107 protein-coding genes (2 of these 107 running past the window's edge) are annotated in these 115,343 nt (G+C 51.9%); 63 read left to right on the top strand and 44 right to left on the bottom strand.

What is annotated here, in order from left to right; all coding sequences use genetic code 11:
• Positions 1 to 1,289, bottom strand: the 5' portion of a protein-coding gene (locus ACKU4E_RS12515) for an ATP-binding protein (protein ID WP_320171412.1). It extends 487 nt beyond the left edge of the window; 1,289 of the gene's 1,776 nt are visible here — the first part of the coding sequence; its start codon is at positions 1,287 to 1,289; the stop codon falls past the left edge of the window.
• A gap of 363 nt (positions 1,290 to 1,652) precedes the next feature.
• Here ACKU4E_RS12515 and ACKU4E_RS12510 point away from each other — a divergent pair, with 363 nt between their 5' ends.
• Positions 1,653 to 1,895 (top strand): phage regulatory CII family protein, encoded by a 243-nt coding sequence (locus ACKU4E_RS12510; protein WP_320171411.1) that lies wholly within the window; start codon positions 1,653 to 1,655, stop codon positions 1,893 to 1,895.
• Positions 1,896 to 1,912: 17 nt separating this feature from the next.
• On the opposite strand, the gene ACKU4E_RS12505 is transcribed toward ACKU4E_RS12510, so the two are convergent.
• On the bottom strand, positions 1,913 to 4,651 hold the full coding sequence (locus ACKU4E_RS12505; RefSeq protein ID WP_320171410.1) for a cyclic nucleotide-binding protein: 2,739 nt from the start codon (positions 4,649 to 4,651) through the stop codon (positions 1,913 to 1,915).
• Positions 4,652 to 4,806: 155 nt separating this feature from the next.
• Here ACKU4E_RS12505 and ACKU4E_RS12500 point away from each other — a divergent pair, with 155 nt between their 5' ends.
• Both ACKU4E_RS12500 and rlmN read left to right on the top strand, forming a co-directional pair.
• Positions 4,807 to 6,738, top strand: a complete 1,932-nt coding sequence (locus tag ACKU4E_RS12500; RefSeq protein ID WP_320171409.1) for a glycosyltransferase family 39 protein — start codon at positions 4,807 to 4,809, stop codon at positions 6,736 to 6,738.
• 3 nt (positions 6,739 to 6,741) lie between these two features.
• Positions 6,742 to 7,779: a 23S rRNA (adenine(2503)-C(2))-methyltransferase RlmN gene (gene rlmN, locus ACKU4E_RS12495; RefSeq protein ID WP_320171408.1), complete on the top strand. Its 1,038-nt coding sequence runs from the start codon at positions 6,742 to 6,744 to the stop codon at positions 7,777 to 7,779.
• Between the two features lie 305 nt (positions 7,780 to 8,084).
• On the opposite strand, the gene ACKU4E_RS12490 is transcribed toward rlmN, so the two are convergent.
• On the bottom strand, positions 8,085 to 9,260 hold the full coding sequence (locus ACKU4E_RS12490; RefSeq protein WP_320170096.1) for an ISL3 family transposase: 1,176 nt from the start codon (positions 9,258 to 9,260) through the stop codon (positions 8,085 to 8,087).
• A 132-nt stretch (positions 9,261 to 9,392) separates the two neighbouring features.
• Here ACKU4E_RS12490 and ACKU4E_RS12485 point away from each other — a divergent pair, with 132 nt between their 5' ends.
• Together ACKU4E_RS12485 and ACKU4E_RS12480 are read left to right on the top strand one after the other, a co-directional pair.
• On the top strand, positions 9,393 to 11,585 hold the full coding sequence (locus ACKU4E_RS12485) for a diguanylate cyclase (protein WP_320171407.1): 2,193 nt from the start codon (positions 9,393 to 9,395) through the stop codon (positions 11,583 to 11,585).
• 100 nt (positions 11,586 to 11,685) lie between these two features.
• Positions 11,686 to 11,985: a hypothetical protein gene (locus ACKU4E_RS12480; protein ID WP_320171406.1), complete on the top strand. Its 300-nt coding sequence runs from the start codon at positions 11,686 to 11,688 to the stop codon at positions 11,983 to 11,985.
• Positions 11,986 to 11,988: 3 nt separating this feature from the next.
• On the opposite strand, the gene ACKU4E_RS12475 is transcribed toward ACKU4E_RS12480, so the two are convergent.
• Complete coding sequence (locus ACKU4E_RS12475; protein WP_320171405.1) at positions 11,989 to 12,618, bottom strand: TetR/AcrR family transcriptional regulator; 630 nt, start codon at positions 12,616 to 12,618, stop codon at positions 11,989 to 11,991.
• Positions 12,619 to 13,046: 428 nt separating this feature from the next.
• On the opposite strand from ACKU4E_RS12475, the gene buk reads away from it, so the two are divergent.
• The 5 genes from buk (at position 13,047) to epsC (ending at position 18,518) form a co-directional block, all read left to right on the top strand.
• A complete protein-coding gene (gene buk / locus ACKU4E_RS12470; protein ID WP_320171404.1) occupies positions 13,047 to 14,141 on the top strand; it encodes a butyrate kinase in 1,095 nt (364 codons plus the stop codon).
• A 306-nt stretch (positions 14,142 to 14,447) separates the two neighbouring features.
• A complete protein-coding gene (gene nifU, locus ACKU4E_RS12465) occupies positions 14,448 to 15,287 on the top strand; it encodes a Fe-S cluster assembly protein NifU (protein WP_320171403.1) in 840 nt (279 codons plus the stop codon).
• 2 nt (positions 15,288 to 15,289) lie between these two features.
• Complete coding sequence (gene nifS, locus ACKU4E_RS12460) at positions 15,290 to 16,483, top strand: cysteine desulfurase NifS (RefSeq protein WP_320171402.1); 1,194 nt, start codon at positions 15,290 to 15,292, stop codon at positions 16,481 to 16,483.
• Between the two features lie 214 nt (positions 16,484 to 16,697).
• Complete coding sequence (gene cysK / locus ACKU4E_RS12455) at positions 16,698 to 17,621, top strand: cysteine synthase A (protein WP_320171401.1); 924 nt, start codon at positions 16,698 to 16,700, stop codon at positions 17,619 to 17,621.
• A 12-nt stretch (positions 17,622 to 17,633) separates the two neighbouring features.
• Positions 17,634 to 18,518 (top strand): serine O-acetyltransferase EpsC, encoded by an 885-nt coding sequence (gene epsC / locus ACKU4E_RS12450; protein ID WP_320171400.1) that lies wholly within the window; start codon positions 17,634 to 17,636, stop codon positions 18,516 to 18,518.
• Between the two features lie 102 nt (positions 18,519 to 18,620).
• Here epsC and ACKU4E_RS12445 read toward each other — a convergent pair whose 3' ends face one another.
• The 4 genes from ACKU4E_RS12445 to ACKU4E_RS12430 form a co-directional block, all read right to left on the bottom strand.
• Positions 18,621 to 20,264 (bottom strand): AMP-binding protein, encoded by a 1,644-nt coding sequence (locus ACKU4E_RS12445; RefSeq protein WP_320171399.1) that lies wholly within the window; start codon positions 20,262 to 20,264, stop codon positions 18,621 to 18,623.
• Between the two features lie 138 nt (positions 20,265 to 20,402).
• On the bottom strand, positions 20,403 to 20,960 hold the full coding sequence (locus tag ACKU4E_RS12440; protein WP_320171398.1) for an XRE family transcriptional regulator: 558 nt from the start codon (positions 20,958 to 20,960) through the stop codon (positions 20,403 to 20,405).
• Positions 20,961 to 21,034: 74 nt separating this feature from the next.
• Complete coding sequence (locus ACKU4E_RS12435) at positions 21,035 to 22,681, bottom strand: AMP-binding protein (RefSeq protein WP_320171397.1); 1,647 nt, start codon at positions 22,679 to 22,681, stop codon at positions 21,035 to 21,037.
• 13 nt (positions 22,682 to 22,694) lie between these two features.
• Complete coding sequence (locus tag ACKU4E_RS12430) at positions 22,695 to 23,258, bottom strand: XRE family transcriptional regulator (RefSeq protein WP_320171396.1); 564 nt, start codon at positions 23,256 to 23,258, stop codon at positions 22,695 to 22,697.
• Positions 23,259 to 23,572: 314 nt separating this feature from the next.
• Between ACKU4E_RS12430 and ACKU4E_RS12425 the strand changes: the two genes are divergently transcribed.
• Positions 23,573 to 24,328 (top strand): tetratricopeptide repeat protein, encoded by a 756-nt coding sequence (locus tag ACKU4E_RS12425; protein WP_320171395.1) that lies wholly within the window; start codon positions 23,573 to 23,575, stop codon positions 24,326 to 24,328.
• A 68-nt stretch (positions 24,329 to 24,396) separates the two neighbouring features.
• Here ACKU4E_RS12425 and ACKU4E_RS12420 read toward each other — a convergent pair whose 3' ends face one another.
• From ACKU4E_RS12420 to hisS, 6 genes are all read right to left on the bottom strand, one after another.
• A complete protein-coding gene (locus ACKU4E_RS12420; RefSeq protein WP_320171394.1) occupies positions 24,397 to 25,680 on the bottom strand; it encodes a transcription antitermination factor NusB in 1,284 nt (427 codons plus the stop codon).
• A 14-nt stretch (positions 25,681 to 25,694) separates the two neighbouring features.
• The gene (locus tag ACKU4E_RS12415; protein WP_320171393.1) at positions 25,695 to 26,513 is read right to left on the bottom strand and encodes a DUF116 domain-containing protein; all 819 of its coding nucleotides are present in this window, start codon (positions 26,511 to 26,513) and stop codon (positions 25,695 to 25,697) included.
• Positions 26,514 to 26,619: 106 nt separating this feature from the next.
• Positions 26,620 to 27,576 (bottom strand): methionyl-tRNA formyltransferase, encoded by a 957-nt coding sequence (gene fmt / locus ACKU4E_RS12410; RefSeq protein WP_320171392.1) that lies wholly within the window; start codon positions 27,574 to 27,576, stop codon positions 26,620 to 26,622.
• Positions 27,552 to 28,061 (bottom strand): peptide deformylase, encoded by a 510-nt coding sequence (gene def / locus ACKU4E_RS12405; protein ID WP_320171391.1) that lies wholly within the window; start codon positions 28,059 to 28,061, stop codon positions 27,552 to 27,554. Before def ends, fmt begins: the two co-directional genes overlap by 25 nt.
• A 377-nt stretch (positions 28,062 to 28,438) precedes the next feature.
• Entirely contained in the window at positions 28,439 to 30,262 is a 1,824-nt protein-coding gene (gene aspS / locus ACKU4E_RS12400; RefSeq protein WP_320171390.1) for an aspartate--tRNA ligase, read from the bottom strand.
• Positions 30,263 to 30,279: 17 nt separating this feature from the next.
• Positions 30,280 to 31,518: a histidine--tRNA ligase gene (gene hisS / locus ACKU4E_RS12395; RefSeq protein WP_320171389.1), complete on the bottom strand. Its 1,239-nt coding sequence runs from the start codon at positions 31,516 to 31,518 to the stop codon at positions 30,280 to 30,282.
• A gap of 296 nt (positions 31,519 to 31,814) precedes the next feature.
• On the opposite strand from hisS, the gene ACKU4E_RS12390 reads away from it, so the two are divergent.
• The gene (locus ACKU4E_RS12390; RefSeq protein ID WP_320171388.1) at positions 31,815 to 32,285 is read left to right on the top strand and encodes a DUF2628 domain-containing protein; all 471 of its coding nucleotides are present in this window, start codon (positions 31,815 to 31,817) and stop codon (positions 32,283 to 32,285) included.
• 45 nt (positions 32,286 to 32,330) lie between these two features.
• Entirely contained in the window at positions 32,331 to 33,254 is a 924-nt protein-coding gene (locus tag ACKU4E_RS12385; RefSeq protein WP_320171387.1) for a caspase family protein, read from the top strand.
• Positions 33,255 to 33,381: 127 nt separating this feature from the next.
• Here the strand turns inward: ACKU4E_RS12385 and ACKU4E_RS12380 are convergent, their stop codons facing one another.
• The 3 genes from ACKU4E_RS12380 to ACKU4E_RS12370 form a co-directional block, all read right to left on the bottom strand.
• Positions 33,382 to 33,966 carry a papain-like cysteine protease family protein gene (locus ACKU4E_RS12380; protein WP_320171386.1) on the bottom strand — a complete coding sequence of 195 codons (585 nt, stop codon included), beginning with the start codon at positions 33,964 to 33,966 and terminating at the stop codon, positions 33,382 to 33,384.
• A gap of 13 nt (positions 33,967 to 33,979) precedes the next feature.
• Positions 33,980 to 34,741, bottom strand: a complete 762-nt coding sequence (locus ACKU4E_RS12375) for a hypothetical protein (protein ID WP_320171385.1) — start codon at positions 34,739 to 34,741, stop codon at positions 33,980 to 33,982.
• Between the two features lie 156 nt (positions 34,742 to 34,897).
• Positions 34,898 to 35,839, bottom strand: coding sequence for a tRNA (adenine-N1)-methyltransferase (locus ACKU4E_RS12370; RefSeq protein WP_320171384.1), 942 nt, complete (start codon positions 35,837 to 35,839; stop codon positions 34,898 to 34,900).
• A 326-nt stretch (positions 35,840 to 36,165) separates the two neighbouring features.
• Between ACKU4E_RS12370 and ACKU4E_RS12365 the strand changes: the two genes are divergently transcribed.
• The 7 genes from ACKU4E_RS12365 (at position 36,166) to ACKU4E_RS12335 (ending at position 43,437) form a co-directional block, all read left to right on the top strand.
• The gene (locus tag ACKU4E_RS12365) at positions 36,166 to 37,185 is read left to right on the top strand and encodes a radical SAM protein (RefSeq protein ID WP_320171383.1); all 1,020 of its coding nucleotides are present in this window, start codon (positions 36,166 to 36,168) and stop codon (positions 37,183 to 37,185) included.
• Positions 37,186 to 37,235: 50 nt separating this feature from the next.
• Complete coding sequence (locus tag ACKU4E_RS12360; RefSeq protein WP_320171382.1) at positions 37,236 to 38,705, top strand: Rne/Rng family ribonuclease; 1,470 nt, start codon at positions 37,236 to 37,238, stop codon at positions 38,703 to 38,705.
• Positions 38,706 to 38,735: 30 nt separating this feature from the next.
• Positions 38,736 to 39,287: an epoxyqueuosine reductase QueH gene (locus ACKU4E_RS12355; protein ID WP_320171381.1), complete on the top strand. Its 552-nt coding sequence runs from the start codon at positions 38,736 to 38,738 to the stop codon at positions 39,285 to 39,287.
• A gap of 100 nt (positions 39,288 to 39,387) precedes the next feature.
• Entirely contained in the window at positions 39,388 to 40,224 is an 837-nt protein-coding gene (locus tag ACKU4E_RS12350) for a universal stress protein (RefSeq protein WP_320171380.1), read from the top strand.
• A 7-nt stretch (positions 40,225 to 40,231) separates the two neighbouring features.
• A complete protein-coding gene (gene hemW, locus ACKU4E_RS12345; RefSeq protein WP_320171379.1) occupies positions 40,232 to 41,431 on the top strand; it encodes a radical SAM family heme chaperone HemW in 1,200 nt (399 codons plus the stop codon).
• Between the two features lie 448 nt (positions 41,432 to 41,879).
• Positions 41,880 to 42,557, top strand: coding sequence for a CBS and ACT domain-containing protein (locus ACKU4E_RS12340; protein WP_320171378.1), 678 nt, complete (start codon positions 41,880 to 41,882; stop codon positions 42,555 to 42,557).
• Positions 42,558 to 42,780: 223 nt separating this feature from the next.
• Positions 42,781 to 43,437: a DUF2959 domain-containing protein gene (locus tag ACKU4E_RS12335; RefSeq protein WP_320171377.1), complete on the top strand. Its 657-nt coding sequence runs from the start codon at positions 42,781 to 42,783 to the stop codon at positions 43,435 to 43,437.
• Between the two features lie 129 nt (positions 43,438 to 43,566).
• Here ACKU4E_RS12335 and dsrP read toward each other — a convergent pair whose 3' ends face one another.
• Genes dsrP through ACKU4E_RS12305 form a run of 6 tightly spaced genes read right to left on the bottom strand, consistent with a single transcriptional unit; the run spans position 43,567 to position 49,155 of the window.
• Complete coding sequence (gene dsrP / locus ACKU4E_RS12330) at positions 43,567 to 44,739, bottom strand: sulfate reduction electron transfer complex DsrMKJOP subunit DsrP (protein ID WP_320171376.1); 1,173 nt, start codon at positions 44,737 to 44,739, stop codon at positions 43,567 to 43,569.
• 14 nt (positions 44,740 to 44,753) lie between these two features.
• A complete protein-coding gene (gene dsrO, locus ACKU4E_RS12325) occupies positions 44,754 to 45,536 on the bottom strand; it encodes a sulfate reduction electron transfer complex DsrMKJOP subunit DsrO (RefSeq protein ID WP_320171375.1) in 783 nt (260 codons plus the stop codon).
• The gene (dsrJ, locus tag ACKU4E_RS12320) at positions 45,536 to 45,913 is read right to left on the bottom strand and encodes a sulfate reduction electron transfer complex DsrMKJOP subunit DsrJ (protein WP_320171374.1); all 378 of its coding nucleotides are present in this window, start codon (positions 45,911 to 45,913) and stop codon (positions 45,536 to 45,538) included. The genes dsrO and dsrJ overlap by 1 nt, the downstream gene beginning before the upstream one ends.
• Positions 45,914 to 45,916: 3 nt before the next feature.
• Positions 45,917 to 47,524: a sulfate reduction electron transfer complex DsrMKJOP subunit DsrK gene (dsrK, locus tag ACKU4E_RS12315; RefSeq protein ID WP_320171373.1), complete on the bottom strand. Its 1,608-nt coding sequence runs from the start codon at positions 47,522 to 47,524 to the stop codon at positions 45,917 to 45,919.
• 57 nt (positions 47,525 to 47,581) lie between these two features.
• On the bottom strand, positions 47,582 to 48,577 hold the full coding sequence (gene dsrM / locus ACKU4E_RS12310; RefSeq protein WP_320171372.1) for a sulfate reduction electron transfer complex DsrMKJOP subunit DsrM: 996 nt from the start codon (positions 48,575 to 48,577) through the stop codon (positions 47,582 to 47,584).
• 47 nt (positions 48,578 to 48,624) lie between these two features.
• Positions 48,625 to 49,155, bottom strand: coding sequence for an RsbRD N-terminal domain-containing protein (locus ACKU4E_RS12305; protein WP_320171371.1), 531 nt, complete (start codon positions 49,153 to 49,155; stop codon positions 48,625 to 48,627).
• Between the two features lie 389 nt (positions 49,156 to 49,544).
• Between ACKU4E_RS12305 and sfsA the strand changes: the two genes are divergently transcribed.
• A complete protein-coding gene (sfsA, locus tag ACKU4E_RS12300; RefSeq protein WP_320171370.1) occupies positions 49,545 to 50,264 on the top strand; it encodes a DNA/RNA nuclease SfsA in 720 nt (239 codons plus the stop codon).
• Between the two features lie 302 nt (positions 50,265 to 50,566).
• Here the strand turns inward: sfsA and ACKU4E_RS12295 are convergent, their stop codons facing one another.
• The 5 genes from ACKU4E_RS12295 to ACKU4E_RS12275 form a co-directional block, all read right to left on the bottom strand.
• Entirely contained in the window at positions 50,567 to 51,067 is a 501-nt protein-coding gene (locus ACKU4E_RS12295; protein ID WP_320171369.1) for an acyl-CoA thioesterase, read from the bottom strand.
• A 74-nt stretch (positions 51,068 to 51,141) separates the two neighbouring features.
• Positions 51,142 to 51,378, bottom strand: coding sequence for a hypothetical protein (locus tag ACKU4E_RS12290; protein WP_320171368.1), 237 nt, complete (start codon positions 51,376 to 51,378; stop codon positions 51,142 to 51,144).
• Positions 51,379 to 51,633: 255 nt separating this feature from the next.
• The gene (locus tag ACKU4E_RS12285; RefSeq protein WP_320171367.1) at positions 51,634 to 52,797 is read right to left on the bottom strand and encodes a hypothetical protein; all 1,164 of its coding nucleotides are present in this window, start codon (positions 52,795 to 52,797) and stop codon (positions 51,634 to 51,636) included.
• Positions 52,798 to 52,903: 106 nt separating this feature from the next.
• Positions 52,904 to 54,019, bottom strand: a complete 1,116-nt coding sequence (locus tag ACKU4E_RS12280) for a (Fe-S)-binding protein (RefSeq protein ID WP_320171366.1) — start codon at positions 54,017 to 54,019, stop codon at positions 52,904 to 52,906.
• Between the two features lie 76 nt (positions 54,020 to 54,095).
• On the bottom strand, positions 54,096 to 54,671 hold the full coding sequence (locus tag ACKU4E_RS12275) for an OB-fold protein (RefSeq protein ID WP_320171365.1): 576 nt from the start codon (positions 54,669 to 54,671) through the stop codon (positions 54,096 to 54,098).
• Between the two features lie 276 nt (positions 54,672 to 54,947).
• Here ACKU4E_RS12275 and ffh point away from each other — a divergent pair, with 276 nt between their 5' ends.
• From ffh to smpB, 13 genes are all read left to right on the top strand, one after another.
• Positions 54,948 to 56,444, top strand: a complete 1,497-nt coding sequence (gene ffh, locus ACKU4E_RS12270; protein ID WP_320171364.1) for a signal recognition particle protein — start codon at positions 54,948 to 54,950, stop codon at positions 56,442 to 56,444.
• Positions 56,445 to 56,513: 69 nt separating this feature from the next.
• A complete protein-coding gene (gene rpsP / locus ACKU4E_RS12265) occupies positions 56,514 to 56,750 on the top strand; it encodes a 30S ribosomal protein S16 (protein WP_320171363.1) in 237 nt (78 codons plus the stop codon).
• A 78-nt stretch (positions 56,751 to 56,828) separates the two neighbouring features.
• Positions 56,829 to 57,062, top strand: a complete 234-nt coding sequence (locus ACKU4E_RS12260) for a KH domain-containing protein (protein WP_012765792.1) — start codon at positions 56,829 to 56,831, stop codon at positions 57,060 to 57,062.
• A gap of 27 nt (positions 57,063 to 57,089) precedes the next feature.
• Entirely contained in the window at positions 57,090 to 57,623 is a 534-nt protein-coding gene (gene rimM / locus ACKU4E_RS12255) for a ribosome maturation factor RimM (protein WP_320171362.1), read from the top strand.
• A 36-nt stretch (positions 57,624 to 57,659) separates the two neighbouring features.
• Positions 57,660 to 58,970 carry a tRNA (guanosine(37)-N1)-methyltransferase TrmD gene (gene trmD, locus ACKU4E_RS12250; protein WP_320171361.1) on the top strand — a complete coding sequence of 437 codons (1,311 nt, stop codon included), beginning with the start codon at positions 57,660 to 57,662 and terminating at the stop codon, positions 58,968 to 58,970.
• Between the two features lie 48 nt (positions 58,971 to 59,018).
• Entirely contained in the window at positions 59,019 to 59,366 is a 348-nt protein-coding gene (gene rplS, locus ACKU4E_RS12245; RefSeq protein WP_320171360.1) for a 50S ribosomal protein L19, read from the top strand.
• A gap of 149 nt (positions 59,367 to 59,515) precedes the next feature.
• Positions 59,516 to 60,172: a ribonuclease HII gene (locus ACKU4E_RS12240; protein ID WP_320171359.1), complete on the top strand. Its 657-nt coding sequence runs from the start codon at positions 59,516 to 59,518 to the stop codon at positions 60,170 to 60,172.
• Positions 60,154 to 60,558, top strand: coding sequence for a YraN family protein (locus ACKU4E_RS12235; RefSeq protein WP_320171358.1), 405 nt, complete (start codon positions 60,154 to 60,156; stop codon positions 60,556 to 60,558). Before ACKU4E_RS12240 ends, ACKU4E_RS12235 begins: the two co-directional genes overlap by 19 nt.
• Positions 60,500 to 61,342, top strand: a complete 843-nt coding sequence (rsmI, locus tag ACKU4E_RS12230; RefSeq protein ID WP_320171357.1) for a 16S rRNA (cytidine(1402)-2'-O)-methyltransferase — start codon at positions 60,500 to 60,502, stop codon at positions 61,340 to 61,342. Before ACKU4E_RS12235 ends, rsmI begins: the two co-directional genes overlap by 59 nt.
• A 332-nt stretch (positions 61,343 to 61,674) precedes the next feature.
• Positions 61,675 to 62,424 (top strand): PTS system mannose/fructose/sorbose family transporter subunit IID, encoded by a 750-nt coding sequence (locus tag ACKU4E_RS12225; protein WP_320171356.1) that lies wholly within the window; start codon positions 61,675 to 61,677, stop codon positions 62,422 to 62,424.
• A gap of 42 nt (positions 62,425 to 62,466) precedes the next feature.
• Entirely contained in the window at positions 62,467 to 62,784 is a 318-nt protein-coding gene (locus ACKU4E_RS12220; RefSeq protein WP_320171355.1) for an HPr family phosphocarrier protein, read from the top strand.
• A complete protein-coding gene (ptsP, locus tag ACKU4E_RS12215; protein ID WP_320171354.1) occupies positions 62,785 to 64,569 on the top strand; it encodes a phosphoenolpyruvate--protein phosphotransferase in 1,785 nt (594 codons plus the stop codon).
• Positions 64,570 to 64,578: 9 nt separating this feature from the next.
• Positions 64,579 to 65,046: an SsrA-binding protein SmpB gene (smpB, locus tag ACKU4E_RS12210; protein ID WP_320171353.1), complete on the top strand. Its 468-nt coding sequence runs from the start codon at positions 64,579 to 64,581 to the stop codon at positions 65,044 to 65,046.
• Between the two features lie 99 nt (positions 65,047 to 65,145).
• On the opposite strand, the gene ACKU4E_RS12205 is transcribed toward smpB, so the two are convergent.
• Positions 65,146 to 65,301: a hypothetical protein gene (locus tag ACKU4E_RS12205; protein WP_320171352.1), complete on the bottom strand. Its 156-nt coding sequence runs from the start codon at positions 65,299 to 65,301 to the stop codon at positions 65,146 to 65,148.
• A gap of 223 nt (positions 65,302 to 65,524) precedes the next feature.
• Between ACKU4E_RS12205 and ACKU4E_RS12200 the strand changes: the two genes are divergently transcribed.
• From ACKU4E_RS12200 to secA, 4 genes are all read left to right on the top strand, one after another.
• A complete protein-coding gene (locus ACKU4E_RS12200) occupies positions 65,525 to 66,406 on the top strand; it encodes a LysR family transcriptional regulator (protein ID WP_320171351.1) in 882 nt (293 codons plus the stop codon).
• Positions 66,407 to 66,653: 247 nt separating this feature from the next.
• Positions 66,654 to 68,042 (top strand): FAD-binding oxidoreductase, encoded by a 1,389-nt coding sequence (locus ACKU4E_RS12195; RefSeq protein WP_407944129.1) that lies wholly within the window; start codon positions 66,654 to 66,656, stop codon positions 68,040 to 68,042.
• Positions 68,042 to 69,178, top strand: a complete 1,137-nt coding sequence (locus ACKU4E_RS12190; RefSeq protein WP_320171349.1) for a (Fe-S)-binding protein — start codon at positions 68,042 to 68,044, stop codon at positions 69,176 to 69,178. The genes ACKU4E_RS12195 and ACKU4E_RS12190 overlap by 1 nt, the downstream gene beginning before the upstream one ends.
• Before the next feature lie 81 nt (positions 69,179 to 69,259).
• Positions 69,260 to 71,824, top strand: coding sequence for a preprotein translocase subunit SecA (gene secA / locus ACKU4E_RS12185; RefSeq protein WP_320171348.1), 2,565 nt, complete (start codon positions 69,260 to 69,262; stop codon positions 71,822 to 71,824).
• Positions 71,825 to 72,037: 213 nt separating this feature from the next.
• On the opposite strand, the gene ACKU4E_RS12180 is transcribed toward secA, so the two are convergent.
• Both ACKU4E_RS12180 and ACKU4E_RS12175 read right to left on the bottom strand, forming a co-directional pair.
• Positions 72,038 to 73,144: a glycosyltransferase family 2 protein gene (locus ACKU4E_RS12180; RefSeq protein ID WP_320171347.1), complete on the bottom strand. Its 1,107-nt coding sequence runs from the start codon at positions 73,142 to 73,144 to the stop codon at positions 72,038 to 72,040.
• A gap of 178 nt (positions 73,145 to 73,322) precedes the next feature.
• A complete protein-coding gene (locus ACKU4E_RS12175) occupies positions 73,323 to 75,359 on the bottom strand; it encodes a methyl-accepting chemotaxis protein (protein WP_320171346.1) in 2,037 nt (678 codons plus the stop codon).
• A 264-nt stretch (positions 75,360 to 75,623) separates the two neighbouring features.
• Here ACKU4E_RS12175 and ACKU4E_RS12170 point away from each other — a divergent pair, with 264 nt between their 5' ends.
• Positions 75,624 to 76,223, top strand: a complete 600-nt coding sequence (locus tag ACKU4E_RS12170) for a MarC family protein (RefSeq protein WP_320171345.1) — start codon at positions 75,624 to 75,626, stop codon at positions 76,221 to 76,223.
• 23 nt (positions 76,224 to 76,246) lie between these two features.
• Entirely contained in the window at positions 76,247 to 76,468 is a 222-nt protein-coding gene (locus tag ACKU4E_RS12165; RefSeq protein ID WP_320171344.1) for a hypothetical protein, read from the top strand.
• Positions 76,469 to 76,563: 95 nt separating this feature from the next.
• On the opposite strand, the gene ACKU4E_RS12160 is transcribed toward ACKU4E_RS12165, so the two are convergent.
• The 11 genes from ACKU4E_RS12160 to aprB all read right to left on the bottom strand — a co-directional run bounded on the left by ACKU4E_RS12160 (position 76,564) and on the right by aprB (position 90,220).
• Complete coding sequence (locus tag ACKU4E_RS12160) at positions 76,564 to 77,277, bottom strand: ABC transporter ATP-binding protein (protein WP_320171343.1); 714 nt, start codon at positions 77,275 to 77,277, stop codon at positions 76,564 to 76,566.
• Between the two features lie 3 nt (positions 77,278 to 77,280).
• Positions 77,281 to 78,453 (bottom strand): high-affinity branched-chain amino acid ABC transporter permease LivM, encoded by a 1,173-nt coding sequence (livM, locus tag ACKU4E_RS12155; protein ID WP_320172636.1) that lies wholly within the window; start codon positions 78,451 to 78,453, stop codon positions 77,281 to 77,283.
• A 28-nt stretch (positions 78,454 to 78,481) separates the two neighbouring features.
• Complete coding sequence (locus ACKU4E_RS12150; RefSeq protein ID WP_320171342.1) at positions 78,482 to 79,384, bottom strand: branched-chain amino acid ABC transporter permease; 903 nt, start codon at positions 79,382 to 79,384, stop codon at positions 78,482 to 78,484.
• Positions 79,385 to 79,450: 66 nt separating this feature from the next.
• Positions 79,451 to 80,584: a branched-chain amino acid ABC transporter substrate-binding protein gene (locus tag ACKU4E_RS12145; RefSeq protein ID WP_320171341.1), complete on the bottom strand. Its 1,134-nt coding sequence runs from the start codon at positions 80,582 to 80,584 to the stop codon at positions 79,451 to 79,453.
• A 28-nt stretch (positions 80,585 to 80,612) separates the two neighbouring features.
• On the bottom strand, positions 80,613 to 81,368 hold the full coding sequence (locus ACKU4E_RS12140; RefSeq protein ID WP_320171340.1) for an ABC transporter ATP-binding protein: 756 nt from the start codon (positions 81,366 to 81,368) through the stop codon (positions 80,613 to 80,615).
• A gap of 708 nt (positions 81,369 to 82,076) precedes the next feature.
• Positions 82,077 to 82,757: a hypothetical protein gene (locus ACKU4E_RS12135; RefSeq protein ID WP_320171339.1), complete on the bottom strand. Its 681-nt coding sequence runs from the start codon at positions 82,755 to 82,757 to the stop codon at positions 82,077 to 82,079.
• Positions 82,758 to 82,778: 21 nt separating this feature from the next.
• On the bottom strand, positions 82,779 to 83,999 hold the full coding sequence (gene qmoC, locus ACKU4E_RS12130) for a quinone-interacting membrane-bound oxidoreductase complex subunit QmoC (RefSeq protein ID WP_320171338.1): 1,221 nt from the start codon (positions 83,997 to 83,999) through the stop codon (positions 82,779 to 82,781).
• A 14-nt stretch (positions 84,000 to 84,013) separates the two neighbouring features.
• Positions 84,014 to 86,281, bottom strand: coding sequence for an FAD-dependent oxidoreductase (locus tag ACKU4E_RS12125; RefSeq protein ID WP_320171337.1), 2,268 nt, complete (start codon positions 86,279 to 86,281; stop codon positions 84,014 to 84,016).
• 6 nt (positions 86,282 to 86,287) lie between these two features.
• Entirely contained in the window at positions 86,288 to 87,523 is a 1,236-nt protein-coding gene (locus ACKU4E_RS12120; protein WP_320171336.1) for an FAD-dependent oxidoreductase, read from the bottom strand.
• 158 nt (positions 87,524 to 87,681) lie between these two features.
• On the bottom strand, positions 87,682 to 89,673 hold the full coding sequence (aprA, locus tag ACKU4E_RS12115) for an adenylyl-sulfate reductase subunit alpha (RefSeq protein WP_320171335.1): 1,992 nt from the start codon (positions 89,671 to 89,673) through the stop codon (positions 87,682 to 87,684).
• A 61-nt stretch (positions 89,674 to 89,734) separates the two neighbouring features.
• Positions 89,735 to 90,220, bottom strand: coding sequence for an adenylyl-sulfate reductase subunit beta (aprB, locus tag ACKU4E_RS12110; RefSeq protein WP_320171334.1), 486 nt, complete (start codon positions 90,218 to 90,220; stop codon positions 89,735 to 89,737).
• A gap of 871 nt (positions 90,221 to 91,091) precedes the next feature.
• On the opposite strand from aprB, the gene sat reads away from it, so the two are divergent.
• The 13 genes from sat (at position 91,092) to ACKU4E_RS12045 (ending at position 105,084) form a co-directional block, all read left to right on the top strand.
• Positions 91,092 to 92,372 (top strand): sulfate adenylyltransferase, encoded by a 1,281-nt coding sequence (gene sat / locus ACKU4E_RS12105; protein ID WP_320171333.1) that lies wholly within the window; start codon positions 91,092 to 91,094, stop codon positions 92,370 to 92,372.
• Positions 92,373 to 92,565: 193 nt separating this feature from the next.
• A complete protein-coding gene (locus tag ACKU4E_RS12100; RefSeq protein ID WP_320171332.1) occupies positions 92,566 to 94,209 on the top strand; it encodes a chorismate mutase in 1,644 nt (547 codons plus the stop codon).
• A complete protein-coding gene (locus ACKU4E_RS12095; protein WP_320171331.1) occupies positions 94,172 to 94,423 on the top strand; it encodes a hypothetical protein in 252 nt (83 codons plus the stop codon). The genes ACKU4E_RS12100 and ACKU4E_RS12095 overlap by 38 nt, the downstream gene beginning before the upstream one ends.
• Positions 94,424 to 94,745: 322 nt before the next feature.
• On the top strand, positions 94,746 to 96,665 hold the full coding sequence (locus tag ACKU4E_RS12090; RefSeq protein ID WP_320171330.1) for an aconitate hydratase: 1,920 nt from the start codon (positions 94,746 to 94,748) through the stop codon (positions 96,663 to 96,665).
• 100 nt (positions 96,666 to 96,765) lie between these two features.
• Complete coding sequence (locus ACKU4E_RS12085) at positions 96,766 to 98,670, top strand: SurA N-terminal domain-containing protein (protein ID WP_320171329.1); 1,905 nt, start codon at positions 96,766 to 96,768, stop codon at positions 98,668 to 98,670.
• Between the two features lie 186 nt (positions 98,671 to 98,856).
• A complete protein-coding gene (argJ, locus tag ACKU4E_RS12080; RefSeq protein ID WP_320171328.1) occupies positions 98,857 to 100,041 on the top strand; it encodes a bifunctional glutamate N-acetyltransferase/amino-acid acetyltransferase ArgJ in 1,185 nt (394 codons plus the stop codon).
• Between the two features lie 18 nt (positions 100,042 to 100,059).
• Entirely contained in the window at positions 100,060 to 100,677 is a 618-nt protein-coding gene (locus ACKU4E_RS12075) for an HD domain-containing protein (protein WP_320171327.1), read from the top strand.
• Positions 100,678 to 100,843: 166 nt separating this feature from the next.
• Positions 100,844 to 101,656: an ABC transporter permease gene (locus ACKU4E_RS12070; protein WP_320171326.1), complete on the top strand. Its 813-nt coding sequence runs from the start codon at positions 100,844 to 100,846 to the stop codon at positions 101,654 to 101,656.
• A gap of 10 nt (positions 101,657 to 101,666) precedes the next feature.
• Complete coding sequence (locus ACKU4E_RS12065; RefSeq protein WP_320171325.1) at positions 101,667 to 102,506, top strand: ATP-binding cassette domain-containing protein; 840 nt, start codon at positions 101,667 to 101,669, stop codon at positions 102,504 to 102,506.
• Positions 102,507 to 102,523: 17 nt separating this feature from the next.
• Positions 102,524 to 102,970 (top strand): outer membrane lipid asymmetry maintenance protein MlaD, encoded by a 447-nt coding sequence (gene mlaD, locus ACKU4E_RS12060; protein ID WP_320171324.1) that lies wholly within the window; start codon positions 102,524 to 102,526, stop codon positions 102,968 to 102,970.
• Between the two features lie 34 nt (positions 102,971 to 103,004).
• Entirely contained in the window at positions 103,005 to 103,673 is a 669-nt protein-coding gene (locus tag ACKU4E_RS12055; RefSeq protein ID WP_320171323.1) for an ABC transporter substrate-binding protein, read from the top strand.
• A 17-nt stretch (positions 103,674 to 103,690) separates the two neighbouring features.
• Positions 103,691 to 104,593 carry a VacJ family lipoprotein gene (locus ACKU4E_RS12050; RefSeq protein ID WP_320171322.1) on the top strand — a complete coding sequence of 301 codons (903 nt, stop codon included), beginning with the start codon at positions 103,691 to 103,693 and terminating at the stop codon, positions 104,591 to 104,593.
• 2 nt (positions 104,594 to 104,595) lie between these two features.
• On the top strand, positions 104,596 to 105,084 hold the full coding sequence (locus tag ACKU4E_RS12045) for a metallophosphoesterase family protein (protein ID WP_320171321.1): 489 nt from the start codon (positions 104,596 to 104,598) through the stop codon (positions 105,082 to 105,084).
• An 83-nt stretch (positions 105,085 to 105,167) separates the two neighbouring features.
• Here the strand turns inward: ACKU4E_RS12045 and ACKU4E_RS12040 are convergent, their stop codons facing one another.
• Positions 105,168 to 105,359, bottom strand: coding sequence for a ferredoxin (locus ACKU4E_RS12040; protein WP_320171320.1), 192 nt, complete (start codon positions 105,357 to 105,359; stop codon positions 105,168 to 105,170).
• A gap of 369 nt (positions 105,360 to 105,728) precedes the next feature.
• Between ACKU4E_RS12040 and ACKU4E_RS12035 the strand changes: the two genes are divergently transcribed.
• From ACKU4E_RS12035 to ACKU4E_RS12010, 6 genes are all read left to right on the top strand, one after another.
• Complete coding sequence (locus tag ACKU4E_RS12035) at positions 105,729 to 106,946, top strand: hypothetical protein (protein WP_320171319.1); 1,218 nt, start codon at positions 105,729 to 105,731, stop codon at positions 106,944 to 106,946.
• An 11-nt stretch (positions 106,947 to 106,957) separates the two neighbouring features.
• Positions 106,958 to 107,122 (top strand): hypothetical protein, encoded by a 165-nt coding sequence (locus ACKU4E_RS12030; protein WP_320171318.1) that lies wholly within the window; start codon positions 106,958 to 106,960, stop codon positions 107,120 to 107,122.
• An 18-nt stretch (positions 107,123 to 107,140) separates the two neighbouring features.
• Positions 107,141 to 107,578: a flagellar export protein FliJ gene (gene fliJ / locus ACKU4E_RS12025; protein WP_320171317.1), complete on the top strand. Its 438-nt coding sequence runs from the start codon at positions 107,141 to 107,143 to the stop codon at positions 107,576 to 107,578.
• Complete coding sequence (locus ACKU4E_RS12020; protein ID WP_320171316.1) at positions 107,502 to 108,191, top strand: hypothetical protein; 690 nt, start codon at positions 107,502 to 107,504, stop codon at positions 108,189 to 108,191. The genes fliJ and ACKU4E_RS12020 overlap by 77 nt, the downstream gene beginning before the upstream one ends.
• 68 nt (positions 108,192 to 108,259) lie before the next feature.
• Positions 108,260 to 109,075: a tRNA pseudouridine(38-40) synthase TruA gene (gene truA, locus ACKU4E_RS12015; protein ID WP_320171315.1), complete on the top strand. Its 816-nt coding sequence runs from the start codon at positions 108,260 to 108,262 to the stop codon at positions 109,073 to 109,075.
• Complete coding sequence (locus tag ACKU4E_RS12010) at positions 109,011 to 110,798, top strand: hypothetical protein (RefSeq protein ID WP_320171314.1); 1,788 nt, start codon at positions 109,011 to 109,013, stop codon at positions 110,796 to 110,798. The genes truA and ACKU4E_RS12010 overlap by 65 nt, the downstream gene beginning before the upstream one ends.
• A 9-nt stretch (positions 110,799 to 110,807) precedes the next feature.
• Here the strand turns inward: ACKU4E_RS12010 and ACKU4E_RS12005 are convergent, their stop codons facing one another.
• Positions 110,808 to 111,080, bottom strand: a complete 273-nt coding sequence (locus ACKU4E_RS12005; protein ID WP_320171313.1) for a hypothetical protein — start codon at positions 111,078 to 111,080, stop codon at positions 110,808 to 110,810.
• 137 nt (positions 111,081 to 111,217) lie between these two features.
• Between ACKU4E_RS12005 and cbiE the strand changes: the two genes are divergently transcribed.
• From cbiE to cbiD, 4 genes are all read left to right on the top strand, one after another.
• The gene (cbiE, locus tag ACKU4E_RS12000) at positions 111,218 to 112,456 is read left to right on the top strand and encodes a precorrin-6y C5,15-methyltransferase (decarboxylating) subunit CbiE (RefSeq protein ID WP_320171312.1); all 1,239 of its coding nucleotides are present in this window, start codon (positions 111,218 to 111,220) and stop codon (positions 112,454 to 112,456) included.
• Between the two features lie 171 nt (positions 112,457 to 112,627).
• Positions 112,628 to 113,395: a precorrin-4 C(11)-methyltransferase gene (gene cobM / locus ACKU4E_RS11995; protein WP_320171311.1), complete on the top strand. Its 768-nt coding sequence runs from the start codon at positions 112,628 to 112,630 to the stop codon at positions 113,393 to 113,395.
• A 189-nt stretch (positions 113,396 to 113,584) separates the two neighbouring features.
• Positions 113,585 to 114,763: a DNA polymerase IV gene (gene dinB, locus ACKU4E_RS11990; RefSeq protein WP_320172635.1), complete on the top strand. Its 1,179-nt coding sequence runs from the start codon at positions 113,585 to 113,587 to the stop codon at positions 114,761 to 114,763.
• Positions 114,747 to 115,343, top strand: partial view of a cobalt-precorrin-5B (C(1))-methyltransferase CbiD gene (gene cbiD / locus ACKU4E_RS11985; protein WP_320171310.1) — the 5' portion only. The gene runs 510 nt beyond the window's last position; only the first 597 of its 1,107 coding nucleotides appear in the window; it begins with the start codon at positions 114,747 to 114,749; its stop codon lies beyond the right edge, outside the window. The genes dinB and cbiD overlap by 17 nt, the downstream gene beginning before the upstream one ends.

The raw sequence follows: 115,343 nt of genomic DNA, 5'->3' as shown, positions 1-115,343 counted from the left end.
GAATATTCACTGCGTGTAAGGGTGAACATGCTGGTTATGACCTTGGACATGTGGTTGGCGTTGTCCAGTATGGTCCCCAGAAATTTGGCGAGTATCCTGCGGTCTTCGGGAGGATTGTCGATCAGGGTCTCGGCATAGCCCTTGATGCTTGTAAGCGGGGTGCGGAGCTGGTGAGAGGCATTGGAAACAAAGTCCCGCAGGATTCTTTCAATGCGCCGGACCTCGCTTATGTCGTGGAAAACAAGGATCAGTTTGCGGCGGCCCTTGTAATCCTCGTAAGAACACACGGTCACGTTCATGGACCGCCCGTCCGGAAGTTCGATAATCAGGGAGTCGGAAGCGGCATCGTTGTCCGGCTGCAGTATGCGGTCTACAGAATCCTGAATTTCGTGTCTGGTCAGGACCTCAAGGGGCATCCTGCCGATCATGTCCCTGCTCTGCGGGGCGATTTCCTGCATGGAATTGTTCACGGCCTCTATCCGTCCCTGAGGATCAAGAACCATGATGCCTTCCTTCATGTTTCTGAACATGGCGTCCAGCTGGTTCTTCTGGTCTTCGATGATGCGGATATGTCCCTGAATTTTCCGGGCCATGGTGTTGATGGAATCTGCCATCATCTGGAATTCACCGCCGGGAATGATCCGTATGCGCTTTCCGTAGTCTCCTTCCCCGATGGCTCTGGCCGTGTCGGAAACTTCTTTTACCGCAGTGTTGGTCCGCGACCCGATGAATTTGAGGCTGAGTGCTCCGCTTGCCGCTATAACAAGCAGAAGCAGGGTGAAATGGATTTTGATTCTTTCCAGACGCTCGCCGATAACAGAGTAGGGCATGGCCACACGGAGAAAATCACCTTCCCTTTCCATACTCTGGGCAACGTAGAGCATGCGTTTTTTCAGGGTATTGCTGTAGCGTATGTTTTTACCTGTTCCAGATGCTTCAGCTGCGATTACTTCCGGGCGTCTTGAATGGTCGTCAAGTTCGGAAAGTCTGTTCTCATCTACGTTGGAGTCCGCCAGAACCTTACCTTTTCTTATATAGGTGATTCTTATACCCAGATTCTGGCCTAAGGCGGTTATTTCATTCTGGTACGCAGAAGTTCCGGGCGTTTCAGGGCTGTGACTCACTTTCCAGCGCACAAAATGCATGAGTCTGGTGGTGTTCTGTCTGCTGTAGCCGGTAAGTTCATCGGAAACGGTCTCGTAATAGGACCAGAAAGTCAGCATCAGGGCGCAGAGCATTACTCCCCAGCCCCAGAGCAGAATTTTCATGTGCAGAGATTTATTCGGCAAAAAGAGAATCCTCCACCGTTCCGTTGTTACAACAGCTGACCTTGTGTCTCCGAACTTGTCACAAACGAGTAACAAGCATGTAAAAAAAGTTAGGTCAAGTTTTGTTACAAAAGGCTTTTTTATGTGTAACTTATTGAAATATTATTTTTTGTTTGTGGGATTGATCTTCCGGTCCTTCGGCGCATTTGTTACAATACAGTGACAATTGAGTTTTGTCAGCACTGCTTGCCGTCTTGAGCGTAAAATATGAGCGGGGGAAGTGATGGCGGATGGCCGGTGCATGACTTCACCGGTTGTGGGTTTCAACCTTTTGGGTTAAAGGTTTGGTGCTTCGGCAGTAGTTAAATTAAAGGATTGAAAGTGATGACGGATAAGATAGATAAAGCAATTCAGGATCTTGTGATGAACGGTCCTGTCCCGTTGGAGGAGCTTGCCGACAAGCTTGGCAAGACGGTCAAAACACTTGTTCGCGAAGTGAATCCTGATGATAAGAAAGCTAAGCTTGGAGCCGAGACTCTTGTGGAAATCATGAGAATCACCGGCGGGGTTGAACCGCTGAGGCTTATGGCCGAAGAGCTTGATTACATGATAGAATCATCAGAATAATCTGAAAAAATGAACTGTTATCCCCCGGTTATCTCTGAAGTTCCCGGGATCAGCCAGGGGCTGCTTTCATACCTGAAAAAGAGTTGCAGTCCGTTGTAGTTGTCGTAGTCCCCGCCCATGCCGTATTCTTCCTGCAGCAGTACTTCAGGCATGCCCGAAGCCAAGTTTGCAGGGGGCACCGCCTCCGTTCCGTTAGTCGTTTTTACGGTTTCATTTTTTTCGTCCATTCCACTGTTTTTCATATGCATATGCTTTCGTGCTGCCGCGCGAACCTTTGGGTTTTGCGTCCTTTCTGCCAGATCACACAGTTTTCCGTCCTGTTCCTCTGCCGGGAGGGCTGTGAATATTTTACCCAGTTCGATTGCCTCCGGAACCTGTACAGGGTTGTCTGCGGCTTCATCGTAGAGGTCGTCTGCTTCCTCTTTTCTGTCCAGAGCAAGGTTTACCGCTGCCTGGTTGTTAAGCAGCCGCGCATGCTCCGTGGAACTGTTCAGGGTTACTGCCAGGGCGTAGAGAGATCTGGCCCGTTCCAGTTCCGGGACGGAGTGGCGGTATAGTCCGAGCAGGGCATGGGTATCGGCCTGAATGGCCACTGCCCGGTTGCGGTTCAGATCGTTGGAAAATGTGGCCCTGTCCGCCCGCTCCAGTGCCGCGGCGATTTCTTCCGCGGGAGAAACAGCCATTTCCCGTATCAGAAGGTTCAGTTGCAGGAATCTTGTTTCCGCTGCAGCGGAAAAAGCAAGGGGTTCGCAAAGCATCTGGCGTACTGCTGTCCTGTCCGGAGAGCTTGTTGAAAAATAATATTCGGCAGATTTTATCAGCTGGTCGTCCGGTTCCTGCCCGGATAACAGCACAGTCCTGTTGTACATTGCATCCAGCGCCTGAGTGTCGGTCATTTTCGGATAGGCCAGCCAGTGATCAAGTACCTCGATTCCGTTTTTCAGCAGCAATGCACGGGGCCGGTTGAATCTTTCGTACCCGACAGCGCACTGTTCCGCCCTGGGCAGCAGGAACCGAGTAGCGGCTGCTTCCTCGGAATCGCGGCCGTCTCTGCGGATTGTCGGCAGTGCTTCTTCTGTGATCCTTTCAAGGGTGTATGCAAGCGACAATTCGTAGAAAAACCGGTCTTTCCCAGAAAGGCGGGCCGCCCGTTCAATATAGGGCCTTACGGAAAGCAGATTTCCGGTGCGCTGAAATGCAAGCCGTGCAAACCCGGTGAAGGGCCGGGCATCATCCGGATGGGCGCTGTGGAGCTCGTGGAATAGCGGTTCTGCAAGGTCCGGGCGATCAAGCAGGATGAGGGCGTTCCCCTTGCGGAGTTTCTGATCGAAGCTGTCACCGTCTGTTATCGACAGGGCGGTTTTACACAGGGCGTTCCAGTGTTCGAGACTATTGATTTTTCTGCGCAGCCCGGATGGCAGTTCCGGGTCTTCCAGCATTGATTTGAGCATGCCGGAGGCCGCATCTCCTCCTTTGCTGTCCAGGTTGCTGTACTGCGCTTTTGCAGCTGTTATGAGCATTTCCGGGCTGACCGGTAGCGAGGAGTACGCTGTTGCCGCAGCCAGCAGAGGAGCGGCTCTGGTCAGGTCTTCTGAACTTACAGCCTGTTTTCCGAGGGCAAACAGCACCCAGGGCAGAGCCGGGGAGTGCGGATGGTCCGAATATATGCGGGCGGCCAGAATTGTCATGGCATCCTGTGCGGCCGCCTGCGCTTTACCGAGAAATTCTATGCGGGCCAGTTTGCGGCTGAAGGATCGGTCTTCCGGCCCGGAAGCCGGTTCCCGCTGCAGCCTGTCCGTAAGATTCTGTACTGTACGCCGGTCTAGAACAGAACACAGTTTGAGCAGGATGATGCACATATTCCGGCAGGAACTGTCATAAACATATATCCGGTTGCGGATTGCAGCCGCCACTTCGATCAGTTCCTCCATTGCTTCCGGGGAGTCCTTTTCTCCCTGCATGGAAATCTGTTCGAGTATTTTTTCGGCCCGGTATGCCAGCATTTCCCCGCTTATTTTTTCCGGATGAGGAAAAGCAAGCTCTGTTGCTAAGCTGTCCGGGAATTCAGGGAGTTCGTTTTCAGGGGCCCCCAGGATGTTTGTGAGTACATCCCTGCCGGGTCCGGGCATCCCGGAGGCTGAGAGCATGAGGTTTTCCTTGACGGAAATTTTGACTTTGCGGCCGTCTGCTCCGGGAATGAGGAAAATTCTGACCTGTTCAAACAGGCCGCAGTCTTCAAGTATTATGCGTGCGGCGATGACTTTTTGCGGAGTTGCCTCTTCCCCCGGAAAAATTCCGGAAAGGGCCATGATTGCCCCCGGTGCCATCATTACGTTTCCGCTGATATCAACGGAGCTTACTTTCTGAACGGAAAGGAGTCCGTAAATGGATTTGGCCAGTTTTTTCGCCGCTGGAGCGGACGTTTTACCTCCGACCTGTTTTCCGTTGATAAATACATCCGGTTCAAGATGGAAGGTGTCGGTAAGCATGGCGGAATAGGATGTTCCTTTGCGGCCTGTATTCAATATTCCGGAAATCGTGTATCGGGCGTTTTTCGGTACGGCGGTGCTGTTGGCGCAGTTCAGGCCCTCGCTGCACACAGCTGCATGCAGGAATTCGGTGAATTCCGGTGCGGCTGTTCCGTTCTGGTATTGAAAGTCGCCTATGGAGAGCAGGGGAGCGGCGGACACTGCGGCTGGGCAAAGGCCCATCGCCAACAACAGGATGATAAGGTTTGAATAAAAACAGGAACGCATGCCGGCCTCTTTGATATAACGTGAAAAGTTCTGTATTAACCGGTAACCCATCAGCCCCATTTAATCCAGTCCCGCGGCTTTCGACTTGTCGGGAAAACTTTGCTAGAACGGGACAGCCCAAGGGCGCTCCGCCAAAAATAATCAGGATATAATTAATGACCGAGCAAATAGAATCAGAAATGGATGGATTCTGCAGCAGGCACTGGACCTTACTTCTGGTTCTGCTGCTTGTTTTTTCTGCTCTGGTGTCGGGTTACGGCACCTGGCTGAATTACTTTTACGATATTGATGAACCGAAATATGCCCGGGCTGCTTACGAAATGGTGGCCCACGGCAACTTTCTGGCTCCCATGTTCGACGGAATGCCGCGTATGGAAAAGCCGCCGCTGGTATACTGGACCATGTTCCCCTTTGCCTGGCTGGCCTCCCATGTTGACCTCGGGGCAAGCGGACTTTTCCTGATGCGCATGCCTACCGTGATCTGTTCCATGCTCATGGTGCTTGGTACTGTCATGATCGGACGCAGGCTTTTCGGGCCGGCCACCGGGCTTTTGTCCGGGGCTGTTCTCCAGAGTTCCGTACTCTTCAAATTCATGGCGGTGATGATAAAGGTCGATGTTGTTTTCGCCTGTTGCGTCACCTGGGCTTCCTATTTCTATCTGCTGTATTATCTGGGTGAGAGGAGTCGCAGAACAGCTCTCGGCGGGGCGGTACTGACCGCTCTTGGGGTTCTTGCCAAAGGTCCTTTTGCCTTTTTACCGCTGGCCGGTCTTGTCCTGGCGGAAGGGATTCGCTTCAATGTTGGAAAAATGCATGAATCCGGTAAGATGGTGACATTCCTTTCTTCTCTCGGACCCCGTGGTGTATTTGCTGCCGCATGGAAGGATCGCGGAATTCTGCTGCTGTGGTTTGCTGCCGGATGTATACCTTTTTTCCTCTGGCTGTGGGGAGCGTGGCTCACCAGCGGATTTGATTATACTGCCGGGCTTATCGGGCAGTTCTTTTTGAACACCTCCACCAGCGAGAGCAAGGCCATCGCAAAGTTTGCACGTCTTGATCCGTATTTCGATACCCTGACCGTCATTTTTTTCCCTTGGGGCGGCTATGTCTTCGGAACGGTGTATGCAGTCTGGAAGAGTCTTCGGGAGAGATTCAACGAGAAATATGTTTTCCTGGCCTGTTCGTTTCTGGTCTACCTGCTGGTCTTCACCCTGCTTTTCAAGCTCAAGTCCAACCGCTACATGCTGCCGGTCCTCCCTCTGCTTTCGGTGATGATCTGCGATTGGCTCATGAACGCAAGTCGGGATAAAAGCTACAAAACCATGTTCGAGATGGGCTTCATCTGGCTGTGCTCCATGGCAGCTATGCTCGGTTACCGCTCCTTTCGGAGTGGAAATGTCAGTGTCAACCTTGCCGACGGTGTGCCGGTCGGGCAGTATATGGATCTGATGCTTCCTTTTTTCATCGCGTTGGGCATTTTCTTTCTGGTACTCCTTTTTGCAAGCATAAAGCAGCATGAGTTCCCGGCCCTGCACATAGTTTTGGGAGCGCTGGCAATTGCAGCGGTAATGCCGTTTTACTATAATGCGCTGCCTTCCTATGCCTCGGTTGCGGACAGCAGACCGCTGCCGATAATGGGCCAGTCCGTTACCGACAGGATGAAGCCCTTTGCGAATTCGGATACTCTGGTCATTCACCGGCCGTTTTTTATCAAGACCTACCCTGACGTTGTCTATTTCCTTAAAAAGCTTGATGCCGGGGCGAAGTGCATGTACTCGCTCGGTTCCGAAGCTCCTCCTGAGCAGATATTGCAGGCCATGGTAAAGCCGTCAATGGCCGCGGAACTTTTCAGGCGTGAGCATAATGATGCGGAAAGATTTCCGGCATATGAGTATTTCAGCAGGACTGAATTCCGAAACGCCGTCCTTCTTCTTACCAGCGATGATTATGCGGGATTTCTCAAACTTTTCAGGGCGCTGCCGCAGAGAGTCCGCAGTATTATCAAGATAGACGAGTTTGATGTGTTAACCGTGAAATGGGTGAAGCAGAGAGTTTACATCGTGCGGATAAACCCGGAGAAAATATAAGAGATGATAGATATCCTTGATTTGGAATACGATGCGCTTGAAAGCTTCGTGGTCGGGGAAATGGGTATACCGCGTTTCCGGACCGCTCAGATTTGGCAGTGGCTCTGGCAGAAAGGCGTGGATGATTTCGACTTGATGACCAACCTTGCCAAAAATCTTCGTGAAGAATTGAAGAGCCGGGCTGTTATCAGGCATCCGCAGGTGGATGTTGTCCAGACCAGCAGGGACGGCACGGTCAAGCTTCTGCTTCGTCTGGATGACGGTGCATTGGTGGAAACGGTACTTATTCCCATGGACGGCTATTACACACAGTGTCTTTCCACGCAGGTCGGCTGCGCCATGGGGTGTACTTTCTGCAATACGGGGCTGATGGGCTTCGAGCGCAACATGACCATGTCCGAGATTTTAGGGCAGGTGCTGGCCGGACGAGGCTACCTGCTGCGCAACGGATTCCCTCCGCTGAAGAATCTGGTTTTCATGGGCATGGGAGAACCTCTGCTCAATCTTGACAATCTGATTCGGTCTCTGAAGACGCTCAACAATCCGGATGGGCTGAATTTTTCGCGCCGGAGAATTACTGTTTCATCTGTAGGCTTTTTAAGCCAGTTGGAAATTCTCGGTCGGGAAGATTTGACTCTGCCCGCCATCTCCCTGCATGCTCCCACTCAGGAGTTGCGGGCGAAGATTATGCCCAAGGCTGCCGGAACACATATTGATGATCTGCTGGCGGCCATGGATCGTTATCCGCTCAGGCCGAGGGAACGGGTAACGTACGAATATCTCCTGCTTGGCGGGGTGAATGATTCCCTTGAACACGCTGCGCAGCTGGTCCGCCTGCTCGGACATCGCAAATGCAAGGTCAACCTCATTGCTTACAATCCCGGCGACCGTCCGCTTTACGACGCTCCGTCCGAAGCGACTGTGCTGGCGTTTGAAAAATATCTCTGGAAGAAAAAGGTCACCGCTACCATACGCCGATCCATGGGACAGGATATCAAGGCTGCCTGCGGGCAGTTGAAGGCGGATCAGCAGAAAGACTGATCAGTATAAATAAATGAAAATTCGACCCCGGGCAGGATTAATCTCTGTCCGGGGTTTTCTTATTTAAATAATAGCTCATGAGATGATTTATGTAGTATGCTTACCGGTAGTATCGTGGGGTAGTGTCATTTTCATGGGATCCAGGGTCGGTGGTAGATGAAACTAATGAATGGCGGTATGGCGTTGACGGCGGTTATTCTGGCCGGTCTTCTTGTTTTGGTTTTTGTCGCCAATCAGGGGTCTACACCAAAGAAAGGGGCACAAGCCCGAATGATCAAATTTCCAACCGTTGATTTTCTTCTCGACTACCCGCACAAAACCCGTACACGCAGCCGATAGTTTTCGAAATTTCTAAATCCGTATGCCCGCCTCTGGATAAGTTTCATCTTCCGATGAAATCCTTCGGTTGTTCCGTTGCTTTTACCGTAACGAAACATCCGGGCCACTTCCTCTTTCCAGCTATTCAGAGTTCTGCCCAGCGTTCGAAGCGGAGCAAAAGGACTCTGCTGAAGTTGCTTGATTTTATCAAGCAGTTCGAAAATGTATTTTTTGCAGCTACGGCCATTTTGTGCCCTAACTCTGAGCAGATCGTTCAGTTCATGGCAGAAGTGGTAAAGACTTTCGATTGCCGGTTGCGCCTCAAAATATTTAGATAAAAGCTCTTTCCTTTTGTCTGACAAACGGTCCTGCCGACACAGCATGGCCCGCAAAATTCCACCCCGACCATACGAAATATTTTCTTCATCGATCAGCTTGCAGGTCTTGCTGAAATGCTGGTTCACCAGCCGAATTACGTGAAAGCGATCCGAAACAATCCGGGCGTTCGGAAACCAGGTTTTGACCATATGCCTATAAGCAGAATTCATATCTATACAAACTACTTTTACCTTACTCCGCCCTTTAAGAGTCCTGAGAAAGGGAAGTAATTCAGCGGCACTGCGGCCCATGGCTATGTCAAAAATTTTATTGTTTGCAAGGTCGCAAAACGTGGTTGCAAACCCCACTTTGCGTGTGAAACGATGCTCATCAATTCCGAGATACCGAGGACACTTCCAGTTGCTGCGCTGTCGGACTTTTAGATTGATGACCTGATGATAAAATCGCTCCACGCTGGAAACTCCGATTCCGTTTTCACTGGCAATGGTCTTGTTACATGATCCGTTGTTGTACTGCCGAAAAACTTCGCGCTTTAAAATTTCGGTAGAGCGGCTCCACTTCTTAATCCCGTCCATACGGGTGTTGAAATATCGACCACAATCCTTGCAGTGATACTTGTGGCACTTTACCCGCAAAATCGATGCGCGCCCGTTATGCGGAATGCTCTTGATAAATCGCCTGAACGTATCCTTGATCCGAAATGAAGAACTTCGGCACCGAGGACAAATTGGCTTGCCTGTCCACTCTACCTCAAGAATTATCGGAAAATACGACACCACATTTTTGATTGCAAAATCGGGCAGGCCGATTAAGATTCGATCCATAAATTGATCTCCTTTCTTTGGTCGGAAATTTGATCAATTTATAGGGCATATCGAGTCGGTTCGGTATGCCTTTCTTTTTATCGGATTAAGTCATCGCCCCTTTCTTTGAGGTAGAGCCCCAATCAGGTGCTCATGGAAAATGCCATCAAAAAGAATGAACACCTTTTCAACGAAAACCAGTTTGTACAGACTCGAATAATTGCAGAGGCCCTGACAAGGGAAATGGGCGGGTTGGCTTCCACCACCGAGGTGCTGGCAGGAACTCTTTTCTCCGAAATGGCGGATGGATCTGCAGATGTTTCGGAAGTTCGAAATTATCTTAAGAATCAGATCCGTAAGCACGAGGTGATTAACGGATACCTCTACTACGACGGGGCCGGTAAGGTGCAGGTGGAAGTCGGCCGCGATCCCTCCACAACCGAAATCATGCATAAGGTTGGCAGTTCCTTTCTCCGTATTGCCAGAAAAGAATTCCGAAAGACCGGTTCAGCTCCATATCTTACATTCACCTATGTTAACAGCGCGGAACAATTGCTCGCCTTTGCCTTTCCTGTACGTAACGGAAAAGGACCGAGGGGAACGGTGATTCAGGTCATCAATCTTAAGCCGTTGTTCGAACTGTATTTTGTGCCGGTCCGTTACGGTGATTGCTGTGCCAGCTTCATGCTTTCCGGCAGGGGAGTGGTTGTCTACGACAGTGATGCAGGTATAATCGGTAAAAATGTTTTTCAGGGGCTGCATGAAGAGTTTCCTGAGGTCATTGCTCTTGACCGGAGAATGGTTAACGAGCCTGAAGGGCGGGCAGAATTTCGGTTTATAGACCGGATGACCGGCAAGAAGGTCAGAAAACTGCTCAGTTGGCACGCCGCAAGAATCGGACAGCAGAAGTACGTGGTCGGTATTGCCGTTCCGGATTCCATTATTGCCGGGACCGTGGCCGAATCAAGATATATCCATCTGTTTTCCCACGGGGTGCTGGTCGTTCTTATCCTGCTGGTCATCTATACTCTTTTCCTGCGCTGGGCGGAGCAGAGGATAAAAGACAGCGAAAAGCGTCTTGTGCTTGCTTTTGAGGGGAACAGGGACGGTGTATGGGATTGGAATATCAGTAAGTCTGAGGTTTATTTTTCCCCGCGCTGGAAAGAGATGCTGGGTTATAAAGATGATGAAATATGCTCAAGCGTAACCGAGTGGCAGTCCCGTATACATCCTGATGATTCTCAGGTGGCGCGGGAACTGCTTCAGAAACATCTTAATGATGAAACAGATTTTTACGAGGGTGAGTACCGGATGCGCTGTCGGGATGGCTCCTACAAATGGGTGCTGGCCCGCGGGCGGGTCTATGCCAGGGACAGGTTCGGTAAGCCGGAGCGGATGATCGGGACCAATACAGATATCACCCAGAAAAAGAAGATCGAAATCGAGATCCTCAAATTGTCATTGGCGGTGGAAAGCAGTCCTTCTGCGGTAGTCATTACAGATCCGACAGGGGCCATAGAATATGTGAACCGGGGATTTGAGGAGATCACCGGCTATTGTATTGAAGAAGCAAGGGGTAGGAATCCGTCAGAACTTGTTAAGTCCAGTGCCGAGCAGGACGATATCTATCATGATTTATGGGTGACGATTACGGCCGGCAATGTCTGGAGAGGGGAACTGACCAACCGGACAAAAGGAGGAGAGACCTACTGGTGCCGTCTTTCCATTTCTCCGGTATTGGATGGTTACGGCAAGGTAACCAATTATGTAGGCATTCAGGAGGATTTGACGGAGCTTAAGAACAAGGAGGCCGAACTTGAACGCCTGGCCATGATTGATGAGTTGACCGGGTTGAATAACAGGCGGCATTTCATGGAACTCGCCGCAATAGAAATGAGCAGGACAGTCCGGAACGAAAGTGCCATGTGTCTTGTTTTTCTTGATATTGACCACTTCAAGAGGGTAAACGATACTTACGGTCATGATTGCGGGGATTATGTCCTGAAGGAATTCTCCACCCTTGTGAAAAACGGTATACGCGATATTGACATTTTCGGGCGCATCGGCGGGGAAGAATTCTCGCTTATCCTGACCAACACCGATGTGCACGGTGCCGGGATTCTCCTTGAACGGCTGCGTATGTCCGTGGAGCAGTTTAATTTCAGCTATAGGGACATCCCGTTGCATATAACCTGCAGTTTCGGTTTTTGCATGTATTCAGCCGACTGTCCGGAAAATCTGGAAGGATTGTTGAAGCAGGCGGACCGGGCGCTTTATTTCGCAAAGCATAATGGCCGTAACACGACCGTGTTTTTCGATGATTTGCCCGAATACGGCATAGAGTGAAGTTTAGGCTTTCCAGCCTGTAGAGACAGGCGGCTTTCGTGAAACTAATATTGGACATGCCTGTGCGCGGTATCCGCGAACGGACAGGAGGAATAAGTTTATGACCGGAATTGATCTCAACGGCCTCATGCTTCTGGCTCTTGCCGTGTGTGCGGTGATTCTGCCTCTCTGGCTGGGATTTCGGCTGCGGAAAAGCAGGCCCGGAGTGCTCTGGATCGGGCTGGTTCTGACTGTTCTTTTCGGTCCGCTGGGGCAGGTCTATGTTGCCGGATGGATCGGCTGGTTTCTTATTGTTCTGGGTATCTGTGTTGCCGCTCAGCAGCTTCTGGACCCGTCCTCGGCCATGATCGTGATGATGATCGCGTCTCCGCTTGTCATGTACTTCAGAATGCGCAGATAACACTCATTTCGCACAGGGAAACAGCAGCCCCCGGAGCATCTTGTGCATGGCCTGCTCCATGCGCTCCCATCCTATTTCTTCCTGCAGGCTTACCCCCCCATAGCTTTTGGAGGTCAGGGAACGAACGGCCAGGTAGGATATCCCTCCGCCCAGCAGGGCTACTGCTGCGGGCAGATCCACATCGTCAGGAACGTCCTGCTTGAGATGTTCGTAGAATTCAAGGGCGGTCCTTACACGTATATCTTCCAGTATTTCCGAAAGCGGTGTTCTTTCCACCATTTCCCAGGCCAGCAGTTTCAATGTGTCCGGCCGTGTTTCAAGCGTGCGCCTGAGTGCTGTGAAAAATGCTCCGATCTGTTCTTCCGGCGGGAGGTCAGGGTATCTTGACGGGGCGTTGGACAAAAGCTCTTCCGTGGTCGGCCAGTATATGCCCGATGCTCCAAGTTCTGTCAGAAGATTTTCCAGTCCGTTGAAGTAGCTGTACAAGATCTTGCGGGACACCCCGGCCCGCTGGACAATTTCATCCACATCAAGCTTGGTGAATCCTTTTTCTGCTGCGCATCTGTATGCGGCGAGTAGAATTTTCCTGCGTGTGGCCGTGATGGTGTTGATGGGAACAACTTTCAGAGTCACGAGGTCTTCCTTTGTGGAGGGTGAAGGTGTCTTAAAAACCGAGGTTATCGTCTCAGTTCAGCAAAATTTTTGATCAAAATGATTACTCTCAAGTTAACAGCATTAATCTACTAGGGTTTCCAAAGGCCCATCAGCCCTTAGGCGAGAAGCTTCGCTTCGAGTCTTAGGGATGTGGAGAGCAGAGATGGATTATCCCCTTTGGCCGCCGGAAGCGAAATCATATTATTAAAAGCGCGAAGCGCATCAAATTTAATCTCTTGAATACCTTTTGACGTAGTAAAGGAATGTAATACCTGCAGGTTTTAAGTCAAGTTCAGCCCTGCCTGTCTGAATGTGGTACAGGTGCGCCGAAAGGAACAGCTTTTGTTTTTTCATGTTTTATCACATAATGCATCGCTGATTCCTTACTATATTCATGGAGATAATGAATGCCCGCAAAAATATTGGTTATCAACCCCGGTTCAACGTCCACCAAAGTGGCCGTCTTTCGCGACAAAGAAGTCAGTTTTGATGCCGAAGTGAGATATACACGCGAAAGCATGAGCCACTTCCCATCCGTTATCGCGCAAAAGGAATTCAGAACCGCTTCCGTTCTGGAACTGATTGAAGATGAGTTGTCGGACGGACTCCCGGATATGGTGGTTGGACGGGGAGGGCTGCTCCGGCCGATTCCCGGCGGGCCGTATACAATCGGCGACGGCATGATAGCCGATCTCGAAAGCGGACGGTACGGAGTTCATCCCTGCAACCTAGGTGCGATCATGGCTCGTGAACTGGCCGACAAATGGGGCGTTCCGTCCATGATCATGGACCCGGTAGTTACCGATGAGATGGACCCTGTTGCCCGTATGACCGGCCTGCCGGAAATTACCCGGCGCAGCGTTTTTCACGCCCTCAGCCAGCGCGGAGCGGCCTGGTCCGTTGCCGCCGAAATGGGGCTGGATTATTCCCGGTCCAAATTCATAGTCGCACATATGGGCGGAGGCATTTCCATCGGTGCGCATCGCAACGGCAGGATAGTCGATGTGAACAACGCTCTTGACGGTGAAGGCCCTTTCAGCCCGGAGCGTTCCGGTACATTGCCGGTGCTTCCGGTTCTGGAACTGGTGGAATCCGGGCGGTATTCTTTTTCGGAAATGCGTACGACCGTGACTTCCGGCTGCGGGATGCTGGCTCATACCGGCACCAACGATCTTCGTGAAGTAGAAGCCATGATCAGTGAAGGGCGCGAAGACGCGAAGCTGGTTTTCGAAGCCCTCGTATACAACATCTGCAAGCATATCTGTTCATTTCTCCCGGCACTCATGCGGAACGATGCGGACCGCGAACCCGTCAGCGCGATCATCCTCACCGGCGGGCTGGCCCGCAGTAAAAAACTGGTCTCCGCCATTGAAAGTGTTGTGGACTTCATTGCTCCGGTTCATGCGGTCACCGGGCTGGAGGAAATGGAAGTGATGGGTATGGGCGGCCTTGCTGTTCTTCGCGGAGAATTGGAGGCACAGGTATACCCTGCGGATATGTAAATCCCCCCGAAAATCCTTTCCTGATTGTATTCTCTTATGACTGAATGAACTAAATCCGGTCCGAGCCCTTGTGTTTCGTTAGTTCGAACCTATCTTTAGAAAAGGTGATCCGTCTTACTTGCATATGAAGTTGGTAAGGCGTACCATTAAACCATACTAAAATAGTATAAATTATTGAGGCCGAAAATTCGGCATAACAGGCGCGGATTTGTATCGCAGAAAATGCGGAAAAGTGTATAATGAAAAGACTCTTTGAAACGCCGATAACTCAGATTCACCCCCGGAACGGGGATGCGGAGGATTCCTATGTGGGAATATACAGATAAGGTCAGAGAACATTTCTTGAATCCGAGAAATGTCGGAACGATTGAGGATGCGGATGCAATAGGTGAAGTAGGCTCCCTTTCCTGCGGAGATGCGCTTCGTCTGTTTCTCAAGGTGGATGCGGAAGGCCGTATACAGGACGCCAAGTTTCAGACTTTCGGCTGCGCCAGCGCCATTGCGTCCAGCTCGATTCTTACCGAGCTCATCAAGGGCATGACTCTGGATGAGGCTGCACAGGTTTCCAACAAGGAAATTGCCGAGGCCCTTGGCGGACTGCCCAAGGAAAAGATGCATTGCTCGGTCATGGGTCAGGAAGCCCTTGAAGATGCAATCCGCAAGTACCGGGGACTCGGTGCCGCTCCTGCTCCTGAAGGTGAGATTGTCTGCAAGTGCTTCGGCGTCACCGATCTGCAGATTCGGCGTGCGGTGCTGGAAAACGGGCTGACCTCCATTGAGGAAGTGACCAACTTCACCAAGGCCGGAGGCGGTTGCGAGGAATGTCACGGACGCATTCAGGAGATCATCACCGAAACCCTGAGCGGAAAGGCTGCTGAACCTGTTGCCGAGGCGAGCGCTCCGGCAGCCATGACCAACATCAGGAGATTTCAGCTCGTCACCCGGACTATCGATGAAGAAATCCGTCCTGCCCTGAAGAAGGACGGCGGTGATATCGAGCTGATCGACATTGACGGCCATGAGGTTATTGTTTCGCTCCGAGGTTCCTGCGTGGGTTGTCCTTCCAGCGGCAACACCCTCAAGGGATTTGTGGAGCGTCGGCTCAGGGAGACCGTGGAACCTGAAATAACCGTGAAGGAGGCGTAGATATGTGTTCGGTATATCTCGATAACAATGCCACCACCATGGTTGCCCCCGAAGTGCGCGAGGCCATCCTGCCGCTGCTGGGCGAGGAATACGGAAACCCGTCATCCATGCACGGGCTGGGCGGAAGGTCCGGCCTGCTGCTGTCCCAGGCCCGCGAAAAGGTCGCGGCCACGCTCAACTGCGATCCGGACGAAATCATTTTCACTTCCTGCGGCACCGAGGGCGACAATACTGCGGTCTTTTCCGCTCTGGAATCACAGCCGGAAAAGCGGCACATCATTACCACCCGTGTGGAGCACCCTGCCGTGCTGAACGTTGCCCGGCACTATGAGCGCAAGGGCTACGATGTCACCTATCTGGGAGTTGATTCCGGGGGCAGTTTCGATCTGGACGCCTATCGCGCGGCCATACGCCCGGATACGGCTCTGGTTTCGGTCATGTACGCCAACAATGAATCCGGTGTAATTTCTCCCATTGAAGAGATGGTGACCATTGCAAAGGAAAAGGGAGTTCTTTTCCACACCGATGCCGTGCAGGCCGTAGGCAAGATTCCCATCGACCTCGGGAAGCTGCCTGTGGATTATCTGGCCCTGTCCGGTCACAAGATTCACGCCCCCAAGGGGGTAGGTGTCCTCTTTCTGCGGCGGAACACTCCTTTCCGCCCATTCATGATGGGCGGGCATCAGGAGCACGGACGCCGTGGCGGAACGGAAAACCTGCCCGGCATCGTCGGGCTCGGAACGGCCATGGAGTTGGCGGCAGCGCATATCGGGGAAGAAAATACCAGAGTGCGTGCCCTTCGCGACAGGCTTGAAAAGGGACTGCTTGCCTCCATTCCTGAATCCATTATCAACGGCGACCCCGAAATCCGGCTGCCCAATACGCTTTCCATCGCCTTCAAGTATATCGAAGGCGAGGCCATGCTGCTCATGCTCGACCAGTTCGGCATCTGTGCAAGTTCCGGTTCCGCCTGCACGTCAGGCTCGCTCGAACCTTCCCATGTCCTGCGGGCCATGGGAGTTCCGTTCACCTTTGCTCACGGGTCGCTGCGTTTCTCCCTGTCCATCTACAATACGGATGAGGACATTGACCTCGTACTCAGGGAACTGCCGCCCATCATCAGCAGGCTGCGCGAGATGTCTCCTTTCCGCAAGGGTGACGAGGGTCTGGATTGGGTTGATGCCCACGAGCATTAAGTCTTACAGTTCCTCCATGTCTTCGGATAGCTGACCGGAGGCATGGAGGAATCTCTCCGGATTATTTCAGAAGCAGAAAGCTGTCCTGGCCGGTGCCGCGTGGATGAGCGGTTGCTAATTAAGTATTTTTGCTGATAAATGATTGAGGTAGATTCGGAAAACGAAATTTAATGATACTTTTTATGTGTAAAACGAATCTTCCGGAGGCAAACAGATGAATATACATGATTCAATGCTGTCGCTGGTGGGGAACACCCCGCTGGTGAGGTTGAACAAGGTGACCGAAGGCTGTGCCGCACAGGTGGTCGCCAAACTGGAATTTTTCAATCCCTGCTCATCGGTCAAGGACCGCATAGGGCTTTCCATGATCGAGGAAGCCGAAAAACGCGGAGAACTTAAGCCCGGTGCCACGGTTGTAGAGCCCACGAGCGGGAATACCGGTGTCGGGCTGGCCTTTGTATGCGCCGCAAAGGGCTATAAGCTGGTCCTGACCATGCCTGAATCCATGAGCCGTGAACGCAAGGACCTGCTTAAGGGGTTCGGCGCAGAGCTTGTGCTCACCCCGGCAGCGGAGGGTATGGCCGGTGCTGTCCGAAAGGCCGAGGAGCTTGCCGGGGCGGACCCGAAAGCCTTTCTGCCGATGCAGTTTGCAAATCCTGACAACCCGTTGGCGCACAGAACCATTACCGTTAACGAAATATGGGATGATACGGACGGCAGAATAGATATTTTTGTTGCCGGAGTCGGAACCGGTGGAACATTGACCGGTATCGGCGCGGAACTCAAAAAGCGCAATCCTGCGATCAAGATTGTTGCTGTGGAGCCGGAGAGCTCTCCGGTCCTGTCCGGAGGAAAGCCCGGACCCCACGCCATTCAGGGCATCGGGGCCGGTTTTGTCCCTGAAGTTCTGGATACCGATATCATCGACGAGATCGTGCGTGTTGCGGATAATGACGCCGTGAACACTGCAAGGCGTCTTATCCGGGAAGAAGGCATACTGTGCGGAATTTCAGCCGGTGCGGCTGCTTATGCCGCTGTTGAAATTGCGAAAAGGGAAGAAAACAGAGACAAGCTGGTGGTGTTCATCGTTCCCGATACCGGGGAACGTTATCTGAGCACTGTGCTGTTCAAGGACTAAGGTGCGCTAACAATGGTCAGCAAGATCGGGAATCCCCTTTTGACGGATGTGGTCGAGGCCCTTTGCGAGGAAAACTCATACGAATCCGTCTATCACATGCCGGAACACGACCGGCCCATGCCTTCTCTGGAGGCTCTCGGAGAGTTGGTGGGAAGGCTGCAGGCGGTTCTTTTTCCGGGATATTTCGGTGATTCCGAAATCCGGCCCGAAACCATGCGCTACCACATCGGCGGAAATCTGGATGTGGCCTACCGCATTCTGGTGGAGCAGGTTCTGCGCGGGCACTGTTTTTTCTGCAAGGCTGACGAACTCCGCTGCATGGATTGCGAGGCAGACGCAAAGCGCATTGCTTCCGAGTTCATGTCCAGACTGCCGGAAATCCGCAGGCTGCTTGCTACCGATGTTCAGGCCGCCTACATAGGCGACCCGGCTTCAAAGAGTCCCGGCGAGACTATTTTTTGCTACCCCAGCATAACCGCCCTTACTCATCATCGTATTGCTCACGAGCTTTACAAGCTGGAAGTGGACCTCATCCCCCGCATCATCGGCGAGATGGCCCACTCCAAGACCGGTATCGATATCCATCCCGGAGCAAGGATCGGGGAGCATTTCTTCATCGACCACGGGACCGGTACGGTTATAGGTGAAACCTGTATCATCGGCCGTAATGTTCGCCTCTATCAGGGTGTCACCCTCGGCGCCAAGAGCTTCCCGCAGGACGATTCCGGCAACCTGATCAAAGGCATACCCCGCCATCCCATAGTGGAGGATGATGTCATAGTCTATTCCGGGGCCACAATCCTCGGAAGGGTTACCATAGGGCAGGGCGCGGTCATTGGCGGCAACGTCTGGGTGACACGTTCAGTGGAGGCCGGAGAACGTTTGCTGCAGCGGTAGCCGGACATTGGGGATTGTTGTGTTAAAAAAGAGAACGCCCTGCCGATATATGTCGGCAGGGCGTTTGTTTCTGTATCCCGGTCTATTCTGGAGGGGCAGAGGTTATTTTGCCTCGGCCTCGTCTTTTGCCCGGATTTCGGCCCGTTTGATTTTTCCGCTGATGGTCTTGGGCAGTTCGTCAACGTAGTCTATCACTCTGGGGTATTTGTACGGGGCAGTTACTTTCTTGACGTGATCCTGAAGCTCTTTGGTCAGTTCGGCGCTGCCTTCGTAACCGGCAGCCAGCACGATAGTCGCCTTTACGGCCTGTCCGCGGACCGGGTCGGGAACGCCGGTAACGGCTGCTTCGACTACCGCGTCGTGTGTTATCAGCGCGGATTCCACTTCAAAGGGTCCTATGCGGTATCCGGAACTCTTGATCAGATCATCGGTCCTGCCCAGAAACCAGAAGTAGCCGTCTTCATCCATCCAGGCTTTGTCGCCGGTCTGGTAGTAGCCGTTGACCATGACATTGGCGGTCTTTTCAGGCTCGTCCAGATAGCCGGTGAAAAGTCCCACCGGGCGCGGGTCGAGCTTTACACAGATCTGTCCTTCTTCACCGGGGGCACAGCGGTTGCCTTCAGCATCGAAAAGCGCGATGTCCCATCCCGGACACGGTTTGCCGATGGACCCCGGTTTGGGTGTCATGTGCGGGAAAGTTGCGATCTGCAGTACGGATTCCGTCTGTCCGTAGCCTTCGTACAGGGGCAGACCGGTTGCTTCCTGCCAGGCTTCGAAAACGGAAGCGTTGAGCAGTTCCCCGGCAGTGGTGCAGTGCCTGAGTGCGGACAGGTCGTACTTGGAAAGGTCTTCGCGAATCATGAAACGGAAGACTGTCGGCGGAGCGCAGAAGGTCGTGACCTTGTGTTCGGAAATGATCTGAAGCAGCTCTGAAGGTACGAATTTTCCGCGGAAATCCCATACGAAGACCACGGCCCCGGCCATCCACTGGCCGTAGTATTTGCCCCAGACGGCTTTGCCCCAGCCGGTATCGGCCAGAGTAAGATGGATATCGCCCGGTTCCAGATCGTGCCAGTAGGCTCCTGTGGTGTAGTGACCCAGCGGATAATTGTGGGTGTGCTCGACCATTTTCGGCGGTCCGGTGGTGCCGGAGGAAAAGAATATGAGCAGGGAATCATCTCCGCAGGCGCAGTCGTCCGGCCGGGGGAAGGAATCGGATGATTCCTCGCAGATGGTTTCGAAATCCAGCCATCCCTCGTGAGTCTCCGCTTCTCCTGCCTGAACAAGTATTTCAAGGGTCGGGCAGTCCTTTCTTGCGGCCTCAACCCGATCTGCAACCGAGTCTTCGGCAATGATTCCCTTGATCTTTGCAAAATTGACCCTGAATTCGATGTCCTTGGTGGTCAGCAGGTTGGGGGAAGGAACAGGGACAGCCCCGATCTTGTGGCAGGCCAGCATGGATATCCACCAGTCTATGCGGCGATAGAGGATGATCATGATCCGATCACCTTTGCCCACTCCTGCCTTGGTCAGGGCATTGGCCAGCCGTGCTGATTTTTTGGAAAAGAATCCGAAATCCATTTCCCTGCGCGTGCCGTCCGGGCCGATGTGGATCATCGCAGGTCTGGACGGATCTTCGGCGGCGTATCTGTCCACACAGTCGAAAGCGAAATTGTAGTTGTCGGGCACCTCGGCTTTATATCCTGCACGGAAGTCTTCGTATGACGTGTATTTCTGCTTCTGCATTTCATATCTCCACAGGGATGTCTGATTCCATCCCGATAATTGCTGTTGGTTGACGTTCGGTTCTCAAAAGTAAAGTCGGATTTTTACCGCAGACCGCAGGTGCGTTCGCCGCAGGCGGACGCTACCGGATACGGCCTGCTAGAGAATGACGTCCAGCATGCGTGCAGATCTGCCGCCAAGGCCTCGCAGGGCGTGCGGGGTGTTGGAATCAAAGTACAGAGAATCGCCTTCATCAAGTTCAAGGACGGAGTCGCCGAGCCTGAGTTCAAGGCGTCCCTCAAGCACGTAGATGAATTCCTGTCCCCGGTGGGTGGTGAAGTTCATTTCCGTCACGTCCTTGGACGGCACCTCGACCATGAAAGGCTCCATGCGTCTGCCCACGAAAGTGGAGGCCAGATTCTTGTAGTCGTAGTCCTTGCGGCGGTCCACGACCAGCCCTTTGCCTTTGCGCACAAGGGCGTAGTTGGTCAGGTGCGCTTCGGAACCGGAGATAAGAACCGTAAGGCCTACCCCGCAGATGTGCGCCACATCCATAAGGTAGCTCACGGGGATTTCCATGGTCCCGGATTCATACTGAGCGGCTTTTTCTACCGTTACTCCGGTTTTTTCGGCCAGTTCCTCAAGTGTCATGTCCATTGCGTCCCGCAGGCCCTGAAGCCTGGGCGCAATTTCCTTGTATGCCTGGTTGTTGCTCATACCGCCTCCCTGATGCGGTTGCTTTTATTGGATGCACCGTGAATCATTTTCTGTTCAAAGAAATGTCTTTTTTCCTATGCATCGGGGTACAGCTCTGCGGCCATTTCCCTTAATTTGTATTTCTGAATTTTACCACTCGCCGTCATCGGATAAGAATCTATGAAAGTGACGTATTTTGGAATTTTGTATCGGGATATCTTGCCCCGGCAGAAGTCCACAACATCCTGCTGATCCATTTCAACGCCGTCTTTCAATATGATGAACGCTCCCACCTGCTCACCGAATTTCTTGCTCGGAACGCCGGCAACCTGAACATCTAGAATTCCATCCATGGTGTAAAGGAATTCTTCTATTTCACGAGGATAAATATTTTCTCCCCCGCGAATTATCATGTCTTTCAGCCTTCCGGTTACTTCTACATAGCCTTCTTCGTCCATGGTTCCGAGGTCGCCGGAATGGAGCCATCCGTCTATGTCGATGGCCGTTGCCGTGGCTTCATCGTTCTTGTAGTAGCCTTTCATCACGTTGTAGCCGCGGCAGCAGATTTCGCCTGTTTCGCCGTGTTCACACTCCTTGCCCGTTTCCGGGTTGAATATGGCCACTTCGATTTCCGGCATTGCCCGGCCCACGCTTTCGGTCCGGCGTCTGATGTCGTCTTCCATTCTGGTCTGGGTCATCACCGGGGAACCCTCGGTCAGCCCGTAGCAGATAGTGATGTCCTTCATGTTCATTTTGTCCATGACTTTCTTCATGACTTCCACCGGGCACGGAGAGCCCGCCATGATTCCGGTACGCAGAGAAGAGTAGTCGAATCTGTTGAACATCTTGTGGTCGAGAATGGCGATGAACATGGTCGGAACGCCGTAAACAGCGGTGCATTTTTCCTGATCCACGGAAGCCATGACCAGCAGCGGGTCGAATCCTTCGAGAATGACCAGCGTTGCGGCATGGTTGATGGCGGCAAGTACTCCGAGTACACAGCCGAAACAGTGAAACAGGGGAACAGGCAGACAGAGCCGGTCACCCGGTCGGAAACCCTGGTTTTCGCCGATCCAGAATCCGTTGTTTCCGATGTTGTAATGGGTCAGCTGCACACCTTTGGGGAATCCTGTTGTTCCCGAAGTGTACTGCATGTTTACCACATCATGGGGATCAAGGGAGTCCTGGCGGGTCTGGTATTCCTCTTCCGATACAACTGCGGAAAGGTTGATGACCTCGGCCATGGAATACATTCCGCGGTGTTTTTCCTGTCCCAGAAAGAAAACTCTTTTGAGATCCGGAAATCTGGCGCTTTTCAGGTAGCCGCGTTCCTGTGTTTTCAGTTCCGGGACCAGATCATACACGGTTTCAAGGTAATCTATTTCCCGGAAGCCATCGATGATGACCAGGTTTTCGCATTCGGACTGTTTGAGCAGGTATTCCAGTTCGGTAGTGCGGTAAAAGGTGTTTACGGTCAGCAGGATAGCCCCGATTTTGGCCGTGGCAAACTGCAGGGCAACCCAGTAAGGCACGTTGGTTGCCCAGATTGCGACCTTTTCGCCCTTCTTTATGCCCAGAGCCATGAGTCCCATGGCCAGTTCATCCACAAGTTCACCGAATTCGCGGTAGGTGAGGCGGAAATCGCGGTCAACGTAAACAACTGCTTCGTTGTCAGGATAGTTTTCCACTATCTCGTCCAGCAGTGTGCCGAGAGTAATCTCCCTGAGGTGTGATTTTTCCATGGAACCGCCTTTCCTATTCCGGGAAGTAGAGGACTGCGTAAATGTCGCACTTTTCGCCGTGTGCGGCTACGTAGTGCGGAACAACGGAATTAAAGTAAACGCTGTCTCCGGCCTGGAGCACGCTTTCCTCTTTTCCGTATACCACCTTGAGTTTTCCCGAAACAACGATGATGAATTCCTCTCCTTCGTGGGAGGTGAGTTTCGGTTCCGTATCTTCCGGCTCTATTTCAATGAAGAACGGTTCCATATGGCGGTCGCTTTTCCCTTTTCCAAGAGAGAAATATTTCATGGAAGCCGTGTGTTCCATATCGGAATGCATGGAAAATTCTTCTTCACGCTCATCTAATTTTATGATGATCGGGTCCTTGCTGACATGGTCGTCCAGAAAAGTTCCAAGGCGGACACCAAGTGCCCTGGCAATTTTAAGCAGGGGGCCCAGCGAGGGATACATGTCCTTTTCTTCAACCGCACCAAGGAATTCCAGCCCCAGTCCGGTTCGTTCCGAAAAATCCTCAATACTGAGTCCCTGTTTTTCCCTGAAGGTTTTGATGCGCTGCCCAACTTTTGTCTTGTTCATTTTTCCCTCGTCTGGTCTGACCCGTTTCCACGGCATTCTGGTATGAATTTACAAAAAACGTTAGAAATGAGTGCTTACAATAATAACGTTTTTTTGTCACTATTCACTGTCATGTCAGCTCTTATTCATCTGCTGTACAGCAGACAGCCAAGATAAAACTTCGTGCGACAAAAATGAAGGACAAAATTGGAAAATGTACTTTGCTGTTGCTGTCTGGGAGGAACGGTCATCCAGCAACCTGATTTTGCTGTTGGCGTTTCAGTAGAAATTTATCTATAGTCGCTCAATTACGGTAATCAAGATAAGGATTGCAAATGGCTTCAGCAGAAAATGTAAGTGGCAGAGAGAAGATTCAGGGAGTTTTTTCAAGCCAGAGTGTCCAGAAGATCGGCACAGGCACAACTGTGCGCAGGACTATCAGTAAAATGTACTGGATGGTCCGTGAACTGGATGACGGCAGTGTGGAAGTGCAGGCCCTTAATAAAAGTTATGTTCCCGCAGGCCCCAAGTCGGCTGTGGATATGGAGGAGTTCCTTTCCAAGTATTCGCCGGAACCGGAATTTTATGTCTCAACGGTATATCCGAAGATCAAGGAGTTGGGTTCTTCCATTGAGCGTGGTGAAAAAGCAAGGCAGGCCGGGGCAACCTACAGCGCCGAATTTGAATTTCAGAATGCCCTGGACGTTGACGAGGAGAACGTCAAGGCGAATTTCGGGCTGGGGCTTACATACATGGAGCGTGGTGAGAACACCAAGGCGAATGATATTTTTGAACGTCTTGTAAATCTTGACGCCGCCTTTCAGACCGAGCACAAGCACCTTTTCAATGAATTCGGTATAAACCTGCGCAAGAGCGGCATGCAGGACCAGGCCATAGAATATTACCAGCGGGCTCTTCAGATGAGTTCACAGGATGAGAACCTGCATTACAATATCGCCAGAGCTTATTTTGAGAAAGGGATGTTGGAAAAATGCGCCGATCACCTGACCAAGGCTCTGTCCCTGAATAAGGATCATGTGGAAGCTCAGAAATTTTTTGATTTCGTGAAAAAGCAGCTTCAGGGTCAGTAGTCCGTATCTTCCTTCTCCAGAATTTGCGCTCAGGATAGCGCCTTATCAGTTCCGGAATTAAAAGGACATCAGATCTTTTCAATGAGGGCGGCGTAGAAAAACTCGCGCAGTTCCGAATCCGGAGGTGTGGTCCATTCCTTGAGCAGTCTTGCGTCTTTGTGTCGATGCAAAAAGGTTGCTATCTGCCGTTCATTTTCATCCGGGTTCAGGGTGCAGGTTATATAGGCCAGCCGTCCGTTTGTGCGAACTGTCCGCCAGCTGTTTTCAAGAATGCGTGACTGCAGGACAACCAGAGAGGCAAGGTCGTCGGGAGTGCGCCGGAATTTGGTGTCCGGCCTTCTGGCAAGAACTCCGAGTCCTGAGCACGGAACATCCAGCAGGGCTGTTCCCAGCGAATTGTTCGCTAGTGGCGACGCAATTGCGGATGCCCGGAAAGCCGGGAAATCCGCAAGGTCCTTTTTCAGGGCCGAAATCCTGCCCTTGTGCGGGTCGCTGGCGAAGACCGGTGCAATCCCTTGTGAAACCAGAAATTTTGATTTGCCTCCGCGGCCCGAACATCCGTCCCATACAGGAACCGGCCATTCCTTCGGGGAAAGCGCAGCCAGCGCCTGTCTTGCCGCATAGCTCCTGCGGAACAGGGTCCCCCTGTTCAGGGTTTTGAACGCTTCCGGAAACTGCCCGGAGGGAAAGGCGAAAGCCTGTCCGTCTGTCTCAATGAAATCCTGTTCTTTCATGAGCAAAGCGGCCACTGCTGCTGCTTTCTTGTCTCCGGTATCCAGAACGAATCCTGCTGCCGGCGGGAGAGTCTGTGCTTCGAGGTACATTTCTGCCTGTTCCTGACCATAAGCCTTTACCCACAGGTCAACGATCCATTCCGGACAGGAGTATCGGGCCGAGAGAAACTCAGCCTCGGTTTTCGTATTGCGGCGGAAGAACTCCTCGTCAACTCCGTCATCGGCCAGCCTGGCAACCTTGCGCAGCACTGCGTTTGCCAGCCCGCCGAGCTTTCCGCGGGAAAGTCTTTTGGCAGAGTCCACGCCCCAGTCTACTGATGCGTATGCCGGAACATCCATATGCAGAATTTCATATGCGGCCATGCCCAGGACCCTCAGTACCGGTTCCGGAAGTCCTTCCGGTCTTGAAAGAAAACATTTCAGTACGGAGAGCAGGCGGATGCGCGTGCGCAGGTAGCCGTAAAATATTTCCGTTATGAAGCCTCGGTCTCGCTGGTCCGGTCCGGCGGCAGACAGGATATTGTCCAGCACAGACTGCGCATCGGCATTGCCATCCAGAGTGCGGGTTATACACTCAAAGGCGAGTCCCCGTGTTCCGGGCAGGGTCGGCTTCTTCATCGGATATGTTTTCTCTAGCGTCCGGTAATGGGTGTAAGGGCCACGTTCTTGTCAACGTCGGCCGGAAGTTTGTCTTCTTTTATGAACCGGCGCAGGGCATCTTCAACTGCCGCAAGGGATACCATGGTATCGAGGCAGGGACCGTTGGGCCGTTCGTTGAGCACGCCGTAAACCGGGAGCGGGTAGGTATCCTGAATACCGCTTGAGAGATCGCGCTCACAGGCAATGGCTATGATCATGCGCGGACGTTTCTGGACAACCAGACGTCTGGCAATGGTGCCGCCGGTGGCAACAGCGAAATGCACGCCGTATTTGTCCCGCAGGTCCAGCAATCCCTTGATTGTGCACAGTCCGCAGCGTTTGCAGTTGTCCACATCGTAGGTCAGGCGCATGTCGCAGCGGCTGGATTGCAGGCAGTGCGGGGTCAGGATCATGATCTTGTCCGGGTCAAAGTGGCCTGCTTCCGAAAGCACCAGCTCGTTGTTGACCTTGATGAAAGAGGACCGGATTTTCCGTTTGGAAAGGCCGAATATGCGTCCCAGAATAGTCATCAGCGGCAGGAAGAGCTTTACGGTCAGACCGCGTGCCTTTTTGGAAAAAGGAAAGGTCCGGCCAAGCACGACGTTTGCCAGCAGTCCTGCATAGGCCCAGCCGACAAGCATGATGAGCATGAAGATGATAATTCCCCATACCCATGTTGCCCAGCTCCCGAAAGAATCCAGTCCCACATAGGGGACGTACCAGAGCAGGCCCAGAAAAAAGCAGAGCAGGGCGCAGGTTCCTGTTATCAGACCGATGAAAAGGCGTTTTTTGGAATCTTTTTCTATGCTCACGTTTGTTCCTGAATCAGATTAAGTCGCTTGGCCGAAGCAAGGGAGTGTCCCCTTCAATAAAAAGCGGCAGCAAAGCCGCGGACGCATGGTGTTTTCCGCAGGAAGTTTATGAGCATCTGCCCATATATCCGCATATGAATGCCTTGCCGTCCATTTCCTTCTTACCTGCCGGTTTAACACCGGATGCGAGGTAGAGTTTGTCCGCGCAGGCGATGCCCAGCATTCCTTCAAATTCACCGACAATGGTTCCGGGAGCGTTGTCGCCGGACTCCATGTCTCCGGGCTTGCCCGGGGTAAGGACCAGTCTGATCGGATCCTTGCCCTCTTCCGGAGTCCAGAAAAAATAAGCACCGGGCCACGGGTGCATGCCCCTGATCTGGTTATGGACGGCCTTGGCGTCCTTGGTCCAGTCTATCAAACCTTCTTCCTTGGAAAGTTTGGAGGCATACGTTGCTATCTCATCATCCTGTTCCATGATGATGAGGTGCTTGTTTTCGTAGCGGAGCAGGGTTTCCATGACCAACGGGCCGCCCATGGCCGCGAGTTCATCGTGGATTTTGCCGGTGTAGTCGTCCCAGGCGATGCCGAGAGCCTGCTGAACAAGGATAGGACCTGTATCAAGCCCGGCTTCCATCTTCATGATGGTTATGCCGGTTGCGTGTTCCCCGTTTGCCACCGCCCGGTGGATGGGGGCCGCTCCCCGGTATTTCGGGAGCAGGGAGGCATGCACGTTAAGAGGCATGATGGCCGGAACATCAAGCACGGACTGCGGAAGAATGAGTCCGTATGCGGCCACTACCAGAAAGTCCGGCGCAAGCGCGCGCAATACTTCAACGTCCTTCTCGTCCTTGAAATTAACCGGCTGGAATACCGGAATTTCATTTTTGAGAGCCACTTCCTTTACCGGGGACGGGCGCATCTTCTGACCGCGTCCGCAGGGGCGGTCAGGCTGTGTGTAAGCCGCCACAACCTCGCATCCGTCCCATTCCACGAGATATTCGAGAATGGTGGACGCGAAGTCCGGTGTACCCATGAAAACTATTCGCCAGCGTTTTTCTGCCATTTCTTGATCTTCTTGTCGTACATTGCGCGTTTGAGGCGGCCTACCCTGTCAACAATGAGGGTTCCGTCAAGGTGGTCTATTTCATGCTGCAGAACTATGGCCTTGAAATCATCGGCTTCAATTCTCAGTTCGTTGCCGTCAAGATCAGTTCCGGTGACGACAACTTTTTCTGCGCGTTTGATGACGCAGCGGAAAGAGGGACATGAGAGGCAGCTTTCCTCGGAATCAATCGAGCCTTCGCTGGAGATGATTTCGGGATTGATGATGACCTGAAGGTCCGTACGTTCCTTGGGGCCGGACGGATCTATCACGATCAGACGTTTCTGCAGCCCGACCTGCGGGGCGGCCAGTCCTACACCGTCATCTTCGTACATGGTCTCGACCATATTGTCGATTATCTCCCGCAGTTCGGGAGTAAGTTCTTCAATCCTTTCACAGACCTCTTTCAAGGACGGTGCGGGGTATTTGACAAGTTCAAGTTTCATAAAAATTTCCTTAAAGGCCCCGGACCCGGTTCCCCGGAACCCTTCGATTAAATGGCGCGTATATCCGCTTTACGCATACCCGGAAGCTTGCTCGTGCAATGCTGTCCGGTCTTTACATATAGGCAGGTTCGGTAAGCCTGTTGCCAGCCGAACCTGCCGGATTTGTTCTTGTTATTATTTGTGCGCTTCGCGCTTTTGATCTTTTGATTTTGCCGCCGGCGGCCAAAGGGGATAATCCCCTTTGGAATCCCTAAGGGTTTAAGGCAACTGCATTGAAAGCCGCCTCTTAAATCAAAAGCGTTGCTGAGCTATGGTAATAACCATATTTCCAATGAGGCTTTGCCTTTCCTTGGGGCGGAGCCCAGACAAATACTCGACTAAAGTTCTTTCTTTTCGCGGACCCTGATTCCCAGTTCACGCAGCTGTGTGCTGGCGACTTCGGAGGGTGCTTCGGTCATCAGACAGGTGGCCTTCTGGGTTTTGGGGAAGGCTATTACGTCCCTGATGGATTTTGCTCCGCACAGGATCATAATAAGTCTGTCCAGACCAAAGGCAATACCGCCGTGCGGGGGTGCTCCGAATTTCAGCGCGTCCATGAGGAATCCGAATTTAGCGCGGGCTTCCTCTTCTCCTATTCCGAGGGCAGCAAACATTTTCTGCTGCATTTCCGGAGTGTGGATACGGATGGAGCCGCCGCCGACTTCATAACCGTTCAGGACGATGTCGTATGCGCGGGCAAGGGCTTCATCCGGCTTGTCGGTTATCTGATCGATCTGCCCTTCCTGCGGGGAGGTAAAGGGATGGTGGCGGGCCACATACCTTTTTTCATCGGGGTTGTACTCAAGCAGCGGGAAGTCCGTTACCCAGAGCGGAGCGAATTCGGATTCGTCGATGAGTCCGAAACGTTCACCCAGTTTGAGGCGCAGTGCGGCCAGTGCGGCGTTGACGATGTCCGCTGCTCCGGCCTGGAAGAAGAGAATATCTCCGGGTTCGCAGGAAGTGAGTTCCTTGAGCTTGGAGCATTCCTCTTCGCTGAAGAATTTTACGATGGGAGACTGCCAGCCGCCGTCTTCCTTGACCTTGATCCAGGCCAGACCCTTGGAACCATAAATTTCAACGAATTTTGTGTACTCGTCTATTTCCTTGCGGGAGAGTTCCGCTCCGGCGGGAACGCGCAGGACCTTGACCAGTTCAGCGCCGCCGAAGACCTTGAAGTCGGAGCCGCGGAAAATATCAGAAGCTTCCTGCAGTTTCAGGTCAAAACGCACGTCCGGCTTGTCGCAGCCGTAGTCGCGCATGGCATCTGAGTAGGTCATGCGGGGAAATTCTGCAGGCAGGTTTTTGCCGATGGTTTCCCGGAACACGGTGCGGACCATTTCTTCGGCCATACTCATGACCTGTTCTTCGTCCACGAAGCTCATTTCAATATCAATCTGGGTGAATTCCGGCTGACGGTCGGCACGCAGGTCTTCATCGCGGAAGCATTTCACGATCTGGAAATAACGGTCCAGACCTGAAACCATGAGCATCTGCTTGAAAAGCTGCGGGGACTGGGGCAGGGCGTAGAATTCGCCGTTGTTCAAACGGCTGGGAACCAGAAAGTCGCGAGCGCCTTCAGGGGTGGATTTGGTCAGTACCGGAGTTTCCACTTCAAGGAATCCTAGGCCGTCAAGATAGCGGCGTACTGACTGTGCAGCCTTGTTGCGCAGGATGAAATTCTTGGCCAGTCCGGGACGGCGCAGGTCCAGAAAGCGGTATTTGAGGCGCAGCATTTCGGATGCTTCAATGCGGTCCTCAATTGCGAACGGAGGAGTGTCCGAAGTGTTGAGCAGCTTCCATTCGTCAACGACGATTTCGATTTCGCCGGTTTTGAGGTTGGCATTGCGCATGCCTTCGGGGCGTTCGCGAACCTGGCCCTTGATGGCCACAACGTATTCGGAACGGATGGCATGGGCGCGTTCGTGCGCTTCGGAGCTGTGTTCGGGGCTGAAAACAACCTGAGTCAGACCTTCACGGTCACGCAGGTCTATGAAAATCAGCCCGCCGTGGTCACGGCGAAACTGGACCCAGCCCATGAGCAGGACCTGGTCACCGAGATTGGCGGCGGTAAGGTCGTTGCAGGTGTGGGTGCGCTTCCATCCCCCGAGCGATTCGATCACTCGGTATTCGTCATAATCGCGTTCTTCAATCTGTTCGGACATTTTTGTCTCTCCCGGTATTATTTGAAATATTCATCGAAGGGCATGGTTGTCTGCTCCCCGCCTTCGGCCATGTCCTTGACAGTGACCGTTCCGTTTTCGAATTCATCCGCGCCGAAGATGAAACATCTGCGTGCGTTTATCTTGTTGGCGTAGCGCAGGTGTGCCTTCATGCTTTTGGCACTGAAAGCCGCTTCGCCTTTCTGCCCGTTATTGCGCAGTTTCTCCGCAAAGAGCAGTGCGTTTTGGGCTGCCCTTTCGTCCGCCAGGGCTACGTAAAAATCGTTTTCCGCTTCGAATGTTCCGTCCAGCAGCAGGGCCAGACGTTCCATGCCGCAGGCAAAGCCGATGGCCGGGACCTGTTTGGGACCGCCGAGGCTCTCCACCAGTCCGTCGTAACGACCTCCTCCGGCCACAGCTGTCTGAGCTCCGATATCGCCGGAGGTGACTTCGAAGGCTGTCCGCTGGTAGTAGTCGAGTCCGCGAACCAGCCGGGGGTTGAGGGTGTACTCAAGACCGGCTTCGCTGATCAGGGCAATCACGGTATCAAAATGTTCACGGCATTCCCCGCAGAGGTGATCGGGCAGGGTCGGAGCATTTTGAGTGAGGGCCTTGCAGTTTTTGCTTTTGCAGTCCAGCACGCGCAGGGGGTTGGTGTCCATACGGCGCTGGCAATCCTCACAGAGTTCGCTTCTGTCGAGTGAGTTCAGGAAATCTTTCAGGGCCTGATTGTATTTCGGCCGACATTCGGGACAACCCAGCGAGTTGAGCTCAAAGGAAAGTTTTTTCAGTCCGATTCTGCCGAGAAAAGCCGAAAGCATGAGCAGGACTTCGGCATCGGCCTGCGGCTCCGCTGCGCCGAAAATTTCCGCGTCTATCTGGTGGAACTGACGCATGCGCCCTGCCTGAGGACGCTCGTAGCGAAACATGGGTCCGTAGGTGAAATATTTGCTGACCTTGCCGGGCTGGTGAATCTTGTTTTCCACATAGGCACGCACGATTCCTGCCGTGGCCTCGGGGCGCATGGTCAGGGAACGGTCCTTGCGGTCCGGAAAAGTATACATTTCCTTTTGCACGACATCGGTTTCTTCGCCTATGGAACGGCAGAAAAGTTCCGTTTTTTCAAGGATGGGTATCCTTAACTCTCCATAACCATATGAGGTGAACACTTCCCTTGCGGCCTGTTCCATAAACGCATATCTTGCGCTTTCTTCGGGGAAGAGGTCTGCAACGCCTTTTATTTTTTGTATTTTTGCCATATTTTTCTCTTTGCGGATTTCCGGGAGATCGATATCCTGTCAAGTCCGCTCCCGGTACGGAGCGTGGAACCAAATTCCGTTAGTCCATTTGCCTGTGAATGTCAAAGTGTGCCTTGACTTCCGAGGCCGGAAGTCAACCCGGTTGTTGCCAAATACAGGAAGCTGCGGCATTGAAACAGTATCTGGACCGAAGTTTAAAAAAAGTCCTTTGTTCGGCAACTGCGCCTGCACACGGAGTCGGGGCAGGCCGAAGTCTTTGCGGGACGGCTTTACCCGTTACTATGGAGATAAAAAACATGCATATGATTACTACAGAAGACTACACTGAATTTGTAGGCCCCAATGCCGTAAAATATATTTTTAATTTCGCAAAATTCCAGACCCTGCGTGACGGCTTCACTGTCACCTGGCACTGGCCTGCGTTCCTGTTCGGGTTCTGGTGGTTCCTGTATCGCAAAATGTACTTCTGGGCGTTCGTAACGTTTTTGATAGGCTTTCTGCCCTTCGGCAATTTTATCGCCCAGCTCGGTTACGGGATGAGCGCCTATTTTTTCTACTACCGCGACAGCACCGCCAAGATCGGCGCAATCAAGTCTGTAACACCCACCGGCGGGGCGTCAATTGCTTTGCGTCAGGCCGGGGGTGTGCATGGATGGGTCAAGATAGTAGGGGTAGTCTGCTTTTTTCTGCAGCCCATGTGGATATTTTTAATGTCCCTTCTTTTCGGCAGCGCTTTCATCTTCTCTTTTCAGCAGGTTGTGGTATAACTGTATCAGGCATGCAGTTCATTTTGCCTACGAAAGGGGGAACCAATGAATATAAAAGTGTTACGAAGTCCATTCTTTCTGGTTTTATTGGCGGTTTTTTCAGTCATGCTGCTTTCTGCAAGCGAATGTCTGGCCCAGAAAAGACTTGCCCTGCTCATAGGTAACTCAGCTTACAAGAAGCTTGGAGAACTCAAGAATCCGGTCAACGACGTGGACTCCATGAACCGGGCGCTAAAAAATTCCGGATTTGATGTCCTGGTGGTCAAGAACGCCGACCGCGCCGCCATGGGCCGGGCCATTGACGAGTTCGGATCGAGGCTCCGGAATTATGAAGTCGGTCTTTTCTATTTTTCCGGACACGGTCTGCAGGTTGACGGAATCAATTATCTTTGTCCGCTGAACATGTCCGTACAGGGGCAGTCCGACGTGCAGTACGAGGCTGTGGATGCCGGAAAGGTCCTTGCCAAGATGGAGGATGCCGGTAACCCCATGAACATTGTCATTCTTGATGCCTGCCGCAACAATCCCTTCAAGCGCAGTTTCCGCTCCATCCGCAGCGGGCTGGCCCAGATGGATGCCCCCACCGGTTCGTTCATTGCCTTTGCCACTGCACCCGGCAACGTGGCCCTTGACGGACGAGGCAACAACAGTCCTTACGTAACCAACATGGTCAGCAACATGGGCAGGAAAGGGTTGACCATTGAAAAATTTTTCAAGCAGGTCCGTCGGGGCGTTATGAAGGATACCGGCAAGAAGCAGGTTCCCTGGGAGTCCTCTTCGCTGGTCGGAGATTTTTATTTTGCCGGAGGCGGGGATTCAGGTTCTTCGTCATCAGGTTCCTCGCAGGCTTCGAGTCAGCCCGCAGCATCTCAGCAGCAGGCGGCTCCTGCGACTGCTCCCGTGTACAAGCCGAAGCCGAAACCGCAGAAGTCCAAGAGCGATCAGGCCATGGACAGTCTGCTGAATTAGTCTTTTTCGGCGAGCCGGGAGGGTCAACCTCTTTGTGCTTCACGGTCAGGGAATGGGTCTTGGTTTTGAATTGCAGGTTGCTTTTAATGCTGCCCCGACTTTTGCGGTCGGGGCTTTCCTTTTGGGGTTAAAACAGTTTTACAACGATGGCGCTTATCCATATCGGGCGAATGGTTGAATATGGAACATACTGGGAATAGTAGGCCATAGGGTCGTTAATGATTAGGATGGGTTCTATTCCGTTTGGGGTCTGTTTGAAAGTCATTCCCCGCAGCACAACAACATGGGCTGAGTGAGGAGCTCCTTGAGGTGTGTATCCTGAGTGTATTTGCAGGATAACAGCCTTCCCTGAAGCTAGTGTATGGTATAAGACATCTGGGGTCGTCGGGGGGGCATATGATGTGTATGTCATCCCGAAATTTTGTATCAATCCCTGGATTTGAGGGATGCTGCCAGGTTTTACGCAGTTTGGATTATACCCTCCGCAGCATGCCTGTGGGTGAGCTCCGTTAGCGATCGCTACTAAAGCGCATTGGGCAGGAGTCTGCTGTGGGCCGACCCTGGCAAGAATTATTTGCTGGGAAACAGCAACCCAGCACCATACCGGTGTTTCCTGAAGTATGTTCTGTATAGGTAGATTAATTCCTTGTTGGGAGAAAGCCGGGGTCGCGATAAAGGTTAACATTATCAGTAATTTTGTTGTTCGCAGCATTGTTGCCTCCTTTTTAATTTTGCAGTTTGGTTCTTAGTGACGAAATTTGTTGCTTACGGTTGATTGCAGCGGCATTAGGCAGTTGGCTTGTAAGCTCTCCCGCCTGGTCTAGGAGTCCTTTTGCATATGCAAAGTTGTTCAGTTCAATTTCAATTCCTGCCCAGGTGATCAGCCCATGCGCCTTGGCGTCTGCTATAATGACCGGATTTATTGTGTCAGAACTGTCAGACCAGACCTGTAGCATCTTTTTATAATACTCCCTTCCCCCTGAAGTATCTCCCCTGCTAAAGTTGAAGTTAGCCAGTTCCTTGCAGGCATATGCTTTTGCTGCGGGGCCTTTGGCTTTTTGGTGGCCTTTTTTTAGGAGTTCAGCTGCTTCCTCATATAAAAATGCATTCTTGAGGGCCGAGGACGTTGCAATACATTCAAAGGATGTAAACGATTCAGGGTGGCTGTTTATTAACTCTCTGGCGTGGTTCGCCAGAAGAACATTTTCCATTTGCAATAGTCCCGTCATCATTTCAGCCATTGGGTCGTATTTGTATTTCGCCATCAGTTCATAGTGCTCAATTGGTAGTCTTGAGAGGCGTTGAATCATCTGCCTTGTTTCAATTTTGCTTGCCCTTACCTCTGCTGCATAGTTTGAGTACAGTGTATACGCGGTTGACAATATGGATAAAATAAGAGCGCATCCAGCTATCACAATGGACAGAAATTCCCTTTTTTCTTTATTCCTTTTTTCCGTCTTTATTTCGTTGTTGTTTTCTTCAGTCATAATTCCCTCCAAAAAAGCTTAATTATTTTTAAAATAGCACATCTTTTTTGTAAATGGGAAAGATAATTTTAATGGGTAAACGTGAAAAACAAAAAACCGGACCCCGCTGACGAGGTCCGGTCTTAACATCAAAAATCAACAATCTCGAAAAGAAAGCTATTCAGCCTTTTCGTCTCCATCCGCAGCAGATTCAATATTTTCAGCATCCTGCGGCTCTGCTTCATCCACATCCTTCCTGGCATGGATCATGTCTTTTCTATCAACATGATACTTGTCCGCTGCGGGTTTGCCGCGATTTTCCCTTTTCTTTTTGGGAGGCTCAACGCTCATTTCGCAACCGTGGGTGGCACGGGCGAAGACAAGGTAGCCTGTGTGGGCGACCATGCGGTCTTCCGGACGGAGGCGTTCGGCAACCGGTTTGTAGTTGCGCACAAGTATTTCACAGACTTCAATTTCTTCGAACGGCTTGTCTTCCATGCCTTTCAGAAGGTCGCTGACCTGATTGGTGGTGGGCAGCAGGAATCCGCACATGGCTCCGGGGATAACCGCTCCCGGAATATGGTGCAGGTAGTCCCAGGGATTGGGCACATCCAGGAACAGGGCGTCGCAGTCGCTGGCAAGAAAGCCGTCTTCAATGTTCAGGTTGAACTGTTCCACGCGGTTTTCAAGCCCGGCCCATTCGAGGTTTTTGCGAACCAGCGCGTAGAATTCAGGGCGTTTTTCATGGGTGTAGACCTTGCCTGTTTCACCTACATAGTAGGCCAGAGCGGTGGTCAGCCCGCCGGAGCCGGAGCCGGATTCCACCACGCGGGTTCCGGGGCCGATGCCCAGCTTGAGCAGCAGATAGCCTATTTCTTTGGGATACATGATCTGGGTCTGCCGTTTGAGTCCCTTGATCACATCATATATTGTGGGCTTCAGAATCTGATATTTATGGCCCAGATGAGTTTCGACAATCTGCCCGTATCCGGCGGCGGCGATGTTGTCGGTCAGAAGCATTCCGTCATGGGTATGTATTTCTTCCCCTTCCTTGAGCATACGCAGGTAACGTTTGCCCTTGGGGTTTACCAGCAATATTAATTGTCCAGCTTCAAGCATGAGACTTTCCTCCTGTAGAATATCCCGCCCCGATTACGGACGAAAGCGCACAAAGTCAATGTAAAATGCTTTTTGTGCCGGGCTGGGAACTCCCTTTGCACGGCCGTTCCGCATGCTCTGCAGCGCTTATGATGCCGGAGGTATTATAAAATTACGCAGGTCGGCATATATGCGACTTGAGTTTTTTGACATTTCAGCATAAATGCTTACGTTCCTGCATAGTCGGGCTCCCCGGCAGGGAAAATATGGTGCGCCGATTGTATAAAAATGGTGCCGGGTTTGCTTTTTTTTGCATGTACGGGCAGAATTGATCCGGTAATGCGATATTGAATCTTTTTTTGCTTCTTGATGAGGCGGTTATGGGTTACAAGTATGTCTTCGGGCCGGTTTTTTCCGGCAGGCTTGGGCGTTCGTTAGGGCTTGATCTTCTCGGTAGCAGGATCTGCTCCATGGACTGTGTCTACTGCGAGGTGGGCAAGACCGATGTTCTGACATGCGAACGTAAAGCATATGTACCCGCCGCGGACATCCTGCGGGAGCTTGAAAGATGGAAGGGGGAAGGGCATGAACTGCCCGACGTTATAACTCTGGGAGGGCTGGGCGAACCCACCCTCAATTCTGAAATGCCCGAGATTGTTCGGGGTGTAAAAACACTTTTCCCGTCAATGGACGTGGCCGTGCTTACCAATTCGGTCACTCTGACGGACCCTGAAGTGAGAAAGGAGCTTCTGGAGGTGGACGTAGTGCTTCCTTCAATGGACTCCCTGATTGCTTCAGAATTCAGGGCCATAAACAGGCCGTGCCGGGGTGTGGAACCTCAGGCTGTGGCAAAGGCTCTGATTGAATTCCGCAAGGAGTTCAAAGGTAAGATTTTTCTGGAAGTGCTCCTTTCACGGGGATACAATGATTCGGATGAGAACCTTGCTGAGATGAAGGCTTTCTGTACCGAACTTGGTCCCGACCGCATTGATGTGGTCACACTTTCACGACCCGGTACTCTGGATAAGGCCGGTCCCGTTGACTCCGGGACCTTAGGCCGCTGGAAGAAGGCTCTTGACGCCGCGCCCTCAAAGAATCGGGATTGCGGGCCGGAGACCGGAGTGAAAGATAGGAGCGGCACGGATAATTCCGCCCATGTGCTGGGCGAGGTGTCCGATGCCTTTGACCGGATTCAGGCTTCTCTCATGCGCAGGCCGCAAACAGCGCAGCAGCTTTCCGGAGCCCTGGGAATTCCGCTTTGTGAAGTGGAGCGGGCAATCGGAGAATTGGAAAAATGCGGTCGGCTGCACATCAGGCAAACAGGTGATGATCTCTACTACGACTGCCGGCTTGATGTGGATTCATGATTTAAGCTCCTGAATTCGGGGAAATTCAAACTTTTCCTTGGATTGGGATAATGACATCAGTAAAAAAGAAAAAAGAGAAAATGTTTATCAGCGTGCTTCCCGGCGAACAGGTGGAAGTGGCGCTGACTCAGGAAGGCCAGGTCATCGAGTATTATGTCGAGATGCTCCATCAGGCCAAGACCAAAGGTAACATCTACAAGGGTTACATCCACAACATAGATGCCGCTCTTCAGGCGGCGTTCATCAACTACGGGGCCGAACGCAACGGCTTCCTGCAGGTTGATGAGGTTCATCCCGAATATTATCAGGGCACCTACAAGCTCAGCAAGGGGCACCGCTTTCCCCTCCTGCAGAAGGTTCTGAAGCCCGGACAGGAGATATTCGTCCAGGTGGTCAAGGAACCCACCGGGAAGAAGGGCGCGTTTCTGTCTTCCTATCTCTCCATCCCCGGCCGCTATTTCGTGCTGACTCCGGGGCGTGAGCAGATCGGTATTTCCCGCAAGATTGAGGATGAGAAGGAGCGTCAGAGGCTCAAGGAAGTCATTGACGAAGTCAGCCCCGGCCCCGGTGTTGGCGTTATCGTGCGCACCGCCAGCATGGGGCAGAGCAAGTCCGCGCTGCGCCGTGATTTCAAATTTCTTACCCGGCTATGGACCGATATCCGCGAAAAAGGTCAGGACGCTGAACCTCCGTCCCTCGTTTACGAGGAAATGGGGCTTGCCGCACGTTCCGTGCGTGACTACCTGTCCTCCGAAGTGACCGAGATCTGGGTTGACGACAAGGAAACCGCAGAGCAGGTCAAAAAGCTTGCAGCCCTTTCCTTTCCCCGCCGCAACAACCTTGTGAAGCTGCACAACGATACCGACAAATCCCTCTGGGAACGCTTCAATCTGGTTAAGCAGATCGAGCAGATTTACGGGCGCGAGGTCAACCTGCCTTCCGGCGGACGTCTTGTTTTCGACCAGACCGAAGCTCTTACCGCCATTGACATCAACTCCGGAAAGATAGGCGGTGAACGCAATTTCAAGGAGATGGCGCTCAAGACCAACAAGGAAAGCGCCGAGATGATTGCAAGACAGCTCAAGCTGCGCGATCTTGGCGGACAGGTTGTGGTGGACTTCATTGAAATGAAGGACCCCAAGCACTGCCGCGAAGTGGAAAAGACCATGCGCGCGGCCCTGAAAGGTGACCGTGCCCGCACCGATGTCGGGCGTATTTCCCGTTTCGGCCTGATGGAGCTTGTCCGCCAGCGTCTCGGTTCTTCTGCAATTGCAGTTTCGACCGAGCCTTGCCCGTGCTGTGAGGGAACCGGTATCCGTCGCAACATGGAATGGCAGTCCATGCAGGCTCTTAAAGACATCTACCGCATGCTGAGAAAGCCCGGATGTGCGTCCCCGCTGATTTATGAAGCGGAGGAGGAGCTGTCCATGTACCTGCTCAACCACAAGCGCGACGCCATTATCAGTTACGAAAAAATGTTCGACACCAAGATCAACATCCAGATTCAGTGGGCCGAGTAAAGATTGCCGGAAACAGCGGGACGGTTTGAAATGTCCGGAAGAATTCTGCTGCACTGCTGCTGCGGGCCGTGCTCCATCACAACGATTGATATCCTGAAGGATCAGGGATTCGAGGTCTTGGCCTTTTTTTATAATCCCAACATTCATCCCCTTCAGGAATATGTTCGGCGGCGGGACGGTTTTCTTGAGGTCTGCGGCAGAATGGACGTGAAGGTCATCGGCCGTCTGGACGAGTATGACTCCAAGCGCTGGTTCCGTAATGTTGCCTTTCGCGAGGAAAACCGCTGTTTCCATTGCTATGCGGACAGGCTGGAGCGTACCCTTTCTCTGGCCAGACGCGGTGGGTTTGATTATTTCACTACGACCCTGCTTTACAGCAAGTTCCAGAAGCACCTGAAAATTGCCGAGTTGGGCCGGGATATGGCCGGGTCCGGGAAATGCGAGTTTTATTACCATGATTTCCGGGAAGGCTGGAAGGAAGGGATTGAACGGTCCAAGGCCATGGGTCTTTACCGCCAACAGTATTGCGGCTGTCTTTTCAGTGAAAATGAAAGGTATGCCGGAGAACTTGAGCGGTCTTAGCTTGTTTTAATGTCTCCAACTGGTTAATGTAATAGTAATTTCTTTGATTGGACTGTTATTTCAGGATGTTCAGGACACTGTTACAATAGGACGGATGGATATGGAAAAACATTTGCTTGTAGGTGTCTGCGCGGATGGGGCATCTTCCTACGCTGTGAGGTTCATAAGGGATTTTTTCAATTCTCCCTGCGATGTGCGCGTCACTCTTTTTCATGTGGCACCTCCAAAGGGTTCCTGGTGTACGGGTGATCCCCGAAAAAAAGGTGAGAAGCTTCTTGAGGAAACCCGGCAGTGGTTCATAGATCATAATTTCTGTACCAAGAGCCGGGTGGATATCAAGAGCGTTCATTCACACGGCAATACTGCGCGGGATATCGTTCAGGAGGGACACAAGGGCATGTACGATGCGGTTATTCTAGGCCGTCAGACACCGTCCACGCTGGAGGAATTTTTTGATTACAGCGTGGGCAGCCGGGTTATCTGGGAAGAAATCAATTTCCCGCTCTGGTTCTGCAAATGCCCGCAGGATTTCCCCAAAAAAAACGTACTGCTTTGCGTGGACGAGGACGCCCCCTCCCTGCGTATAGCTGATCATGTCGGTTTTATGCTCAACGATAATCCCGGACACAACATTACCATGGTTCATGTGCATAATCCCGGCAAAGCCGGTGCCCCAAGTCCGGCTCACGTTTTCGAGGCCTGCCGCGAAAATCTCACCGTCAACGGCGTTCCTGATGATCGGATCAGCGAGCTTGTCATCGAGGGTGACAATGTCGCCAAAGCAATTCTTAAGCATGCCGCCGAAGTCCATTACTCTGTCGTCGCCGTAGGCCGTGGAATTCACGATAAGACAGCCGTGGAAAAACTGTTCCCCCGTTCCGTCTGCGTCAAGCTGCTGCAGGGCCTTGAGGGACCGGCGTTGTGGATAAGCAAGTAGGATTTTGATGGGACTCAGCCCGGCTTTTTTCAGCACCCCGCTGCTGCGCGGAGACGGCAGGGAGGCCAGAAACCTTCTGGTCTACATCCACGTCCCTTTCTGCAGGCGCAAGTGCAATTACTGCGCATTTCATTCTCAGCCGTTCGATGATGTTCATTTTGCATGGTATATGAAGACCCTGATGGCCGAGATCGACCTTTGGGGGCGCAGGCTCAAGTCTCCCCGCATAGGAACAGTCTATTTCGGGGGCGGGACCCCCAGCCTGATACCGCCGTTTCAGCTTCAGCTGATAATGGATGCGTTGCGCAGGAATTTTACGTTCACTTCCGGGATGGAGATCACTCTGGAAGCCAATCCGGATTCCGCCAACGACAAGGCCTATTTCCAGCACCTGCTTTCAATGGGAATCAACCGGCTGAGCATCGGCTTCCAATCCCTTGATGATCGCAATCTGGAAACCCTCGGGCGTCCCCATTCCGCCAGACAGGCTGCCGAGACCTTTTACATGGCCCGTGAGGCCGGTTTCGGCAATATCAGTGTCGACCTCATCTGGGGGCTGCCTCGTCAGAAGCCCAAAGACTGGAATAACGAACTCAAGGCCGTGGTCAAACTCAAGCCGGAGCATGTCTCCTGTTACGGGCTTAGCATTGAGCCGGGCACTGTTTTCGGTAAACGTGCGGACGAGGGCGTTGATCTGGAAATTCCGTCCGACGACGATCAGGCCCGCATGTTCATCTACGGGGCGGAGTTTCTGGAGGCTTACGGCTACATCCAGTATGAAATCTCCAATTTTGCGCGCATGGGTTTTATCTCCCGCCATAATCAGGGCTACTGGGACCGCATGGATTATCTGGGACTGGGGCCTTCGGCTGTTTCCACACTGGGCAGCCGCAGATTTACCAATCCTTCGTATCTGGATGAATATGACGCCGCAGTCCGGGGCGGATACATCGGTGAAGACTTCGAGGAGTTGACCGATGAGATACGCGCGCAGGAACTGGTGATGCTTACCCTGCGCACATCCAAGGGTCTGAAGCTGTCCGATTACCGTGAACTGACCGGGAAGGAGCTGGTCAAGGAAAAGAACGCGCTGATCAACGCCTTGTATCGAAACGGCCTTATTCGTATGAGCGGCGGTTTTCTGCGCCTGACCAAGAACGGCATGCTTGTTTCAAACTCCATCCTCCAGTCTCTTGTCTTTGATTGATAGCAGATCATGTGTTTATTTCTTTTCGATAACTGCCGATATGGTCGATAGGTGATGATTGTATATCATCTTGCTATTACAGGTTATAATGCCATCTTTGTTGTTTGTATCTTTTTATATCATATAGCACCTTGCTGTCGTTTCCGGCTCATGTTTTCATTTTGGGGGGAGGTGTCCGGTCCGTTACGCACTCTTCAGAGCTGCTTCATGATTTCTGATTTGTTATAATCTGGCGTAAGAAAACATTTACCAAATAAAATTCAGGTATCTCCGATTGACCCCGGACATTTGTTTATATAATCATATTAGTAGGAAAATGGATACATTGGATCCAGTCGGGAAACGTACTTATGCGTGAGCAGTTTTTATAGAAACATCAATGGCGGTGCCGTCGGTCGGGAAAAGTCTCTTTCACGACGAAATGCTGCCGGATTCAAGGAGGTTCCACATGCTCATTAAGAATTGGATGACCGCAGAAGTTATTACTCTCACTCATGATCGGTCCATGATGAAAGCTGCCAAACTTATGAAGGACAATGACATCCACAGACTGCCTATCGTCGATGACGACGGAATTCTGGTGGGTATTGTTTCTGATCGTGACATTAAGGAGGCGTCTCCTTCCAAGGCCACCACCCTTGACATGCACGAGCTTTACTATCTGCTTTCGGAGATCAAGGTAAAGGATATCATGACCCGCAAGGTCATCACCGTTACCGTCGAGGATACCGTGGAGAAGGCAGCTGTTCTCATGGAAGACAACAAGATCGGCGGGCTGCCGGTTGTGGACGAAAAAAACAAGTGCGTCGGCATCATCACCGACACGGATGTTTTCAAGGTCCTGATCGAGATCACCGGTGTAATGTACGGCGGAATCCACATGGGACTTTCGCTTTCAAACGATCCCGGCTCTCTTGCAGCAGTGCTTGATTACCTGCGGGATAACAATGCACGGGTAATGTCCATCCTGACCTCTTACGAACCTGAAGACAAGAACATGCGTCACGTTTTCATCCGTATCCTCGATATGGATAAGGCCGCTCTCAACGAGCTTCGAGAAGGAATAGCCTCCCAGTTTGACCTGATGTTCTGGGTCCGCGATTCCGTTCATGGTCTGACTTCCTAGTTTTACATATTATACCTGCCGTATCTAACCCCGGAGCTTCTGCTCCGGGGTTTTTTAACCTGAAATTTATCTCTGCCCTGCTACAAGACCTCTCAACTGTCGGGTATTTTACCGAATGAGTCCGTGAGTGCTTATATACGGCTTTTGACATCAATCTCCCGGCATCTTATGAATGCACGAACTGTGCTGATTGAACCAGCAAATATTATTTCGGAGGAAGTTAATGTTCTTGAAAAACAGAGTGCTGCCTGTGCTTGCTGCTGCCCTTGTTCTGGGCATCTGCGGCTGTCAGTCCGCATATTATAAGACAATGGAAAGTTTCGGCTACCACAAGCGGGACATCCTGGTTTCAGACGTTGAAAAGGCCCGTGAATCTCAGGAGGAAGCCAGCGAGCAGTTCAAGAGTGCGTTGGAGAAGTTCAGTGCACTTACAGGTTTTAACGGCGGCGATCTGCAGGAAGTGTATGAACGTCTGAATGATGAGTATGAAGAGAGCGCCGCAGCGGCTGGAGAAGTCAGCCGCCGTATTGATGCCGTGGAGAAGGTCGGCAATGATCTGTTCGAAGAATGGAATACCGAACTTTCTCAGTATACCAGCAAGAAGCTCCGTAACGAGAGCAGGGTAAAACTTTCCAAGACTAAGAGCAGATTCAAAAGACTGCTTGCGGCCATGCGCAAAGCGGAAAAGAAAATAGACCCGGTTCTGAACGTTTTCCACGACCAGGTGCTCTTCCTCAAGCATAACCTTAACGCGCAGGCTGTTGCTTCGCTTAAGAGCGAACTGGGCGGTCTTGAGACCGATATCAGCAGGCTCATTCAGGACATGCAGAAGTCTATTGATGAGGCTAATGCATTTATCAAGGAATTGAAAAACAGTTAGCAGATTTTTAAAACCTCGTTTACGCGGTTCAGTCGCTGATCTCTTGTATATGCGGTTTGTCCGTGAATGAAAAAGGCCCCTGCTTCGGGTATGAAGCAGGGGCCTTTGGTTGTCTTTGAACTTGCCCGATTAATCGGGGGTGGTAAGTTCGCCGAGTTCGCGCTTGACGTCAGTTGCGATCTTGTAAAGGAAGGTCAGAGTCAGAGCGCCGAGTGCGTAAACCATCATGGAAACCATCAGTTCCCGGCCGGTGGGCCAGTAGGTGGTGATTTCGTTGAACGGGTTCGGAGTGAAACCGCCGATCAGCAGGCCGAGGCCCTTGTCGATCCAGGTTGCGATAACGAGGATGATCAGGGACCAGGGCAGAAGCTTCTGGTTGTAACGCAGTTTGGGCGGGATGAGCAGCGCAAGGCTTATGATGGCGAATGCTGCTGCGGTCCACATCCAGGGAACCAGTTCTTCGTGGCCGTGGCTGCCGACGAAGAGGTAGGCGATGGAGTGGATATGTCCCGGTATGTTGGAATAGAATGCTGTGAAGATTTCAAGCAGGAAGAAGAAAACGTTCACGCACATTGCGTAAGTAATGATCGTGGTGAGTGTTCCGATGGCGGATTTGCCGGGTTCGTATTTGGTGATCTTGCGGACCAGGAAAACGACCAGCAGCAGAATTGCGGGACCGGAACAGAACGCGGAGGCCAGGAAGCGGGCAGCCAGGATGGCGGTGAGCCAGTAGTGGCGTCCGGGAAGGCCGGCGTACAGGAACGCGGTAACCGTGTGGATGGAGAATGCCCATACAATGGATGTGTATGCCAGGGGCTTAACCCATTTGGGATGGGAAACGCGCTGACGGTCACATTCAAGGCAGGTCCAGCCGATTACTACGTTGAGCAGCAGGTATCCGTTCAGAACAATCATATCCCAGAAGAGAATGGAGTTCGGAGTCGGATGGAAGACGATGTTGAGCATACGCTGGGGCTGTCCGATGTCGACGATGATGAAGCCGAGACACATGACAACGGCAGCGATGGCCATGAATTCACCCATGATTACCATGCCTTTGAACTTCTTGTAGTGATGGAAGTAGTAGGGCAGTACGATCATGACGCCGGATGCGGCGAGACCGACAAGGTAGGTGAACTGTGCAATATAGAAGCCCCAGGAAACATCACGGTTAAGACCCGTGATGGTCATCCCTTCCTTGAGCTGGGTAACATATACGCAGAAACCGGAAGCAATTATGAGCAGCAGGAAGCCTATCCAGGCCCAGTACTTCGGTCCGCCTCTTAGAGCTTTTTCGAACATATCAGGCTTCCCCCCTAGATGATGTAGTACACGCCGGGCTCGGTGCCTGCGGCGGGTTTTCTACGGATGGTGAAGTTCTCGCGCAGGGCCTGCCTTACGGGTGAGTCAGGATTCTGCAGATCGCCGAAAAGGATGGCGCCGTTGGACTTTTCCACACAGGCGGGCATTTCTCCTTCAGCAAGACGCTCAACGCAGAAGTTGCATTTTTCAACAACACCGCGCATGCGGGTAGGGAACTTCATGTTTATCTTGTCCATATCCAGATGGGTTCTGGGGTCCATGAAGTTGAAGCTGCGTGAACCGAACGGACATGCTGCCATGCAGTAGCGGCAGCCGATGCAGCGGTGGTAGTCCATGGCAACGATGCCGTCGGCACGTTTGAAGGTCGCCTTGGTCGGGCACACGCGTACACAGGAAGGCTGCTCGCAGTGGTTGCAAAGCAGGGGGAAGCTGCGTTTTTCCTGAGCTTCGGAAGGGAAGTTGTTTTCCTGTTCGGGAAAAGCTTCGCTGTAGGAAGCAGGCCACAGCCATTTGACGTCCTGAACGGAATCGATTTTGGGGACGTTATGGATGTGGTGGCAGGTTTCCGCCAATGCCTCAATAGCCTCTTCGGTATTGAGCTTGCGGGTGTCTATCACCATTGCCCAGCGTTCCGCATGCAGGGCGTTCTTGTTGACTACTGCGTGGGCTCCTGTGCCCGTACCGCCGGAAGCCATAGCGGCCGCGGTAGGAGCGAGGCAAAGTCCTGCTGCAGAGAGACCTGCAAACTTGAGGAAGTTTCTTCTACTCTGTTTCATTATTTTGCCTCCTTGGGAGGTACGTGGCAATCCCAGCAGTAAGGAGTTACGCTGGCTGCAGTGTGGCACTTGTCACAGAATTCCTGCTTGCTGGTGTGGCATTTCATGCAGGTTTTCTGCAGGCTGATGGTGTAGCTGTTGCCTGCTGCGCTGATATAGGTCCTTTTACCTTCACGAAGAGCCATGTCACGCCACTCGTTGAGAAGCTTCATATGGTTCTTGCGCATGTTCTCGGTCGGAGCCACACAGATCTTGGCGTTCTTGGGCAGTTCCAGTTTCGGTTCTTCGAAGCTGCCGCCGATATTGAACCAGAAAGGCATGGACACAAGGCCGAGGAAGATCACCAGGCCGGTTATTATTTTTCCACCGTAATGCATGAGTTACCCCTCCTTCCCGGGCAGAGGATTCATACGAAGGTCTACTTCCCTTTCCTTTTCGCCGTCGAGGATGAGGGCGTTACCCACAAGCTCGTGAACACCGCAGACGTCAACGCCGGGAGCCCAGTAGTTGGCAAGAGGAACGAGGGTTGCGCGGTCGATTGCACAGATACAGGAGAGCATGTTTACATCATACTGATCCTGAACCGCTTTCAATGCGTTACCGCGCGGCAGGCCTCCGCGCATGCGGATTTCCATGATTTCGTCAGTGTTGAGCCCGGAACCGCCGGCACAGCAGAAAGTCTGTTCGCGGATGGTCTGTTCGGGCATTTCAAAGAAGTTTTTGACAACGTTCTTGATGACATAGCGAGGCTCGTCCATGAGGCCCATGGCACGTGCGGGGTTGCAGGAGTCATGGAATGTTGCACGAATATGGTCGTTCCTGCTGGGATCAAGCTTCAGTTTGTTGTGCTTGATGAGATCGGCCGTGAATTCGGTTATGTGTACCATCTTGGTCTGGCGTGCGTTACTGAACACGGTACCGGTGATGGGGCTTTTGGGAACTTCCAGGAAGTCCGCAGAACCGTTCATGGTATCCATGTACTGGTTGATGACGCGCCACATGTGGCCGCATTCGCCGCCGAGAATCCATTTACAGCCAAGGCGTTTTGCTTCGGCGTACATCTTGGCGTTAAGCTTCTTCATCATGTCCGCAGATGTGAACAGACCGAAGTTACCGCCTTCAGATGCGTAGGTGGACAGGGTGTAGTCGAGGCCGATGTGATCGAACAGCATCAGGTAACCCATGAAGGTGTAGATGCCGGGATCAGCAAAAACGTCACCGGAAGGAGTGATGAAGATTACTTCGTGGCCCTTTTCGTTCATGGGAACGTTGAGGCGTTTTCCGGTGATTTCTTCGATATCGTCAACCATGAACTCGACGATGTCCTTGAAGGCGTGGGGCTGGATGCCGAGGTGGTTACCGGTACGGTTACAGTTGGAAACCGGTTCCATGATCCAGTTGATGTTCACGCCGCACAGGTGCAGCAGTTCGCGCGCCATCATGGTTACTTCTGCTGTGTCGATGCCGTAGGGGCAGAACAGCGAACAGCGGCGACATTCGGTGCACTGATAGAAGTAGATGAACCATTCTTTGAGGACATCTTCGGTCATGACCCTGGACCCGGTAAGGGTGGAGAGGATCTTTCCGGCCATGGTGAAATCCTTGCGGTAAACGGAACGCATCAGTTCCGCACGCAGGACGGGCATGTTCTTTGGATCACCGGAACCGATGAAGAAGTGGCACTTGTCAGCACAGGCGCCGCAGCGAACACAGATGTCCATGAATACTTTGAGTGAACGATATTTATCGAGTCTTTCCTTGAATCCCTGGTGGACGATGTCCTGCCAGTTTTCGGGAAGTTTCCAATCCACGTCTGCGGGTGACCACTCACGCGGGTTGGGGAAACCCAGGTACTCGAGTTTTTCCGCCTTGGCGGGGTAACACCAGTTCCCCGGAGATGTATCTACCGGGGTATCCATCCATCCAGTGGACGGCGGCGTATAATTAATGCTTTTAAAAAGCTCATCAGCTTTTGGGAGGTCAGCCATGTCAACTCCTCATCAAAAGATATTTAAGGTCCTACCGGCATAGGTCTTGTGGACTTGCTATGCCTCTTTTTCCACCGGGAGACCAGCCTCGATCATTACTTCCCTGAATTCGTCCTCGTAAGCCTCGTAGCTGTGGGGCTTGATGTTGGGATCGTTCCAGGGGTTCTCATGATGGTTGATGCGGGTATCGTTAGGCATGTTCCTTGTGGGAGACAGGAATACGCCACCCATGTGCATCAGCTTGCTGAAGGGGAAGTAAACCAGCAGGGTGCAGACCAGGAAGAGGTGGATGAAAAATACCACGCTGATTCCGTCGGGAATGACCGGGCTGAAGGTTACCAGTCCCATGGTCAGCTTCTTGATGTTCACGATGTCGACATGGGCGAAGTAGCGCATGTAGATACCTGACAGAGCAATGCCGATGATGAGAAGCAGGGGGAAATAGTCTGTTACCAGAGATATGTAACGGATTTTGGGATCTTTCAGTCTGCGTCCGAGCAAAAAGCCCAGTCCGGCCAGAATGAGCAGGTCGGACATGTACAGTCTGGGTACGCCGATCTGCAGGATCCCGTCGAGCATTTCCACAAAACCGATACATGCGGGTACCGGCTCAAAGAAAAGCCTCATGTGCCTGATCACGATGAGCAGGAACGAATAGTGGAAGAGCAGCGAAAAGAGCCACAGCCATTTGGCTGAACAATACGTTACTCTACCGTCCTTGAGAGCTACCGAAGTGTTCCTGAAGAGGGAACGGAAACAGCAGATTTCAAGAACCATGCGTATAAATGTCTGACCCGGAGTCACAGGGTTGTCAAAACAGTCATGCTTGATGAAGTCCAGAGACTTCTGCTGACCGCCCGTGGTCGGGATACGGAAAGGAACCGGGCTTTTGGCCCAGCCTATGATCCGGCGGGCAAAGCCCACCAGAAAAACGGCAACCGCTACATACGGTAGCAAAGTGCCGAACAGTCCTGCCATGTGTGCCGTACCGACTCCGAAGAGGGCGATAAGCACCAGAGCAAAAACTAAAACGAGTGAGTACAAAGCGTTCATCTACCTTCACCTCGCTTACACGTTTGGCTTCCAGGAGAAGCCGGCCACTACACCTGTCCGGCCCCTTTGGCCGAAGCGTCCTCGATTTCGTTGACCCGCCGGAGGAGCATGTGATGAGATCTTTTGACCTCCTCAATCCTCATCTGCGTGATCAAATCCCTATTCTTGGTATAGATGTCGAACGCGATCAGCCCCAGATTATCAATCCGGGCCTCAAACGCGAGCAACTCATCAAGTTTGCCTTCCTGTCTCAATTCGTCCATGAACTCGTCTCTCAGGAGTTTCTTGAAGAGGAAGACAAAACTTAAAGCTTTGGATGGTGCGAAGTCCTGTACGGTTCTGATTTTGATCAGTTCATCCAGGGACTTGGCAATATTGTCGGCACTTTTCCATTCAAGGATCAGATCTAAAAGTTCGCTCGTAACCTTCTTGATGGTGATCCCCACAGGATTGGTAAACCTGTCGTTGTTGCTTTTCCACACTTCCTGTGTTTCCTTGGGATACGAAGAAAGCACGAGATCATTCCATTTGCCTGCAAGATCTTCTTTTCTTTCCGACAGTTTTTGTACAAGACTCATTTGAAATACCTGTATTGCGAACAATAATAATAGATTTTGGGATCCTTTCTATCCGGTTCTGATGCCCGAAAACAAGGACCGGCACCGCCTGCACGGGCCGAAAAAGTGAAAATTGTCACACTGTGACTAACAGGACGATATTCCAGATACCCGCTGATTCGTCAAGGGGTTTTACGGTCTAACAGCCGTCCGTGACGGTATGAAAATCGTTGCCAAACAAGGGTTTCAGCGCTTCTTGCAAGTCTCCGGTCCTAGGAGTCGCAGCCTGAGCACAGCACAGCTGGTATCGGGCTGCCATGGTTGAATCTCTTTGAATTGAGTCGATTTTTCGAATAGATATCTGAACTCCCCGTCCGCCCGGTTTAAACACAGACACCGAGGAAAGTAAAATGTCAAAAATGTTAATTTTATATCCTGAAGGGACCAGAGAGGCCGTATTCATCCGTCGGTTCAAACGATTTACCGTTTATGCCGAGCTGGATGGCGAGGTGGTAGGAGTGCATACCAACAACACCGGCTCCATGTTAGGCCTTTTGCGGCCCGGACAGAAAATAATAATATCGCCGGCTCAGAATCCCGACCGCAAACTCAAGTGGACGCTGGAGGCGGTCAAGCCGCACGGGGAGATTGTGGGGGTGAATACTTCCGTTCCCAACCGGATGCTGCAGCTCGCGTTTGAAGCCGGTCAACTTTCCGAGGCGAAAGGATACAGCACTCTCAGGCGCGAGGCCAAAGTCGGCAAGAGTCGTCTTGACGGACTTTTCGTCGATGAGTCCGGAGTTCTTCCGGATCTCTGGGTGGAATGCAAGAACGTGACTCTCGTGGAGGATCAGGTCGCCTGTTTTCCGGATGCTCAGACTGAGCGGGGACGCAAGCATCTGGTCGAACTGATGGAACTGGCTGCGAAAGGATACAGGGTTGCATTGTTTTTCTTTGTGCAGCGCAACGATGGGTGGTGTTTCGGTCCGGCTGATTTTGTTGATCCCGAATACGCAGAGCTCTTTTACAAGGCCGTGGATGCCGGGGTGGAGTGCTGGGCGTACGAGGCGGTTCTGAGTGAACAGGGGATCGGAATCGGGCGCAGGCTGCCGCTGGCGAAGTGCCCATAGCCGGATCTGTGTGAATTTATTATTCGGAATATTTTGCCGGAACACAAAGTGGAAAGCCCCCGCATCTCTCTGATGTCGGGGGCTTTCCGGCCTTGATGGTGTTGAAAAAGGCGTGGCATCCGGCCGGGACCGGGTTAATCCCGACCGGATGCCATAGGAGCAGGATGCCGAAATTTTGCCGGGAGGGTGGAGCTCCCGGTTGGAAACCAGACTCGGAGTAGCTGCATTCCTTACAATGCAGGATGCGGTTATGGCAGACTTTGGACGGTCCCCGCATCAGTTCGAGCTGTTCAAGTTCAAAGTTATTCCTTGCCCGCCTGCTCGGCGGAGGCGCTTTCGCGCTGCCTTTCGGCTTTGCGGACTTCTCTGCGTTCTATGGCCTCCCTGTTTCTTCTGTGGTCCACTCCTGTTTCAAGGATAAGTGGCGGAACAGCTGCAGGGCGGCCGTTTTCGCCGATGGCCACGAAGGTCAGGTAGGCGGAATTCGTATGCCGGGTTTCTCCGGTGAGCAGGTTTTCGGATTCCACCCGAACCCCTATCTCCATTGAAGTCCTGCCGACCATATTCACGTTGGCGTAAAGGCTGATCAGTTCCCCGACATAAGCCGGACGCAGAAAATTCATTCTGTCTATTGAGGCAGTAACTACCGGTTTGCGCGCATGGCGCATGGCGCATGTGGCTGCTACCAGATCCAGTTGCTTAAGAAGCACGCCCCCGTGGAGATTCCCGGCTGGGTTTGTGTCCTGCGGCAGGACCCTGTAGGTCATTAACGTCCGGCTCTCACTGATTTTTTTAGGCTTCATTGTCATGTCCCGGAAGGTTGCTGAATGATACGGCGTGAGTGCCCGATCTGATTGTCTGCTTTTGCGGGCACTGTTTATTCAACTTTACCATATTCGGATTTTGCTTCCCATATCATTTTTGCAATTCGTTTTCCCAGATCTGCCTGCCTGGTTTTGATCAGCGCGTCCGCCGCGTCCGGATTCCCTCCCTGCCTGAGCAATGAAGCGGACTCCAGGTCTCTGAGATAATTCTCAAATTCCCGGATTAATTTTGAAAGATTTAAGGATTCCAGTTCAAGAGGAACCCTGACCGATTTGATTTTTCTACTCATTCAGTCCGCTCTGTATGCTTCATTTGAGTAGATTATGGAGTGGTCGGTAATTAATGTCAATACATTTGTAATACAATCTGATCTTTATATTGAAAGATATTTCAAGTTTATAAAAATGTTTTTTAATTACTTTCATTAATCGTAAAGATTATTTTATGAAGTTAATTTGTAATACAAAAGTAATCAAAAAAATATACAGAGACATCGGCCCATACTTACGGGCTGTTTTTATGGGAAAGGAAGATGCAGAAGGGGCTATTCGAATTTAAACGAGCGGACTTCAGGGCGCGTGGCGCAGGCAAAAGCCATGATTAAAACTATGGCAGAGGCCGGAGCGAAAAAAAGAGGGGAAAAAATACCGCCCATGGCAGCTGTAATGAGCAGTGCGGCCATCATGTCTGATGAATACCGTCTGTACAGAAAGGCGGCCCCGGCAGCAGAAAGCGCAACCCCTCCGATTCCCCAGGTCAGAAGCATGTGCAGCCAGAAGGGGCTGATATGAAAAACGTAGAGTCCCAGATTTGTCCAGACGTAATGCTGCGCATGCCAGATGTTCCAAAGCGAAGTCGGTATGTTCAGTGGCAGGGGGACATCAATTGGAAAGCCTGCAATCATCAAAGCCGGATTTCTTGCTAAAAGCTCCAGCGATGAAAACCAGACCCAGTAAACGGGGAGGTCGTTGCGATTAAGCAGGGTCATGTCCTGAGGGATCAGAGAAACATAGGTGAAGAAAAGAAGAAGCATGACCAGAAAGCTTTTTTTCAGCATCCCGCCGGGGCCGAAGAGCAGGAGCACGGCAACGGCCGCCAGAGAGTAGTCTCTGTTCAGCGAACAGAATATGCCGGCCAGGATGATGAATCTCGCCAGACGGTTTTCATCCTTGTTGCACAGTGTCGCGCACAGCCCGGCGGTAAGCGCCGGTCCGGTTATTGGGCATTTCCCGAAAAGGCAGGGCTCAAGGGCAATTCCCTGACCGAAGAAACTGTATGAGAACTCGGCGCAGACCAGCAGCGCCAGACAGCAGGCCCAGAAAGAAATCTGTCCGGGAGTCGGAAGTCCGAACATGGTGATCCAGAGCAGGCACACCAGCAGGTGAAACAGCGGTCTGGCTTCAAGAAGGTAGGGTAGGATATCAACAGCCGGTTGTACAAATCTCGCGAATGAACAGAAAGAAATCCAGGTTATGAGCAGGGCCGGGATGCCCACGCAGAACCACAGCGGCAGATCGTGGTGCCTGTCGTTCCTGAACGGTTCGGCGAGGAAGCCGGTAACAGCAAGCCCGGTGATCAGCATGCTTTCAAGATTGGCAGGCGCAACAACTCCGCTGAGGCTGTATGCGGCCAGAATCAAGGGCATGCCCAGCATGAACAGGGCCAGAGGGAATTCTGCCGGTGTGATGGCTTTGTTGTCTGAATTCATTGCGAAGAATGTTATTTTATAAAATTAAAGCCATTAATAGCTTTGTAAAGCTAACGCAATAGCGCATTACGGAAAATAAATTCTGCCCACCTGGTGACATGAAATTTTACGCAGGTCGGACCATCCGTGCTTCAAGACGGAGTTTCAGTCTGTTGATATAATTGATCGGGAAACCCGGCAGCCGTGGAATGTCCTTTCGTTCCACCGTGAGCAGGTCCAGAATATGTGCCGTAGGATGATTCGGAGACAGGTAATTTACGCATCCGGCACAATATGTTGCCATGGGCAGCCCGGTCTTGCGGGCCTCTTCGATCCGTTTTCCGGACCATGCCTTTGAATATTCCGGCTTATGGAATCCCGTGGCCCCTCCTTCGCCGCAGCAGATGGTCTTTTCTCCGCAGTGCTTCATCTCGGAAACGTTGATCCCGGCCTTGCGGAGAAGCAATCGTACAGCTTCGTGGATGGATTTTTCAAATCGGGTGACGCAGGGGTCGTGTACAGTGATTTCTTTCAGGTACGGCGGAACAGCAGGTATATCCATGGACGCAAGCTGTTCATAGATGGAGACAACCTCAAAAGGCGGATCGAATTCCTTCAGGGTGACATGGCAGTTGGAGCATCCGCTGAGCACCCGCTTGATTCCCTTCTCCTGCATGTTGCGGACAAGTTCGGAAAGTGCGGAGTTGTGTTTCTCCGTCAGTCCCAGCATTTTGGAGGGTTTGGAACAGCATTCCAGCACCAGCCCGACTGTCGGGTCGTGGCTTTTCAATATTGCCATGGTATTAAGTACGGCCTGCGGAAAAAGTGCCGGCAGGGTGCATCCGGGGAAAAAGGCTGTAGTGCAGCCTTCCGGAATAATGCTGTCCCGGAAGGGGAACCTGCTTCCTGTACGTTCGTATCCCAGCAGCGGGGAGTATCTTTTAAGATCGAAGCTTCCGGTCTGCTGCGCCTTTTCCCGCAACAGGCTGAAAATTTCCGCCGGGCGGGCATCCACCGGGCAGACAGCGGAACACAACCCGCAGCATGAACAGTCATAGGCGAGAACTGAGGCCTGCTCTGCGCCTTCCTGCGAAGACAGGGCTTTCTGTGCGATCTCTGCAGGGGATCCGTTGTTTTTCAGAAACAGGCAGGCAACGGCGCATTTTCCGCACTCAATGCATATCTCCGCAGTCTGTTGCAGGGCCCGGGTGAGTTCGTCTTCCTTTGTAAAAGAGTCTGGCATGGTCTCAAGTCCGGTTTGTAATCTGTTCGGCTTATGTTGTTTCAGTGGTTCTGCCCGGATATTTCGCTCAGCGTTTTCAGGACTTGACCAGTTGGCAGCCCCATATCTTGACTCGTTTATTCATGAATTCGGTACACTTTCCTTTTACCCGGACTTTCTGTCCGGGTTTGAGGTTGCTGATCTCAGGGGTCTGGTCGTCGGTAAAGTGGCAGATTACTTCCGGGTTGAAATTGGACATTCCTTTCAGTCCTATGCGCAGGTTGCCGAAGTCCTTGGCTGACACATCCACGATTTCGCCCGAAAGTTCGATAACCTCGTTGAGGTACTTGGCGCTGGCTGCGTTGTTGTTTTCCATAAAATCAATGTAAATCTTATAGGAGCCGACATGCAGTTTGGAGGGGCTTAATTTTACTTCGTTTGCTGTTCTGGAGTGCCATTGAGAAAGATTTTCCTTGCCCCCGACATTTGTGGGCTGCTGCGGCGAGGTGGACTGGACCGGAGGTTTCTGCAGATCCACCTTGTTGCATATCTCTCCTGTGGAATCATATATGTCCGCCACGACTTTGCCCTGGTCGGAGATGTAGATTCTGGTCCGGACCCGTCCCATGGGGTCCACCAACTGGAATTCTTCGGCCTTGACTACATTTTTCATTAATAATCTCCCGTTGCAGTTGTGTGCGGAACTTTAATACTTTTTCGGATATTGGTTGGCGGCGATAAAAAAAGCAAGCAATATTGCGATGAATTTTCAAACTCGGCGGATAAGTGTTTGTGATTTTCGAAAAAGTTGATATGAGTCTTCACTTGACTTGGGCAGGGAAAAGCTTTAACAGACAACCCCTTTCTTTACGCAATCAGTTTCAGCGGCAGGTTTTGTTTTTGCGGATCGTGATTGCGGTAAAAATGCTAAGCCGGCGGAGTATGACAATTGTTCGACAGCCTATCAGACAGACTTTCCGAAGCCTTTAAAAATTTCAAGGGGCAGGGGCGGCTGGATGAGAAAAACATCCAGGCGGGACTGCGCGAAGTGCGTCTTGCCCTGCTGGAAGCGGACGTAAACTACAAGGTTGTCAAAGACTTTGTGGAGAAGGTCAAGGAGCGCGCTCTCGGACAGGAGGTCCAGAAATCACTGTCTCCGGGACAGCAGGTCATCAAGATCGTCAATGACGAGCTTGTCGAACTGCTCGGCGGGGAGCAGGAAGGCCTGAGCCTGCCCAAGGGTCAGCTTTCCAAAATCATGATGGTAGGTCTGCAGGGCTCCGGTAAGACAACCTCTTCCGCCAAGATAGCCCTCTATCTGCGGCGCAAGAAGTTCAAGCCTTATCTTGTCCCGGCCGACGTTTACCGTCCCGCCGCTATCGACCAGCTCAACGTGCTGGCCAAGCAACTGGACATGCCGGTCTATCCGTCCACCACGGAGATGAACCCGGTGGACATCTGCCGCGATGCCATGGACAAGGCTGCCGAGCTCGGCTGCGATGTCCTGCTTTTTGATACGGCAGGTCGACTGCATATAGATGAACCGTTGATGGATGAGCTTGCGTCCATCAAGAGCGAATGCTCTCCGGATGAAATACTTTTCGTGGCTGACGCGATGACGGGGCAGGACGCTGTCAACGTGGCCGCCACTTTCGACGAAAAATTAGATGTTACCGGTGTAGTCCTTACCAAAATGGATGGTGATGCCCGAGGCGGTGCGGCGCTCTCCATCAAATCAGTCACCGGTAAATCCGTAAAATTCGTCGGCGTGGGTGAGAAGCTCTCGGAACTGGAGCTTTTTTATCCTGACCGGGCTGCATCAAGGATTCTCGGGATGGGGGACGTGCTTTCCCTTATCGAGAAGGCCCAGTCCGTCATGGAGGAAGGCGAGGCCGAAAGGCTTACCGAGAAACTCCGCAAGGCCAAATTCGACCTTGAGGATTTTCGCACCCAGATGCGCAGAATGAAGAAGATCGGTTCCATGAGTTCCATCATGAAAATGATTCCGGGGCTGGGCGGGCTTACAAAGCAGCTCGGCGATATGGAAATTCCGGACAAGGAACTGAACAGGATAGAAGCCATCATCTCGTCCATGACCATGGAAGAGCGCAGGAACCCGAAGATCATCAACCCCAGCCGCAGGGCCAGGGTCGCCAAAGGTTCCGGCGTGGACATCCAGGAAGTCAATCAGATGCTCAAAAATTTTGATCAGATGAGCAAGATGATGAAAAAGATGATGGGCGGCAAAGGCGGCGCGGGTAAAATGCCCAAGATGCCTAATCTGCCCGGACTCGGAAATGGTGCCTCCTTTCCCGGAATGGAGGGAATGGAAGGTTTAGAAGGCATGGAAGGCTCTGCTGCTCCTAGAGAGAAAAGCAAGAAAACCCTTCAGGCCCGCAAGAAGAAAAAGCTCAAAAAGCAGGCCCGTAAAAAGAAGAAGAAATAATTTACGAGCATCTGCTTGCAATTTGTTAACGAACCAATTAATTTAAGATTATATGGGGGAAAGTAGACAATGGCTATTAAACTCAGATTGACCCGTATGGGCTCTAAAAAACGCCCTTTTTACCGCATGGTTGCAATTAACAGCGAAACCAGACGTGACGGTCGTCCGCTGGAATATGTAGGTTACTACAACCCTATGGTTGAACCTGTAGAAGTAAAGATTGACAAGGAAAAAGTAGAGAAGTGGCTTGAACGTGGAGCAGAACCTTCTGCAACCGTGAAAAGTCTCCTGAAAGCCGATTCCTAAAGTTCGCACTTTCACGGTTCGGATTTTTTCTTCACTACTCACGGTACACACTCGAAATCAGAAGCGGAGGTTGTTGGCATGTTGAAGGATTTAGTTGAATACATCGCGAAATCGCTTGTTGACAATCCGGATGAAGTAGTTGTCACCGAGATCGAGGGAGAGCAGACATCTGTAATCGAACTCAAGGTCGCTAAAGAAGATCTGGGCAAGGTTATCGGTAAGCAGGGACGCACTGCGCGTGCCATGCGGACCCTTCTTGGTGCTGCATCTACAAAAGTGAGAAAACGTTCTGTTCTGGAAATTCTGGAATAGAGCGCGGACCGGACTGATAAGGCCGCTATGGATATGCTCGTAGTTGCCGAGGTGGTCAAACCACATGGACTCAGGGGGGAGGTTTGCATTGAATCCCATGCGGACTCCCCTTTTCTTTTCGACGAGGTGCCCTGTCTCTATCTTGGAAAGAAGGGACAAAAGCCCCGTCGTTTTCTTGTGCTCTCCTCGCGGAAGCACAAAGGACGTCTGCTGCTTACCCTAAAAGGCATCGACGGCCGTGATCAGGCGGAAAGTCTGCGCGGTATGGATGTGATGGTGCGTGAAGCCGACCTCCCCGCAGTAGCGGAGGACGAGGTCTACATGTACGAGCTTGAGGGTATGGCGGTGGAACTCCGTGACGGAACTGAGGTCGGGACCATCTCGAACTTTATTGTTGCTCCGGGTCAGGAAACCTGGGTGATTACTTCTCCGACCGGGAAAGAGATTCTTTTTCCCGCGGTAGAGGAGTTTGTGCTTTCGGTTGATCTGGATGCGGAAAAGGTTGTTGTCGATCCTCCGGAAGGACTTTTCGACATCTACCTTGAGGAAAAAAAGAAATAGGTCAGAGTGGCCTTATTTGAATTCAAGGCACAGTAAGTGAAATTTAATCTGGTCTCACTCTTTCCGGAATTTTTCGATTCCCCGCTTTCGCACGGTCTGATGGGCAAGGCTGTCCAGAAGGGCATTGTGTCATTCAATCCGGTGGACCCTCGTGAGTTTACCGAGGACAGGCACAAGAGTGTTGATGACCGTCCTTACGGCGGCGGTCCGGGCATGGTGATGTTCGTTGAGCCTATTGCCAGGGCGCTTGAGTCCGTTGGAATCCGTCCTTCCGTGGAAGGCGGGTGTCCCGCAGGCAGACGGCTGATCATGCTTTCCCCTAAAGGAAAGCCGCTGACCCAGAAAATGGCGGTTGAATTTGCAGCGGAAGAGGAATTGACCCTTGTCTGCGGCAGATACGAAGGGATCGATGCCCGGTTTGAAGATATTTTTCCTGTTGAGCTTGTTTCGGTCGGTGACTTTGTGCTCAACGGGGGCGAAGCCGGAGCCTTGTGTCTTATAGAGGCGGTCGCAAGACTGCTGCCGGATTTTATGGGACATGCCGAATCCGGAACCGAGGAAAGCTTTTCGTCTGGTTTGCTGGAGTATCCGCACTATACGCGTCCGCCGGAGTATGCCGGACTCAAGGTGCCCGAGGTGCTTTCTTCGGGAAACCATGCTCTGATCGAAGAGTGGAGGCGTAAAAGAGCTCTGGATGCTTCTGTGGAGGCTCGTCCGGAGATTCTTTCGGAAGCGGAAGGGCTGAAAAAAGATGATGTGCGTTATTTGCGCACAATCCCGCGTAAACGTTTGGGAAAAAATCTTTATATGGCTCTTGTGCACTATCCGGTGCTAAATAAATTTGGCGAAAAGGCCGCTGTTTCTTTGACAAACCTCGATATTCACGATATGTCCCGCGTTTCCCGCTCCTACTCACTTAGCGGATTTTTTGCGGTGACTCCCATCGAGGATCAGAAGAAACTGGCCGAAAGGATAATTTCTCACTGGACCTCGGGACCGGGCAGCAGATTCAACCCAGACCGGGCTGCAGCTTTCTCGAAGGTGAGTGTGAAGGATTCCCTGCTCGATGCGGTGGAGCATATTGAGTCGGGAACGGGTAAGAAGCCGATACTGGTGACCACCAGTGCGCGGGGTGCCGGCAGCATGACTATGAACAGGGTTCGTGAACTGCTGGAAGACAACCCCGTCCTTCTGGTCTTCGGTACCGGACACGGGTTGGCCCCCGAAATCCTGGAAATGGCAGCGGGAAGCATAAGACCTATCCGCTTCATGGACGGATATAACCATTTATCAGTAAGAAGCGCGGTGGCGATAACGGTTGACAGGCTGTTGGGAGACGCCTGGTAGACTTCCGCCTTCGGGTGCCGCAAAAGAATTTATATAAGGAGTAGCGACATGAACGTAATTTCCAAGATCGAGCGCGAACACATGCGCATTGATATGCCTGCATTCAAGGCAGGCGACACTGTAAAGGTACACCTGCGCATTATCGAAGGTGAAAAAGAACGCATTCAGGTTTTCCAGGGTGCAGTTCTCCGTTACCGTAAAGGTACCACCGACTCCACCTTCACCGTCCGCAAGATTTCCGACGGTATCGGCGTAGAGCGCGTCTTCCCCGTACACTCCCCCTACATTGAACGTGTAGAGGTTGTTGCTGAAGGTAAAGTACGTCGCAGCCGCATCTACTACCTGCGCGGCCTCAAAGGTAAAGCAGCCCGCATCAAATCCAAGCAGGCTTGGTAGGCCGCGAAGCTGTAATGCTTCGCGGAACATCCCGCCCGGCCGCAAGTCCGGACAGGGAACGCAAAACTGTGTTGAAAACCGTCTCTCCCGGACTGTATCGGTCCGGGGTAGACGGTTTTTTCTTTTCTGGGAAATAGCCGGAGTGGAATATGGAGTATGGAATGCTTCCCGGACTGTCCGGGGACAATCCGGTTATTGCCGGAGTAGATGAAGCCGGACGCGGTTGTCTGGCGGGACCGGTTGTAGCCGGGGCGGTGATTCTTCCTGAGCATTATGATCTTCCGGGCCTGACGGATTCCAAGCAGTTGGAGGAAGCGGACCGGGAACGTCTGGAAGCGGATATCCGCAGGCAGGCCGTGTGCTGGGCCCTTGGGGTCAGCCGGGCTCAGGTGGTGGACAGGATCAATATACTTCAGGCCACCTTCCGGGCCATGGGACGTGCCGTGCAACACCTTGGAACCCGGCCGGGAATGCTGATGGTAGACGGCAACAAGACGGTTCCGGTTGAATATCTGGGGCCCTCCGGGGGATTTCGTCAGGAAGCGGTGGTCAAGGGCGACCTGAAGATTCCGGCCATCTCGGCGGCGTCCATACTGGCCAAGACTTTTCGAGACCGGCTGATGACCCATCTGGACAAGCGCTACCCCGGTTACGGATTTGCCGGACACAAGGGCTACGGAACGAAAGTCCATCTTGAAGCTTTAAAAGAGCTGGGCCCCTGCGCGATACATCGTCTTACTTTCAGGGGAGTTCTTCCCGAAAAGAAAAAGGCCGTTTCGGAGAGCATGTGCCTGCCCGGCATTTAACGTTCGGTTCAGCCGGAGAGGATTACGCGGCCGCTTTTCTGGAAAATCGCGGTTACACCATCCGGAACAGGAACTGGCGGTACCGGCAGTGGGAGCTGGACATTATCTGCGAGAAGGACAACGAACTTGTTTTCGTGGAGGTCAAGACCCGCGCCGGAAAGGATGTTCAGGCCGGGGTGCAGGCAGTGACTTCCGCCAAGCGCAGATCTTTGTTCAAGGCTGTCTCCCGCTACCTGACGGCCATGGATTTATGGGACAGGCCATGCCGGTTTGATCTGGTGATTGTCATCAATGATGGAAACGGTTTTATCGCGGAGCACATGGAAAATGCATTCGACTTCACCGATTTTATGGGTAGTTGCAACACCGCTTGGCAACCTTGGTGATATTTCAAGTCGGGCGGCGGAGGTGTTGTCCTCGGCCGACATTATTTTTGCGGAAGATACCCGCAGGTCCGGCAAGCTGCTGCAGTCGCTCGGAATAAGCGGAAAGAGCTTTATAAGCCTGCATGAGCATAACGAGGAAAAGCGCATAGAAAAGGTGCTGGAACATTTCGCTCAGGGTGGAACAGCCGCCATGGTTTCCGATGCCGGAACACCGCTCATGAGTGATCCCGGCTACAGGGTTGTGCGGGCCTGCAGGGAAAACGGCGTCAGGGTTGTTCCCGTTCCCGGACCAAGCGCGCCGGTAACGGCGCTGTCCGGTTGCGGGCTGCCTCCTTATCCATTTACCTTTCTGGGTTTTCTGCCGCGCAAGGATGGCCAGATCCGCCGGCTTCTTGAACTGCACGGGCAGACCGGGGCGACCATCGTTTTTTTCGAACGCAAATCACGGTTGCGGGAGACCCTGCATCTGGCCTATGAAGCCCTTGGAGACCGCGAATTTGCAATCTGCCGCGAACTGACCAAGGATTTCGAGGAGTTCATATACGGAACCCTCGCCGACTGGGATGAAGTTTCCGAGGAGTTGCGCGGGGAGATAACCGTTGTGGTCGGACCGCCCGTCAATGAGGGGCCCGTTTCCGAAGAGGACGTGATCCGCATGATCGATGCGGAAATGGCGTCCGGGGACAAGCCCAAGGCCATAGCCAGAAGAATAGCGGAGAAAGCCGAAGGCTGGACAGCAAAAGCGGTCTATGAAAAGGTAACTGAAAGAAAAATGGACAGTTAGCCGGGATATTTCGTCAGCGATGTCTCCGACGGCCCTGCCGGGGGCCTTAAACCCTTTTGCAAAAGGGTTTAAGAATCCCAAAACCTCCTAATAAGGCTTTGCCGCTTCATATGACAAAACGCCATTTAAACAAAATGAATGTTTTAGGCTTTAATATATTGGTTTAATTGTATAAAATGTATTACAGCGCTCCGATTGACCCAATATGCGGGTTAGCGTTGGCTTGTTCGTCTGCTGTGTCGCCGGTGGCGAAATCAAATTATCAAAAGCGCAAAGCGCATCAAAAATATTTTATACTGCGAAAGGCTGCGTAAAGCAGTTGGTGTCTAAAAGTGGAAGAAAAGACAGGGAAAAGATCGCTGGGGCCTGCTTTTGTCAGGAGTTTTCTGCGCTGCTATTTTGCCAGTGCGGGATTCAATACCCGCGGCCTTCAGAATGTAGGCTTTTCCTATGCCATGCAGCCGGGCCTTGAGGCCATTTACGATGACCCCGCAGAACTGGCCAAAGCCCGCAAGCGTTATGTAAAACATTTCAATTCCCATCCGTTCTGGGCTCCTCTGCTGGTGGCCATATTTTTATCTGTGGAGGTGCAGATCAGGGACGGACGTTTTCCGGAACTTCTGCTGGATAAACTCAAGAATACCACCAGTTATACGCTTTCCGCCATCGGAGATTCCGTGTTTTCCGGCAGCGGGCTTATTTTCTGGGCACTGGCCACGGTCAATCTGCTTCTGGCTGGTCTTCATACTCAGGCTATGCTACTGGGAATTGGGATGTTTGTGGGATTGCAGATTTTCAAGGTATTCACTTTCTGGTCCGGGATAAGCAAGGGGTTGGGCTTCCTGGATGAGCTTAAAAGATGGGATTTGATCAACTGGGGCGAGAGACTGAAGTTCGCCAACGGATTTCTGGTTCTGCTGATATGGGTTCAGCTGTGGCCAAGGCCGTTGAATGTCTGGGACTGGTATGGCGGAGCAGTTGTTCTCGGAGGTCTGGGCTGGGTCGTCACCACGGGGAAAGTGGCCCGCGAGATAGTCGCGGTCATTGTGGTGGTTCTCGGGTTGCTTGTTAAGTTTGTTTGAGTTTTTTCTTTTGAAGAAATAAGTTATAAGGAATATGTAAAAATGATTGAAAAGAGTGATCTGCCGGAAGTTTTCCCGGAAGGGGAAGAAACGGCTGTCCGGACGGTGGTTGTAGTCAACCAGCTGGGGTTGCATGCCCGTCCGGCCGCTCGTCTGGCACAGGAAGCCCAGGGTTTCGAGGCGGAGATCACCGTCATCTGCGAGGAACAGGAAGTGGATGCCAAGAGCATCCTTGATCTTCTCACTCTGGCTGCAGCCCAGGGGAGCAAGCTTGAACTGCGCGCCAACGGGTGCGATGCTGCCGCGGCACTAGATTGCCTGGAAGAACTTTTCAAAACCAGATTCGGCGAGGAAAAATAAGTGGCCAGAACGGTCGTCAGCGGGATTTCCGTTTCAACAGGGATAGCTATTGGAAAGGCCTACTTTCTCAATCGCAGTATTTCTTCCCGTCTGCCGAGGCAGACAGTTCCCGATCATATGGTCGAGGGGGAGAAACACCGGATTGTAAAGGGGTTTACCGAGGCTGTGGAAGAGCTTGAAGCCGTCCGGCTGAAAGTTCCTGAGGAACTTCGCGAGCATCAGCTCATCATTGATTCCCACCTGATGATGCTCAAGGACCCAAAACTCCAGAAATCCGCGCTCAAATATGTGGACGACCATTGCATCAATGCCGAATGGGCGCTCGAAAAGGCCGTAAACGATCTTGAGAAGGCTTTCGGAATACTGGAAGACAAGTATATCCGTGAACGCATGCAGGACGTGCGTCAGGTAGCCCTGCGGGTTCAGGCCAAGCTTATCGGCGGAGAGGAGAGCCTCAAACCTGTGCACGGCCGGGTCATTCTCATGGCGCACGACCTTACTCCGGCAGACACCATCGAGCTTGAAGTCAACAAGCTCATGGCCTTTGTCACCACGCTGGGCGGCAAGACCTCGCATACCGGGATTCTGGCCCGGACGTTGAATATTCCGGCTCTTGTCGGTGCCGAGGAGCTGGAGAATTCCGTTGTTGACGGCGATCTGGTCATTATCGACGGTCTGGACGGCAAGGTGCTGGTCGACCCCACTGATGATGAACTGGAGCAGTACTACACTCTCCAGAACCAGTTCGAGGATTACCAGCGCACGACCATGAGAAGCTGCCATCTGCCTGCGGAAACCGAGGACGGTTACCGGGTGCAGGTGTTCGCAAATATAGAACTTTTCGAGGAAGTTGCCGCCGTCATAGACAACGGGGGCGAGGGAATCGGTCTGTTCAGGACCGAGTACGCCTACCTGAACCGGACTGACCTGCCGGACGAGGAGGAGCTTGCCGAGAAATACTCCGAGCTTGCCGCCATCATGTCCCCGCGCAAAGTCACTTTGCGCACCCTGGACCTCGGTTCGGACAAATTCATGGTTCATTTCGGTTCTCTTGACGAAGCCAACCCGGCAATGGGACTGCGTGCCATGCGGTTCTGCCTGAAGCATCAGGATTTGTTCAAGATCCAGTTGCGGGCTATTTTGCGTGCCAGCGTGCACGGAAACGTTTCCATAATGTTTCCCATGATCTGCGGGCTCAAGGAAGTCCTGCAGGCCAAGTCTGCTCTGGCAAGGGCGCAGCAGGAGTTGCGGGAAGAGGGTGTTCCGTTTGATGAGAACATGCCTATCGGAGTTATGATCGAGCTTCCGGCTGCGGTAATGATTGCCGAGATTCTGGCGCAGGAAGTGGATTTCTTCAGCATAGGGACCAACGACCTCATTCAGTACAGTCTGGGCATAGACCGCACCAATCCGCATGTTTCGTACCTGTACCAGCCGCTTCATCCCGCGGTTGTTCGCTCCATCAAGTATGTTGTGGACGCCGGGCACCGGGCGGGGATCGGCGTAAGTCTGTGCGGTGAAGTGGCGTCCGATCCGTATTGTCTGCCCATTCTCATGGGGATGCAGATCGACAGTCTGAGTCTTACTCCGCAGGCCATTCCGGGCATCAAGCGCCTTCTGCGCCAGCTCAAAATGCCCGATTGCAAGCAACTGCTCAAGGAAGTGCTCAGCTGCCGCACGGTGACCAGAATCAACAGGCTGGTGACCGAAAACATTTACAAAAAATATCCTGAAGAACTCATGTTTTTTGCGTCTCTCCTGGATAATGATGATATAGCAGGTTAATTTCAGATCATGGCTAAGAAGAAGAAAAAAAGTCCATCCTCGATTGCGTTGAACAAACAGGCCCGGCGCAATTACGAATTCATCGATACGTTTGAAGCCGGACTGGTTCTCGTGGGGACAGAAGTTAAATCCCTGCGTCAGGGACTGGTCAGTTTCAATGACGGATACATAAATTTCAAGGACGGGGAAGCCTGGCTTGTGGGGGTGTATATAGCTCCTTACGATCATGCCGGATATACCCAGCATGAGCCGGACAGGGCGCGTAAACTGCTGCTTCACGCTATGGAGATAGAACGTCTGCAGGCCAAGACGGAGCAGAAGGGGCTGACCGTGGTCCCGGTGCGGCTTTACTTTTCAAGAGGTAAGATCAAGCTTGAGATCGCATTGGCCCGAGGGCGTAATGTGCATAATCGCAAAGACGAATTGAAGCGGCGCGATATTGAAAGAGATACGGCCCGCCAACTGGTTAATTATTAACCGGGAAGGCGAGCCGTAAAAGCCCTCTTCCACCCCTTGCCGGTGGGTGGAGAAAACATGATAAGGGTATAGTAACCAACGCGTCCGTCAAGGAACGGACTACTGGAGTGCGGATATCAGAACGGTGAAAACCGTTGCTGCGCCGACCCAGAAAAAGAATTTGACCGTTCCGGTCACGGGGTCGATCTTTTCGCGGCCCAGTACACTGTCTTCAGGGGTGAAGATTTCCGATACAAATGCGCTGACGCTGCTCATGGCGGTTCTCCTTGCTGTGAAATTTGAAAATCGGCCTGATGAATTGCCGTTGTCTGTTTAATGCCTGTTTTTTGTCTCATGATCCAATGGGAATAATCGAACCCGGCATTCAGTTTTTTCAATACCTCAGGCTGTCGGATATTTCCCGCCCCCTTTTCTCCTCCGGAGACAGCGAACAGGCTTTTCGTGAATTTGTTACAGCGCGGTATGCGGGCTGATTATTATGGAATTGTATCAGATCAAAACATTTGTGGTTGTGGCCGAGGAAGGCAATATGACCCGTGCGGCCAAAAGACTGCACGCCAGCCAGTCGACCATAAGTCTGCATATAAAATCACTTGAGGACGAATTCGGCTTGCGTTTGTTCCTGCGTACTCCGCGGGGCATGCAACCCACTTCGGACGGAAATGCCCTTCTGGACAGGGCCAGAGCCGTTCTTGACAGTGTGGAGGCTCTTGAGTCCGAGGCCCGGAACAGAAAAGGAGAGCTTTCCGGTGTGGCCCGTGTCGGGCTGCAGACTTCGTCCATCTATCTGCGCACTCCCCAGCTGATTTCATGCATCAAGGAAAATTTCCCCGGACTTACTCTTCATCTGGTTCAGATGCCTACTTGGAGCATTCTTGCGGATCTGGCTGCCCGAAAGCTGGATGGCGGTTTTTTCTATTCCAACTGCCCGCCCAAGGACATCAACTGCATACTGCTTGAAAAAACAGTCCTGCATGTGGTCGGACCTGCTGCGTGGAAAGATCGCATGGAGAATGCAGGTTGGGAGGATCTTTCAAAGCTGGACTGGATCTGGACCCCTGAGGAATGTTCTTTCAACGTCAAGTTGAAGGAGACGTTTTCGGCCCGGGGGCTGGATGTTTCGAAAGTCATGATCGCAGACAGTGAAGAGACGCATAACGCGCTTGTCAAATCCGGGAACGGTATTACTGTCATGCGTGGGGACGAGGCCGCAGAAGGTGTCAATAACGGTTCATTTTACATCTGGCCCGGCGGACACATCGAAATCGGCATGTATTTCGGATTCCCCCACAACAAGGACGGAGATCCGCTGGTGCGGGCCCTGATCGACTGTGTTGAAAAAGTATGGAACAAAGCGTAGCTTATGCGCCTTGAACAAGTCTGTTGCGTTAATCAGATATGGTTATCGTCTTAGTTTTGCAACACTTTTGATTGAAGCTGCTACGTTCAATTCAGCTATTTGAAACTGCCAGGGATCCCAAAGGCCCTTCAGCCTTCAGGCAAGGAGCTTTGCTTTGGGCCCTGGGGATGCGGAGAGCAGAGATGGATTCTCCTCTTTGGCTGACAGCGGCGAAATCAGATCATCAATAGCGCGAAGCGCATCATATATGAAAGAGTATCCTGAAAAATTATCCCGAGCGCAGCGCAGCTTCCTGCGCAGTCTTTTTCCCGGCACGGAATCAAGTTTTGATGAAGGTGCGCTGCTGGCCTGTGGCGTGGACGCCAGCCGCGAACATGCAAAGCCGCTCGTACTTGTGCGCCCGAAGGAAACTTCGCAGGTTGCGGAGCTGCTGAAGTGGGCCCAGAAGGAGCGGGTGCCGGTCTACCCGCGTGCCCGTGCAACAAACAAGGTCGGGGGCTGTGTCCCTGTCCGTCATGGTGTTGTCGTATCCATGCTGGATATGGACCGTATCCTTGATATTGATTCCAGAGATTTTGTGACCGTAACGGAACCGGGTGTGATCACTGCTGATCTGCAAAAGGCTGTTGAAGCTCAGGGGCTGTTTTATCCACCGGACCCTGCCAGCCTGAAAATTTCGACAATCGGCGGTAACATCTCCACCTGTGCCGGAGGCATGAGGGCGGTCAAGTACGGCGTTACCCGCGATTATGTTCTGGGGCTTGAGGCCGTGCTGCCCGGTGGTGAAATCATCCATACCGGGGGGCGCACGCACAAGAACGTTGTCGGGCTCGACCTCACCCGGCTGCTGGTCGGTTCCGCAGGGACACTCGGCCTCATCACCGGTGCCACTCTCAAACTGCTGCCCCTGCCCGAGACTTCGGCTTCGGTCCTGATCGGATTCAGGGATTTGACCGGGTGCCTGAAAGGCGCCGATGCGGTTTTCGGGTGCGGAATCCTGCCAACGGCCATGGAACTGATCGACCATAACTCCATTCGCGCGCTTGAAATGCATTTTGACGTACCCTGGTCCGAGGGAACAGGCGGCCTGCTGCTGCTCAAGATCGACGGGTCCGAGGAATCGGTTTCGACCGACCTTGGGCGCATCGGCAAGGCGCTGGATCGGGTTGAAACCACTTTCATGGAAAAGGGTGCCGGGGCGGATCAGGAACGGCTTTGGGAGCTGCGCAGGGTGATAAGTCCTGCCGCCTTCAATCTGGCGCCGGACAAGCAGGGCGAGGACGTTGCCGTGCCGCGCGGAAAGGTTGCCGAAGCCATTGAGGGCTATCACGCCATCGGTGCGGAGCTCGGCGTTATTGTGCTGTGTTTCGGTCATCTGGGTGACGGCAATATCCATGTCAGCGTCATGTATGACAAGTCCGTTCCGGGACAGTCGGAAAACTCTCTGCTGGCCAAAAAACGTATTTTTCAGAAAACGCTCGATCTTGGCGGTACTCTTTCCGGCGAACACGGCATCGGGCTGACCAAGGCCGCTTACATAGGCATGCAGCTCGGCAGGGCGGAGCAAAGGCTTATGAACGGAATTAAACGAACTTTCGATCCCATGAACATTATGAATCCCGGAAAGGTTGTCTGATGGCTTCGCCTAAAGCATGCGTGCAGTGCGGTAAATGTCTTGAAGTGTGTCCTCTTTTCAAGGCTACAGGAAGGGAGGAACTGACTCCGCGGGCCAAGTTTTTCCTGCAGAGTCTCGATCCAGCGCAGGGATTGAGCGTAAATGATTTCAATTCCCTTGCCTCGCTGTGTCTTTCCTGCGGGCGTTGTGCCAAAAACTGTCCGCAGAATATGTCCGGGCCGGAACTTGTTTCCGAACTCCGGGCCGGATCAAACGGTTTTCTGCGGACCTGCTGGGATATCTGGCTGGCAAGTCCCGGCGTTCTTTGGCCTACGGCTGCGGCCTTGTCCCGTTTTTCACCGGAATCGCTGCCGGAGCCTTTCGGCTCAGCCAAAAAACGCATGGCTTCCCTGTTTGCGAAGAGCCCGGCTCCATGGGCCGAAGTTCTTCCGCAGGTCTGTTTCGAGGAACGCAAGGCGGTTTTGTTCAAGGGATGCGTGGGCAGGTACGCCCGCAAAGACTGGGCGTCCAAGGCGGAGCATCTCATGGATGCCGCAGGGCTTGTGCGTCCCGGTGAAATCAATTTTTCCTGTTGCGGTTCCTCATACGGCAGTGCCGGACTTCTCGACAGGCAGAGGGATGCGCGCAAAAAGAACATCAGGGTCTGGCAGGATGCTGGTGAACCCTTGCTGGTTACCTTCTGCGCAACCTGCCTGAAGGGGCTGAAAGAATATGACGTTGAGGATTTCTCCGGCAGTGAGGAGCTGCGCTCCCGCTGGATGGAGTCGCTGACCCCGCTTTCATCCCTGCTTGCAGGTGCGGAAATAACCCTTCTTGATAACTGTCCTGATCAGGTGATTTATCATAAGCCCTGCCATGCCGCTCAGCCTGACGCCGACCTTGAATTTGTACAGGCTGTAGCAGGTGATCGGCTTCTGCCGGTCAAGGATGATCTCTGCTGCGGGTTCGGCGGAGTAATGCAGATCGGCGCCCCGAAGCTTTCCAGGCAGGTAGGTGAGCATTGCATGACGAGCCTTACGGAAGGGGCAGACGCCGGGGCGCAGATAGTAAGCGGATGCTCAGCTTGCGTCATTCAACTTGCCACTCTTGCAAAAGATGCATATTTTGCCACTCACTGGCTTGATATTTTGAAATAAAGTCTTATCTGATAACAGCAGAAGCCTTTTATTGAATAAAATTGCGGCAGTTAGCGCCCAGGACAAAGGAAAATACATTACATGTTCAATTTATTTGTTTCCAAGATATTCGGCTCAAGAAATGAAAGATTCGTAAAAAAACTCAAGCCGCAGATAGACAAGATCAGTGCATATGAACCTGAGATGGAAAAGCTCACCGACGAGCAGTTTCCCGAGAAAATAGCCGGATACAAAAAAGAAATAGAGGCGGGCAAGTCCCTTGACGACCTTTTACCGGAAGTGTTCGCGCTTGTGCGTGAGGCCGGTAAGCGTTCTCTGGGCATGCGTCATTATGACGTTCAGATGGTCGGCGGCATAGTCCTGCACAGCGGCCGTATCGCGGAAATGAAGACCGGTGAAGGTAAAACCCTTGTTGCCACCCTGCCGGCGGTACTCAACGCGATTTCCGGCAAAGGCGTTCACTTGATCACGGTCAACGACTATCTGGCCAGGCGTGATGCCGAATGGATGGGCAAACTCTATAATTTTCTAGGTCTCACTGTCGGCGTGATTGTGCACGGCCTTACCGATGAGGAACGCAAGCAGGCTTACGGTTGCGACATTACCTACGGGACCAACAACGAGTTCGGATTCGACTACCTGCGCGACAACATGAAGTTCTACAAGGAACAGCTGGTCCAGCGCGAACTCAACTATGCCATAGTTGACGAAGTCGACTCCATTCTGATTGACGAGGCCAGAACTCCGCTGATTATTTCCGGTGCATCCGATGATGCCACTACAATGTACGGCAAGGTCAATGCGATAATCCCCAAACTCAAGAGGGATGAGGATTTCGAAGTTGATGAAAAGGGCCGTTCCATCACCATGACCGATGACGGGGTCATCAAGTGTGAGAATATTCTAGGTATAGACAACCTGTACGACCCCAAGCACATAGCCTATCAGCACCACATCATGCAGGCCATCAAGGCCCACCATCTGTTTGCCCTTGATGTCGATTATATCGTCAAGGACGGACAGGTTGTCATTGTTGACGAATTTACCGGCCGCTTGATGCCGGGAAGGCGTTTCTCCGACGGCCTGCATCAGGCTTTGGAAGCCAAGGAAGGAGTCAAGGTCGAGTCTGAAAACCAGACTCTTGCTTCCATCACGTTCCAGAACTATTTCCGTATGTATGAAAAGCTGTCCGGCATGACCGGTACCGCAGACACGGAAGCCGTGGAATTTTCCCAGATTTATGATCTTGAGGTAATTGTGATTCCCACAAATACCGCAATGGTCCGCAAGGACCACCCGGACGCCATCTACAAGACGCAGGCAGATAAATATAACGCGATTGCGGACGATATTGCCGAAAAGTACAAGCGCGGCCAGCCTGTGCTGGTGGGGACCGTTTCCATTGAAAAGTCCGAGCTGGTATCGGAGATGCTCAAGAAACGCAAGATTCCCCATGAAGTGCTCAACGCAAAGCATCATGAAAAAGAAGCCGAGATTGTTGCCGAGGCAGGTCAGTCCAAACACGTGACCATTGCCACCAACATGGCCGGCCGAGGAACCGATATCGTGCTCGGTGAAGGTGTCAAGGAGTTGGGCGGACTGCACATAATAGGCACGGAACGCCATGAATCCAGACGTATCGACAATCAGTTGCGCGGACGTTCCGGACGACAGGGCGACCCCGGTTCCACCCGGTTCTACCTCGCTCTGGATGACGACCTTATGCGCCTTTTCGGTTCGGAACGCATTGCCGGGCTGATGGATAAGCTGGGCGTGGAGGAAGGGCAGGCCATCATTGAGCACCGCATGGTGAACAGGGCCATTGAGGGCGCGCAGAGCAAGGTGGAAGGGCAGAACTTCGAAATACGCAAGCAGCTTCTCGACTACGACAACGTAATGAACCAGCAGCGCGAGGTAATTTACTCTCTGCGCCGTGACGTGATGTACGCGGAAAAGATGGACGACATGCTCTCCGAATTTCTGGAAGAGCTGCTGGATGATTGTTTTTATCCGGTTGAGGAAGCCAGGGGCAAGGCTCTGGATGACGAAACCGCTGAGATGATCAGGGTGCGCCTTGATGAATTGTTCCGCTTGAACCGTTTTGAGGAATTCGGCAAGGGATTGCCTTCCCGTGAACAGGTCGAGGGCTGGGTTGATGACATTTTAAAAGATCTGAAAGCCCGGACAGAGAAAATTGCCGAGAGTGCCGCAGATGCTGAAGACCCGTCCATAGTTGCTCTTGATTACAATTACATCGCCCGTTATTTCATTCTGGAATCCATAGACAAGAACTGGAAGGAACATCTGCTGAATATGGATCACCTGCGCGAAGGCATCGGTCTGCGCGGGTACGGGCAGAAAGACCCCAAACACGAGTATAAACGTGAAGGGTTTGAACTTTTCAGGGATATGCTCGGGACTATCCGGGAGAACGCTCTCTGGTCGGTTTGTCATTTGAACATTGCCACGGAAGTGCGTGAAGACGACTTTACCCATAAGGATAATACCGAAGAGCTGGATTATTCCGGTTCCGGCACAGAGAAACCCAAGAAAACCCCCAAACGCCGTGCAGCCCCTAAAATAGGAAGGAATGCTCCCTGTCCGTGCGGTAGCGGTAAAAAATACAAGAAGTGTTGTGGCAAGTAGCTTAAGATAGTTTTAACAAGCTGCCGCAGCAAAAAATCCTGAAACAGCCCGGTCAAGACGACTGACAGTTGTTTCAGGATTTTTATATGGACAGCATAGAAAAAGAGTATAATTTCAATACAAAACGGATTTAATTGTCGTGTTGATTATTGTTGCTCATTGTCTTTTTTTACGGCCGGGCCATTAGAATCAGTTTTCCTGCTGAGATTGCGGTTAAACCTTTGATGGATCGAAGCCCAGCTCCTCTAAAATTTCATCAATATCTTTAATAAGCGATATGATTTCAGGTGTAGTCTGGGCTAAACTGTCCTGAAATTCATTACGGATTTGGGTTGAAATAGCCGGCGGCAGCTTTCCTATGGTGGGGAGGGAAACAGCTCTGCACATACTGTTAACAATAGCATTATTCAGTTTGTGCTGTGCGAAAACAGCCAGTTTGGGGCTCATAAAATTTAACCAGGCAAGTTTTCTGTAGTGTTCGGGAGTGGCTTTTGTCCCTTTGTATTCATAATAGTCAGGGTAGGTTGTTTTAATTAAATTCTGCAGTTTATAAAGATAATCGGTGTTTGGCGTATCAAAGTGGGAAAAACAGTACCAAACTGAATTGATATATGTACAATTTACAAAATGCGATACTACTTCGTCGTTGTATTTTTCATAATATCCGCGTTTTTTACATTCCTCCAGGTGCACGAAACCTGTAGTAATCCGGTCATCAATTCTATATGTGTTACGCTCTTTTGTCGTAGATTCCGGGTGCATTCGATAATAGTATAAATTTTCAGGGACACTTGCTGTTTTAGGGGTAAGTTTTGTCAGAACCCACCCTATTGCGTTATCTTCAAATACAACATTTTCCGGAAATCTTAGGTCTTCCCATACTTCTTGCTTAAACAAGGAAGTCCATAATCTGCGTCCCGGTGGAGGAATCTTTTCAATCCTATCGTCGGAGTAATATTTATTGTAGCTGCAAAAGGTGACATCGGCATCTGAACTCAGCGCTTTTTTGTAGAGTCTTAAATACATGTTTTTATCGATAAAATCGTCGCTATCAACAAATCCGATATATTTCCCGCGAACTCTATCAAGGCCTATATTCCTGGCTCCACCTTGGCGAATATTCTTATCTAAATATATGCATTGGAAATTATCAAAAGTAAGTTCGAATTTTTTTAGAATATTTCTACTGTTATCTGTTGAAGCGTCATCTATGACTATGACTTCACAATCCTTAAATGTCTGAGATGCTATTGATGTCAGGCACTGACTTAGATATTTAGATGTGTTGTGAACTGGAACCACGATACTTATTAGCGGCATATGAATATCTCCACAAGGATAGGATGAATAATCGTAGCTCTTTTAGCATGATGCGGCCTGCATCTCAATGTTAAACAATAATCCTTCCTTCCAAATATGGTACAGAACTTAGGGCCTCCGACAGAACTGTGGGAGGCCCTTTTCGTTATCATAGAATCGGTTTTTCAGAAGACTGGGATCAGAATTTTTCAAAATCGCTGTCCGAGAAATCGTTATCCATATCCAGGCTCACTCCCGATCCCGGATTTGGAGCTTTCGGTTCAGGGTCGGGCAGGGCTGCCTGTCTGCGGCTGCGTGGCGAGGCCGGAAGTGATTTCACCGTATGAACATGATTGCCAACCTGGAAAAATCCCATTACCTGCTGCAGCTGTTCTGCCTGACTGGACAGCTCTTCGGAAGTTGAGGCCATTTCCTCGGAAGCGGAGGCGTTCTGCTGGGTCACCTGATCAAGCTGCTGTACAGCCTTGTTGATCTGTTCCGCGCCGCTGAGCTGTTCGCTGCTGCCTGCAGTTATTTCCTGAACCAGTTCTGCGGTCCGTTTGATGTCCGGAACAAGCAGGGTCAGCATTTCACCTGCTTTTTCGGCCACGGTGACGGTATTTGATGAGAGGTCGCCGATTTCCCGTGCAGCTTCACCGCTTCTTTCGGCCAGTTTACGTACTTCAGCCGCTACTACCGCAAATCCCTTGCCGTGTTCGCCGGCGCGTGCTGCTTCTATCGCGGCATTGAGTGCCAGCAGGTTGGTCTGCCGAGCGATTTCTTCGATGATGGAGATCTTTTCGGCAATGTTTTTCATTGCATCCACGGCCTTGCCTACCGCAACCCCGCTTTCCTCAGCCTGCTGTGAGGATTTTACCGCAATCTGTTCGGTCTGTTGGGCGTTGTCGGCATTCTGGCGTATGTTCGCGGTCATTTCTTCTATTGAGGCCGAAACCTCTTCCACGTTTGCGGCCTGTTCGGTGGAAGCCTGGGACAGGCTCTCTGCGGTGGCTGAAAGCTCCTCACTGCCGGAGGCTACGTTTTCCGAAGAACTGCCCACTTCAGCGACTACCTCGGCAAGTCTTCTGACCATTTCATTCAGAGCCTGAGCAAGTGTTCCGACTTCATCCTTCTGATCTATGTCCAGGGTTCTGGTGAAATCTCCGCGGGACATACGCTGTGCAAAATTGACCCCGAGAAGTATCGGTCCTGTTATCGCCTTGGTCAGGATTAATGCGGTAAGCAGTCCTATGATGAGGGCCGCGATGGCGCCGACAATCAGTACTGTGTTTGAAGTATCCATCTGGCGAAGCATTTTCTGTTTCTGGTCAGCTCGTGCGTCTCTACACTGTTTGTCTGCAGCCCTTGCCGCATCAACCATTATCTTGTCTGCATTGACCTGTTCAGCCATGAGTTGTGTGTATTTGGTGAAGTTGTTCTGATAGCGGTTTATGCTTTTGAAAACTCCTTCCACCTGGGCAATATTGGCCGGGTTGGAGAATCTGGATTTCATATTTTCCAGAAGCTCCAGTATGTTCCTTGCATTCTCGTTCACCACCCCGATGTATTTTACATCGGATGAAATGATATAGTTTTTTTCACTTGTACGTGCTGATAAGAACCATTTTATGGCTCTGTTGGCGTCGTCTGCTTTGGACAATTTGTCTTCAATGTCTGCCTGCCCCTTGGAGTAGGCCTGCGCAATTCTATCCAACTGGCCGTTACGGACTTCAGACAGGATTCTTTCCTGTGTACCGGCCAGGATTCCTCCCAACTGCTGTTTCTGGGAAGAACGGATCTTCTCCAGTTCATCCAGAGCAGAGCGGGCGTCAGTGCGCATCATTTCCATTGTTTTGGAACGTTCGCCGACAAGTTCAGCATAACTGTTGAATGCCTTGCTGTAGTTTTCCACCGCCCGTGACAACTCTGCCATCTGCTGGTGGTTTACCTGCTGGCTGAATTTCTTGTCCGTTGTCGAAGTCTGCTCCCTGAGTGCAGCCAACAGTTCTTCATGTTTTTTCAGATAGCTCTGGTCCGCGCGCAGCATGTAATTTTTCTCCTGCATGCGCAGCTCAAGAATCATGCGAACCATTCTGTTCACATCATCGGCTTTATCGACTCTTTCCTGTATTCCGGCCATTCCGTTGAATCCGACATATGCCATTGCGGCGGTCAGAAAAATCATTAAAGCAAAACTGATCCCCAGCTTTAAACCCAGTTTTAGATTTTTAAACATGGTTGGCCCCCGATTCTTTATGTATGATAAGTTTTATTATTTCCAGATTATGCTTATAGCATAATTACGATCTCAGGTGGAAGTGATTTTGTAAAAAAAAGCATGCACTCGTTAGCTTGGAACTACTGAAAATAAAAAATTGAACATGCGTAAAATAAGCGTTGATTGTGGTGACCATGATGTGTAGAGAGCTTGTTTTTTATAAGGATGAATCCGGCGGTTCCGCCGAAAGAATATTTTAGAATAAATTTATGGGAGGGCGTTATGCTCACCGTTTTTTTTCAAACCTATCTCAAGTTGTTTTTCATTCTGACCCCCTTTTTCGCGATTTCTGCGTTTTTATCCCTTACTCAGGACATGACCCCGGCTGAACGTCGAAACACCGCGATGAAGGTCACTGTGGCTGTTATAACCATATCTCTCATCCTTTACCTGTATGGACGTTATATCTTCGAACTGTTCGGCATTACCCTTGATGCGTTCCGTATAGGCGCAGGCGCCGTGCTGTTCCTTTCCGCTTTGAATATGGTCAGCGGGGCGGGCAAAAAGTTCGAGGCCGGTAAGGATGACGACGATATTGCCGTGGTCCCGCTGGCCATGCCTATTATGGTCGGCCCCGGAACCATCGGTGCTCTGCTGGTCATGGGTTCTGCGGTTAACGGCTACAGGGATATGCTGCTTGCGTGTTCTGCTCTTGTGGGGGCTGTATTAACAGTAGGAATTCTGCTATTTCTTTCCTCAAGTCTTAAGCGTCTGCTGGGAAGAAGGGGACTTAACATAATGAGCCGGTTGACCGGGTTGTTGGTCGCGTCCATTGCCGCCCAGATTTTCTTTACCGGGTTGCGCAATTTCATGTTGAAGTAGTTTGCTGTTAAGGAGGAGTACGAATGGAAGGTGGTAAAAAGCTGACAGACAGATTTCTTGTTGCGCTTTTCAGGAGAGGCAAGGAGGAGTTTCTGCCTGTTTCATACCTTAAATCCGAGGGAGATAAGGTGCTGGCAGGAGGGGAAACGGACAGGCTTCCAGCTCTGCTGAAAGAGATGGTGGAAAAAGGCGTCTGTGCTGAGCAGCAGGGTAAATACAAACTGCTCCGGGACCCGTTTGCATGATTTCAGGTCAGGTGTTCGGCTGTTTTTTTCAGTGGAGCATAAAAAAGTCCTCCGGGAAATTTTCCAGGAGGACTTTTTCCTTTAGGAATTGTCGGCTATTCGCCGAGATACGCCTTCTGAATCTCGGGGTTGTCCAGCAATTTGGAGGCTTCATCCTCAAGGACTACATTACCGGTTTCCAGCACATAGCCGCGGTGGGCCATGCTGAGGGCTACCTTGGCATTTTGTTCCACCAGAATAATGGTTGTACCCAGTTTGTTGATCTTGCTTATGATGTCGAATATCTGTTTGACGATCAACGGCGCCAGACCTAGTGAAGGTTCGTCCAGCAGAAGCACCTTCGGACGGCTCATCAGCGCGCGTCCGATCGCCAGCATCTGCTGTTCTCCGCCGGAGAGTGTTCCGCCGGCCTGTTTACGCCTTTCCCTGAGGATGGGGAACATGCTGAAGACCCGTTCCATGTCTTCCGCAATTCCGCTGTCTTTACGGAAAAAAGCGCCCATATCTAGATTTTCTTCAATTGTAAGGCGGGGAAAAATGCGGCGGCCTTCCGGAACCTGGCATAAACCCATTGAGGGAAGTTTGTCGGAGCTGACGCTGTTGATACGCTTTCCCCGGTAATAGATGTCCCCGCTTGTGGCTTTGACGATGTTGCAGATGGTCATCAGCGTTGTGCTCTTGCCTGCGCCGTTTGCGCCGATGATGGATACTATCTCACCTTCGTGCGCACATATGCTGATCCCTTTCAGGGCTTTGATGCTGCCGTATCCGGAGTGGACATCACGCAGCTCTAAGATCGGTTCAGACATTTATTAATCCTCTTTGTCCGCTTTCATTTTACGTTTGGGAGGCAGAAGTCCCTGCGGCCTGAAGAGCATCATCAGTGTCATGACCCCGCCGAAGACCAGCATGCGGTATAGTTCGAAATCCCTGAAAATTTCCGGCAGCGCGATGAGGGCCAGCGCTCCGAGAATTACACCCGGAATGGAGCCCATGCCACCGAGAACAACCATGGAAAGGACCATTGCCGATTCAAGGAAAGTAAATGATTCCGGACTGACAAAACGCATCCGCGCTGCATAGAAAGCCCCGGCCATACCTCCGAAGCATGCTCCTGTGCAATAGCCGAGCAGCTTCATGTAAAAAGTGGGGATGCCCATGACTTCCGCGGCCGTCTCGTCTTCGCGGATGGCTTCCCATGCCCTTCCTATTCTGGAGTAATTGAGCCTGTACACGGCGATTACCGTGAAGACCACAAGTACCAGAATTACGTAGTAGACAAGGGAAAGCTTTTTGAGCCAGAGGTGTTCCAGTGAAAAGCCGTTGGCAAAATCAGGCCAATATATTCCGGGAGCTTTGATTCCGGTTATTCCGTTTGGACCGTTGGTCAGGCTCATCCAGTTGTTGAATACCATGCGGACTATTTCTGCAAAGCCCAGCGTGACAATTGCAAGGTAGTCACCGCGCATTCTCATCGAGCAGTATCCGATAATGCAGGCTCCGATTCCGGCCACAGCGGCACTAAGCGGCAGGCACAGCCAGAAAGCCAGACCGTAATGGACCGAAAGAAGGGCGTACGTATAGGCGCCGAGCCCATAGAACGCGATATATCCGAGGTCCAGCATGCCGGCGAGACCTACAACTACGTTAAGGCCGAGGCCCAGGCATATGTAGATCATGCAGTTGATGGCGACGTCCTGCGCATAGCGCCCGAAAAGGTGCGGATATGCGATGGCAAAGGCCAATACTGCGACTATCCAGATTGTTCCGGGCAGGGCGGTTGCGGTCTTGCCCAGTTTGTCGGCGGCTTTTCCGGCCGGTTTGGTAAAAAATTTGAATGCACCGGTGCTGTTCAACTGATAAATGACCAGAATGGATGAACAGGCGAGCGCTATCTTCCACCACAGGGAAAAGGTGGTGGCGATTTCCAGTCCTTCAGGCTTGATCCCGATCAGGGGCCAGAGCAGGACGAACAGCCAGATCATCCCGACGCCCAAAGAAGTCCAGTGTTTCTTAAACTCTGGTGTCGTCAATGTTCTCTCCCATGATTCCAGACGGTCTGAAGTAAAGCACCCCTATGAGTATGAGGAACGCGAAAACGTCTTTGTATTCTCCTGAAATATAGCCGGCCGCGAATATTTCCACCATGCCGATTATGAATCCGCCGATCATGGCACCGGTTATGTTTCCTATTCCTCCCAGAACAGCTGCGGCAAATGCCTTGATTCCTGGAACAAAGCCCATATCATAACGGACAGAACCGTAATACAGACCGACCATGATTCCAGCTGCGGCAGCCAGACCGGCGCCGATGGCGAAAGTGAGACTGATGATCGTACTGGCGTTTATGCCCACAAGTGCGGACATAATTTTGTCCTGAGCCGTGGAGCGCATGGCTTTGCCTATCCTGGTCTTGAAAACAAGAAAATTGAGTGCGACCAGCAGGAAGGCTGTAAGAGAGACAATGAAAAGCTGCATGTAGGAAAACATGACCGAGCCGAATTCAAATCCGCCCTGGGTGATTTCCGTCGGGTAGGCTTTGTCGTAGACGCCCTGAGTGAGCATCAGCCCGTTTTGGAGAAAAATGGACATGCCGAGGGCGGAAAGCAGTACCGAAAGTCTCGATGAACTGCGCAGGGGCTTGTAAGCCACTTTTTCCACAGCCATGGCCAGCATTGCGCAGTAGGCCATGGCCAGAATAAGAGAACCGGAAAGACATACCCATGCAGGTGCTCCCTGCGAAAGCAGGTAGCTCATGAAGATAACACCGACATAGCCGCCGGCGGCGAAAAATTCTCCATGCGCGAAGTTGATCAGCTGGATGATGCCGTACACCATGGTATACCCGAGTGCTATCAGCGCATATACGCTGCCCAGGGTGATACCGTTGATGAGTTGTTGAAGAAAATATTCCATGTAAGTCCAGGGGCTGTGCGTGAAGGCCCCGGCCGGTTACGGCCGGGGCCGGCTTTGCTTGGTCTTCTAGTAGAGCTGTCCTGTTGCGGGGTTCCAGTAGTTGATGAACTTGCCGCCCTGGACCTTACGGATGATGTAGTTCGATCCGGAGTCTCCGTTGGGTTTGAATTTCACGTGCTTGGTAGCACCGTCGTAGTCGAGCTTCATGAGTTCTGCTTTTACTTTGTCCGGGTCGGAGGACCCGGCGGCTTTTACTGCCTTGAAATAAGCCATGGCGCTGTCGTACGCATAGCCGGAATATGCGCCGGGCTCACCGAACTTGGGCTGGTAGCTGGCGTAGAATTCCTTGTATGCCGGTGCATTGTCGTCAATAAAGCCGAAGGTCAGGTAAACATTTTCAGCTGCGTCTTTGGCGATGTCGATCAACTGGGGATGGTAAACTGCATCCTGGGCAAGGCGGACAGCCTTGATGCCCATACGTTTGGCCTGAATCAGCATAAGTGCGCCGGTGGCGGAGTTCTGCATGGACATGTAGAATACGTCCGGATTGCTGTCCTTGACCTTGGTCAGGATTGCGGAAAAGTCTTTGTCTCCCTGGTTGACGTGCTCGTGACCGAGAACCTTGATTCCGGCTGCCTTGCACATCTTTTCAACGCCGTCAGCCAGACCCTGTGAATAAGCGGTCTTGTCATCTACGATGTAGACTGATTTTGCGCCGAGTTGTTGCTGCATGAACTGCAGAGCGATAGAACCCTGGTCATCGTCACGTCCGCACATGCGGAACATGTAGGGCAGACCGCGGGAGGTTACTTTCTCATTGGTGGATGCCGGGGTGATCATGACGATTGATTCTTCGTCAAGCACTTCAGAGGCGGGCAGTGTTGCACTGGAGCAGTATGAGCCGATTACGCCAACGGCATTTTCGTTGATAAGTTTGTTGGCGGTGGCAACGGCCTGGCGGGGTTCGCAGGCTGTATCCTGCGGGAGTACTTCTATGGAGTCGAAGCCGGGGATTCCGCCCTGACTGTTGATTACTTCCACAGCGGTGAAGACGCCGTTTTTGATATCGTTCCCGTCAGCTGCGTATGGACCGGTAAGGGGTCCCATTGTGCCGACCTTGAGGGTTTTGGCAGAAGCCATACCTGCGGCCAGCGTAAGAATCGCTGCGGCCAGCAGGACTGTCATGATCAAACGTTTCATAAAATGAGCCTCCCTAAAGTAAATAATGTTAGTTACCCAGATATGCCTCAATTACAGCAGGATTATTCTGAATTTCTTCAGGGTTACCCTTTGCAATCATTACACCGTGATCCAGCACCACAAGCCGCTGGCAGATACCCATGACAACTTTCATGTCATGTTCAACCATAAGCACGTTTATGTCCCGGTCGGAAATTTTCCTGATTGTTTCCATCAGTTCCGAGCTTTCTGCAGGGTTCAGGCCTGCAGCTGGTTCATCAAGTAGGATGGTGGTAGGTTCTGATGCCAGCGCTCTTGCAATTTCGAGTCTGCGCTGATGTCCGTATGGTAGGCTGGAAGCAATTTCATCTGCATAGCTGTCCAGTTCTGCAAATCGCAGTTCTTCCATTGCCTTGTGTTTTATCCGTTCTTCCTCTTTTTTCTGAGCCGGGGTGCGGAAGATGGCTCCGAATACCCCGCAGGAAGTACGGGAATGCTGCGCGACCATGACATTTTCGAGGGCTGTCATGTTCTGGAACAGGCGTATGTTCTGAAAGGTGCGGGCAATTCCCTTATGAAGCACCTGGTATGGTTTCAGCCCGGTCATTTTTTCACCGTTGTACTCAACAAAACCTCCGGATGCCGAATACACTCCGGTGATAACATTGAAGACCGTTGTCTTGCCTGCTCCATTGGGACCGATCAGCCCCATTATCTCTCCCTGCTTCAGAGAGAAATTGACCTCTGTCAAAGCCTGCAGTCCGCCAAAGCGAACACTCACGTCGTGTAAATGAAGTTCTGCCATATTGGACATACCTATACACTTGTATGTTCTTAAAATCAAGATTGTGAGAGATTTATATTTCTTGCAGTCCTGATTTGAAGAATAATTATTCGTAGCAGCAATGGTTAACAGACACAGGCAAAAGCCTTTTGATTACAGAGTCAATCGCTAATGTGCTGCTTATTAAATACAAGGCGACTGTTAATGAAAAACACAAGTTGCATAACTTAACTATATTCTGTGTTTCATTGATATTTTATAATATTTATATAATTTTATTAAAGATCAGATAGGATCATACAGACATTTACGTTAAATAAAAGTCTTTTTTTGCTTACATTTTTGTTCTTTAGTTTCGCATTTTTTTCAATATTGGCTAAAAAAATAAAATGCAGTTGCTTGTACAATCAAGATCATTTTTTTAATGTGTAAATATAAGCTTTTCACGGTTTTGGCATCGATATTTTCTTTAATGAAAAATGTTAAGTTTACTGCTGTACAAAGTGCGCTCTTTTTGTACGCAAAAAAAGCAAATACAAAACCGACAATAAATCCATTTGTTGATTCTGCAACGCACCTATACAGTGTATTCGGCTGCTTAAACATAGTCGCAGATAATGTTATTTTGCGCAGATTTGTATTTCATTCCTGCAGAACAGAAAAAGCCCCGGATCATTTCTGATCCGGGGCTTTTGTAATCTTCGTCAGAAGACGGTATGCGCTATCGGCCTACCATGCGTCGTCTGCAAAGGGGTCGCTGCCGAAGCCGAAGTCTTCAGCAGGAGCGCCACCGGTTGCAGGAGCACCGGCGGAACCGGCGTCTGCTGCGGGAGCTGCAGGAGCTGCGCCGGCAGCAACGGTTACAACACCGTTCTTTTTAACGTCTTCTATCATCTTGAGGAGTTCATCAACCTTGCCGATGTACTCTTCAACTTTAGCCTGTGAAGTGACGATAACCTTGTCGCCTTCGTCCTTGCCGGAAGCTTCGAAAGCTTCACATTTGCCTTTGTATTCAGCCATGGCTTTTTCGGTTTCACCGAGTTTGCCTTCAGCTGCAGCGAGTTTGGTTTCGAGGTCCTGAATTTTAGCTGCCTGGTCGCAGACAGTGGAACGGTAGTCGGCCAGTTTAGCGAAAATGGCGTCAACCTGTACCATTACATCACCGGGCAGTGCGCCAACGGAAATGTTGTCGCCGAGTCCGGCAACCTGTCCGGCTTTCATTTTAGCAAGTTCAGGATGCTGTTCGTAGATCCATGCTTTGGCCATAGCGGCTGCAAAGGGTTCGAATTCAGCGTCGATATCTTTCTGGGTCATGTAGGCCAGAAGTTCCTGAACAGAGTTGTTGCTTTCGCCACCTTTGATGTAAGAAACGAAGGTGCTCATGGGGAAAGTTTTACGTGCTTCAGACATGATTTGTTCCTCCTTGCTCTATTACAGAGTAAAAGTCTTTTCTTCACGGACCGGCATGGGGAGACGGCCAATGTATCTTGCATAAGTTAATGCTGCGGTCCTGTAGACAAGGTGTCCGAGTTTGGACCACGGCAGATAGACAAACATCATGAATACGGCGATCAGGTGCACGTAGTACATGGGGTATGCGAGAACAGCTACGCCGAGGAGACGCAGGAGTTCACTCATTACACCGGTTACGGCAATCGTCCAGATCAGGCCGAGCAGATACCAGTCATAGTAGCTTGAACCGTGTACTTCCTGGTCCTGGTTCAGGCGACGTTTGGTGAGCAGTACCAGGGAATATACCAGAAGTACTGCACCTACGTTGGCCAGAATCTTGACCGGAGACCACAGCGGCATGGGAGTGTGTCCCAGAGGCGCAATGAAATGAACAATCTTTCCGCCCCAGTGAGTAACAGCAACCACACCGGTAACAACCATCAGGCAGATGAAAGCGAGCATGATCAAACGGTGTCCGTTGAATTTCTGCTCGTCTGCTTCGTCGCTGTCGCCGCATTCTTTCCACTTGGCGTGAGTCAGCAGTTCGTTTTTACAAACGTCTATGAAACACTCAAGCATGCTGGGCTTTTCAGATTTGTCACCTACAGCAAAGACCTTAGGCTGGTCCTTGAAGGATTCAATGAGGCTTTTCACTCCTTTATAGAAGGTCCAAACCATGAAACCGAAGGCAATCATGAAGATCGGGTCAATGGTGAAATCGCCGGGGAAAAGGTATCCGTAAACAATTTCACCGTCTTTCAGGGGGAAGAAAGAACCGCGAACTCCGGCCATAATGAACCAGATCACCAGATAGATTGCAGCAGGAATGGCAATCAGTTTGGGCAGGTGCTTGGGGGAGCTCATCCATTTACCGATAATGGATGGGGTTGCTATCTTCTGATAGGCCATGTTGCGCAGAGCTGCGAGAAGGTCGGCCGGACGAGCGCCGCGGGGGCACAGGTCGGAACAGGTTCCGCAGTTGTGGCACAGCCATATATCAATGTCATTTACAAGTTTATCCTTAAGGCCCCACTGAGCCCAGACCATTTCCTTACGCGGATAGGGGTTGGCAGCAGGCGACAGGGGACAGGCTACAGAGCAGGTTGCGCACTGGTAGCATTTTTTGAGGCCTTCGCCACCGACTTCCTGAAGTTCTTTGATGAACTGCAGATCCGGTTTAATGCGAATATCTTTCTGCATATCGCGTATACCTCCTAGTAGCCCTTGAACGGGTTGGGACCGATCTTTACCATGGCTTTGACAAAGTCATCGATCATGCCGGGAACCTTGTCGTATTCGTCAATGGCCAGTTCAGCCTGAACAACACGCTCAGGTTCAACACCGAGTCTGTTCAAAGATTCTGCCACGTTTTCCATACGGCGGTTACACAGTTCAGAACCCTTCATGAAGTGGCACTGATAGTCTTCACCGTATTTGCAGCCGAGCAGAAGAACGCCGTCAACACCCTTGGACATTGCATCTGCAATCCAGATGGTGTTCACGGAGCCGAGGCAGCGAACAGGGATTACACGAACATAGGGAGACCAGCCTTTTCCGCGCATGGCTGCCATGTCGAGAGCCGGGTAGGCATCGTTTTCACAGGCCAGCACGATGAAGCGGGGTCCGCCTACTGCCATGTCATCAGGTACTTTGACCTGTTTGATCATGGAACCGATCATGTCGATGTTGTAGTTGTCGAAGCCGATTACACGCTCGGGGCAGGCACCCATGCAGGTACCGCAACGGCGGCAGCGTGACGGATTCGGTTTCGGTGTTCCTTTTTCATCATCATCAAGTGCGCCGAAAGGACATTCCTCGGTGCAACGCTTACACTGTGTGCAGCGCATGAAGTTGAATACGGGGTAGGTGGAGTCTCCGGAGCGGGGGTGAACAGCAACACCGTGGTTGGCGGAGTTGATGCACTGAATAGCTTTGAGAACGGCACCTGCTGCATCCTCGCGGGCCAGTCCCATGGACATGGGCTGACGAACACAACCGGCGGCATAGATACCGGTACGGCGTGTTTCGTAGGGGAAGCAGATATAGTTTGAGTCTGCGTATCCGTCGAACTGCTGAAGATCGGGGAAAGCGGGACCCTGTCTGTATACAAGGTTGATGGTCGGATCGTGAGCAGTGGTCGGAACCATGCCGGTGGGCACTACAACCAGATCAGCTGCGATTTCGATCTTTTCGCCAAGCAGGGTGTCATCGGCTGCGATAACCATGGAGCCGCCTTCTTCCTTGATGGAAGTGACTGTTCCCTTGGTCAGCATGATGCCGGGGTTGTCCTGCGCTGCGCGGTAGTAACGCTCATTGATACCCGGGACCATCATGTGGTCGTAAATGATGTAGGCTACAGCATCGGGGTTCTTTTCGCGTACATAGTTGGCCTGCTTGAGAGAGACAAGGCTGTTGAGTTCGGAACTGTAGGGAAGATGTTTCCAGGACTCCATGTCCTCATATACGAAAGTCTCTTCTTCCTCTTCCGTTTCAGCAGCAGCCTCTGCTTCTTCCTCGGTTTCTCCGGCAGCGGCTTCCTTAGCGGAAAACTCTGCTTCGCTGAGGCGGGTATCGAGCACGAAAGCGACCGAAGAGGCATTCATTTTGCCTTCTTTGACCATCTTTTCAAACTCTGCAGCAGTAACGACTTTGGAACTGCCGTAGCCCATGGGCTCAACGTATTTGGTATCCTGAGGAACCCATCCGGTTGCCAGAACACAAGCGCCTACAGGCATTTCTTCAACGCCGGAAGCGGTCTTGATTTTGGCGGTATACTGTCCCGGTGCGCCTTCAAGAGCCTTGAGCTGAGCGGAAGTCATGACTTTGATTCTGGAGTTGGACTGAACTTCAGAAATCAGTGCGTCAATGCCGGTTTCGTGAGCTTCAAGGTAAGGATAGGAAAGAGGGAAGGTTTTGTACATCCCGGCTGCCTTGCCGCCGAGAGTTGCTTCCTTTTCCACCAGGATTACATCGTGGTTGGTTTTTGCAGCGTAAAGTGCTGCGGTGAGGCCGGTAAAACCGCCGCCGAGAACCATGACCACCTTGTTCGCATCAAAAGCCTGAGACTCCTGAGCGTTGGTTTTGGTCAGTCTGGTGATTCCCATATTGACGTATTCATTGGCCATTATCTTGAGGAGTTCAGGAACTTCGCCGTCCGGGTCGGGCATGGTGCCGTCAGGGTTCCTGAAAACCTTGATGCACTGTTCACGCAGGTTGACTCGCTCGACAACGACACCGTCAAAGTCGAAAATATCCCAGTCAACGCGAGGGCTAGTGCCGCAGATACATACTGCGTCAACGCTGCCAGCGTCGATATCTTCCTGAATAAGCTTTCTGCCTTCCTCACTGTTGAGGCGGGGGTGTACCTTGATTACAGGACACACACTCGCGTGAACACGGCCGACAACTTCGGCCATCTCTTCAGCGTTGAGGTAAGGAGAGACGCTTGCTTGGTCGAAATAAACACCGATTTTTTCGGGCATGTCGACTTACCTCCCTATCACCGTTTGAATCGCTTTGAGAGCGGCAGCGGTACCGGACTGGGCTGTCTTCATGACATCCAGCGGCTGTTTTGCACACCCTGCAGCGAAAATGCCTTGTTCCTCTCCGCCGACAATAAAGCCCTGGTCGTCAACCTGCACGCCGGAAGGAACCGGGGTGCCTGCGAGGCTGGGCTGCATACCCGTGGCCAGGACAACGAGGTCGTGTTCGTTCTGAGCCTTGATGCCGGTAACAGCGTCCTCAACGGTGACAAGCACGTTGCCTCCGGAAGTTTCTGCTATTTCGGCAACCTTGCCCTTGACGGCGTTGATCTTGTCATCGGAAAGAATGCGCTTTGCGAACTTGTCGTAGCGTCCCGGAGTACGCAGGTCGATGTAGTAGATGGTGACCTTGGCATCGGGGTACAGATCGCGGACATATGCGGCCTGCTTGAGCGAAGCCATGCAGCATATGTAGGAGCAGAAATTAAGATGGTTTTCATCGCGAGAACCGGCACACTGTACGAACGCGATGTTCTTGGGTTTTGCACCGTCCGAGGGACGTACAATCTTTCCACTGGTGGGGCCGCTGGGAGCTGCGAGTCTTTCCATCTGCATGTTGGAAACACAGTTCTTGACGGTGCCGGCACCGAGGTTGGAGAGTTTGGTTACATCGTAAGGCTTCCACCCGGTTGCGTATACAATGGAACCGACGTTGAGGGTGATGACCTTTTCCTCGTCCTTAAGGTCGACAGCTGCGACGGACTCGAGGAGTTTGAGGTCTTCATCGGTGCAGTTTTCCTTTTCAAGAACATACCTTGCGGGAAATGCGAAGGGTACGTCCATGTAAAGGGCTTTGCGGTCGCAGAGCTTGAATTCGAATTCATCAGTGACGTCATTGGTCAGTTTGGCGATGACTTCGGTAAAATCTGTGCTGCCGGGACCGACATATCTGGGTTTGATGCGGACCTTGACTTCAAAATTACCCTTGGAACCGCTGATGGATTCCACTTCAGCCAAGGTAAAGAACTTAACGTTCTTGTTTTTTTTGATTCTCTGAAACTGAATCTCCAGACCGCAGGAAGGAGGACACAGCTTCGGAAAGTATTTATTCAGCTGCATCACCCGGCCACCCAGATACGGCGCCTTCTCCACGATGAAGACTTCATGGCCTACTTCAGCGGCTTCGAGAGCAGCGGTTATTCCGCTGAACCCGCCGCCAACGACAAGTATGCTATTTGACATTCTCTATCCTCCTGAACTCTTTGAGGCCCTTAGCCATAAAATGGCCCAAACCCGGACACCGACCTTAGGTCGCAATACGGATTCAGACCATTTCAGTGCTTGCCGAAGAAGAACGGCTGCGGGCCGTAAGGCCCGCAGCCGCGATTATCAATCCCGGCTTAGTTGGGGATGATCTGGTGGTATGCTTTCTTGAAGACGACGGTTTCGCCTTTTTCAACATCGTACTTGGAGTTGACGAAGCATTTCCACTTGGAGTCATCGAGACCCATGAAGTCGCCGCGATAGTAGAATCCGGGGTAACGGGATTCTTCACGGAATTCGATGTGCTGCATGTGGAGACGAACGGTCCACAGTCTGTGGAACTGTTCCCAGCAGCGCATGAGTTCGTGCAGGTCGCGAGCAGCCAGTTTCTTGGAATCTTCTTCGAGCATTTCGAGAAGTTTGAAACCGGTGTGCAGGAGAGACTTGGAGGTAACGTACATGGTACCAACACCACCACCGTATTCATCGGTGCACTTGATGAGGCGCATCATGAAGTTTTTGGGAGTGATGTAGTTGGGGTTAACAACGGGGTCGGTGGAGATGGACTTGCCTTCTTCGAAAGTATACCAGGGCTGGTAGATTTCTTTAGCGAGATCAGCAGCGTTTTCTTTCAGAGCAGGCTTGAAGTCTTTGTGGTCTACAACCCAGCGAACGAGCTGCTTACCAACGATACGACCTTCAGCGTGAGAACCGGAAGAGAACTTGTGACCGGAAGCACCAACACCATCAGCGCAGGTGAACAGGCCGTTAACGGTGGTCATACGGTTGTAGACTTTACCGTTGTCAGCTTTGACTTTGTAATCTTCGGGAACCCATTCTTCATCAGGACCGGAAGTCCAGATACCGCAGCAACCGGAGTGGGAGCCGAGGAGGTAAGGTTCGGTGGGCATGATTTCGGAACCGGAGTTTTCAGGTTCGATGTTCTGACATGCCCAGAGGTTGGCCTGGCCAACACACATATCAAGGAAGTCTTCCCATGCTTCAGATTCGAGGTGCTTCTGTTCAGCGGGGGAGAGGTTTGCGAAGGTGTTCTGCAGTGCGGTAGCGGTATCCATGTAGATGGGGCCGCGGCCTTCACGCATTTCACGAAGCATCATGTGGTTACGCAGACAGGTCGGAATGACGTGGCCTTTAGCGTATCCGCGTTCTTCGTAAGGTTTGAGCATTGCGCGGTTGGTTTCGCAGTAGTCTTCACCTTTGTAGTTGGTAGCTTTTGCCTTGAAGAGCAGGAACCATGCACCAACCGGGCCGTAACCGTCTTTGAAACGAGCGGGTACGAAGCGGTTTTCCATCATGGTCATTTCAGCGCCAACCTGTGCACACATGGTGTAGGTGGAACCTGCGTTCCATACGGGGTACCATGCACGACCCATACCTTCACCGGTTGAACGGGGACGGTAGACGTTAACAGCACCACCGCAGGCTACTACAGCTGCGTTGCATTTGAATACGTATACTTTGTTTTCGCGGGTGGAGAAACCTACAGCACCGGCGATACGGTTGGGTTCGTTGGCGTCGAGGAGCATTTTAACGATGAAAACGCGTTCCATGTAACGATCTTCGCCAAGAGCCATTTTAGCAGCTTCAGCAACGATGCACTTGTAGGACTCACCGTTGATCATCATCTGCCAGCGGCCGGAACGAACGCAGGGGTCGCCGTTGCGCAGGGAGAGGCCAGCGGCCTTTGCTGCAGCACCGTCAAGGTTTTTACCGTCTTTTTTGATCCAGCAGGGGAGACCCCATTCTTCGAAAAGATGTACGGAATCATCAACGTGACGGCCGAGGTCGAAAATAAGGTCTTCGCGAACGAGGCCCATGAGGTCGGTACGAACCATGCGGACGTAGTCGTCAGCATCGTTTTCGCCGAGGTAGGTGTTGATTGCGGACAGACCCTGTGCAACAGCACCGGAACGTTCCATAGCAGCTTTATCAAGCAGCATGATGGAGATGTCGCCACCTACTTTGTCAGCCCAGCGGACTGCTTCATAAGCAGCACCGCAGTTACCCATACCACCACCGACGAGAAGAATATCAACGTCTTGTTCTATAAGCTCAGGTTCTGCGAGAGCAACACCTTTAGAAGCTTCTTTAATAGGGAGAAGAGGCATGTTTCCTCCTTAATTAGGTTTTAGATTACATGAATCAATTCAACTAAGCGTACTTAGAAGATTAATCCAGATCCTTCCAAGCTGCGGTCTTGTCAGCTTCAGTAACGTCAAACTTCTGTCCGAGAACTTCTTTGGGCTTAGCCAGTTCGGTTTCGGTGAAGAGGAGTTCGCTGTCGAGATCGGCCGGCTCGGGTTTACCGTCATAAGGCTTGATAGAACCTTCAGGTGTAGTGCGGATGGGGAATTTGAAGCGTTTTACGTTTCCGTTACGGAACTTGACAGTCCACATGATGTCTTCAGCGGAACGCATGGGGATGGAAGTACCGCCCATGGGTGCGAAGTCACCGTAGGGGCGAGCTTCGATAGCGCCCTGGGGACAAATTTTTACGCAGGAGTAACACTCCCAGCATGCTTCAGGTTCCTGGTTGTAAGCACGCATTTCTTCGGGATCCAGGATCATAAGATCGTTGGGGCAGATGTACATGCAGGCGGTCTTTTCGCCACCTTTACAGCCATCACACTTTTCCGGATTGACAAAGGTCGGCATACCTAGTCCTCCTAAAAGGGTTTAATGTTATCAATCACCGACATCCTTAACCATTTATAATCTTGCCTAAAGTTCAAGGCTCGTGAAATTAGGAACTAACAAGCCCGTCCTTTGGTGTCAAGATGAAAGTGAAATTTAGAACAAGCTAATTTCATTTTCCCTATAAACGGCCATGGAACACCGCCGCCGAACAGTTGTGCCGGAGGATTTTCCTCATGCACTGGCAGCAGAAAACATGAATGTGTTCCATCATGAAGAGCTTTTAGTTCATTCTTGCCTTTGTTAGCAAGCCTTTTTTTCAGATTATGACACAATCTTCACAACTGTTTTAACCTACTGAAAAGATGGGTTTTGTGCCTAGAAATAAGTGTGACTTTCTCTAGATATTATACAGATCAGCCCTGCTTTACACAGTCTTGATGGTCTCCGGAACTTTTTGTCGGGCGTGTAGATGTTTGTTTTTATCTTTGAACCTGATCAGCAGATTCTGTTTACATCTTGTTCTGTTTAGGGGGTGTGTTTAAATATTTTCAGTTATCCATCAATTATATATGAGAAAAAGTCTTGCCATAGTGCGTGTAAAGAGTACTGTGTCCGGGAATTTCGTGAAAAAAATCACTGAGCTTCAAATTTGCCCTTGACATTTCTTTCACAAACAATTCATAAACCCTCTAAGCGTCATGGAGTTGGAAAGGGTGCAATTGAATTATTCAATTGTTTTTTTCATGACAGCTGGTATAAATATTTCGTTCTGCAGGCCACGCCCCGTATATGGTGGCGGTTGCACGGTAAATCCGGGCACAGACAAGATTCTGCCGGACCTGCGGAAGGCCAAGGTGTTGAAAAATAATTACTACAAGGAGACGTAATCATGTCCAAGCTCGTAGCCCCTCACGGTGGCAAAGGCCTCGTTTGCTGCCTGCTCGAAGGCGCAGAACTCGCTGCTGAACAGAAAAAGGCTGAAGGCCTGAAGCAGATTGAAATTTCTCCCCGTGCTAAGGGTGACCTTATCATGATGGGTATCGGCGGCTTCTCCCCCCTGAACGGTTTCATGGGTAAAGCTGACTGGAAAGGCGTTTGCGAAAGCTTCCTGATGGAAGACGGCACTTTCTGGCCCGTACCGGTAACCCTCGACACCGATGACGACAGCGTCAAAGTCGGTGACGAAATCGCTCTGGTCTACAAAGGTGAAGCTTATGCCACCATGAAGATCGAAGAAAAGTACGAAATGACCGAAGACGACAAGAAGTGGGAATGCGAAAAAGTCTTCAAAGGTGAAGGCGAAGAATCCGCTGATGACGTTTTCTGGAAAATCGCAATGGAAGACCATCCCGGCGTTAAGATGGTTATGGCTCAGAAAAAGTACAACCTCGCCGGTCCTGTTAAAGTCCTTTCCGAAGGCGAATACCCTGAAAAATACGCTGGTGTTTACCTGCGCCCCGTTGAAACTCGTGCAGCTTTCGAAGAAAAAGGCTGGTCCACTGTTTCCGCACTGCAGCTGCGTAACCCCATGCACCGCTCCCACGAATTCCTGGCAAAGATCTCCATCGAAGTATGTGACGGCTGCCTGATCCACTCCCTGATCGGTAACCTGAAACCCGGTGACATCCCTGCTGACGTTCGTGTTAAAGCCATCGACACCCTGGTTGAACACTACTTTGTAAAAGACAACGTAATCCAGGCCGGTTACCCCCTCGATATGCGTTACGCCGGTCCCCGTGAAGGTCTGCTCCACGCTACCTTCCGTCAGAACTACGGTGTAAACAGAATGCTCATCGGCCGTGACCACGCCGGTGTTGGTGACTTCTACGGTCTGTTCGAAGCTCAGGAAATCTTCGACAAGATCCCCTACGCAACCGAAGCTTGTCCGGAACCCGGCAAGGCTCTGCTCTGCGAACCCATGAAGATTGACTGGACCTTCTACTGCTACAAGTGCGACGGCATGGCTTCCCTGAGAACCTGCCCCCACGGCAAAGAAGACCGCGTAATCCTCTCCGGTACCAAACTGCGTAAGGCTCTTTCCGAAGGCGCTGAAGTTCCCGATCACTTCGGTCGTGACGAAGTCCTCGTTATCCTGCGCGACTACTACGAAAACCTCACCGAAAAGGTTGAAGTTAAAATGCAGGGTGCAGCTTCCGGCGCAGCCATGTAATTAAGGTAGTAGTACTACTTGCTTATTATTGGGAGGAGGCGGTCAGCGCTTCCTCCCTTTTTTGATATTTGACAATTTCATATATTACGGGCTGATGTGCCGTTTGGCAGGCACAGATACATTTAGGGTTGCCCATTGGTTAAAATAACGCTAGAAAGTCGGACTTCCCTATATTACATTTCAGGATACAAAAATGCCCAATTTTAAAAAATTTGATCGTAACGGTGCCGGTGCACCGCGCAGAACGTCCCTGCTCGACGAAATTAAAGAGCTGGACGCACGTCTTTTGTCCATTATATCCCGTAGAAACTACCTTATGGGTAAGGCCGCTTCCAAGAGAAGGCAGAAAGGACTTCCTCTTGGCGACCCGGACATGGAAAGGCGTATATTCGAAACATGGTCTTCAGAATCCGGAAACAAGAAATTCGACCTCAAAACCGCACGCCGTGTTTTCGAACAGCTGAACAACCTCGCTTATGCCGCAGTTGCCAAACCGGAAAACCGTAAGCTCTCCACATACATTCTTTCGCCGCCCAGAAAGCCGGTCGATGTTGTTTTCGACGGTCCGTGCTCAATTTCCCAATCCCGGCTTTGGATAGCCATGGCTGCTGCGTGCGGCGCCGAAGCCTCGCTTGCTCCCCTCTGCGTCAATGAGCGGATTACCGAACTCGTCAAGGCTTTCAACCAGGCCGGAGGTCATCTTTCATGGGATGGAGAAACGGTTGACTGTCGTCCCGGCGAAGGGCTTGAATTTGAAGACAAGCTCATTTTCGCAGGCGATGACCCCATGACTCTTTTTCTCATTCTCGCTTTCGGGCTCAAAACTACCGGTAAATTCAAGATTGCCGGCGGACCGGTGCTGAAGCAGTTTGATACCAGGCCCCTTGCCGGTATACTGGGTAAGCTCGGAGCAAGGCTGAACACTCTTGACCTGCACAGTCACGGACTGCCTGCCCGTCTTGAATGCGGAGGGCGTATGGCCTCTTCGCTTGATGTTGACCCCGAAGTTCCCGCAGAATTCATAGCCGCTCTTGCCCTTGCCGGGTGGACCTACCCGCAGGGGATTACCCTGCGTTTTGCGTCTGAATGGGACAGCAAGGGGCTGCTCAAGGACGTGGTATCTGTTCTTGAGTCATGCGGAATCAAGGCAGTGCTGTCAGATACCGAATTTTCAGTTGAACCCTGCTCTGCTACGAAATTTCCCTCCAGCCCGGAAATATCGCTTGAGCCTGCTTTGTGTGCTTCGCTGCTGGCTATTCCCGCTTTTTCAGATGGAAAAGTGACCATAAACGGACGTTGGGCGCAGGGAACACCTGCGGCGGATGACGCGCTGCAGATTCTTACTGACGCAGGGATGAATGTTGAAATCGGAAAATCATCCGTTACGGCGAGCAAGGGTGAAACCGCCGTTGACCGGACTTTCCTTTTCGGTAAGGCCGAAGAACTTTTTCCTGTAGGACTGGCTTTTGCCATCAACTCCCGCAGTGAGTGCCGGGTCGCCAACATTTCCGACCAGGTCATGTTCGAACAGGGGGTTGAGCTTCTTGAACGCCTCGGAATCCGGTATGAACGAGGTGAAACGGAACTTACCGTAATGCCCGGCCGCCTTAAATGGGATGAACCGTGGACCGCGCCGACTCCGTTTTTCGGTATCGCACTCGGTCTTCTGGCCTGGATGCGTCCTGGAATTTCCTTGGACAACCCGGGAGACATAAATGAACTCTGGCCCCGCTACTGGACCTTGTACAACGGTCTGCCGGTAATTGACGGTCTTAAAGATCCTGAGGTGAAGAAGGAAGATGAATCAAAAGCCAGAAGAAGAATCAAAATCGATTAGCATTTCCGACATTGAAGCCGAGATTGAACAGTTCAAGTCCGAACTGCAGCTCTGCTCCAAGCGGACAAGGGAATTCATGGCTGAAGAAAAGCCCGCTGAAGGCATCTTTTTCGCCAGGGAGATATTCGAATCCCAGCAGGAAAAACTGCGTCTGGAAGTTGAGATTGACACTCGTCAACGAAAAATAAACCGAATGCGCCTCGGAATGGAATAATGTCCGGCCGGCTCCTTGCTTTTCGCTTGTTGCGAAAATGTCTGAGCTGACGGGCAGGAAATGCATCTGTTTTGCAAGGCTGACCCCTGTGGTCCGGCAATGAATTTGAGATATTCTGCTCCTGGGCAGGAATGCGGTATGAATCAGGATTTTGTGTATCCGTTGTTTTCGGACATCATGCAAAATCCTGTGTTGTGCTGTTTATCGCAATTGCCTTGCCGTCCGCAGCCTGCGGGGAACGTTTCTGTTTTCCTGCATTGGCTATGGGGGCTGCTCGTTGTTTCAATCTGGCTTGGACAAGCACATACAATCTGGAGGTATCATGGGTTTAAATATTACTGAAAAGATTATATCCGCTCACCTGCTGAGCGGAGAAATGGAACCGGGAACTGAAATAGGACTGCGTATAGATCAGACCCTGACTCAGGATGCCACCGGTACGATGGCTTACCTGCAGTTCGAAGCCATGGGCATCGATAAGGTTCAGACCGAGCTTTCCGTCAGTTATGTTGACCACAACACTTTGCAGATGGGCTTCCGCAACCCGGATGACCATCAGTACCTGCGTACTGTGGCGGCAAAGCACGGTGTTATCTTTTCCCCTGCAGGCACCGGTATCTGTCATCAACTGCATCTGGAGAACTTTGCCAAACCCGGCAAGACCCTGATCGGCTCCGACAGCCATACCCCGACAGCCGGGGGGCTCGGTGCTCTGGCTATGGGTGCCGGTGGACTCTCTGTTGCTCTGGCCATGGCCGGGCAGCCGTACTCCATTCCCATGCCCAAAGTCGTCCGGGTAGAACTTACCGGACAGCTGACCGGATGGGCCGCCTCCAAGGACATAATCCTGCATCTGCTCGGTCTGCTTACCGTCAAGGGCGGCGTGGGCAAGGTTTTCGAATTCGGCGGAGAAGGCGTAAAGAGCCTGAGTGTTCCCGAACGTGCCGTTATCACCAACATGGGTGCCGAACTCGGAGCAACCACCTCCATCTTCCCCAGTGATGAAAACACCCTTGAGTTCCTCAAGGTCATGGGCCGTGAAGAAGACTGGGTGGAGCTTGTTGCAGACAGTGATGCCTCCTATGCGGAAACCATCAACATAAATCTTTCCGAACTTGAGCCTCTGGTTGCACAGCCGCACATGCCCGACAGGGTGGTCAGCGTAAAATCTCTGGCCGGCCTTAAGGTCAACCAGTGTGCTATAGGTTCCTGCACCAACTCTTCCTATTCCGATCTGAAGACCACGGCGCTCATACTGGACGGACATCAGCTTCCCGCCGGAGTGGATCTTATGATCTCTCCCGGTTCAAAGCAGGTGCTCAAGATGCTTTCTACCGACGGTCTTATCGCCAACTTCCTTGATTCCGGCGCCCGCTTGCTGGAATGTACCTGCGGCCCGTGCATCGGTATGGGCGGTTCTCCGACTTCCGCCGGGGTCAGCGTCCGTACTTTCAACCGCAACTTTGAAGGACGCAGCGGCACTCAGGATGCACAGGTTTATCTCGCCAGCCCGCAGACAGCAGCCAATCTGGCTCTGGCCGGTGAATTCACCGATCCGGCAACCTGGGGAACTCCGCCTGCGAAAATAGCTTTCCCGGCCGAAATTCCTTCCATTCGCCATCTGTTTATCTTCCCCCCGGAAGATCGTTCCAAAGTGGAAATCGTGCGCGGCCCGAATATTGTTCCTCTGGAAACATTTTCCGCACTGCCCGACAGCATCACTTCGGAAATCCGTCTCAAGGTCGGTGACGATATCACCACTGACCATATTCTCCCGGCCGGAGCACAGATCACGGCTCTGCGGTCAAACATTCCTGCGATCAGCGAATATATCTTCAGCCGTGTTGACGAGGGATTTGTCGGACGCATGAAAGCCGCGGACAGCGGAATCATTCTCGGCGGAGAAAATTACGGACAGGGTTCCAGCCGTGAACACGCTGCTCTCGGACCCCGTCATCTGGGGGTTGTGGCGGTTATCGTCAAGTCTCTGGCCCGTATTCATCGTGCGAACCTGGTCAATTTCGGTATTCTGCCCCTTGTACTCTCCGACAAGAGCGATTACGAAAGACTTTCCGAAGGAACTTCACTGACTGTCGATACCACCGGAATAACACCCGGCGGAGAAATTGCGGTGACAACTGCCGATGGTCTCGAAATCATGGTCAAGAACGACCTTTCGGAAAAAGAACTGGCCATTATCAAGGCCGGCGGCCTGCTCAATTATGTGGGCAAACAACTGTAAGTGAGGCATGCCGGGTGTCCGCTCAGGGCGGGCACCCGGCTGCATACAAATATGAACCAAATTGAACGCAGCAAGGCTGCAAACGGAGAATGAAAAAACCATGATGGACATTCTGCGCCAAAATGCCCAGAACTGGGGTATTAAAATCCTGTTCGCAATCATCATCATTGTCTTTGTATTCGCTTTCGGTATGAGCGGATTCAACGGCAACACAGACCCTGTTATCGCATACGTTAATGATGAGCCCATCCCCACCCAGGAATTCATCAGGGTTTACCGTGAGACTGCAGATGCCATGCGTTCTCAGAATCCCGGCGTTGACTCCGACCAGATTCAGTCTCCCGAATTCAAGAAAGCCGTGCTCGGCCAGATGATCAGTCAGAAACTGCTTGAAGTTGAAGCCAGAAGACTCGGTCTTGCCGTTTCAAACAGTGAGCTTTCCTACTCCATAAGCCGTATTCCGGCTTTTGCCGGTTCCGATGGAAAATTCGATATAAATCGTTACCAGAATTTCTTGAGGTCCAGACAGATGTCTGCCGGTACGTTCGAGAGTGATATCCGCAACAGCAGCCTGATCCAGAAACTGCAGCAGTACGTGATTCTGCCGGTGATGCCCACGGAGCAGGAAGCAAGGGAACTGTTTAATACCGCTTCCGAAAAAATACAGATAGATTACTATTATGTATCCGGTGCCGATTTTGTGGATGCCGCGAAGATCACCGACAAGGCAATCGAGGCCTATTACAAGGCAAACCCGGATAAATTCACCATTCCTGCCCGTGCGGAAATTAAATACATCGCGTTCACCCCTGAGGACCTGTCCATTTATGAGGCTGTTTCCCCTGAGGAATTGAAGAGTTATTACGAAGCGCACAAGGATTCTTTTAAGCAGGAAGAACAGGTCAAAGCCCGGCACATCCTGATCAAGGTTGATGAGAATGCGCCTGAAGCAGACGTTGCCAAGGCTGAGAAGCAGATCAAAAAGATTGCTGCCAAGGCCAAATCCGGTGAGGATTTCTCCAAACTTGCAGAAAAATATTCCGAAGGCCCGAGCGGCCCCAAGGGTGGAGATCTGGGCTGGTTCGGTCACGGAGCCATGGTTAAACCTTTCGAGGATGCAGCTTTTGCCCTCAAGAAAGGAGAAGTCAGCAAGCCGGTGCGTACCCGCTTCGGCTGGCACCTGATCAAGGTTGAAGATATCCGTGAAGCCGGTCAGAAAGAATTTGATCAGGTCAAGGACGAAATCAGGACCGCAATCGCCGAGGAAAAAGCTTCCGAATCCATTACCGACAGGCTTGACCACGCCGTAGACCTCATTGCGTCCGGCATGGACCTTGACAAGGTGGCCCAGGAAATCGGTGTTGCCGTAAAGAAAAGTGAACAGGCCACTCTGCAGAATCTTACCAGAGCCTTCGGCATGACCGAAAGCGCTGCCAAGACAGTTCTCGACCTGCCTCTGAGCAGCGTGACAGATATTCCCGTGGCTGTTGACAACGGTTATCTTGTGGCCGAAAAGGTCAAGGATATACCTGCTTCCGTAAGCCCCCTTGCCGATGTACGGGAAGATATCCGGAACTTTCTTGCCCAGAAGGAGGCAATGAAGGCGGCTCAGGCCAAAGCCACCGTGATAATGGGCAGACTTGTCAACAAGGCTACTGCCGCTGAAGAACTCAAGTCCATCAAGAAGGACCTCAAAACCTCCGAGCCGTTCGGTCGTGACGGTTTTGTCCCCGGACTGGGCATGAACCAGCGTCTTTCCGAAGCTGCATTTGCCGCCAAAAAGGACCAGTGGCTTGCACAGGCTTTCGAACTGCCCGGCGGTTTCATTGTCGCTCGTCTTGATGACCGTATTCCTCCCAAAGAGGAATCCTGGGTTTCACAGAAGGATATGATCATGAATGCTCTGAAGCAGCAGAGAGGAAATGAAGTATTCAACTCTTTCCTGAGGGAATTGCGATCCAAGGCCAAAATAGAAATCGTCCGCATGGACATCCTGAATCAGTAAGCTTCGGCTTCAATAGAGAATTACAGGGTCTGTCCTCAGGGCAGACCCTTTTTTTATGAGCTAATAGCAAGAATGTTCATAGCTGGGAGCAGGATTTATCTTGCAGTGATTTAATCAACCGAGTAACAGAAATCAACATTGCTTCGGTCATGACCGGGCAATATAAATACATATGAGGTATAGAGCATGCTTCCTGTTCCTGAAGGATACAAATTTGCCAGTTTTGCCGCCGGGTTCAAATATAAAAATCGGGACGACCTTGCCCTGATTGTCAGCGACACACCGGCGGTGGCCGCTGCTGTGTTTACTACGAATAAATTTCAGGCTGCACCCGTGCTTGTGGGTAAAAGCATTCTTGAAGAATCAAGAGTTGTGCGCGGTGCCGTGGTTAACGCCGGTCTTGCCAATGCCTGCACCGGAGAAGGCGGTATTGCGGACTGTCGTGAAAGCCTTGAACTGCTGGCCGGTTCCCTCGGCCTTTCGAGTCGCGATCTGCTTCCGGCTTCCACCGGTGTTATCGGGCCCAGATTCAAAATGGAAAAGTGGAAAACCGCTGCTCCGCTGGTTGCGGAAAGGCTTGGCGAGGATGATCCCGTTAAGGCTGCCAGAGCCATAATGACCACAGACAAGTTCCCCAAACTTGCCTGGGGAGAAGTGGAAATCGGCGGGAAGACCGTCCGGATGCTGGGAATGTGCAAAGGGGCGGGCATGATTTCTCCCGACATGGCAACCCTGCTGGGCTTTGTTTTCTGCGATGCCCAGGTTGACGGTGACTGGTGGCAGGGAGCCCTGCGCAGAAGCGTGGACAAAAGTTTCAACAGCGTAACTGTCGACGGCGATACAAGTACCAATGATACCATAATGGCTTTTGCCAACGGAGCTTCCGGGGCGGATGTCTGCGATGAACCCGGCCGTGATGCTCTGGAAGCTCTGCTTCTGGATATCTGCCAGCGTCTTTCCTACATGATCGTTCAGGATGCCGAAGGCGGCACCAAGGTAATGACCATTACCGTAAGCGGGGCGGAAAGTGACCGTGACGCTGACCTCGTAGCCAGGGCGGTGGGCAACTCCCCGCTGGTCAAGACGGCTCTGTTCGGAGAAGACCCGAACTGGGGGAGGATTGTGGCTGCCGCAGGGCGTAGCGGAGCGGAGTTCGACCCCGAGCAACTGACTCTCGGATTCGGGCAGGTGGTTGTCTTTGAAAATGGAACTCCGGTGGAAGGTGATCTTGACGCCCTGCTTGATCCGATAATGCGCAAGCAGGACGTGGATATAAACATTTCTCTTGGTTCCGGTTCCGGCTCCGCCGTGCTCAGAGCATCGGACCTGACCAAGGAATATATCAGCATTAACGCTGATTACAGATCTTAGCGTTCAGATTATTCTGTCATGATGAAAAATCTTAAAAACCGGGACAGAATGACCCGGCTGGCCGATTTCCTTTTTGAAGTCGGGATGCTGCGCAAAACTCCGAGGACCGGCTACCAGTTTCTGGGGTCGGGATCGGAATCCGTTGCCGACCATTCATATCGTGTGGCGGTTCTTGGATATGTGCTGGCTGATATGGCCGGGGCTGATATGGCCCGTACTGTGTTCATGTGTCTTTTTCACGATCTGCATGAAGCGCGTACCGGCGATTTCAACTATGTGAATCGAATATACAACCGCAGCTATCGGGACCGGGCTTTGAGGCACACCCTTGCCGGAACGGGGCTTGAGGACAAGATATATCCGCATTGGGAAGAGCTTGAAGAGTGCGAAACTCTCGAATCGCAGCTGGCACAGGATGCTGACCAGATCGATTTTATCCTCAACCTCAAGGAAGAGCATGACATGGGTAATCCCTATGCCGCGCAGTGGATGGAATCAGCTCTGAAGAGGCTGCGGACTGAAGAAGGTCAGAAACTTGCCGATAAGATATCTGAGACCGACCATAAGGACTGGTGGTATCTCGGGCCTCCGCCCAGTTGGTGGGAGAACAAGACCGGATTGGACGATGAGGATTGATTCCTTTTTAGTGCTTCTGCTATAAATGGATGAGATTTGCGTTTAAAACATAGTATGTTGACGGCTTATGCTTTTATTTTTCCACTCATTGTGGTAAAGAATCAGCTTGATTCGGCAGGCAGATAGCCGCTGAACCCCTTGCGGGACAGGAAATTTAACTATTACAATGACCCATACAGCAACAGAAAACAGACTTATGCAGCCCTTTGCCCTTCTGGGAAAGCTGGTGCTGAATCTGATTGGAGAGGCCGGTGCCATGTGCATTTTCCTTTTTCAGGGGATTCTGCATGTTTTCAGTTCACCGGGCATTTTTGCGAAGACGGTGAAGGAGCTTTATTTCATCGGAATGAAGTCCGTAACCGTTATAGGCCTTATCGGTGTTTTTACCGGAATGGTTATCGGTCTTCAGACCTATTACGCCCTTTCCAAATTCGGTTCGGAAGGTTTTCTGGGCGCGGCTGTGGCTCTTTCCCTTGTCCGTGAACTCGGACCGGTTCTGACAGCCATAATGCTTACCGGCAGGGCGGGGTCCTCCATGACTGCCGAGATCGGGGTAATGCGCATTTCGGAGCAGATTGACGCTCTGGAACTTATGGACATAAATCCCATGAGTTATCTGGTCAGCCCCAAGCTACTGGCTTCGCTGATTTCCTTCCCGATCCTGACTGCCCTGTTTGATCTTATCGGTATTCTGGGCGGGTATCTGACCGGGGTGGCTCTTTTGGGCGGTAACTCCGGAGTATATTTTCATAGGGTGCATAATTCTCTCGACTGGAGTGATATCTCCGTAGGATTCGAGAAATCGGTTGTTTTTGCCGTGCTGGTCTGCACCGTGTGTTGTTTTCAGGGATATTTCACCCATTTCCGTAAAGACGGCAAAGGGCCGGAAGGTGTAAGCCAGGCGACCACTACTGCGGTGGTCATGTCCTGCGTCATGGTTCTGGTCGCCGATTACATTATGACTTCATTGCTTTTTTAAAGGATTAGACATGAGTTCCAGCGCACCTGATATCCGTATAGAAAATCTTACCATAGGTTACGACAGAACCGTAGTGGTAGAGGATATCAACGCAGTTTTGCCCGGCGGAGGAATTTCCGTTATTCTGGGGCGGTCCGGGTGCGGCAAATCAACGCTGATCAAGAACATACTCAAGCTCAATACGCCCATGGGCGGGGCGGTCTACCTTGGAAGGCACAATATTTACAAGCTCAAGCGCAAGGCCTTTCGTTGCCTCAAGCAACGCATAGGAGTTCTCTTTCAGGATGGAGCCCTGCTCGGAGCCCTCACCCTGTTTGATAACGTGGCCCTGCCGCTGCGCGAACACACCCGGCTGAAACAGTCGGAGATTTACGAGGTGGTCCGGTCCAAACTGAGTCTGGTCGGCCTTGATGATTTCATGGATTATTATCCCAACGAGCTTTCCGGTGGAATGCGCAAGCGTGCAGGACTGGCCCGCGCCATGGTCATGGACCCGGATATTCTTTTCTGCGACGAGCCGACTTCCGGTCTTGATCCGATCAATTCGGCTGAACTGGACGGACTGCTTCTGGAACTCAAGGAACGGTTTGACATGACCATTGTCGTGGTCAGCCATGATCTGGCCAGCATGGAAACAATCGCCGACTATGTGGTTGTTCTCGGTGCCGGAAGAACTCTGTTCAAGGGTTCAAGGGAAGAACTCATGAAAACCGAAGACCCTTTTCTGCGCCAGTTTCTGGACCGGCAGGGTGAGGAGCGGAAAGCTCCGCGGTTGACCATGGCACCGCTTGATCCTGCGGTGATGAAAATGGATTGCGCCAAATATATTGGCGACCTCAACAGCAATTAATCGAAAACGGATTCGGTATGAAGAAATATCCCAAGGAAACAGCGGTCGGAATTTTTGTGATAGTCGGGCTTGCGGCTATTATATACATGAGCGTCAAGCTCGGTGATGTGCGCATGTTTGCCGATGATCACTACCGCGTTCAGGCCAGTTTTAATGATGTAAGCGGGCTACGGGAAAAATCTCCTGTTGAAATGATGGGTGTCCCTATCGGATATGTGGACAGGATAGATCTGGACCTCGATAACCGGAAGGCAGTGCTTACCTTAAGTATTGAAAACAGGGTACACCTGCTTGATGATGCCATCGCATCGGTAAAGACCAGCGGGCTCATAGGTGATAAGTATATAAAGATTACTCCCGGGGGAGTGGGCGATCCCATCGAACCCGGCGGAGTGATCATTGAAACAGAGTCCGCCATCGATATTGAGGACTTGATCAGTAAGTATGTTTTTGGCAAGGTCTAAAAAAGTAAACATAAAACTGGAATCCGGTTATTATATGAAACGAATTGTATCCACATCTCTTGTAATCGTTTTGCTGAGCATGGCCTTCTGCGCGGGGGCGGTGTTTGCCGACAACTCTCCCATGGTCAGGCTGCGCGGAGGGATTCAGGGTGTTATAGATATCCTTAACGATCCGAAATATAAAGGACATCCTGAAAACAACGCTGAAAAAACAGCCAAAGTGCGTGACACCATAAAGGAATTTTTCAATTTCAAAGAGTTGTCCAAACGTTCGGTCGGTCGCCCCTGGCTGCAGTTTACTCCTGAAGAACAGCAGCGTTTTGTTGATCTCTTCACGGATCTGCTCGAACAGACCTACCTCGGACGCATAGAAGAATATTCCGGTGAGAAGGTTGCCTTTGACAATGAAAACATAATCAAGGGCAAGTATGCTCAGGTCGATACAAGGCTGATTACGGGACAGAACGATATCCCTGTTTTTTACCGTATGAAGCTTGAAAACGGCGAATGGGATGTATACGATGTGATGATTGAGGGCGTGAGCCTGGTCAAGAATTACAGAACGCAGTTTACCGGAATTCTCGACACAAGTACTCCTGAAAAGTTCGCTGCCAGCAAGACGGAACTTTTCGATCGGCTCGAAAAGAAATGTGAAGAGCTGAAGAAACCTAAAAAAACAGCTGATGCCCAGGGGCAGCAGTAATTGACGGAAATATACCCATGACCAGAAACTATTCGACTGCCCTTCTGGCCTTCATAGTGCTGACTTTTCTCCTGCTTTCCTTCCCGTCCAAAGTTCGTTCCGAGGATGCGGGAGAGCCCGTTATGGTTGCTCAGGTTGCTGCCGGTGTTGTCGGAGAGGTTCGGAATAACCCGGATGAATACGACGAATTCAACGACGACATGTGGGGCGACTCAAAACTGAATGAAGAGGGCTACGCTTCGGACCCATGGCAGGGCTACAACAGGGCCATGTTTGAATTTAACGACTTCATGTATTTTAATGCCGTAAAGCCCGTTACCAAGGGTTACAAGTGGGTGATGCCGTTAAGACCGAGGACATGGGTAAATAACTTTTTCCAGAATATGCTCTACCCGGTGCGCCTTGCAGGCTGTCTGCTTCAGGCTAAATTTTATACAGCCGGTGCCGAAACCTCAAAATTCATAGCAAACTCCATTGTCGGCCTCGGTGGGCTCGGCAACGTTGCTGGCGGGACCCAGTCCACAATGCCGCTTTATATGGGCGATGAGGATATGGGGCAGACTTTCGGGGTATGGGGGATTCCCAACGGTCCCTACTTCGTGCTTCCGTTCCTCGGACCGTCCACTGTTCGCGATGCTGTAGGGCTTGGTATAGATACTTTTTTGCTGAACCCCTTCTGGTGGTTCGGAATCCCCTGGTACTATTCGCTTTCCGCAGGTGCTTACAACCAGATCAACAAGCTTTCCTTCCATATCGGAGAATACGAATCCCTGAAGGACGCGTCTGTTGATCCGTATCTGGGACTCAGGGATGCATACCTGAGCTTTAGGGCCAAGCAGGTGCAGGATTCCAAGAACAATCCTGATCGACCGAAGCCTAAAATGACCACAAACCCGGACGGATCGTCTCAGAATCAGTAGCCGTGAAGATAGCAGTCATATCAGATACTCACCTCCGTGAGCCGGACAAGCGGCTCACGGAGGTTTTTAATACTTACCTTGCCGATGCCGACCTGCTGCTGCATTGCGGCGATATGGTTTCGTTTTCGGTCTGGCAGTTCTTTTGCCAGCATCCCAATTTTCATGCCGCACTCGGTAACTGCGATGAATGGCGGCTTTCCGACTACCTGCAGCCGATGCAGTCCGTATCATTCAACGGGTTAAGCATAGGTATCGCTCACGGATGGGGCAGCCGTTCTCGTGTTGCGGCAAATGTGGCAGACAATTTCGGCCCGTCTTTTGATCTGGTCTGCTACGGACATACCCATATGCGGGACTGGGCCATCCGTTCCGGTGTACAGATGCTCAATCCCGGAAGCATGACATCACCCCGTGACGAATTTCGTCCCGGTTTTGCCTTTGTTGAAGTGGACGATGAGCAGAATATGGAATGCTCATTCGTTGATCTGTAGTGATTTGATCTATTCTTTATAAGGGGTTGAAAAAAAAGGCGTCTCTCCGGACGCCTTTTCGTGGTTATTGTTATTAACTGGCACTATTCAATGGAGATGCACTCCACCGGGCATGAATCAATAGCTTCCCGTACACAATCAAGGTCTACTGCATCCTCCTTGATCACTTCCGCCTTTTCCCCGTCTTCATCCAGGGCGAAAACCTCCGGGCAGAGTTCCACGCATGTTTCACAACCGATGCATTCGATCTGATCGATGACAACTTTTTCAGCCATATACAGCCTCCAGAGTTTAAAACAGATATTATTTCTATAACGTCAGGAATAGACTTAACCACAAAGAGGACTTAGTCTGCAAGTCTTAGATTCGATTAAAGTAAACCCCCGGAAAACTCGTACGCAATGACCGGATAATGACAGCAGGGTATGATTTCAGGTACCGGCCATGCGTATCTTGCCTTAATGATGGTATAACGGTAAACGGGAATTCTTTTTGCTTGAAGTCTGTACACTCCTGCCGATAAAGTTTGCGGGAGTGGAAGCGTCTTCGGTTAAACTTGCCAAGACGCGGATTAGTGCATAAATACAAAGTACCGAAAATGAAAAAGCCCGTTATTTATATGTGCGGGAAGGTGACTGAAAATTATGAAAATTATTTTTTCCCCGGTTTCCAAAGCGATTACGTTACGTTTTGTGCTTGCCTTTTTTATCTTTCTGGGGAGTTTGTTTCTTAACCTTCCGGATGCCCAGTGTACCTCTTTTCTGAAGGATAAAGACAAGAAAGAGGTACAGCTTCCAAAGCCCGTCACAGAGGGAATCAACTATCTCATGCAAACGGTTGCGGGCAATGGAAACGTCTTTGACGGTTCCAGAATAAAGGCTTTGCTGGCCTACGTGGACCAGTCCGAACCCACTGATTCAATCATTAATCTGCCCAAGCGTGATTCCGCGAACGGAGCAGCCATGCGTATGACGGTCAACGCAGGGCTGGATAGGATCCTTGAATATACCTACAATCCGGATATCCCGAACTACGCCATCTATCCTTCCGTTATAAGGGTCAGCGGCTGGTACCCGGAAAGTCAGTTCTATGCAGACAAAGTCCAGCCTTGGAAGTATCTCGGCGATTGTGACTCGCCCAGAATGTGGCGGGGTAAGGAGTTCGAAGTCAATACTCCGGACTCTTTCGGTGGCGGTTACTATCGTTACGATTTGAACCGGTTGCTGGTTCTGCTCAAATATGACGGCCGCGATGCCTTCCTTTCCGTCTCCAGACAGGCCGACGAGTCCGAAGTCGGGATGAAGGGGCTTGTCGTGGATGATAACCAGTGGAATTATTTTTACAGCGGCATTCCCGGACTGACCAAGGGCGGCATGGGCTGGATGGACACTTACATGTACGATTCCATGTCCGTTTCCGTTTACATACAGGATCGCAATGATCCGAATAAGACCGTAAACTACCTCTTTAAATGGCTCCGTGCCGGATGGGCCGGACTGAATGTTGTCCGCCCCAATCACATTTTCGAGGGCAGCCAGCGGTTCGCAAGGGCTTTCAATTCGCTGATGGAATCGAAAACTCTTCCCGCTCCGCAGGAATTTGCAGAAAGGGTAAGAGAAATAGAAGCCATGCCCAAAGCGGAAGTGGATGCCAGGATTTCTGAATACGCGAAAAATGTAGAAGAATACGCCAGAAAGCATCCTGTGATTTCAGATAAATTTCAGGAAGTCTACGAAGGCGGTAAATATGCCGACAAGTTCACCCGTGAGGAACGCATCGGGATTCTGGTCAAGGAATATGTGAAGCAGGCAATGGGAAAGCAGTGCCTGATCTTCACCCGGTTGGTTCAGAACGATAAATAGGGGTTCAGCGGATGCTCTACAGTGAAAATGAAGCCAAGTTCAAATATTGTCCCTACCTTATGACCAGTGACGACAAAATGAAATTCTGTCAGGCCGGAATGTGCATGATGTGGCGGGTTGTCGAATCCGGAAAGGGTTATTGCGGACTCGCCGGCCGACCCGAAGAAAAGAAATAGCGCACGGTTTTTCCCCGCATGCCAGGTAAATTCGTTTTCAAGCTTGAAAAGGTCCTGGAGTTCAGAATGCAGGCTGAAGAGCAGGCCGCCATGGCCCTTGCCGAAGCCAGACAACTGCATCAGGACCAGAAAAAGGCTGTCTTTGCCATCGAAGAGCAGATCGTCGCCCATCGCAAACATAAGTACGAGAGTCTGGATGCTGACAGTATGTGGCTGTGGCGACAGTATGATGAAGCCCTGAAGACTGATCTGCAGTCTGCACACAACAGATTGAAACAGTTGGCCCTCAATTTGCAAAAGAGTCGTGCAGAAGCTGTGAAAAAGTCAAAGGAACGAAAGCTGCTGGAAAAACTCAAAGAGAATCAGGCGAAAAAGTATTATGAAGAAGAACGACTCAAAGAACAGAAAGAGTACGACGAGATGGCAACTCTTCGCTTCAAACCTAAAAATTTCTAAGATTCTTTTCTGTCTTATCTTTCTCGCCCTGCTTAAGCTTTCCCTGATCGGCTCGATCGGTTTTGACCTTGGCCGGCATGCTGAAGAAGCCATGGATAAGGCTGTGGATACCAGTGTTGTCCGCAACGTGGTGGAAACCCCCAAAGCCGTAGCCGCTGAAGCCCCGAAACCGCAGAATGACCCCGCAAAAGCCGCCGGGCAGGAAAAGGCCCGTCCTTCCGAAATGTCCGAACTGGACTGGAAGGCCCTCAAGGCCAAGGAAGATGAACTGGCCCGCAAGGAACGTTCGTTACGCACTCTGGAACAGAATCTGGACAAGAAACTGGCCGACCTCAATGCGCTGGAAAAGCGGCTCAAGAAAATGCTTGCTGACGCGGATGTGCTCAAGGATGCCAAAATCAAGCATCTGGTAGGCGTCTATACTGCGATGAAGGCCAAAAGCGCCGCTCAGGTTATCGAATCACTTGATACCGATCTGGCTGTCAAAATATTGTCTGGCATGCGCGGTCGCAATGCCGGAGCCATACTCGGACTGGTTGAGCCCAAAAAAGCCGCCAAGCTTTCCGAAGAGCTGACCAAGCTTCAGGTTCCGCTGGAAGGAAATCAGCCCTGATCCGGCTCCAATAAGACCTTCTCCGGTGCGCTTCCCGTTTTTTGATAATCTGATTTCGAAGGCGTCGTGTGCAAAGAATAAGAATAACCATCGCCTATGACGGTACGGACTTTTGCGGCTGGCAGTTGCAAAAGGGCGTGCGCACGGTGCAGGGCGAACTGGAAACAGCAATTTCCCGCATAACAGGAACGCAGATTCGCGTGCACGGTTCCGGAAGAACCGACAGCGGAGTTCATGCGCTCGGTCAGGTGGTCCATTTCGATGTGGACGACCGCATGGCTTCAGTTCCCTGGCAGCGGGCTCTGAATTCCCTTCTTCCCGATGATATCACTGTATTGGACTGCATCCCCGTTTCCGGGGATTTTCATTCCCGCTTCAACGCGGTCCGTAAATCCTACACCTACACACTCTGGCTGAATAACGGATTTTTCCTGCCCTGGCGCAGGAGGTACGTCTGGAAATGCGGCCCGCTTGATCTGGAAATGCTGGACAGGGGCATGGAAATGTTTCTTGGCAAGCACGATTTTGCATCGTTCCAGAACACGGGAACCCCGGTGAGTTCCACTGTGCGGGAAATCTATGAATTCAGCAGACAGTCCGGGCAAAACCGTGACGAAATCGTGCTGCGGGTCTGCGGGTCCGGGTTCCTGAAACAGATGGTCCGAAATATGGTGGGCTGCCTTGTCGAGATTGGTCGGGGTAAAGCAGATCCCGGTTTTGTCCGATCTTTATTAGAGAAGAAGGACAGAACCATGGCCCCGGCAACAGCTCCTGCGCAGGGTTTGTGCCTTGAGGCCGTCTATTACGGGGAAGAAGGTTGTGACGGACCTGACGCTGGACGGAAGCAATCTCATATGGAAAACGGACACGACGGAGAAGTCTGATCCGCTCAAGCAGGTCTTTCCGGACTCATACTGGAAGGACCGTTTCGACCGTGCTGCCCTGAAAAATAGCTATGAGCTTGCCGGACCATCCATTGCCATGGATGTGCAGTCCAAGGTCAGGTCACTCAGTGAAACACTGGCTTCCTTTCGTTGGCCGTCTGACGGTTTCGGTCTGAGTGACGCCCGTCTGGTTGTGGGTGACCCGGAACTGGACGGCAGGATCGAGGCTTCCATTATTCCCACCAATGATGCGCAGCGCTATTATCGTTATTATTCCAGAGGCTTTAGCGGTGAAAATGATACCTCACTGGACGCGGGCACATATAAATTCGACATGTCCCTTGGAAGCTCGAAAAAAAGCCTTGCTGTAGATGTTACCTCCGGTATGAGTAACGATGATGTGCTGGAGGCCGTGCGTGACGCGGTAAATGCCGACTCACTGCCGGTACAGGCCTGTGTTGTCCGGCAGACGGCACCTGGGCTGAACCTTGATGATCTGGTGGGAACCGGTTCCGCGCTGGCTTTTTCCGTCAACACCGCTTATGCCGTCAAAGCCGGTGACAGCGCGGTCAGTGCAATCGAAGCAGAAGACGCCAACCGTCTGTCCTTCCGCGATACTTCCGGTCATCTCATATCCAGTCTGAAGCTCTACGCCACCGAACGCCCTGTCGGCCCGGCAAAGGAGGATCGCTACGATCTTTCCGGCACAGTCGCCGGAACTCCTTCTCAATACATGTCAAAAGCGTTTGACGTGAACGCGGTTACTTCACTTGCTGCCGGGTCCCATTCAATAGGGTTCAGCATCGGTTCCGAAACCGGGACCATGGACTTTCTGGTGGAGCAGGGTGATACCTGGCAGACCGTGCTGAATCGTATAAGTGATGCCGCCGGAAACGCTTCTTCCAAAATAGAGGCGGAACTGGTGGACTCACGGCTTGTTTCACCGGTTTATACCGGCAATGGATACGAGCTTATCGACGGGAAATCCGTGGCCATAACCGCCGTAAACCCAAAGATCGGAGAACGGCTTGAGCTTGATCCGGGTGAGGGCCTGGATGTTTTGGGGCTTGGAGTGACTGCCAGACCCGGATCGGATGCGGTCATGGTGGTCAACGGCAAATCCGAAACACGCGCTCCCGGAGAGTTTGCTCTGGATCAGGGCCGTGTAATTGTCGAGCTGGAGGAGAGTTTCGGCGAGACTCTCCCGCTTCGGGTTGTCGGGGCGGTCGAGGTCATGGAAAAGAACGTCGGGCTGATCACCGATGCCTATAACGATCTGCGCAAGACCATTCTGCCTTCCGAGGATCTGTTCCGTGAAGGTTTTGCCCAGCTGTGGCGCGACCCTGTGGAAGACAACCTCGTAGACTTGGAATGGATGGGGCTGCGCGAAGCAGAGAAGGATAATGTTCTCTGGTTTGATTCGGACAAGTTCTACGATGCCCTCATCGCAGACCCGGACAAGGTCAGGGATGTTCTGCAGGATGAGGAGGAAGGTCTGTTCTCCGGTTGGCAGCAGGTCAATGATCGGGTTGTGGAGAACGGAGTCAGCTCATACCTCATACCGGAAAGTTCCCTGCCTCCGCTGCTTCCGGAGCCTTCACCGCGCACCGAACTTGAGCTGGAAACCAGACGCGAACTGCTGGATTCCTTTGAGGACAGTTTCAATTTTGAATTATCCGACCCCACCGACGAAACAGGGCGTCTCATATCACGCAAAGGTTAGGACGCAGGCTCAGCCTTCATTCTCTTCTTCAATGTCGTTCAGTCCGGACAGAATCAGGATTCCTGCTGCTCCGGCCAGCACTGCTACAACGTAGTAGGGTGTTCCACGGTTTGATGTGTCGTAATCGTACGCCGGTATCTCCGCCTGAATGTTAATGGTGCCAAGCATGTCGTTCACCCGGGACATGTACCCGGGACCGGGTACCGGCGCGGTCATGGAGAATCCGTGAAAGGCGGTAAGCAGGGCTGCAATCAGCAGAGCGGCGGCGATTATTTTTTTCATGGAGATCAACCTCCGGTAAAAGGTCGCAACTGGCTCAAATAAAGAATAACAGAAAAGAGTCCGGCCGATAAGCATTTTATTTGGAGGCTAAGTGCAGGCACTGCTCCATAACCTTCCTTTGCCATCCGGGAAATACGTTGTATACATTGCGCATGAAACATCCTTTGTACATTGTGGGGCTTTACCCGGGCTCACTTGAGCCGCCAGTTGCCGCATCCGGGATTATCTCCGGGGCCGATGTGCTGAGCGGAGGCAAAAGGCTGCTGGAATCCTTTCCGGAATTCAGCGGCGAAGTGCTCCCTTTTGTGTCACCCCTGTCCGATTACGCACGGGAACTGCAGAAAAGGATCGACGCCGGAAAACGCGTCGTTCTGCTGGCTGACGGGGACCCGTGCATGTTCGGCGTCGGCAGATCCCTCCTGCCCCTGATGGGGGCGGATAATGTGCGGATAATTCCTTCGCCCTCAGCCGTACAGATCGGAGCATCCAGACTGGGGTTGAGCCAGGGAGAATTGGAAATCCTGTCGCTGCATGGCCGCAGTGATTTTTCCCCGCTCTACGCCGCCTTGCAACGCGGCAGGGATTGCGCCATATATACCGACCGCGTGAATGATCCTGAATCCATCGCCTGCAGGCTGCTGGAAAAAGGGGTGGATAACTATTCCATGTCCGTTCTGGAGGAACTTGGTACGGATTCGGAAAAAATCACCCGCGGCACACTGGAAAGCTTCAGCGGATTCAGGTGTGCGGATTTGAATATTGTAATTCTTACCCGCACCGGGGATGACGGGCCTTTGCGTTTATTCGGACGCGAGGAGGAATCCTTTGTCCGCAGCAACGGGCTGATTACCAAATTACCGGCGCGGGCAACAGGACTGGCGCTTATGGACCTCCGCAGGGGACAGACCGTATGGGATCTTGGCGCCGGCTGCGGGTCGGTATCCGTGGAGGGATCTTTTCTTGCCGGGGATTCGCGTTTTTTTGCCGTGGAAAAAGATCCCGGACGGATTGAGATGATCCGCGAGAATATTGGCCGGTTCAGAGCCTGGACCGTGGAGCCGGTCTCCGGAACCATGCCGGACGTATTGAAGGGCCTCCCGGACCCTGACCGTATTTTCATGGGTGGAGGTATAGGGCGTGACGATTCGGTCATACGGGAAGCTTCGCGTCGGCTGAAGCCCGGAGGACGCATGGTCGTCCACGCCATTCTGATGGGCAGCATTCAGCGCACAAGGGATACTTTCGATTCGCTCGGCTGGGACTGGCAGGCCGTACAGCTCCAGAGTTCCGTTTCCGAGTCCCTTGTAGGGGACATACGTTTCAGGGCGCATAATCCTGTGACCGTTATCTGGGCCGACAAACCGGCAGGGTCATAACTGTCTGGTATTTATGATCCGTATCCCTATTCACGGGCCTCTATAATTATTAGGGATTCCAAAGGGGATTATCTCCTTTGGCTGCCAGCGGCGAAATCTTTTTGATAAAGGCGCAAAGCGCATCAATTCAGCCTGTAAGAATCGATCCAGGCAGATTAAGGGAAAGCATAAATGAGCAAAGTCTATTTTATAGGTGCAGGCCCGGGAGATCCTGAACTGATCACCGTGAAGGGGCAGCGGATAATTGCCGAGGCGGGATTGGTTCTTTACGCCGGATCGCTTGTTCCTCGGGAGGTCATCGCCGGGGCAGCGAAGAATGCCCGGGTTGAGGACTCGGCGTCCATGTCCCTGCAGGAAACGCATGAACTTATGCTTGAACACGCATCGAGAGGGGAAACTGTAGCGCGGGTGCATACCGGCGATCCGGCTCTCTACGGGGCGGTGCAGGAACAGGTCCGGCTGCTTGAGCGCGACGGCATAGATTTCGAGATAATTCCGGGGGTCACCTCGGCCTGTGCCGCGGCTGCGGCATCGCGGGCATCCTTCACCGTGCCCGGCGGCACCCAGACACTGATTCTGACCCGCATGGAAGGCCGCACCCCGGTTCCGGAAAGTGAAGGGCTGGAAAAACTGGCCGCACACAATTCGGCCATGGCCATATATTTATCCGCCGGAAATCCCTCCGGCATACAGGAACGGCTCCTTGCCGGAGGAATGGACGGGGCCACTCCGGTAATCCTAGGTCATCGTATCGGCTGGCCGGATGAAAAATCGGTTGAAACCGTGCTGGAGAACCTTGCTGATACAGCCGTGCGGAACGGTTTCACCCGGCAGACAGTTTTTCTCATTCTGCCGGGCAGGAATTCGGAATCTGAATCCCTTCTTTATGATGCCGGTTTCAGCCATATGTTCAGGGACGGAAGTCTTGAAAATGTTTAGCCGGGTATTTCGTCATAGAAAGCCTTCGGCAACCCTGCCGGGGGCCTTAAACCCTTTGAGAAGGGTTTAAGAATCCTAAACTTTTTTATATGGCTTCGCCGTTACATCTCACAAAATGTCGTTGTGATTAGATGAGCGTTTCAACTTTGACAAGTTGTTTTAAGGTCATTTTTGATGGCACGTGATCCTATGCAGAAGTACATAATGCACATAGACATGGATGCCTTTTTCGCATCCGTGGAACAGCTGGATAACCCGGAACTGCGGGGAAAGCCGGTGGGGGTGGGTTCGCTGCACAAAAGGGCGGTGTTAAGCGCTGCTTCCTACGAGGCCCGGAAATTCGGTGTGCGCTCTGCAATGCCTGTCCATCAGGCTCTCAAGCTATGTCCCGGCCTGCAGGTCGTGTCCGGCAGCAGGGAGCGCTACAAGGAAATCTCCCGGCAGGTCATGGCCGTGCTGGGCAATTATTCCCCGGTGGTGGAGCAGGCCTCCATTGATGAAGCCTATCTGGACATTACCGGCACGGAAAAGCTGTTCGGTCCGCCGCTTGAACTGGCCCGATCGGTCAAAAGGGATATTCTGGCTGCTACCGGGCTTACCGCTTCCGTAGGCATTGCCCCGGTGAAGTTTCTGGCCAAGATCGCCTCCGATCTTGATAAGCCGGACGGAATATCCATAATCGAGGCCGGGCAGGTTCAGGAATTTCTTAAAACGCTGCCTGTGGAGAAAATTCCCGGAGTCGGTAAAAAGGGACTGCCCCGGCTCAGATCTTTCGGAATAAGGTTTGCTGCAGACCTGCGCCGCTATCCGGCTGCGTTCTGGAAAGAGCGGTTCGGCGAGAGAGGGCTGGTGCTTCATGAAAAGGGTGCCGGAATTGATCCCACCCCGGTCACCGTGGGCAGCCCCATGAAATCTTCAAGCGCGGAAAATACGTTCGGCGAGGATGTTTCCGATCCTCATGTGCTTAAAACCCTTTTGCTCAAGCAGTCCGAGCGCATCGCTGCCGACATCAGGAAACACGGCCTCAAGGGGCGCACGGTAACGCTCAAGATCAAGTTTCCGGATTTCAGGCAGATTACCCGCAGCCGGACATTGGAAAATCGTACCTCCAATTCCGGGGTTATTTTCAGGACCGGATGCGAACTGCTGGACGGCGAAGGGGTTCTCGGTCCGGTGCGGTTGATCGGCATAGGAATTTCAAATTTCGGTGAGCGGGTCCGTCAGCTTTCACTGCTGGACGATGAGCATGGCCGTGAAGACAGTGAACGGCTGGACCGTCTGGACAAGGCTGTGGATCAGGTCCGCCTGAAATTCGGACGTAATATTCTCACCCGCGGGCGGTTGCTGGAAGATGAGCGCAAGGACTGAAAACCTGCGGGAAGGGTTCACAACCGGCTCGTCTGCAACAGCCGCCGCCATGGCCGCCCTGCGGTGCTTGCTGGATGGTACTGTCCTGCATGAGGTAAGTATTCCGCTGCCGGTGAAAGGAACCCTGAACATCCCGGTTGAAAGGGTGGATATTTCCGCTTCCTCTGCGCGGGCCGCAGTGATCAAGGACGGCGGCGATGACCCCGATGCCACCCACGGATATGAAATTCATGCCGTTGTAGAGCTGCATGACGGTCGCGATTTCTCTGTGCAGGTTGAAGGGGGAAAGGGTGTGGGGCGCGTAACCCTGCCCGGACTGCCTGTGCCTGTCGGAGAAGCGGCTATCAACCCTGCCCCGCGCAGGCAGATCATTTCCGGCATCCTGCAGGTTCTTGCCGAGTTCGCTCCGGGCTTCAGGGGAACGGTTTCGGTCCGCATTGAAGTTCCCTGCGGGGAGGAAATTGCCGCTAAGACAATGAACTCGCGTCTCGGAATTCTGGGTGGAATATCAATTCTCGGAACTCAGGGGATTGTCCGTCCATACAGCAATGCATCGTGGAAGGCTTCCATTGCCCAGTCG

Origin of the sequence: Maridesulfovibrio sp. (assembly GCF_963677005.1) — a bacterium.
GTDB lineage: Bacteria > Desulfobacterota > Desulfovibrionia > Desulfovibrionales > Desulfovibrionaceae > Maridesulfovibrio.
This window is presented reverse-complemented; position numbering and strand designations above follow the sequence as displayed.

Coding starts and splice junctions, on each gene's coding strand:
- dinB (WP_320172635.1), top strand. CDS start 113,585: ATGCAGAAGTACATAATGCACATAGACATGGATGCCTTTTTCGCATCC.
- ACKU4E_RS12040 (WP_320171320.1), bottom strand. CDS start 105,359: ATGGCTGAAAAAGTTGTCATCGATCAGATCGAATGCATCGGTTGTGAA.
- ACKU4E_RS12165 (WP_320171344.1), top strand. CDS start 76,247: ATGGAAGGTGGTAAAAAGCTGACAGACAGATTTCTTGTTGCGCTTTTC.
- ACKU4E_RS12425 (WP_320171395.1), top strand. CDS start 23,573: ATGGCTTCAGCAGAAAATGTAAGTGGCAGAGAGAAGATTCAGGGAGTT.
- ACKU4E_RS12075 (WP_320171327.1), top strand. CDS start 100,060: ATGATGAAAAATCTTAAAAACCGGGACAGAATGACCCGGCTGGCCGAT.
- rsmI (WP_320171357.1), top strand. CDS start 60,500: ATGCATTCGACTTCACCGATTTTATGGGTAGTTGCAACACCGCTTGGC.
- ACKU4E_RS12125 (WP_320171337.1), bottom strand. CDS start 86,281: ATGCCCGAAAAAATCGGTGTTTATTTCGACCAAGCAAGCGTCTCTCCT.
- qmoC (WP_320171338.1), bottom strand. CDS start 83,999: ATGCAGAAAGATATTCGCATTAAACCGGATCTGCAGTTCATCAAAGAA.
- ACKU4E_RS12095 (WP_320171331.1), top strand. CDS start 94,172: ATGAATCAAAAGCCAGAAGAAGAATCAAAATCGATTAGCATTTCCGAC.
- ACKU4E_RS12290 (WP_320171368.1), bottom strand. CDS start 51,378: ATGAGTAGAAAAATCAAATCGGTCAGGGTTCCTCTTGAACTGGAATCC.
- hemW (WP_320171379.1), top strand. CDS start 40,232: ATGGGACTCAGCCCGGCTTTTTTCAGCACCCCGCTGCTGCGCGGAGAC.
- ACKU4E_RS12380 (WP_320171386.1), bottom strand. CDS start 33,966: ATGCTGCGAACAACAAAATTACTGATAATGTTAACCTTTATCGCGACC.
- rplS (WP_320171360.1), top strand. CDS start 59,019: ATGAACGTAATTTCCAAGATCGAGCGCGAACACATGCGCATTGATATG.
- ACKU4E_RS12305 (WP_320171371.1), bottom strand. CDS start 49,155: ATGAGTCTTGTACAAAAACTGTCGGAAAGAAAAGAAGATCTTGCAGGC.
- ACKU4E_RS12285 (WP_320171367.1), bottom strand. CDS start 52,797: ATGAATTCAGACAACAAAGCCATCACACCGGCAGAATTCCCTCTGGCC.
- ACKU4E_RS12500 (WP_320171409.1), top strand. CDS start 4,807: ATGACCGAGCAAATAGAATCAGAAATGGATGGATTCTGCAGCAGGCAC.
- ACKU4E_RS12490 (WP_320170096.1), bottom strand. CDS start 9,260: ATGGATCGAATCTTAATCGGCCTGCCCGATTTTGCAATCAAAAATGTG.
- ACKU4E_RS12020 (WP_320171316.1), top strand. CDS start 107,502: ATGAAGAAGAACGACTCAAAGAACAGAAAGAGTACGACGAGATGGCAA.
- ACKU4E_RS12360 (WP_320171382.1), top strand. CDS start 37,236: ATGACATCAGTAAAAAAGAAAAAAGAGAAAATGTTTATCAGCGTGCTT.
- fliJ (WP_320171317.1), top strand. CDS start 107,141: ATGCCAGGTAAATTCGTTTTCAAGCTTGAAAAGGTCCTGGAGTTCAGA.
- aspS (WP_320171390.1), bottom strand. CDS start 30,262: ATGTCCGAACAGATTGAAGAACGCGATTATGACGAATACCGAGTGATC.
- buk (WP_320171404.1), top strand. CDS start 13,047: ATGCCCGCAAAAATATTGGTTATCAACCCCGGTTCAACGTCCACCAAA.
- ACKU4E_RS12260 (WP_012765792.1), top strand. CDS start 56,829: ATGTTGAAGGATTTAGTTGAATACATCGCGAAATCGCTTGTTGACAAT.
- ACKU4E_RS12140 (WP_320171340.1), bottom strand. CDS start 81,368: ATGGCAGAACTTCATTTACACGACGTGAGTGTTCGCTTTGGCGGACTG.
- hisS (WP_320171389.1), bottom strand. CDS start 31,518: ATGGCAAAAATACAAAAAATAAAAGGCGTTGCAGACCTCTTCCCCGAA.
- ACKU4E_RS12120 (WP_320171336.1), bottom strand. CDS start 87,523: ATGTCAAATAGCATACTTGTCGTTGGCGGCGGGTTCAGCGGAATAACC.
- cysK (WP_320171401.1), top strand. CDS start 16,698: ATGAATATACATGATTCAATGCTGTCGCTGGTGGGGAACACCCCGCTG.
- ACKU4E_RS12510 (WP_320171411.1), top strand. CDS start 1,653: ATGACGGATAAGATAGATAAAGCAATTCAGGATCTTGTGATGAACGGT.
- ACKU4E_RS12505 (WP_320171410.1), bottom strand. CDS start 4,651: ATGCGTTCCTGTTTTTATTCAAACCTTATCATCCTGTTGTTGGCGATG.
- aprA (WP_320171335.1), bottom strand. CDS start 89,673: ATGCCTCTTCTCCCTATTAAAGAAGCTTCTAAAGGTGTTGCTCTCGCA.
- ACKU4E_RS12340 (WP_320171378.1), top strand. CDS start 41,880: ATGCTCATTAAGAATTGGATGACCGCAGAAGTTATTACTCTCACTCAT.
- ACKU4E_RS12030 (WP_320171318.1), top strand. CDS start 106,958: ATGCTCTACAGTGAAAATGAAGCCAAGTTCAAATATTGTCCCTACCTT.
- ACKU4E_RS12200 (WP_320171351.1), top strand. CDS start 65,525: ATGGAATTGTATCAGATCAAAACATTTGTGGTTGTGGCCGAGGAAGGC.
- ACKU4E_RS12385 (WP_320171387.1), top strand. CDS start 32,331: ATGAATATAAAAGTGTTACGAAGTCCATTCTTTCTGGTTTTATTGGCG.
- ACKU4E_RS12205 (WP_320171352.1), bottom strand. CDS start 65,301: ATGAGCAGCGTCAGCGCATTTGTATCGGAAATCTTCACCCCTGAAGAC.
- ACKU4E_RS12435 (WP_320171397.1), bottom strand. CDS start 22,681: ATGGAAAAATCACACCTCAGGGAGATTACTCTCGGCACACTGCTGGAC.
- mlaD (WP_320171324.1), top strand. CDS start 102,524: ATGAAGAAATATCCCAAGGAAACAGCGGTCGGAATTTTTGTGATAGTC.
- ACKU4E_RS12355 (WP_320171381.1), top strand. CDS start 38,736: ATGTCCGGAAGAATTCTGCTGCACTGCTGCTGCGGGCCGTGCTCCATC.
- ACKU4E_RS12005 (WP_320171313.1), bottom strand. CDS start 111,080: ATGAAAAAAATAATCGCCGCCGCTCTGCTGATTGCAGCCCTGCTTACC.
- ACKU4E_RS12050 (WP_320171322.1), top strand. CDS start 103,691: ATGACCAGAAACTATTCGACTGCCCTTCTGGCCTTCATAGTGCTGACT.
- ACKU4E_RS12335 (WP_320171377.1), top strand. CDS start 42,781: ATGTTCTTGAAAAACAGAGTGCTGCCTGTGCTTGCTGCTGCCCTTGTT.
- aprB (WP_320171334.1), bottom strand. CDS start 90,220: ATGCCGACCTTTGTCAATCCGGAAAAGTGTGATGGCTGTAAAGGTGGC.
- ACKU4E_RS12420 (WP_320171394.1), bottom strand. CDS start 25,680: ATGAAGAAGCCGACCCTGCCCGGAACACGGGGACTCGCCTTTGAGTGT.
- argJ (WP_320171328.1), top strand. CDS start 98,857: ATGCTTCCTGTTCCTGAAGGATACAAATTTGCCAGTTTTGCCGCCGGG.
- ACKU4E_RS12135 (WP_320171339.1), bottom strand. CDS start 82,757: ATGTCTGAAGCACGTAAAACTTTCCCCATGAGCACCTTCGTTTCTTAC.
- ACKU4E_RS12275 (WP_320171365.1), bottom strand. CDS start 54,671: ATGAAAAATGTAGTCAAGGCCGAAGAATTCCAGTTGGTGGACCCCATG.
- ACKU4E_RS12085 (WP_320171329.1), top strand. CDS start 96,766: ATGATGGACATTCTGCGCCAAAATGCCCAGAACTGGGGTATTAAAATC.
- smpB (WP_320171353.1), top strand. CDS start 64,579: ATGGCTAAGAAGAAGAAAAAAAGTCCATCCTCGATTGCGTTGAACAAA.
- ACKU4E_RS12370 (WP_320171384.1), bottom strand. CDS start 35,839: ATGCTTGAAGCTGGACAATTAATATTGCTGGTAAACCCCAAGGGCAAA.
- ACKU4E_RS12375 (WP_320171385.1), bottom strand. CDS start 34,741: ATGACTGAAGAAAACAACAACGAAATAAAGACGGAAAAAAGGAATAAA.
- ACKU4E_RS12445 (WP_320171399.1), bottom strand. CDS start 20,264: ATGCAGAAGCAGAAATACACGTCATACGAAGACTTCCGTGCAGGATAT.
- ACKU4E_RS12485 (WP_320171407.1), top strand. CDS start 9,393: ATGGAAAATGCCATCAAAAAGAATGAACACCTTTTCAACGAAAACCAG.
- ACKU4E_RS12180 (WP_320171347.1), bottom strand. CDS start 73,144: ATGCCGCTAATAAGTATCGTGGTTCCAGTTCACAACACATCTAAATAT.
- ACKU4E_RS12150 (WP_320171342.1), bottom strand. CDS start 79,384: ATGGAATATTTTCTTCAACAACTCATCAACGGTATCACCCTGGGCAGC.
- ACKU4E_RS12280 (WP_320171366.1), bottom strand. CDS start 54,019: ATGCCAGACTCTTTTACAAAGGAAGACGAACTCACCCGGGCCCTGCAA.
- ACKU4E_RS12350 (WP_320171380.1), top strand. CDS start 39,388: ATGGAAAAACATTTGCTTGTAGGTGTCTGCGCGGATGGGGCATCTTCC.
- sfsA (WP_320171370.1), top strand. CDS start 49,545: ATGTCAAAAATGTTAATTTTATATCCTGAAGGGACCAGAGAGGCCGTA.
- dsrM (WP_320171372.1), bottom strand. CDS start 48,577: ATGAACGCTTTGTACTCACTCGTTTTAGTTTTTGCTCTGGTGCTTATC.
- ACKU4E_RS12035 (WP_320171319.1), top strand. CDS start 105,729: ATGAAAATTATTTTTTCCCCGGTTTCCAAAGCGATTACGTTACGTTTT.
- ACKU4E_RS12055 (WP_320171323.1), top strand. CDS start 103,005: ATGAAACGAATTGTATCCACATCTCTTGTAATCGTTTTGCTGAGCATG.
- ACKU4E_RS12090 (WP_320171330.1), top strand. CDS start 94,746: ATGGGTTTAAATATTACTGAAAAGATTATATCCGCTCACCTGCTGAGC.
- epsC (WP_320171400.1), top strand. CDS start 17,634: ATGGTCAGCAAGATCGGGAATCCCCTTTTGACGGATGTGGTCGAGGCC.
- sat (WP_320171333.1), top strand. CDS start 91,092: ATGTCCAAGCTCGTAGCCCCTCACGGTGGCAAAGGCCTCGTTTGCTGC.
- ACKU4E_RS12390 (WP_320171388.1), top strand. CDS start 31,815: ATGCATATGATTACTACAGAAGACTACACTGAATTTGTAGGCCCCAAT.
- ACKU4E_RS12295 (WP_320171369.1), bottom strand. CDS start 51,067: ATGAAGCCTAAAAAAATCAGTGAGAGCCGGACGTTAATGACCTACAGG.
- ACKU4E_RS12100 (WP_320171332.1), top strand. CDS start 92,566: ATGCCCAATTTTAAAAAATTTGATCGTAACGGTGCCGGTGCACCGCGC.
- ACKU4E_RS12240 (WP_320171359.1), top strand. CDS start 59,516: ATGGAGTATGGAATGCTTCCCGGACTGTCCGGGGACAATCCGGTTATT.
- livM (WP_320172636.1), bottom strand. CDS start 78,453: ATGATCTGGCTGTTCGTCCTGCTCTGGCCCCTGATCGGGATCAAGCCT.
- nifU (WP_320171403.1), top strand. CDS start 14,448: ATGTGGGAATATACAGATAAGGTCAGAGAACATTTCTTGAATCCGAGA.
- dsrK (WP_320171373.1), bottom strand. CDS start 47,524: ATGGCTGACCTCCCAAAAGCTGATGAGCTTTTTAAAAGCATTAATTAT.
- ACKU4E_RS12170 (WP_320171345.1), top strand. CDS start 75,624: ATGCTCACCGTTTTTTTTCAAACCTATCTCAAGTTGTTTTTCATTCTG.
- dsrO (WP_320171375.1), bottom strand. CDS start 45,536: ATGAAACAGAGTAGAAGAAACTTCCTCAAGTTTGCAGGTCTCTCTGCA.
- ACKU4E_RS12145 (WP_320171341.1), bottom strand. CDS start 80,584: ATGAAACGTTTGATCATGACAGTCCTGCTGGCCGCAGCGATTCTTACG.
- ACKU4E_RS12480 (WP_320171406.1), top strand. CDS start 11,686: ATGACCGGAATTGATCTCAACGGCCTCATGCTTCTGGCTCTTGCCGTG.
- ACKU4E_RS12190 (WP_320171349.1), top strand. CDS start 68,042: ATGGCTTCGCCTAAAGCATGCGTGCAGTGCGGTAAATGTCTTGAAGTG.
- rlmN (WP_320171408.1), top strand. CDS start 6,742: ATGATAGATATCCTTGATTTGGAATACGATGCGCTTGAAAGCTTCGTG.
- dsrJ (WP_320171374.1), bottom strand. CDS start 45,913: ATGCATTACGGTGGAAAAATAATAACCGGCCTGGTGATCTTCCTCGGC.
- ACKU4E_RS12160 (WP_320171343.1), bottom strand. CDS start 77,277: ATGTCTGAACCGATCTTAGAGCTGCGTGATGTCCACTCCGGATACGGC.
- rpsP (WP_320171363.1), top strand. CDS start 56,514: ATGGCTATTAAACTCAGATTGACCCGTATGGGCTCTAAAAAACGCCCT.
- ACKU4E_RS12070 (WP_320171326.1), top strand. CDS start 100,844: ATGACCCATACAGCAACAGAAAACAGACTTATGCAGCCCTTTGCCCTT.
- ACKU4E_RS12440 (WP_320171398.1), bottom strand. CDS start 20,960: ATGAGCAACAACCAGGCATACAAGGAAATTGCGCCCAGGCTTCAGGGC.
- def (WP_320171391.1), bottom strand. CDS start 28,061: ATGAAACTTGAACTTGTCAAATACCCCGCACCGTCCTTGAAAGAGGTC.
- fmt (WP_320171392.1), bottom strand. CDS start 27,576: ATGGCAGAAAAACGCTGGCGAATAGTTTTCATGGGTACACCGGACTTC.
- dsrP (WP_320171376.1), bottom strand. CDS start 44,739: ATGTTCGAAAAAGCTCTAAGAGGCGGACCGAAGTACTGGGCCTGGATA.
- ACKU4E_RS12195 (WP_407944129.1), top strand. CDS start 66,654: ATGAAAGAGTATCCTGAAAAATTATCCCGAGCGCAGCGCAGCTTCCTG.
- rimM (WP_320171362.1), top strand. CDS start 57,090: ATGGATATGCTCGTAGTTGCCGAGGTGGTCAAACCACATGGACTCAGG.
- nifS (WP_320171402.1), top strand. CDS start 15,290: ATGTGTTCGGTATATCTCGATAACAATGCCACCACCATGGTTGCCCCC.
- secA (WP_320171348.1), top strand. CDS start 69,260: ATGTTCAATTTATTTGTTTCCAAGATATTCGGCTCAAGAAATGAAAGA.
- ACKU4E_RS12430 (WP_320171396.1), bottom strand. CDS start 23,258: ATGAACAAGACAAAAGTTGGGCAGCGCATCAAAACCTTCAGGGAAAAA.
- ACKU4E_RS12065 (WP_320171325.1), top strand. CDS start 101,667: ATGAGTTCCAGCGCACCTGATATCCGTATAGAAAATCTTACCATAGGT.
- ACKU4E_RS12220 (WP_320171355.1), top strand. CDS start 62,467: ATGATTGAAAAGAGTGATCTGCCGGAAGTTTTCCCGGAAGGGGAAGAA.
- ACKU4E_RS12175 (WP_320171346.1), bottom strand. CDS start 75,359: ATGTTTAAAAATCTAAAACTGGGTTTAAAGCTGGGGATCAGTTTTGCT.
- cobM (WP_320171311.1), top strand. CDS start 112,628: ATGAGCAAAGTCTATTTTATAGGTGCAGGCCCGGGAGATCCTGAACTG.